This window comes from Clostridium sp. YIM B02555, from assembly GCF_022320955.1.
Lineage (GTDB): Bacteria > Bacillota > Clostridia > Clostridiales > Clostridiaceae > Clostridium > Clostridium saccharoperbutylacetonicum.
The window spans coordinates 1-99,117 of record NZ_JAKJJY010000012.1; the positions used below are offsets into that span (position 1 = coordinate 1).

The following is a 99,117-nucleotide window of genomic DNA, read 5'->3' on the forward strand; positions in this document are numbered from 1 at the left end:
GTGCAACCTTCCACTTAGAACCCATCCAGCGAAAATTTCATTAGTCCGCTGGAATAAATATGTGTTTAATTTCGGTAAGTTACGCATATGTCTAATTCTCTTGATAGATATCTATAGATTTTTAAATATAGAATAAATTTTTCATTGAGAGACAATCTAGTATTAAATATAATAATTTAACAAATATGAATCTATTAATCTGTTATTAAAAAATAGCTTGATTATTCATAGAATTACTTCATGGAGGGTTTATATGAAAATATTTAAAAAGATACTATCTCTTACTTTTATCTCTATATTTTTATTACAAAGTATTAACAAAACTACATATGCTATCCCAAATAGTAGTTCTCAAACTCCACTTAAAGTAGCTGTATTCTTAGATAGCTTTAATGACATATTTATTTCCAATGTGAAAAAAGACTTAGAAGATATTCAAAGTGAAAATGAAAACAAAGTTCAATTTACTTTTTTTAATGCAAATGGAAATCAAGTCATTCAAAATGAAGATATTGATAAAGCACTCAATGAAAATTTTGACCTTTTGGTATTAAATCCAGTTAGTACTAATATTGATCAGCTTCAAGATACTCTTAATAAAATAGTACAAAAAAATATTCCATTGATTTTATATTATGCAAAAACTAATCCAATAATAAACTTTGTAAAAAATTACCATAATTCTATCATTATTGATACAGATGTAAATCAGTCTGGAATTCTTCAATGCAAGATCCTAGTAGATACATGGAATGCTAATAAAAAAGATTTAGATAGAAATAAAGATAATATAATTCAGTATGTTATGCTAAAAGGTCCAACTAATAGTCCAGAAACAATTGCAAGAACTAAATATTCTATTTCAACAATTAATGAAGCAGGAATAAGAACTCAGGAACTTTTATCAATACCTTGTAATTGGGAAGAAGAATGCGCCAGAGTTTCAATAGAATCAAGCTTATTAACTCTTGATGGTAAAATCGAAGCAATAATTTCTAATAATGATGCTATGGCAATAGGCGCAATTGAATCATTACAAAAATATGGCTATAATACAGGAGATAAATTTAAGCATATACCAGTGGTTGGCATTGATGGATTGTCAAAAGCTAAAGAATTAATTGATCAAGGCATTATGACAGGTACTGTTGTACAAGATTCACGTGCCCATGCTGACGCAATTTACACCATAGGACTGAATCTAATTTCTGGCGATACTCCGCTCAATGGCACAAATTATAAATTTGATGAATCTGGAGTTACAATTAATTTGCCTTATAATGAATATAAACCACATAAACATTAAGGCACCTTCATAAAATCACCTCATTTTATTATATGAATTACCTGCATTATTTTTTATAATCTATGTATAACATAAAAGACCATAAAAATTGTTAGAAAACAATTTTTATGATCTAATTTTCCGAAAGGCGCTTTTTCAGTGCCATCCTTAAATTTAAATGCATTTTTCAATGGCCTATATAAATAATAATTTTGTATCATTTTATTATCATTGTCTTTCAACTACAATATTTTTCCATTACTTTCAATGACAGTTTTGTACCAATAGTATGAATCTTTTTTGTATCTACTTAAGGTTTTTTTGTTTTCCTCTTCTTCTCTGTCAACATATACAAAACCATAACGCTTTTGATAACCATTCAGCCAGCTTAATAAATCTGTAAAGGACCATGTACAATATGCCCACACATCGCAACCTTCTTCAACAGCTATTTTTAATTCTTCAATATGTGCTTTTAAGTAATCTATACGATATGGATCATGAATCACATTTCCCTCTTCTAATTCATCGAATGCGCCTAAACCATTTTCAGATATCACTATAGGCAAATCATAGCGACTTGTGATTTCACGACAACACATACGAATTCCCATTGGATCGATTGCCCAATCCCAATCTGTTGTTTTCAAATTTGGATTGCTTGGATTTTTGTACAATCCAGGTACTCCTTGTGCTTTAGAAGTTCCTTTCTTACCAGTATTATTCATTTTGTGCTCTGTTTTTACACCATCTAACGGATTATACTCAGCTACAGTACTTTGATAATAGTTTACTCCCATAAAATCAATTAGCTTTGCTGCCTGTTTTAAAACTACCTCATCGTTTTCTTCAATTGGTATTTGAATCCCCTGTTTACTTAAATAAGTTAGTGCTGCTTTCGGATATCTACCATAAGCATATACATCCATCCAATAATAGATTTGTAAATCATCAAAATTTCTTTTAGCCATAGCATTAATAGGATTACAATCTATTGCATAGCATGGACTAAAAGCAAAGCTTGCACCAACATTAGCATTTGGATATTTTTCTTTTAATGCAATTACACTTTTTGCATGTGCCATGTTAGCATGATGATTTACAGTATAAAACATTTTGTAATCCTCAAGTTTTCCAGGTGGATGCATACCAGCTAGCCAGCCGAGAGCTGTAAAAACATTTTGTTCATTCATTGTTATCCAATATTTTATTCTATCACCGTAATGCTCAAACAATACCGTTGCATAATTCACAAAATCATCAACGATTCTTCGATTTTCCCATCCTCCGTAGGCATCTAATAATGCTTGTGGCAAATCCCAATGATAAATAGTAACCATTGGTTCAATGCCGTAGCTTAAACAAGTATCTATAATGTTGTCGTAAAAAGCTAATCCTTTTTCATTAACTTTGCCATTTCCATCAGGGATAATTCGAGACCAGGAAATTGAAAAACGATACGTTTTAAGTCCCATTTCTGCCATTAATGCAATATCCTCTTCATAACGATGATAATGATCTACTGCTACATCGCCTGTGGTTGCTTTAAATGTTTTATTAGGAATTCTAACAAAAGTATCCCAACTAGATACACCTTTTCCGTCTTCATTCCACCCTCCTTCAATCTGGTAAGCAGCTGAGGCACTTCCCCATAAAAAATCTTTTGAAAAGCCCATATCTCTATCTCCTTCTTTACTACAAAATCACTTAATCATTATTTGTTATTTTTGGACACATCTCCACTACTGATATAGCTTGATTCCTTTTCTAATGGTAACCACTCTAATATCTTGTTAATATGTTCGTTCCAAAACAACCAATCATGTTCCCCAGGACTTTCAACATAAGTAATATCAATATTTTCTTCACCTAAAAAGGCTTGATATTTTCTTACTTCTTCAATTAAAAAATCTTCAGTCCCACATGCCATATAAAGCTTAGGAATCTTCTCTTTTCTAGCTTTTAAACTTTTAATTAATCCTCTATAATCCTTATCACTTCCATACAATTTTGTTAAATCACCAAACACACTTTCAAAATAACTCTTTCTACCAATAAGAGGTATATCTTCTGAATCTCTTGAATTTACAGCTTGATCAATTACCAAAGCTGGTGAAATACATCCAATATATCCAAAGGTATTAGAATATTTTAAACCATTTATCAGTGCCCCATATCCTCCCATGGATAACCCTGTAATAAAAGTATCCTCACGTTTTTTAGAAAGTGGGAACATACTTCTCATTATTTTAACTAATTCTTCACCAATAAATTGCGAAAACATATCACCCGATTTTTCATTGTCTACATAAAACTTATTTTCACCTGCAGGCATTACTACTACTAATTGCCTTTTTTCGCTCAATCTCTTAATATTAGTTTCATTTAACCAATCCGATTGGCCTCCAAATACTCCATGTAATAAGTATAAGGTCTTATACTCTTTTTTAATATCCATATTACCATCTAATGTAACTTTATCTACTGGGATTATTACATTAATATTAACTACTCTCATTAATGCTTTAGAAAAAAATTCTATTCTTGCTGTTGCCATTTTATTTATGCTCCTATCTGCTTAATACCTATGCTTTTATAGAATTTGCATCTATAGTTTCTTGATTTTCAAGTTCTAATCTATATGCATTGGCATCATCCATTTTAAAGAATGGTAGATATATTAGAAAATGTGCCAACACGCATATTATAAAAATTAACAAAAATGCTAACCCACCTTGTAAGCTTGCAACAACGAAAATTGGTGTTACCCAAGGCATTGTAGCTAATGATGCAAAAGGATTTAATGTTACTGGAACAATATTAAGCATAAATATAGTTATTAATCCTGATGCAATTGGAGTTAAAACCATAGGTATGAAATAAATTGGATTCATAACAATTGGAAATCCAAAAATAACAGGTTCATTGATATTGAAAATATTTGCTGGTATTACTAACTTTCTTAATGCTTTATACTTCTCAGATTTAGCAAACAATGTTGCTATACATAATCCCAATGTATTTCCTGCGCCACCAATTTGCACCACTGATCCAACTAATGCAAAGGTAATATATGGCATTGCGTTTCCTGCAGCATATGCACTTTGATTTGCTATTGATGTAGCTATTAATACGGGCATATAGCAACTTAAAACAGCATTAGGATGAATTCCAAAGAACCAAAATAAATTAATCAATGTAAATACAACAATCAAGGAAATTGGTGTAGCACCAAATTGCATAATAGGTTTAGCAATTACTGTAGTAACCATTGTAAAAACATCTCCAAAGGAAGTTGATTTAAAGAAATATTTAATAAAAAACACGCCTGTAAAAATTATCATTGATGTAAAAGTTGGTGCTAATGATTTAGAAACCATTGGTGGAACAGAATCAGGTAACTTTAGCACTAATTTTAAATCAGTAAGTTTACAATATACATAAGGAATTAATAATCCGCACAACATAGCAACAAAGAACCCATCAGATCCTAAATACGAAATTCTAATTACACTTACAGGTGCTTCCTTAATAGATACTACATCTAATGGAATCAATGTAATGAATGTAGCTAATGATAAAATAGAACCAATCATTCCATTTTTACCATCATTTTTAGCAAAGTTATACCCGATACTTCCCACCACATAAACTGCTAGTAATGATAAGGTAGTTGATATAAACTCTTGACCAACTGCATATAAACCTACCTGAGTTAAAAGAGCTTTCCAAGCATCTATAGGAAAATTTATTAAAATTGCAATAATTGCAACTCCTAATGTGACAGGAAGAATCCCCATAAATCCCTGTGATAATGCTGTAATAAATCTGTTTTCATTTAACCAACCAGCTGCTGGTCCTAGTACTTTTTCCAATTTACTTTGAGATACGTTTAAATTTTTCATTATACTTCCCCTTTTCTGCCCTCAATTAATTAGTTAAGACTGTTTTGACACTTCAATTATATCGTTTACTTTACTTTTGTTTAATGTTATTATTATACATGAATCCGACTTTTTTTTGGATTTTACTAAGACAGTGTTAAAAATCATATTATTATAGTGATTGGTTTACAATATGAACTATGTTCATTCTAATATTTCTTGCAGCGCCATGCATATTGGGCATTTTTCAATAATACTTAATAATGCCTTCATAAATAAATTTTGCTTTGAAATGAAAGGATCATTATGGATTACATATTATATAAAGATGTTTCTGATTATTTACGTTCATATTACCTTGAAAATAAAAAATGCTTAACTGCTCCAACTGTCATGTTGGACTTAATTAAGCAAAAAAAGACATCTAAACAAAAAAACACTTTCAAAAAGTTCTTAACATTATCCCATGAAGAATTTATTGATTGTATTAATAATACACAAATCTCATCAGATATAATTAATACATTAATTTTACCTAAAAAAAGCAGAGGTACGATTGTAGACTCTGCTCTTATTCCATATAACTTAGATTGTTATGTACTTAAATTATTCAATTATAACAATACACCTGAAAATAGTCACTCATGCTTTGATGTATATTATGTATATGAAGGCGATTGTACTATAGTTTTCGAAGGAAAAGCCAAAGCACTAACTGAAGGAAATATATGCATAACCTCTCCTGAATCTATGCACAATATCATTGTAAATGGAGATAGTTTAGTTCTAAGCTTATCCATTAGAAAAAGTACCTTTGATAAAACATTCTTTAATGTATTATCTGAATTTGATATTATCTCTGCTTTTGTAAGAAGTATCTTTTACAAAGAGCATCCAACAGCAAATTATTTAATTTTTACAAATAATAATGATAGAACCATAAAAGCTATCATAAAAAGCTTATACACTGAAACTAATTATGTTGATGAATATTCTAATTCAACATGCATTCATTATATAAACTTGCTTTTCATAACTATATTAAGAGATTTCAGATTTAATGATTGTTTTTACAAGTTTCATAATTCAAATGATCATCTTCTAGGTTTAATAATTGAATATATACAGGAGAATTATAAAACCATCAATTTAAAAATATTAGCTCAAAAATTTAACTATAATGAGACTTACTTAAGTAAACTGTTAAAAAGCCGACTAAATATTGGATTTGTAGATTTACTTACAAATTGCCGTTTACAACATGCTAAAGACTTATTATTAAATACTAACATGTCTATTGAATCTATTGCTTATGAGATTGGTTATACTAGTGTTGATCATTTTTCAAGGATTTTTAAAAAAAATATGGAACTTTCACCTAATGTATATAGAAAAAGAATAACCATAAAATAAAGATGCTTCTTTCAGTGCATACTCATTTGGATATGGGCAATTTAATTTTATACATCTGCGATAATCAAATCTATATGGACAATCATTTGGTTTCTTACTGCAATTCCAAGCTTCCATCTTAATCCTCCTTTAGTAAGACTTCTAATATAATATGTTTTAAAAATAATAGCCTTACTCTTTACCACTATTTATATGTATGCTTTAATAATGATTTACAAGATGGACAAAATACTAATAATCCATAGCTTTATATTTTATTTATCCAAGATTTTTAATACAACTTCTAATAAATTTGGAACATTGGTTTTTCCTGATCCTTTAAATCGACTCTCAAAATCACCATAGTCCTTTTCCAATATTTTTTGTCTATTAATTTTAATTTTTTTACTTCGTAGTAATTCATCTACTTTAACTATATTATCAAAAAAATTATTTGAATCATCTGCATGTACTATTTTCCCATCATTTAAATATATATCATAATCAATTAATATTGCACCCTTATTCCCTCTTCTATATGATACATCTACATATGTCACATCATTATAATTATATTCTTTAACATTTGATACAAAACTATTTCTAATATATATCCCTTCTGTAGTTATATTTGTATAACTAAAAAATCCACTTAGAATTAGAAATGCCGAAATTAAAAGTATGATAATTGCAATAAATAAACAAAACCTTACTTTCATAATTTTAATAGAAGAATATGTCTTAGTTTTAATATAAGAGTCATTAACAATTTTTATATGAGGATCAGTTGTTATATTTAACATTATTAAAAATATTATTATCGGTGGTGAAAAAAATATTATTGTAGATGATATGCTATCATGAATAAATAGTAGTGTATTTTCATTTGCAAATTCAAAAATTTGAAAATTATAATACCAATCACTAAAACAATCTGATAATATTAAAAAAATTATACATGGAATCCCTGCATATAATAATGCTTGTTCAATCCCATCAAAGGAGGCATCATTCTCACTATTTTTTTCTTTACTGTAATCTTTTTTATTCAACTGTATACCTCCAAAATAAGTATCAAAATTCAGTGTTTCTTGTTATAACAAGTTCTTCTGACCAATAACACAAATCATCAACATACAAGTTGATGATTTCTTTCATTCCAGACTTCATTTAATTAATGCTCTTAAGTTCTTCTATTGTTTTCAATAAAATTTCTATAGTTTTAGTATTTCTTTCTTGTTGTTCCATTAGCATATCAATTTTATAGTGTAAATCTTCTATTATAATTTCAGATTTTAAATTAACAAGATAATCATTAGCAGCCGTTAATCTATCTTTTTCTGATTGACGATTTTGTGACATCATAATTATAGGTGCTTGTATCGCTGCAAGGCATGATAATATTAGATTCAAAAATACAAATGGATATGGGTCAAAGGCTTTATTACTTAAAATAAAAGCATTTCCTATAATCCAAATTGCTAAGACCATAGCAAAACTTATTATAAATGCCCAGCTTCCACCAAAGGCTGCTATTTTGTCAGCAGCTCTTTGCCCTAATGTTGAATTTTTATCATCTGCTTCATTTATATTTTTTGATATTTTCCCACTGATTAGTTCATGCATCAGTTCTTCATTAATATTACTTCCACTTAAATCTTTATCTTTTTCTAATATCTGTTTTATCAACTCTTCTTTGCTTAAAGATGTTTTATCATTATCGTTCATAGCCTATTTCCTCCTTAAAATTTCGTTAATTATTCTTCACTTTAAGAATTTCTTAAATTTCACCCACTAAATTATTATATTATGCGTTGTATTATAACATATTCAATATGTTTAATCTAAAAAATAAATGGCCACAAAGAAATATAAATATACAAGCTTGTATTTTTCTATACTCTGGTGAATTAAACTAAAGAATATTCCGTCTTGATAAAACCCTATGTAGATAATATAAACTTCTTAAATAATTCGACAGTTGAAAAATAATAATCTGACTTATTTATCATATAATTTTTTATTTCAGGAATTATGTGAGACCATCCTGCTCCTGCAAATGCTACATTACAACTTCTTGCCATATCCAATCCTGGTTTTAAATCATCTAATACTAACATTTCATTATTATTTAAATCAAATCTTTTCATAATTTCAATAATAGGATAAGGATTTGGTTTTCTCTGATGTTCTTCTAACTCCCAGCCAAATATTAAATCAGGAGTTAAATCACAATGTGAAATATAGTCTCTTATGATTTGTTCGCTTTCTGAATGAGACACAACACATATTATTCCACCTAATTTTTTATACTCTTTTATTAATTCGGGAAAACCTGGATAAAAGTCAGGGCATTTTTCTTTTGTGTAACTCTTCCATATTTTATATTGATATTCTTGCTCAACTTTGCTAAATTTCAAAACATTTTTACATAAATCTGAAAATCCTGGGTTAAAGCAATATGAAACAAATTCTTCAAGGCTTAAATGTTCCATTTCTGGTCTTAATGTTTTTAACGCTTCTAAAAAAGAAGGGTAATGAATGTCTGGAGTACTTTTAACTACTGTATCATCATGGTCTAAAATTAAACATCTGTATTTCAATTCAATTCCCCCTAATAGTTTAAACCAATTTAAAATACTACTATCTTAGTTATTAACATTAATAACTAATGAATAATAATTTAATATCCTATATTAATTATAGCATATTTTGTAAAAATCATATTATTCAATTTTCAAAGAACAAGTTTTCTACTTACCGTGTGAAATCTGCAAACAACTCAATTTCATAATTCTATAGTTACAATGAAGGTAAGAATACAGAAACTATTTGCTTTGAAAATTTTAACTCTATTTATACCAATGTAGAAGTTAGAATTGTTGACAGAAATTCTAATTGGGTTTTATTGACTTTAAACTTAAACATATATTATGATACTATATATATTCATTTACCAAACAGGTCAATATAAATACAATTTAACTCTGTTGTCTATAATTTATTACTCATATTGTGAATGCAATAAATTCCATTTTAATATAGTGAAAGGAGCTTATGCAGTGAAAAAACTAAAATTTATTGGGTTAATAATATTATTTTTATTACCAATTGTAGCCATTAGCTGTACATCACAAGATAACTCTAAAACTACAGCTAATAATACTATCGAAAAAAATAAAAATAATACTGAAAATGACACTTCTAAGAAATATCAGAATACCCCTGAAGCACAAAAAATTCTTGAAGCAAATCAAAGAGAAGATAATGAAAAAGATAATACTAACATAGATAAGAAATATAAAGATTTAGATAAATCTACATTAGATTATAATAACGGATATTCATCTAATACTTACTATGAAACTAAAGAAAGTTTTGTTGGAAGTGAAGCGGCAATCCCTAAAATTAATAACAAAAAATATATGGAAATACTGAAAGATTATACCTATGCAAGTGAAGTGAATCCTACAAAAATACCTTATAGTGAAGCAGTAAAACTTGCAAAAAGCATATTACCTGATGATGTAAAGGAAGTGCAGAAAAAATATGATAAGGATACCTCCACAACTTATGTAAGTTATTCCTCTAGCAAAGGGAATTTTGTAGTTGGATTTTCTTATGATTATGATACTTCCCAATCTTCAGGTTTTAACCCAAATTCTGATAATGAAATTATTGTTGGTATACATTATCTTAAACAAATATCTGAATAAGTATAATCAATTACTTAAACAACAATTCAGTTATATTTTTCTCATAATATTTGCTATAATATTTTAACAAATCATTTTAAATTAAAAAGGCTATAAGCATTAATTCTCAATGTCTATAGCCTTAAACCTTTTTAAGAAAGTAATGCAAATATTAAAGTTATATTTAAATAAAATTCTCATTTTATTATAGCAATATAGAATATCTATTTCTGATATTAAATAAATATCCTTTTACTTAATACCATAATGTATAGATGAAATACCAAAAGTCAATGACTTATACCCTGCATCCTTAAAACCAATCTCACTAAACTTTTCTTTAAGTAGCTTTTTACTCATAAACATATTAACTGAATCTCTAAGATAATAATATGCTTCTTTATCTCCTGTACCTATTGATCCGATTGTTGGTAATACATAATTAAAGTATAAATCATATATATTTTTTAAAATGGGTATATTAGGTTTAGAAAGTTCTAAACATATTACTTTCCCTCCTGGTTTTAAAACTCTATACATTTCTGATAAGGCTTTGTTTTTATCAACAATATTTCTTAACCCAAAAGCTATTGTAATACAATCAAAGGTGTTTTCTTCAAATGGTAATTTTGTAATACTTCCTTTAATTAATTTATATCTATAATCCTTTAGAGATTCACTTAGTCTTTTAGCTCCAACGTTAAGCATTTCTTGGCTAAAATCTATTCCAATAACTGTAGTATTTTTTCCAACAGCTTTGCATTCATAATTGATCATTTGTCCTGTGCCACAACATAAATCTAACACCTTTTGTCCTTCCTTAATATCACATATTTTTATTGCTTTTCTTCTCCATAGTCTATCAATATTTAATGTTAAAATTGAATTTAATATATCATATCTTTTTGCAATAACAGAAAAAATCTTTTCCACCTCTGATACATTAATTTCTGCCACTATAATCACCACACCTTTTTTATTCTTCTATTTATAAAACATTGTTAATCTATTTATTAATTTTATTTCCTACATATATCTCTTATGCAATTTTATTATTTTAACGTATTGTGCTAGTAAATTTAATAAGATTAAAATAGTGAAAAATGAATGGTGAATAATTCATCATTCATTATGTAAGATATTAGCATAAAGAACTAGCACAACGAGTTACTTTAAATATCCTCTTACATTAGTGGAAACAAAACAAATACTGTAAAATCCCAAATTGCATGAGATATTATTATTGGTACAAGGCTCTTCTCTTTCTTATAAATCCATCCCCAATATATTCCACATACTAATGCAGCTATCACAAGCATAAAATTAAATGTAATTATATGAACACCAGAATATAATAAAGTTGCTAATATATATCCTTTATTTTCACCAAATTTTTTCGTAAGATTTTTTTGTATAAAACCTCTCCAATATATTTCTTCTCCAGGTCCTATTATAAACAGTAATAGGATTCCAATGAATAATGAACTCCCTTGTGCCCTATTACTATAAACTAATGATATTTGAGCATCCTTAAATGGAAATAAATATCCCGAAATTATATTTCCAGCATAAAAAACAAAGTATAATATTATAGCTGAAATAATTCCTATTAATATGTGCCTTAATTTTATATTGCTAAATGAAATTAAGTTTTTATCGGAGAACAAAGCTATCATTACTAACGCTAATATAGACGCACTCATTTCAATCCAAAAATTAAATGGCTTTACTACAAATATTACAAACCACAATATTGTAGCTATGATTAATGATGAAATAATTACTTTATTTTTACTTTCATTTTTATCCAAAGCTTTACCACCTTTCTATAAAATATAAGATAAAAGTAACGATAAAATCAAAAGAATTCCAAATTGACCTTGAAGCTTACCACTTTCTTTATCAAGCTCTGCAATATAATCACTTGAATCTTTAGCAATTCTTAATTTGTTAATATTTTTAGTAGCAGCTGGTACTGTCATTAAACAAATTAAACTTATATAGGGAATATATTTTAAAATGATTATTATGATGAGAAAAATATACGAAAGTACAATCAAGCTTAAATATACTTTTTGCGCTTTCTTGTGGCCTATACTTATTGACAGTGTTTTTATACCAGCTTTCTTATCATGTTTTATATCCCTAATATCATTAGCATGTAATATTGCTGTAGTTAAAAGTGCAGTTGGAATTGATATTAAAAATGACTGCATCGTAAACTTCTGCATCTGCAAATAATACCCTCCAAGTGTCATTAATGGTCCAAAAATTATAAATACCAAAGGTGTACCCAATCCTCTATATTTAAGCGTTAATGGTCTTCCTGTATAAAAATATCCACACAAAGCACCAACAATCCCTAGAATTAAAATCACAATTCCTACATTGTAAGCCAAGAATAAACCAATTAAACAACCTACAATCAGTAATAATATTCCGCTTTTATATACTTCTTTTAAAGTCAGCAGTCCTTCAACAACTACTCCGCTGGAACTATGAGAATCCTTTGTATCAACCTTATTTATAAAGTCATCATGATCATTTAATAAATTTACTGAAGATTGCAGAAAAATAATTGCTATGACTGAAAGTATAAAATATCCAAGATTAAAATTAGGCTCTTTTAATGCTAACATTCCTCCAAGTATAACTGGAATTACTGAAGCTGTTAAAGAAAAAGGCCTTGAAGCCCTAATAAATAACTTAAATTTTTCAATTGTCATTTTATTTTTAATCACCTCTATCAAGTAATCTTTCTTTATTTGTGTTAATTTATTCCATTCATAAGATTCGAGAAATAATATTATAGCTTATCTAAAATTTTTTTAGATAAGCTATAAGGTATTATTACATACGCATTGCCATAGGTAATGAAAATAACATTATATTCACTACAGCAAGTAATATTAAAAGAATAGTATATACTATTGTTGTACTAACTGTCTTTGATTCATAATTATTCTTAGAAATTTTATATACAGTATATATTGAACCAAGAGTTCCTATTGCTATTAATATAAATTGGAATACTTGTATTGTTGGATTATCTAAAATAGCTGAAGACGTATGATCTATGTTAGCTCCAAATAGTTCTATAAATGTATAAAATACCGATTTTCCCTCTGCTAGTAAATGGAATAAGTTATGAGCTATATGTGCAGCCATATCTAATGGTATAAGGGCATATCCATACCTCATGAAATTTTCTTTTAATGAAGCTTTATTGAATATTTTTGCAACTAGTCCTGTTACCGATAATAATGCTACAGGTATGGCCATTGCTATAATAAATGTTATTGTAAAAGTAATAGCATAATTTTGTGTTCCTGTTACATTTTCAAGCCATGTTAACATTCCATCCCATATTTCTAACATTGTAACATTTTGCACAAATACTATTCCCATTATTACAACAGCTAGAAATGCTGCATCTAACCTTGGCTTTCTTATAAACCATAATTCTTTTGTAGGTACGCGCAATGATATATTAATTGAATTATTCGGGCAATTCTTTACACAGTTACCGCAGAAATTACATTCTGAATTATCTTCCATAGTTTTTGGGAACTCAAACATTGGACATCCATCTGCCCTCTCAGTTCCTTTATAGCAATGTGCAGCTGTACATTTTGCACATATTTCTTTTGTTCCACGTAGTTGTAACATCCCTGCTCTGGAATAGTTTCCTGATAATCCTCCTAAGAAACAAAGATATCTACACCAAGTTCTTCGTTCCCAAAATGCGCCAGAAAATATTACTCCAATAGTAATTAATAAAAGTAAAGTTCCTGAACCTCTCGGCGATTCAACTACTCCAAATACATGATCACTCCAAGTAATGGCTAAAAACATTGCATCTATAAGCCATACACCATATTTTTTTAAAAACCTAGGTACTGGCTTTTTATTTCCTATAAATTTTTGAATTACATCGCTTAATGCTCCAAATGGACATATGGAGCACCAGAATCTACCTGTTAAAAATAACATTATAGGAAGAATAGGCCACCATAATACCCAAGTTCCTGCTGTACCAAAGTTATCATGAGCTTCATCAGGACCAGTTAATAATTCAAATACGATAAATGCAAAAACTAATCCTACAAATAATTGAAATACTCCCGGGTACCATTTACTTTTTATAAAGCTCTTAAGCATTTTATTATCTAATAAATTATTTCCTTTTTGCTCTTGCGATGTTTTTGTTTCACCACTAAGTTTATTGTCCAATTTTGACATTAAACAGTCACCTCTATTCTTTTGCTTTACTTATTGCTTTTTTTCTTTACAGCAGCTACTATAATTATTACTACTACAATCCCTACAAAGCCTCCTATAACAACCCAGTTTGGACCTGCACTTACTACATCAACATCAAATTTTATATCCTTCTTCTCTCCATTTACAGTAACATTAGTTGTAACAACCCATTTACCTTTATCCGTAAACTCAATATTACCCATGTATTGACCACTTCCACTACTTTCTAATGCAGCTTCAATTGGCTTTGACTTATCCATATTCATGCCACCCATGTCAGAATTCTTGTCCATTTCTGCACTTAACTTAACTTCAGCATTTTCAACCTCTTTGTTATTATTATCATGCAGTGTAACCATCACATCATTCTTACCAGTTTTAACTTTATTATCTTTATTGAAAGTTAACTCTGCTTTAATACCACTTACACTTTTTTCAGTGCCTTTTCCCATGTCCATATTACCCATCCCATCAGCAAAAGCTGCTGTCGATAAACCTAGCGTAAAGATTAAACCTGCTACTGCACCTATAATTGTTTTCTTTTTCATTTTTTTGACTCCCTTCATGTCCTACCTCAAGTCTTGATTTCTTATTATTTGTAAAATTAAATATTTTTACCTTTTACCATATTTCTTTTTCCAAAAAGAGATAATCAACTGATCAATACCTATTTTATATGCATTAGCTCCAGCTGCCATTAAAATTATAGCGGCAGTATATAAAATTGGATTAGTACTAGTAGTTCCTGCTAATAAATAATTTAAATTCATAAATGCGCCACCAATCAAACCTGCAATAGTAAAAGCACCAAGTATTAAACTAATACCAACAAGAAGTTCACCAACTGGTACTACGTATGTAAAAACTCCTGCACTTGGCAGTGCAACATTTTCAACGAATTTAGCATACCACCATTGTACCGATGGATGATCACCTGTTGACTTAGCTAATGCTCCTTTTAAAAATCCTGTTATAGCTACACCTGATTGACTACCTACCCAAGTTGGATCTTGTAATTTTTCTATTGCTGGAACTATCCATTGATAACCCAACCATATACGCAAAATAGTCCATATAGGAACTAAATATTTATTATTAAAAAATTTCATTTCATTCCATCTCCCTTGTAATATTTATTATAATTTCAATATTAAGCATTTTTTATTTTCCTATTAGACGATTCAAGCACATAAGTTAAAAGACCATTTAAACAATCCTTATAAATTGAAGGCGCTAAATCTTCAATTACTTCTTTAGCTTTTAAAGCAAATTTTTTAGCATTTTCAACTGTGATATTATTATTACTTGCGTTAGGATCACCGTCTATGCAATCATCAATTATTTGATATACCATTCCTAAATTTAATCCGTAATTTTCTAAAGCTGTAATTTCTTCTTCTTTTCCTTTAACTGTTTTGGCTCCAAGTTTACAGCAAGCAGCCATAAATGATGCTGTTTTACCTTCTATTATATTGAGATAATCCTGCTTTGAAATTTCATAATTGTGTGCTTGTTCGATTTCTGCAATGCACATTTTTTCAATAACTTGTGTAATTATCCGTTCCGCATCATTCATTGATAGATTTAGTAATATTGAAAATGCTTTGGCATAAAAGGCATCTCCTGCCAGAACTGCTACCTTTCTACCATATATATTATTTAAAGTTTTTTGACCACGGCGAAATAAATCATTGTCAATTATATCGTCATGTGCTAAACTTGCGCTATGTATTAGTTCAATTGCTACACATAAATTAATTAATTTTATTCTTTCCTCCGCAGTCATTTCAGGTTTTATAGCTTTAGCTGAAAGTATTACCAAACTAGGCCGAAGATATTTTCCTGGAACTTTAAAAAAATATTTAAATACCTCTTCTGTTGAACCTGAACTAAAATCTTTTCCAATGTTTTTCAAAATCATCTCAACTTCGTTGAGCTCTTTACTTATTGCCATTTTTGCTTCAATAAAACTTGGCATAACCTCACCACCTCTCAATACTTATTGTTTAAATATGTCATTCATTTTAATGGGCTTTCCATTTAAGAAATAGTATACATAGAACATGTGTAGATATTATGAAGATAATTTTAAAAATTTTGAGATATTCTTATCCTCGTCTTTGCAATCTTCCCAAAACATTGTATAAATATGCACAAAAAAAACTGCTGACACTTTGTCAACAGTTTTAGAAGATAGTATAAAAAACTTTATGCTACTTTCGCTATTTTTACTACAAAATTAGCCCCTTTTCCAATCATGCTATCTACTGTTATATTTCCACCATGTGCTTCAACTATAGACTTAGAAATCGTAAGTCCTATCCCTGCTCCACCTGTTAATTTATGTCTCGACTCATCTGCTCTATAAAATCTCTCGAATACATAAGGTAAATCATCTTGTGATATTCCTATCCCTGTATCCTTAACGCTTAGTTCAATGAAACTATTATCTTCAGTTATATTAACCTCCACTTTGCCATCTTTCTGAGTATATTTTAAGGCATTAGATATTAAATTAACTACAACTTGGCTTATTTTATCTTTATCTAAATACGCTAGAATATCTTTCTCATGAAAAATTAAAGATACACCTTTATTTAAAAATTCTTTTTCGAAGTTTAGAACTATATTTTTAACAGCCTCACCAATATTAAACTCCGTCTTATTTAAAACGAGATTTTCACTTTCATATTGTGCTAACTTTTCCAAATCTCCTACAAGACGATTAAGTCTTAGTATCTCTTCATGGCAGCTTATAAGCCTTTCTGGGGTTGGCTCCCATATTCCATCTATCAGTGCTTCCATATGACTTTGAAGAGTAGAAAGTGGGGTCCTAAGTTCATGGGAAACGTCTCTTGTTAGTCTTTGCCTTAATTTTTCCTGTTCATTAAGAGAATATCCAAGACTATTAATGGTGGAAGTTAGTTTGTCTATCTCCTCAACATTTGATTTCTTCTCAATCTTTTGACTATAATCCCCTTTTGAAATCATCTCTGCTATATTTATAACCTTTAAAATTGGTCTGCTTAATCCTTCTGCCATTATTAAACCTAATATTAATGCAAATAATAAAGAAGCTGCTCCAACACCTATAAGTATTTTATTAAGTGTTTTTGAATACATTATATCATTTTCGTCATAATAAAAAGGACCATAATGACCTATACTAATAGTTCCTACTTTATTAGAATCATATATTATTGGATATTCATCTTTAGAATACTCGCTTTCCCAGGTTGGAAAAATCTTTTGCATTGTACTAATTAAACGATTTTTAACTTCTTCACATTTAATATTATTATAAGTTTCAGCATCCCATATTACTTTATTTGATGCATCTTTTACAGTGATAAATAATCCATTTTCAATTGCACCAGCACCAATACTTTGAATTGCCTCAATATTGAAATTTGCACTATTGCTATACTCACGACTTATAGCTGCAACAATAATTTTATTATCTCTTTCACGTTCTTGAATAACATAATTTTTAAATTGATTTACAAGAAAGAAGTGTGAAAGGATACTAATGAGTGCCACACAAATCATGGTTATAAATATGTATGAAAGCGAAAGTCTGTTTCTAAGATTTTTCTTCATTAAATTTTCCTCCAAACCTATAGCCTGTTCCATGGACAGTAATTATATACTGTGGATCCTTAGGATTGGTTTCAATCTTTTGTCTTATATTTTTAACATGAGTATCTACATTACGATCATATCCATCATAGTCATCTCCAAGTGCAGTACTTATAAGCTCCTCCCTTGTAAAAGTCTTGTTAGGATACTTAAGTAAGGTCATCAATATTTTATATTGCCTTGAGGTAAGCGCTATATTCTCTCCATTTTTCCTTATTTCTTTCTTTAACATATCAATTACCAAATCATTATCATTAAACGAAATTTCATTAGATAAAGGTACAACTTCTTCATTAAGTCTTCTAAATATAGCATATATTCTTGCTATAAGCTCTCTTGGACTAAAAGGTTTAGTTATGTAATCATCAGCTCCGATATGTAATCCAGAAATTATACTCTTTTCATCAATTTTTGCTGTAAGCATTATAATCGGTACTCTAGATCTTTTTCTAACTATGTTGCAGATTTCTTCACCTGTCATATCTGGCAACATTAGATCTAGAACTATTAAATCTGGATTAATCCTTTCAAACACCTCTAATGCTTGATTACCATCATATGCTTCAAATACAATTGCACCTTCCTTCTCTAGATATGATTTTATAACTTCAACTATCTTATTCTCATCATCTACTATAAGAACCTTTTTCTCTTCCAACATATTTTACTCCTACCTGACTTATAAATTATAAGTTAAATGCTCAATATATTTTTGCTTTACACTACTTTTAATTGGAATAATATAGAGTTATAATTCCTTATTTCCAAGTTTTACTCTCATCAAACCATCTTAATTTATCTTAATTTTATATTAAATTAAGATTATATCCAAACATATTTCATGTTGCCAAGATATAATCTTAATTCATAATCTTCCTATTATTAATAAATAAGAATTTCTATATTTTTTCTTTTATTATCTTTTCTACTTCTTCTAAGTATTTCTTGCGAGTTTCATCAGGAACAGAGGGAACTGCACCAAAGAATGTATGACTAATAACTTCTATACCACTGAAATTGAATATACCCTCATCAGTAATTTGTTTCATTGAATTATGCATTCCATTTTGAGCATAATATTCATTAGGACTGCCTGTAGTGCAAAATAATAATGCTTTTTTTCCATTTAATAGACCTTTTGGAGCTCCATCTACACTTTCATAAGCAAATCCATAAGAAAAGACTCTATCAACGTATCCTTTTAATATTGCTGGAACGCTAACCCACCAGACAGGATATACAAATGTAATAACATCTGCCCATTTAATGTGTTCTTGTTCTGTTTTTATATCTTCAGACAGGTTTCCACTTTGCAAAGCCTCAAAATCAGCTGGTTTAAGAATAGGATCAAATCCTATTTCATAAAGATTTCTAACAGTAATATTATCCCCTTTTTCTTTTGATGCTTTCTCTATACTGTCAACTATTCCTCTGCAAAAACTCTTTGGGTTTGGATGAGCAAATATAGCTAAATGATTCATAATTAATTCCTCCTTAAATCTTGATATATTCTATTTTCCCTTGAAAAAATAAATATATTCTATTCCATTTTGATTCTTAAATACGTTCCATAAAAATGATCATTATTAAATATATTAGGCATCTGGAAAATATTAATTATTCTTTATAGCTTGACTTAACGCATCATTTACTGCCATCATAATTCCTTTACTTGTCATTGTAGCTCCTGAAACCACATCAACATCTGTAGATTGTGTATCTACAATTTTGCTCGGGATAGTACTTAAAGCTTCTTTTCCTTTTGTTTCATTGTTAGATACTATTTCTACATTTGTAATTTTGTCGTCTTTTATAGTAACTGCAACTCTTAAATCTGGACTTTTACCTTGTCCTACTCCTGTATATGTTCCATCTTTATATTTCTTTTGCTCTGACTTGCTAATATCTGAACTGTTAGTAACAGTACTATTTGATAAATGATTAGGCATTGTCTCCTTCATAACACCACCTAAAGCATTTACACCAGTAAAAGCAGCAATTGCTATTGCACTAGGAAGTAATGGACTTACATCTTCACCTAAAATATTTACCTTAGTATTTTTTCTTGGACAAACTTCTATACACTTAAAGCAATTTATACATTCACCACTGCTTACCTTATCCGTTTGATAAAGCTTTATTCCCATTGAACAATTATTTGTACATATTCTGCAAGGTCCACACTTATCTCTAAGTTTCTTTATCTTTAGAATTCTAGCCTTAGATAAGATTGTAAAAACAGCTCCAAGTGGACAAAGATATCTACAGAAAAATCTTTCTATAAAAACTGCCCCAATTGCTATTATTGCAAGTAATATAAATCCACCTGTATATTCTGCTATAGCACCAGAAACATTATCAACCATAGCAAAAGCATCCCACGGACTGTAGCTGTCAAATGATGTACTACCACTTGTCCAAATAACTACTATTATAAATAGTAAAATAACATATTTTAAATACTTTAATACTGAATCTAATTTTTCATCTACTTTAAATTTCGTTTTAAATACTTTTTTTGAGATTATATAAATAAAATCATTAATAGCCCCAAAAGTACAAAGCCATCCACAGAAGAATCTCCCAAGTATTATGGTAATAATAAAAATTGTAACCATTGCTAATAATTGAGGCCATACTGAAACTACATCAAAATTCCCTTTAAGGATTATTGAGTATAGCTTTTTTAATTGATTAAAAATTAATGTAAATAATTCTGGCATTAAAATTAAAAACGCAATTTGCGAAATTAACCTTAATCCCTGTAGTTTTGATATTGTTTTTTGCATCGTCTCTCTCCCATTCTACTATTGATGTTAATAAATTTTGCTTTTCTCCTACAGATTATCTTTATAAATAAATTCTGTATTGGTTATATTAAAACTATTTTTTATCCCTGAGGTTGCATATACTTCTTTATTTTTAGTAATAAAAATAGCATCAATTCCCTTCAAGGATTCTATTAGTTTAATACTCTTTTCAAGTCCCATAATATACACTCCTGTAGATAGTCCATCCCCATCAATGGAGTGATCTGAAATTATTGTTGAGCTTATGACCTCACTTTCAGAAGGATATCCTGTTTTAGGATCAATTATGTGGTGATATATTTTTCCTCCCTTAGTAAAATACCTTTCATAGTTTCCAGAAGTAACAATAGATTTATTCTCCACGCTAATAACTCCAATATGTTCTCCACGAGTATCAAAAGGATTTTGAATACCAACATTCCATAAGTTTTTATCAGGCTTTGTGCCTAGGGCATAAATATTTCCTCCAAGATCAATTAAAGCACTATTAATCTTATGATTTTCAAAAACATTCTTTACTTCATCTGCAGCATATCCTTTAGCTATTCCCCCAACATCAATTGCTTGGTTTCTATGTTTTAAACCTATTGAATGGCTCTTTTCATTAATAATTATATCTTCATAATTAACGAGTTTAAGAGTCCTCTCAATTTCTCTTTTACTTGGCATTCTAGGATTATCACTTCCTATACGCCATAGGCTTACTATAGGCATTATAGTTGGATCAAAAGTTCCTTCTGATAATTCGCTGTATTCTACTGCTTTCTTTATTAAAAAGAAAGTATCTGAGCTCACCTCTTGACCTGATACTCCAGCATTTTTATTTATCATGGATACTTCGCTAAATTCTTTAAAAACAGACATTTTATTTTCTATAATATTAAGCCTGTCCACAGCCTCTTGAATGGCTTTTTCTCCATTTCTTCCATCCACTCTTAACCGTATTATTGTTCCAAATCCATAAAATTCTCTTACAATAGTTTCTTCACTTTCTTTCTTATTTTTATTAATAACATAAGTTGCAATAACTATTATAAGAACCACAATAATAATTCCTAAGAATACATTTTGCTGAATTAATCTAATCAATTTTTAATAACCTCCAGAATATAAGATTTTAATTTTTTAAAACTACATAAGTCCTTGTATTTCCTCCCATCTATATTGCAATTTCTGAATGTATTCTAACACTTATTTGTGTGAATTTTATGGGGATAGGAAATTTTAAAATAAAATATTGGCAAAATATATATCCAATATAAAATTTAGATTTATGTGGCAACTTACCAAACTTAAATACTTGATTTGGATATCTATGTATATACAGTATTTCATTAAGACTTATTGCTATAAACAAAAATCCACCACATATAGATGCATTTACATCTCTATGTGGTGGATTTTATAGTTGGTATAGTATCTATTATTTCTAATTTATTATATTTGTTTTTGATATTACTTTCCTAATAATTCATCAACTAATGATCTATTACTTTCTACACAATGACCGCAGCCAGTACCTACTTCAGTTTTTTCTTGAACTTCTTCAAATGATTTTGCAACATTAGCAATAGCATTCTTTATATCTTGCACTTTAACATTTTTACATCCGAATATCACTTTATCATTATCTATTTATATCTTCACCTTTTACTGTTTTTGATTTTAATTATGTTAGGATTATTTCTTTTAACATTCTTTAGTTTTACCAGTTATATTTTCATTATGTATACTTTTTAAGTTATTATCTTGCTAATAATTCTTTCACTAATTCTTTATTGCTTGCTACACAATTTCCACAACCAGTACCTACTTTTGTAATTGCTTGTACTTCTTCGAATGATTTTGCACCATTTTTAATTGCATTTGCTAAATCTTGTACTGTAACTTTAAAGCATCCGCATACTACTTGATTTTCATCAATTTTCTTATCTAACAATAATCTATTAACTAAATCTTTGTTACCATTTACACATCTGCCACAACCAGTGCCAACTTTAGTTATAGCTTGCACCTCTTCAAATGAACTAGCTCCGTCATTAATAGCATTTCTTAAATCTTGTTCTGTTATTTTAAAACATCCACAAACAATTTTATTGTCCTCAGTTTTAACTTCTTGCTTAATTCCAAATAGTTTTGATAATATTGATTTAATCATCTTTTTTTCTCTCCTCATTAGTTTTTATTTATATGAAAGGTGTTTAATAATATAGTCACCTTTATACACTATTCTTTAAAAAGTAATCCATTTTATACATGATTTTTCAATCTCAAATCATCTTTAATAGACTAAAATCCAATCATTACTAATTAGTTAATTACTAATTAGTAATACTTACCTAAAAATAAAGGTGTAAGTCTATACACCTGATAATTTCTTTAGAATATTTATTAAAATCTTTTTCTCTTCAACTTCTAATACGCTAAAAATTTCACCTAAATTATCTACATGCTTAGGGAAAATTTCACTCATAAGCTTTATTCCTTTTTCAGAAATGCTTATTAAGCTCGCACGTCTATCCTTAGGATCAGGACGTCGCTCAATCAAATCATCTTTAGCCAAGTTATCTATAACAACAGTCATATTCCCACCAGTTGACAGAGTTTTCTCTAATATTTCACTGACTCTTAAATCCCCTTTATGATATAGCACTTCAAGTACTCCAAATTGTGAAAAAGTTAACCCTCCTTCTTTGATAATTTTGTATTCTCTTTTGTTTACACTTTGAATACATCGACTTAATGCTATTATTGACTTTAAATTTAAATCATTTAATTCTCCATAAGTAATTTTATTCTTATCCATGGGTACAATAATATTACTAATTAGTAATATTGTCAAGGGCATTACATTAAAATAGTTTTTAAAAAACATTCTTGACAAATATAATCGGAATTATTATTATATACCTATACCCCCATAGGGTATACAATAATTTTATTGGAGGTAATAATATGAGACAATGTATGGATATTCCTAAAACTCAAACTAGAATAAAAAAGATTGAAGGTCAGCTTAGGGCTATTTCTGAAATGATAAATAAAGATGTCCCTTGTGAAGATATTTTAATCCAAATTAATGCTGCAAAAAGCGCTTTACACAAGGTTGGTCAAATAGTTTTAGAAGGTCATTTACAACATTGTGTTCGAGATGGTATAGAACATGGTGATGCCGATAAAACAATTGCTGATTTTGCAAAAGCTGTAGAACTTTTTTCAAGGATGGGATAGGTGATAAAATGAATAAGATAAAAGAATTTTTTCAAGATGAAGATAAGCGCACTGTACTGTTTCTAGTACTATCTGCTTTCTCATTACTTATTAGTTTTTTACATATATGGAATTTTAAAATTGATATAGCTTGGGTAGCTATTATTTTATGTGGTTTGCCTATTGTGAAAGGTGCCATAGAAGGACTTATAACTGAATTTGATATTAAAGCAGACGTTTTAGTTGCACTTGCACTTGTTGCATCCGTTTTAATTGGTGAAACTTTTGCAGCTGGAGAAGTTGCCTTTATCATGACATTAGGAGCATTATTAGAGGAACGTACCGTTGCAAAAGCACGTGCAGGTATTGAAAAATTAGTAAATCTTACTCCTCCAACAGCTAGAATTGTGCGTGATGGAATTGAAAGTATAATACCAGCTGAAGAAGTTAAAGTTTCTGATATCCTCCGTGTACTTCCTGGTGAAACTATTGCTGTCGATGGTATTATTATTTCTGGACAAACTTCAATTAATCAAGCAGTATTGACAGGTGAATCACTACCTGTTGATAAAGGTATTAATGATGAAGTTTTTAGTGGTACAGTAAACCAATTTGGTGCCTTCGATATGAAAGCTACTAAAGTTGGTGAAGATAGTTCGCTTAAAAGAATGATAAAACTTGTTGAATCTGCTGATGCAAGCAAAGCTAAAATTGTTGGTATGGCGGATAGATGGGCTACTTGGATAGTTGTAATTGCTCTTGTATCTGCTGCTGGTACTTGGTTTATTACAGGAGAAATCATTCGTGCAGTTACAATACTCGTTGTATTCTGCCCTTGCGCTTTGGTTCTTGCAACCCCTACTGCCATTATGGCTGGTATTGGAAATGCTACAAAACATGGTATCCTTGTTCGTGAGGGGGACGCCCTAGAAAGGTTGGCAAAAGTAAAAAGAATTGCATTTGATAAAACCGGAACTTTAACATATGGCAAGCCTACAGTCGTTGCAATTGAAAGTTTTAATATAAATATTAGCTCAGAAAAACTATTAGAAATGACAGCTTCTGCAGAACTTCGTTCGGAGCATCCATTAGGTAAGTCTATTGTTACTCATTATAAAGCTATTTCAACCTCTACTCTTGAAGATCCTCAAGAATTTGAACTTATTGCCGGTCGTGGAGTTAAATCAGTAGTTAAAGATTATTCAATTCTTGCAGGAAATGCTGAATTATTAACTGAAAATTCTATAGAAATATCTAAAGAAATATTAGACAAGGCATCAGCTTATATAAAGGAAGGCTGCACAGTTATTTATGTAGCAATTAACAGTAAGCCATCAGGTTTTATAGTACTCTCTGATACATTACGTAAAGATTCTGCAGCAATGATTAAAAAGCTAAGTTCAATTAATGTTGAAAGTATCTTATTAACTGGAGATAATCCACAAGCTGCTTCTCATATTGCACAAAGCGTTGGTATTACAAATGTTCACTCTGAATGTTTACCAGAAGATAAAATGTCTGCAATTGAAGAATATCAAAAGAAAAATGAGATGATATGCATGATTGGAGATGGAATTAATGATGCCCCTGCTCTTAAAAAAGCATATGTAGGAATTGCAATGGGAGGCATTGGAAGTGATATTGCTGTTGATGCAGCAGACATTGCTCTTGTAAGTGATGATATTAAAGCTATTCCCCATTTATTAAGTCTGTCCAAAAAAACCATGATTACAATTACATGGAATCTATCTCTTTCCATGTTGCTAAATTTTATAGCTATAATACTTGCAATGACAGGTATTTTAAATCCAGTTCTTGGAGCCTTAGTTCATAACTTAGGATCTGTTGCAGTTATTATAAACTCTGCGTTATTATTAAATTTTAAAAGTAAATAAAACAACGAATAATTTAATATTCTAATTCAAAATGATTAAAAGTACCACATTCAATGTGGTACTTTTAAGTATGTATTTTGTTATATACTCATAAAACTATTTTACTCTTCTAGCTGTAATATAATCCGGCCTACCCATCGATGATATTTTTATTACATCACCTGTCCTAGGAGCATGAATATAAGTACCATTCCCAACATATATTCCCATATGAGTAGGATCTCCATTCTTACCAAAGAATACAAGATCTCCTGGTTGAAGCGCTTCTCTTGAAACTCCATATCCATCATTTATTTGGTCATATGTTGTTCTTCCAAGGCTTATTCCAAAATGAGCATAAACATATTGAGTAAATCCTGAGCAATCAAATCCTGTTGAAGGACTTGTCCCTCCCCACAGATATGGTGTTCCCAAGAAATTTGACGCATATGCTATTATGTTATTGTCAGAAATTGAAGCCTTTACTGCTCCTCTTGAAGGATTGTACTTAGGTACTTGACTTCTTATTTTATTTACTTGCGCCATAGCTGCAGTAACTTGTGCTTGCGATTCATCTACCTTTGATGCATATAGTTTTTCTTGAGCTTTCGCTTCTTCAATAAGCTTCTTTTGGTCAGCTACATTAGTGTTTAAACTTGTTAGCTTATCTTCATTTTCACTCTTTAACGCAAGTAAATCATCGTACTTTACATCAAGAGATGCTTTTTTACTTTCCACTTCTGCTTTCATATTATTTAGATCACTTATTACTTTTTTATCCGTACCTATTATTGTTCTAATTGCCTCAGCCCTTGTTATTAAATCGCTAAAACTGTCTGATTCTAACAATATCTTTAGATAACTAGATTGACCATTAATATACATTGCCCTTACTCTTTGATCCATTGCATCTTGTTTACTTTTCATTTCTTCTTCAACTTGAGTTATTTGTTTCTTTGTGGTTTGGATATCGTTTTCTGTTCCTCTTATACTCTTCTTATTTTCATCAATTTTCATCATATAATCTTCAATTTGATTATCCAAGGCTTCAATACTTGCTTCAAGTTCATGCCTTTTTTCTTGCGCTTCCTTTAATGAATTTTTATTTTGTTCCAATTGGGTTTGTGATTGAGATGTTGGTACAGCAAATGCTGAAACTTGAGTAACCATCACTAATGCTGTTGCTAACATAACCGTTTTAATTGTTTTTTTCACTTATATCGCTCCCTTATTTATAGAGTATATTCTCTTTTATTTATAGAGTAATACTTGTCCCTCTTTTGTAAATTCAATCCTATACTACACTAAAAATGTGTAGAAATTATGTAGATTCATATAAAGGTATATATTACCACAGAAAAACACATAATTTCTTCATAAAAATAAGTTATACTATTGCAAAATACAAGAGTTTAAAAATACATAATTGGAGGATTACTAATGATTAAATTTGTAGACATTACTAAAGTATCTGATAATAACACGTTAGCTCTTAAAAATGTTAATTTAACTATAAACAAAGGTGATTTTGCCTTTTTAGTAGGCTCTAGTGGTGCTGGTAAACCAACAATGATAAAAATGCTTTTTAAAGAAATTGAGCCTACACATGGTAAGTTAATTTTAAATAATACTGATGTAACAACTCTAAATAAAAATCAAATACCATTTTACAGACGAAAGATAGGCGTAATATTTCAAGATTTCAAGTTAATTCCAACTCTCAATATCTATGAAAATGTAGCTTTTGCATTGCGAGCTATTGGTGCTAGTTCTAGAGATATAAAGAAGAAAGTACCTATGGCTTTATCTTTAGTTGGATTATCTGATAAATTCAAGTCATTTCCAAATCAATTATCTGGTGGTGAACAGCAAAGAGTTTCAATTGCTAGAGCTATAGTCAATGATCCCAACATTTTAATTGCCGATGAACCAACAGGAAATCTCGATCCTGAAACTGCAATTGGAATTATGGACACACTAAACAATATTAATAAAAACGGTACTACACTACTTATGGCAACTCATGCAAAAGATATCGTTAATTCAATGAAAAAGAGAGTCATTGCTATTGAGAATGGAACCATAATAAGAGATGAAATTAGGGGGACTTACGATTATGAAGATTAGTACTTTCAAATATTATATTATTGATGCATTAAAGAGTTTAAAAAGAAATAGAACTATTAGTCTAGCATCACTTATTACAGTAACTACAACTTTACTTATAATGGGAGTTTTTATATTATTAATGCAAAATATAAATATAGGAATGAAAAATGTTGAATCTCAGGTTAAAATTCAAGTATTTTTAAATGATAACATTACTAGTAAAGATCAGGAAAGCATAAATCAAAAGTTAGATAATATTTCTGGTGTCAAAAGTTTTAAATTTGAAGATAAATCGGAAGCTTTAGAAAAGTTTAATGAACAGGTTTCTGAAAATAACAGTTCTTTATTAAATAATTATAATTCTTCCAATAATCCATTGCCAAATTCGTATATAGTAGAGCTGGAAAATCCTGAAATGTCGCAGCAAGTTATAAGTTCAATCGAAAATATGCCTGGTATAGAATCAATTGGTAATGATCAGAAATTTACTAATAAAATAATTACAATATCGAAAAACATAAAATGGATTGGACTTGCTTTATTCATATTAATGGTATTAGTTTCTATATTCCTTATTAGCAATACTATAAAATTAACAATTTACTCAAGACGTAGAGAAATTGGAATAATGAAGTTCGTTGGAGCAACTGATTGGTTCATAAGATGGCCACTTATTATTGAAGGTGCAATTATTGGTTTGCTTGGAGCTGTATGTTCTAATATTTTAGTATACTATCTTTATAAACTAGTTTTTATAAAAATAAATGAGAATTTACTTTTAATAAACTTATTATCACCATCTTATATTACACAAACCCTTCACTGGCAGTTAATACTAGTCGGGATTTTAATTGGAGGCGCTGGAAGTTCCTGGTCTTTAATTAAATTTTTAAAAGTATAAATTACAAAGGATATTAAAAAGTGTATTGAACTCTAACTATTTTAGAATTCAATACACTTTTTTATTGCTTAATTATCTTTTATCTTTGTAATTGTAAATTTCACAAATATTAGACCAATAACTTTGTTATGGCTAGTCTTATCTAATTGTCAGCATTACTGAATACATTTGACACATTTGTGCATATTCAACAATCATACTTATGCTATTGTTCTATTTTATTTTGATTTTCATTCAAGTCTTTTTTTTCACTACAGCGATTTCCATGCTTACTATCCTTAAACATCATTCCCATCATAAGCACCATCATTATAGGGCATATGAAAGGAGCTATTCCTCCAATTGTCGTTTTAAATCCTGTTCCTACATTTATAAATGAAAGTGCTCCAACAATTATAAAAGGTAATCCGCAGCAAAGTACCATCATTAGCATATGCTTAATTGGATTGTGTTTTTTATTGTCTCCATTTTTATTATTTCCATGACAATTCATAATAAACTCCTCCTCATATTTTCATTATAGTGAATGTTCAAGCTTACCAACTTTCCCACTTAAAATTGATCTATTTACAATATCTTTAATCTCATCTTTTGATATATTTTCATCTTTATAAGCTATTTTTATTTTTTTTGATTCTAAATCTACATGGATTTCTTCTAATCCTTCAACTGAACTTAGAGTTTTCACTACAGTCATTAAGCATCTGTGACAAAGCATATTTTTCTGTTTAAAGCTTAAATTATAACTTTTCAAAATTACTCCCTCCTTATGTATACATTTTAAATAAAAGATATGAAGATTTGATGAAGATAATCTCAGAATAAAAAATAATTTTTAAGTTATAATATTGAAAATACAATTTTATATTTATTAGTCTAACTTTCTTCATATTTCCTTCATAACTAAATTGTATAATAAATTAATATTAAATAATAATTATTATCACTTTAAAATATCGGAGGTATATATATGATTAATAGAAAGTTAAAATTGATTTATACATTTGCTGCTCTTGTAGCGGTTAGCTTAGCTGCATATATGCTCGCTGTAAAAAACACTAAAAACAATTCAAATATGAGCGGTTCTATGATGGGAATTAATACACATGCAGTAGATCCTATGCAATCAAATAATAATTCAAATAAACAAAACGTCGAAAATAATCTTCCTATTCCTAAGCTTTTAGAGAATGAAAATCCCAATTCTAAAGTAGAAGATTTTACTTTAAATGTTGATCAAGGAACTACTGCTTTTATGGATGAAAAAGCTTCAGAAACTTATGGTTATAATGGTAATTTTCTTGGACCTGTAATTCGAGTAAACAAGGACGATAATGTGAATATTCACTTAAACAATAATTTGAAAGAAGAGACAACAATTCATTGGCATGGATTAAATATTGATGGAAATGTTGATGGCGGACCTCATCAACCTATAGCCTCTGGAAGTAAAGCAGATATAAATTTTAAGGTTAACCAACCCGCTTCAACCTTATGGTTTCATCCACACACAAATGGCAAAACTAGTGAGCAAGTATATAAGGGGTTAGCAGGCTTACTTTATGTAGAAGATGAAGTTTCAAAAAGTTTAAATATTCCCAAAGATTATGGAGTAAATGATATTCCTTTAATTGTTCAAGATCGTTATTTTGATAACAGTGGTACTCTTTCTTATAATAATTCACAAATGATGGATGGTGCTTTAGGAAATACAATATTAGTTAACGGAGCAATTAATCCATACTTAGATGTTAAAAAAGTGAAGATGAGATTTAGGATTGTTAATGGCTCTAATGCACGAATATATTCATTTGAACTAAGTAATGGTGATGAGTTTGAACAAATCTCATCAGATGGAGGTTTTTTAGAAAAGCCTGTGAAGATGAATAAATTAGAATTAGGACCTGGTGAAAGAGCTGAAATAATAATAGATTTTTCAAAATATGATACAGGAACAACTTTATTTCTAACAGGTGGGGATTTTAACGTATTAAAGTTTAATGTAAAAGATGATGGAATAGACACTACAGAAATACCTAATTACTTAACTCAGATAACGCAACTATCACAATCTTCTGCGAAAACAGTAAGAAGATTTAATCTTCAGGGTATGGGAAATATGGTCTCTATTAATGGAAAGCAGATGGATATGAATCGAATAGATTTAAAAGTTAAACTTAATGATACTGAAATATGGGAAATTACAAATCCAAAAGATATGATGGGAGGAATGAGTCACCCATTCCATGTCCATGGAGTTCAGTTCCAAGTATTATCAAGAAACGGCATAGAACCACCTGAAAGTGAAAGAGGCTGGAAGGATACTGTATTAGTTAATCCTGATGAAGATGTAAAAATACTTATAAAATTTACTCAAAAGGGTTTATTTATGTATCACTGCCACATTTTAGAGCATGAAGATGCTGGAATGATGGGACAATTTAAAGTAGAATAATAGAAAGTTGCGGTTTTAGTGTTAATCAATTCCAAAACCGCAACTTTTTTCTAAATAAGTTATTTATCAATGATCCAAAACATAAAGATTTCAGAAGGAAATCAACATTAATTTATCATTGAGCATTGAACATTTTTAATTGCAACATATATAGATGCTTTATCCATTAATAAGTTTCTTACGGACTTCTTCTAAATTAACTGTTTTTAATGAATCTGTAACTTCAATTGCTATCGCTGCAACATTATCTTTAATAATAAGATAAGTTCCACTTTTGTCTATCTTAAATCCAACATTAGTAATGCCTTTTTTCCCAGAAAAAGAACTTATTTGATCACCAGTATCAGCATTTACTATTGTAAAATTTCCATCAGCCTTATCAAATGAATTAAGATCAATTACTAGGTTAGCTTGTATTCCTTTCTCTAATACTACAACAAGAGGTTCAAACTCATAGCCAGTTCCCTTTATATTTAGACTTTGTATATTTCCTGAAATATTTGCCTTTTTAACTAATCTATCAGTTGGAACTTTACTTAAATCATTACCATATATACTCGGAGTCTGTGGTGCAGTATTTGCTGCCCCAGCTCCACCTGTACAACAGCTCATTCCACTGCTTGGAACTGGAATTGATGAATCCGCTTTTGATGTATCTACAGAATCAAGATTGTCAGTTACTTTAATCATACCTCGTATCATTCCCATCCAGCAGCTGAAATTTATATCTCCATCCTTTGGTGTAAATTCTATTATATTTTCTCCAGAATTTAAAGTTTTTTGTATATTAAGTGATGGGACTACTACTGCATTATTACAAGAATTAATTTGATTTCCTGTAATAATCCATTTAACAGGTATACCTTTTTGAACATAAAAGGCATTAGGAGTATAACCGTTATTATCAGCAGTCATTCTTATTACTTGAACTCCATTTTCAACAGTTGCTTTTCCTATTTTGGCTTGTGCTGCTTGTGCACCATTTCCTGAAATACTTTGTGTTAATTCATTAACACCTGGAACTCCAACTCCTGCAAGGGCAAGACCTCTATTACCCATTATTATTCCAAGTATTATTACTAAAATTCCACTAAACTTTAGAAGTTGTTTTGTATAACCTTTGCTTAGCAAACCCGATATTACTCCAAAAACAAGCATCAAAGGAACGGTTCCTAATGAAAATAAAAACATTGATATAGCTCCTGCTGCTGCACTACCAGTACCTAATGCATAAAGTTGCATTGTTTGTAATGGACCACAAGGCATTAATCCATTTAATATTCCAACCAAGAAAGGAGATTTCGGTTGGCTTTTTATTTTACATGCTGACCATGGCAATTTAATATTGAGCTTTCTAAATAAAGAGAACCCAGTCATATTTAACCCCATTATCACCATAAATACTCCAGCAAATATTTGAAGTCCGGCTTTCACATTAAGTGATAATGATAGCACTGAACCCAAAGCCCCTACAACTCCGCCTATTATTGTGTAGGAAGTAACTCTTCCAGAATTATATAAAATTGCAGGTATTAAGGCCTTAAATTTGTTCTGATTTTCATCTACAATACTATTTTTTGATAAACTTTGTGTAAGCATTATGCCACCACACATACCAACACAATGTATTGATGTAAGCATACCAACAACAAACAATACCACATAAGAAGCATTATTTAACTTAGCACTCATATCAAAACCCGATGTTGAGTTACCAAGAAGCAATATAGCAGCAGCTATAACTAGAAATCCTGCAAATTTAATACTACTCGAATTTTTTGTACTATACCCTGCTTTATTGATAACCTCCATTAATTGTTCCTTAGAGCAAATGGTACTATCATATTCAACAATCACCTGCTGAGCATTATAGCTAGCCATTGTATTTACAACTCCATTAACCTTTTTTAAGGCTTTTTCCACTCTGTTTTCACAAGATGTACATGTCATATCATATACTTTAATTATCTCTCTTTTAATACTCATATTATCCTCCACTAAATTAATGTAATTTATCTAATAATAGATTTTAAACATAACTAATTTTTACATACTACAATGATCAATTAATGTTGATTTCCTGATTAATGGCAATTGAATATATATATATTATAAGAAAAAGTTATGAAGATTTTATGAGGATACAATGAAAAATATACAGGAAACTATTCTAAATAAAATTAAACCCAAAAATCAAGACATCTCCTACCTTGATTTTCAGGTTTAATATATTTTAATATATAACATTTAATTTAATAAGCACATGAGAATAAAAAGTTATTTTGAAGCTCTCTTTAACAATTGTTCATTGCAACTGCCTATAAATAGTGGAACACTTTCAATATCAACCTCACTATTCTCAAGTCCAAACCATTTTGTTGGAGAAACAGTAATTCTTTTTATAAATAGCTTAGCTCTATATATGATTTCTTCCCTAAAACTTAATCCTGATTCATATGAAAGCTGTTCTACAATTATACTAAAACGAAAATCTCCAACTTTTCTATCAGGCATTATAGTGTAATTTCTAGATTGAATATCTATTTCTCCACTTTTAACTAACTCAGTTGAAATCTGACGTAAATATACATTTAATCTTTGATCTACTCTGAAGCCAAGTTTTAATTTGACTTTTACAATATATGATGTTCCAAAAGTTTCCACTTCATATTCTGCATCATAAGGGTTGTCAGTTACAACAATATTAACAAACCAATACACATCTGCTCTCTTAGGTCTTTTATCTAAGATAGAGTACATTACATTTCTTTCAATTTTCTGAGCATATTCTGAATTAGTTAAATATACAAGATTTGTTGCATATTTAGGTCTATCAGAATCTTGACGTAAAAGATTCAATTGTTCTTTAAAATCTTGAATTTTAACATATCTTAACAAACGAATCTTAATATAATGACCTTGAATCCATATATACATAAGAGATAAAATTGATAAAGCAATTAAAACAGCTACATATCCACCATGCATAAACTTAGCAGCATTTGCAATAAAGAAAGAAACTTCAAATAACCCGAAGAAAACTAGCATACTAATAGCAATAGCAGGTGAAATCTTTTGTTTTAATAAGTAATTAAACAACAAGATAGTTGTCATTAACATAGTAACTGTAATTGATAATCCATAGGCTCCTTCCATATGTTCAGAACTTCTAAAATATAGAATAAGTCCAATACATATAATCCATAGAGATTTATTAACTGAAGGAATATATAATTGTCCTTTAGATCTAGATGGATACATTATATGTAATCTAGGGAATAAATTTAATTTAATCGCTTCTGAAACAAGAGTAAAAGATCCTGAAATCAATGCTTGAGAAGCAATAATTGTAGCCAAGGTTGAAATTATTATACTACAAATCAAAAAGCTATGTGGAACCATTTGAAAAAACGGATTTAAATCATCTAAATTTGTATACATTGGATTTTTTCTAGCAGATAACACCCATGCTCCTTGACCAAAATAATTTAATAATAAACATACTTTAACATAAGGCCAAGAGGCATAGATATTCTTCTTACCTGCATGCCCAAGGTCCGAATAAAGAGCTTCTGCACCTGTTGTTGCTAAAAATACGCTGCCGAGAATAAAAAATCCTGCTTTATTCTCACTACTAAAAAGAATATTGATTGCATAGTATGGAGACAATGCACGTAATAAAGTCCAATCATGAACAATATTCATAACCCCTAATATTGCCAACATTGAAAACCAAATAAACATTACTGGTCCAAACATTTTTCCAATTAAATCAGTTCCAAAATGTTGAATAAAAAATAGTATACTTAGTATTACTATTACAATGATAATAATAATATCTTGATCGTTACCAAAAATAGCATTGAAACTTGGAATAAGCTTTAAACCTTCAATTGCTGAAGTTACAGATACAACAGGGGTTAACATCCCATCAGCAAGTAAGGCTGCACCACCAAGCATTGCTGGAATAATAAGCCACTTTGCACGATTACGAACTAGAGTAAAAAGAGAAAAAATCCCACCTTCACCTTTGTTGTCTGCCCTTAAAGTAATTAAAACATACTTTATTGTTGTTAAAATAGTTATTGTCCAAAAAATTAGTGATAAAGCTCCAAGGATAAAGTTTTCAGATATATTTTCCAAACCACCGTTACCTTGAATAATTGATTTCATTACATAAAGAGGCGAAGTTCCAATATCTCCATAAACTACACCTAGTGCAATTAATATTCCTCCTAGGCTTAGTTTAGTGACATCATTATGTTTTTTAGCTGCTTTCATATTAATCTTCCTTTGCAATAAATATAAATACACATATATTATGTCTTATGTTTTAACCATAAGACTTGTAGTGCCATTGTCGAAACATATTAGGAACATGAAAAAAATAATATACCAAAGATGTAATGTATACTTTTGAACCTTGTATGAGATTAAATATATCCAATCACTCTAATACAAGCCATTTTTCCATTATATCCTCCTCATTTCTAATAAGTAAAGCGAGCAAAAATGTCAAAATACTTGTTTATTTGCGTTTCTCTTCAATTGTAAAGGATTTAATACAAAAACTCTCTAATAACCGAAATTTTAAAAAACGTTGTTGCCCTAATTATTTTTACTTAAATATACACCTTTAAAAAGAGCAGCTATGCACTTATAAAAAGAGTAGCTATGCTGCTATTAGAAACTTTCCTGCAATTAGGAACTTTTCTGCAATTAAGAACTTTCCTGAAACATCGGAACTTATATTTGCAATTTTTCACTTATTATTTATTATCACGAAACCTAATTATTTTTACTTAAACATACACCTTTAAAAAGAGCAGCTATGCTGCAACATCGGAACTTATATTGGTAATTTTTTACTTATTTTTTTATTATCACGAAACCTAATTATTTTTACTTAAACATACTGTAAAAGTAGTTCCTTTATTTTCTCTGCTCTCTACATCTATTGTTGCAGAATGTAAAGACAATATTTTCTTTACGAGAGTAAGGCCAATTCCACTTCCTTCAATTTTATGTCTGCTTTTATCTCCACGATACATTCTTTCAAATACATATGGTAAATCTTCTTTTTTAATTCCAATTCCATTATCCTTAATTTCAATAATCACGAAATCTGCATCGCTACTGATATTAATCCATACTGACCCATCTACCTTGTTAAACTTAATTCCATTTGAAATAAGATTTATAAATACTTGTTTTAATTTATCACTATCACCTAATACTATAAAATCTCTATCCTCATCTTTATTTATAAACAATTTTACTTTTTTTTCAGCAGCGGCAATAGAAAAATCTTCTATTACTGATGAAAGCAGTTCGTTTATATTAACAAGTCCTAATTTGAGTGTTATTTCATCAGATTCTATTTGTTTTAGCGAATTTAAATTATTTAAAAGCTTTCCGAATCTTATTACTTCATCATTTAGATTGTTAAGCTTATCGGTAGTTATAGGTATAATTCCATCTATCATTGCTTCTAAATTATTTTGCAATACATTTAATGGAGTTCTGATTTCATGGGATATATCAGATACAAGTCTTTTCCTAAGTAGATCCTGGTTATCTAGTTTCTCACCCAGAGAATTTATGCTTTCAGTTAAATTCCTAATTTCTTCAATGTTGCTTTTTACATTTGATCTAGAATTATAATTTCCTTTAGATAAACTCACAGAAGTTTTTGAAACTGCTTTTATAGGCTCAGAAAATTGCTTTGATAATATTAAACTTATTACTCCTACTATTATTAATGTTAATATACCACTAAATACTATCCCCTTATTAATTTGTCCCTTGAAACTTATATCTTCTTGAGATAACAAAACAGGTGAGTATTGACCAACTATAATATATCCTACAGTTTTATCATTTACATTTATATCAAAAGTATTTGAAGTATAGACTCCTGTTTCTTCTTTACCGTTCACCGTCATATGATTTTTATTTTGTATATCTTCATGGTTCATTTCCCATACAACTTTTCTATTTTCATCCAAAAGACTTAAGCAGTAATTACTCATATACGCTTCATGCATCATTTCTTCACCAGAGGTTAAACTCCAGCTTCCATCATTTTTATAGACTTGTTGAAAATATTCTACTAACCTTGCATTTCTTTTAGTTTGAATATCCTCCATATATTTATTGAAGGTATTTGTTATTGTTGTATTTATAATTAAAACAGATAAAAGTACTGAAACTACTGAACAGAAAATAAGTATAAAACTTAATCGTCCCCTAATACTCTGCTTCATATTTCATCACCAAATTTGTAACCAATTTTTGTAACAGTAATTATATATCTTGGAGATTTGGTATCTTCCTCAATTTTCTTACGTAAATTTTTGATATGAACATCTATGCTTCTATCTGACCCATCAAAATCAATACCAAAAGCTCTTTCTATTATTGCTTCTCTTGTAAATACTTTTCCTTTATTTGAAGCTAAAACACATAATATATCAAATTCATTTGGAGTTAAATTAACTTCTTCTCCGTTTAATTTAACTGATCTTTTATCAATATCAATTATTAATTTATTATCATCAAAGGAAATAATATTCTCTTTATTTTCCCCTAACCTTCTAAATAATGCATTTACACGGGCAGTAAGTTCTCTTGGACTTAAAGGTTTAGTTAAATATTCATCAGCTCCAATATTTAACCCTTCTATTTTATCACTTAACGTGCTTTTAGCAGTTAACATAAAAATATATACATCTGATATTTTTCTAATTATTTTGCAAACTTCCTCACCATCAATATCTGGCAACATTAAATCTAAAATTACAAGATCAATTCTCTCTTTTCTAAAAATCTCAATTCCATCTAATCCATTTTCAGTAGAATACACTGAATATCCTTCTTTTTCTAAATATGCCTTTATAACATCTGATACACTTTTTTCATCTTCAATTATTAAAATATTACTCATAATATTAACCTCTCGAATTTTTCATATTTTATTACCAACTCATATATATTTCAATTATCAATGTTCAATAAATGTTGATTTCCTTTGGAAATCCTTATGTATCGAATAATTCTTTTTGCAACATATATATTTAACATTTTAGCATAAACTTATGAATTTTATATGTAGATAATAAACAAAAAGCCATGTAAAAGAAGATGCATTTATCATCTTTTACATGACTGAAACTTAAATATCACTTATAGTTCAATGTACTTTTTATCCTACTATATTCATCTTCACTTATTTCTCCACGTGCAAATCTTTCATTCAATATATTTAAGGAATTATCACTACTCTTATTAATATTAAAGTTTTTGCTTTTTTCTTGATTAAAAACTAAATATATAACAGCAGCAATTAAAATTATTGGTATAATCATCATTCCAGACCAGCCTCCCATCATATAGAATCATCCTCTCGTTCTTACATTATTATTTTTTGTTTCCTTTACTCCTATCAAATTTAATAATATTATTTTCCCATCATCCTTTGATGAAATTTCTCCATATTTTCTCTTCCTACAGATTGCATCATATTTGCCATAGACTCATATCCATTATTTTTCATTACCTCAATCATCTTGTTATAGTCATCATTACTTAAATTAGCCCTCAACTTTTGCATAGCATTGAAATCTCTATTTTCCATAGCCTTTGCTTCATCAGTAAAACCGTTTTTCTTCATTAGTTCAATCATTTTATTGAAGCTATCCTCTGATTGTTCTCCCGCACCCATCCTGCTCATCATTGTTCCTCTATAATTTGATGCTGATTTAGCCTCACCATTTTTCGCATTCATCATTTGTCCATTTAGTTTATTAAACCCTATATTATTGTTATCTGCTGCATATGCTAGTGACAAGCCACTTACAGTTAATATACCTGCTAATGCTAAAACCATAACTTTCTTTTTCATTGTATATCCCTCCTTTAATTTTCTTCTTGTTTATATATTTATTTTAATACTCAATTATGGAGGAATTATGAAGATAGCATTATTTTAAAATTAACTATTTCACGCCTCGTAAAGGCGCTATATAAAATTAAAAACCATGCATTAATAAGAATATTTAAAGCTCCTTATTTGCAAGGTTTTTATTATTTTGATTTTGCTATTAATTTTCCAAAATCTATACATCTTTCTTCATTTTCACCTTCTGGGGATTCCTGTACCGTCAAACCTTCACTTATTAATATACCTCCATAGGATTCCATTCTCTTTTCCCATTCTTTCATCCATTCACCATTTCCCCATCCCCATGAACCAAATAATGCAACTTTTTCCCCTTGTATCTGGCCTTCTAAAGATTTAACAAACGGCTCCATTTCACTTTCATCTAATTCCTCGGCCCCATATGCTGAACATCCTAAAATAATAATCTCCTCATCCTTAACATCCTCAGAAGACACTGATGAAACTTCCATTAATTCAACCTTTTTACCTTCTGACTCTATTCCTTGTAATATTAAATTTGCCATTTTTTCTGTATTTCCAGTTTGACTAAAATATATAATCTTCATATCTTTCCCTCCCGACCATTCTTATATTTTTGAAGTTTTTTTATTTTTCCTTTGACCTTATTATAGCTTTATTAGCTATAATAATATGTGATTGAAATCAAACATCAAAAAATCTTTTCATTAACAAAAAAATAACTAGATTTCTAGCTGCTTTTTTCACTAATATTTCATATTTTAATAATATAATTCTTTGTATTATGTAATGAGTTTATAATTAGTTAATTTACAAAATATTTCTGTTAACTTATAATTAGCATTGAATTAAAATGTTCTGAAGCTATCTGAATAAGCTGCAAAAGAAAAACTTACTTTCAATATAAGTTTGTGAATATTATTAAAAAATAATTGATCTAAAGGGAGCTTTAATGGGTAATAAATTAATAAAAAAATTCAAAATTCCATTTTCAATAATTAGACAAAAAGCTAGGAAAATAAAAAATGAAGTTGGGGCTTTATATTTTGCTTGTAAGCACCCTGATGTACCATTTTATGCAAAATTAGTTGCAATCATAACCGTAGGATATGCCTTAAGCCCTATAGATTTAATACCTGATTTTATACCTATTTTAGGATATCTTGATGATTTAGTTTTAGTTCCACTCGGAATAACCTTAGCCATAAAACTAATTCCAATAGATATTATGAATGAATGTAGAAATCAAGCAGCAAATAATTTTACAAAAGGCAAAAACAAAAATTGGTTTGCTGGAGGCATTATAATATGTATTTGGATTATAATAATTTGCTATGTTCTCATAAAGGTTAGTACTATTTATCTTTAACCTTATTATTCTTCGATTTATTTTATTCTAAAGTACTATTATTTTATAAAAATATATAACTTTTAACAAAATATAACATCATTTTTAATTTTTTCTTGATTGAAAATTTTATTATTGATATAATAAGACTACGTTTTTTAAAATAGAATAACTTTACAGCAACTGAATATATATCTAAAAGTAAAATCATGAACATTTAGATACAATTACAGAAATATTAAACTATTTTTAACGTTACGGAGGTCATAAAATGGTATATATAGCTATTCTTCTAGTTGTATTAAAAGCTCATCCAGTACTTAGTATTTTGGGGTGTATTCTTTTTGGCATCATTAGCCAAATTGCATTTCCAAACAAAGTTAAATTCAATTTATTAAAATTTTCTACAGTTTTATTTGTGATTATTATTGCTAATATTTTTGCAGGACATTTTTTAACAAATATAATTATCGACAATTTTGGCGAGAAAGGTGAAGCTATGATAGTAGATAATTTACCAACATCAGATCAATACAATAACGAAACGGTTTATCGCTATAATGTTATGATTAAACCTACTAATGATAACAATGTTATTTCAACTTATTTTTTATCATCAGATTTTAATATAGTTCATAACGATTCATTAAATAAATACAGCTATCCTTCAACTGGGGTTAAATTTAATGTGAAATATATACAAGCTTATCCAAAAGCTTTTGTTATTATAGCCAATGATGATAGTGATTATGCCAAACAACTTCAAATTAGTAAGTATTCCTCAGAAAAAGCTAAAATAGAGAATCAATTAAAAATGGACCCTGATAACGCCGATCTTAAAGAAAAGCTTGAGGAATTGAACAAGAAAGTTCAAGCTATTACTGTTAATAATGATGGCAATGCTAGTGAAGCTACAAAGAAACTTCAACTTAACGAGTATTCAACGGAAATATCTAATATAGAAGAACAATTAAAAATGGATCCTGAAAACTCTTCTCTTAAAAAGAAACTTGAAGAATTAAAATTAAAAATTCTTTCTATTAACAACAGTAACTTCTCTGGGGAATTAGTAACAATTTTCGGTGGAAAAGGTACAGATTCTGGAAAATTAAATGATGCAAGATATATTACAATAGACTCTGATAATAATGTTTGGATTGCTGATTATATTGATGGACGAATTCAACAATTTAGTAATTCTGGTGAATTCCTTAAGATGATTCAAATAAAAGCAGATAAACATGATTCCAAGTTAATTAAGGGACTAGCTGCAGATATGAATGGAAATTTATACGTCTCTACTGGCAGCACAATTCAGAAATATAAAACAGCTGATGGTAGTTTATCTGCAACTTTTAATGAAAAAGATTATTATGGCTCCTTAGCAGTTGATAAAAATAATAACCTATATTTACTGACTTCCTCTGCAACAGAAAATACTTTGTATAAACTAAACTCTGATGGAACTATATTAGCTAGTTTTAATAATATTATAAAAAAAGCTAACAAAGAAGATCCAGGAATGAATGCTGATTTTGCATTGGATAGTTCTTGTAATGTTTATATTTTTAGTGAATATACTAAAAAAATATATGTATATAATTCCAATGGAGAATTCATTAAATTTTTAGATTTAGAGTTAAATAGTAAAACTATAGATATTGAAACAATTTCTATAGACAATAATGATAATTTATATATCAAAAGCTTTACTGGTAATTATAAATTTGACCTTAATGGCAATTTGCTTAATGTTTTGCCTAATAAAAATTATTATAGTACTGCTGTAGATTCAAACGGTAATATTTATATGCCAGAAAATGACCATGTTTTTGAATATACTCTAAATAATTCTACACAAAAATAGATCTATATAGCTGAAATATATTTTATTTTCCAAATATTTTGCTTAATTTTATTATATTTTTCCCATGATTATATGATGTATATAGATCTTTTAAAAGTAGACTTGCTCCAATTAACACAAGTACTGTATCAAGAATGCAAATTCTTGATACTTCCCCACGTACTCACCCCTATTTCAAAATATATATTATTTACCTATCTATAATTCACTTTTTCCTCAATATATATCTATCTATTAAGTTTTTAAATTTTAATTCATCACTCTTTGACAAAAATGCTCGTTTAGGAATTATAGAAAAACCATCTCTACTATAAACTAATATATACAGTTTTTCTGTTTCAATAACTTTATTGTAAATTGACCATTCAAGTCTTGATTCTACGCTTGCTGTCTTAAATCTAATTTCCTCATCATCGAATTCTAACAAATATTCCTCTTTATATTTAGGTTCTCTTCTATATCGAATACTTGGCAATACATAGTAACCAATTATTCTAATTATTATTCCTATAATACCTGCAATGATTAAGATTGCCCCAGCCAATGAAAAACCAGATACATTAAAGAGAATACTCCCCATAATTAATGCTATAATCTCAATTACTAAATCAATATTTGATCTATTTGTCCCATAATAATATACTCTATATGCTTCAATATAATCTAACTCAGAGTTAACAAACCTTACTGTAACCATTTATTTAATACTCCTTCAATATGCTTTTAGTCCTATTATATGTCCAAGTTCATACTTTTCCCATTTTTGTAATTTTTCCATTCATGCCTTGCAATTAAAAAACCTAATATTAATGAACATATTCCTAATAATATCATTCCAACGGAAACACCATTAGATCCGAAATACTGATAAGTAAGCCCTGTTTTTTCAGTATCTGACGGCTCTCTCCCATATTTAAATATGCCCTCGATAGCAGATCCTAATCCAACTAAAATTATAAAAATTGCTCTCGTCATATTGCCAAACTCCTTTTTATTCTCTTTATAGTTAATTAATGTCCAAATATTTTATTTATCTTTTCTCTATCATAATCTAATATCCATTTATTATAATTCTTATACAACAAAGAAATGGTTTCTTTCTTTTCAGAAACTATATCTAATCCTCTATCATCATAATAATGAAATAATACATTTAAATTAGTATCAAATAGAAATACAGCAGATACAAGGTCTGAAAATCCTCCAAGATCAGCTTTACTTATCTCTTCTAGAAGTTTATTTATATTTATAATATTTCTTCTTAGATCCCAATAGTATGATATTTTTTCTATTTCTTCATTTTCATCCAAATAAATCATCTCAGAATATTCTTCATGTGGTAAAGGTAATTCTGTTATTTCCATAAAATTTTGAAGAAAATCCTTACCATAATTATTATACTCATTCGGATATATATTCCAGAGAATAGTATCAAATTTACATGGAATGTTCTGATATAATTTCAAAACCTTTTTATAAGTTTCCTGTAAATATTTAGGATTGAATTCACCATCACAATACACTTCCCCAAAAGGCTCACTTATTTCAAAACGTATTCCTATAGGAGAGTTATAAAAAATAGGATTTTCAAATTTTTTCATTCCTATTTTTTTAACTGATGAAGCTACACGTTCTTTAATCAAACTCATTACACTCCTAACTGATATAATTTATTCTTCCATATCTTTTGCCAATAAATTAAGTTTACTTAAAGTTTTCCAATTACGCACAGTTGTTGCTACATCAAGTTTATAAAGATTATTGGCAAGCTTTGAATTTCGAATGCTATTCTTAAATAAAAGATACATATTTCTCCCTACAATATAATATTTATCACTTTCACTTTTATATCTGTCTATGTACTCAAGTTTTTCTTTCAAAGGATTATGTTTCAATAATGCAACATATAAACTTTCAACCTCAGATAATCTCTCTGCTTCTGTTATTTCCTCTTTTGAGAATGGGCAATCCAATAGAAGCTGTTCTAATTCATTAGATGTCCTCAAAATAACTTCTACAGATATTCCAAAGACGGTTTCAATCTCTTGTTCAATTTTATTGCAGAGTGCCTCCTCTGATTCATTTGATTTGAACAGAACATTTCCACTTTGAATATATGTTTTTACATCGCTAACTCCAATAGATTCAAAGGTTCGTTTCAAATCTGCCATCTTTATTACATTTTTTCCTCCTACATTAATCCCCCTTAACAAGGCTATATAAACAATCATATTATAAACTCTCCTTTATATATCTATAATTCTTCACTTAAATATTTTATTGGCACATAATCAGTTAACCACACTTTATTTTCAGATAAATAGAATTTGTACCCATCCTTATACATTTGATCACTATCAATTCTAAAAATAACTAATTCGCCATGTCTCTTACCTACTTTTGTTGCTGTTTCAACACCTGATGATAAATGAACATATTGTCTATTTTGCTTCTTTATGCCTTCTTTACATATACTTTCGCTAAACCTTGTTGCTGTTCCATGATACAATACCTTTGGTGGCTCTATAGGTTGTAATTCAAGATTCACAGCAATTGAATGTCCTTGATTTGCTTTAATTTTACTTTTATCCTCATTAAAGGAATACCTTTGTTTATTATCTTCAGCTACAATTCTTTCAATATCTGAAATTGTTACTTTATATCCTTTTAAATTCAATCCTTTAATTAAATCTGATGTCTTAATATATCCATATTCATCTAATTTCAATCCAATTTCTTCTGGTTTATGTCTTAATATAAGACTTATAAATTTACTAATACTCATATCTTCTTTTCTTATCATTATTTTAATCCCCTTTTATCTATCTAGTCTTGCTGTACAAAATAATATTCTACCTATAAATAAATATTTCTTCATATTATTGATTATACTTTCTTTAATTATAACTATATTTTACCATAATTAATGCAATTTTTAATTCCAGCTATAAAAAAATTACAATTCTCTAAATAATAAAAAACATAGATGGTTTTACTTTAATATAATCCACCTATGTTTTTACTGTTTATTTTAACACTTATGAAAAATTAATATTTGAATTTTCTACTAATCTCGGAAACAACTTCAAAGCATTTTTATAATAAATATCTTGACGTAATTCATCAGTAAGTATATAAGTTTTATCTAATTCTTCTGCAAGCATAATACATCCAACTTCTAGAGTATATGGATAATCACTTCCATAGAACAAATGACTATGATCTGCAATTTCTAAGAGAGTTTCTAATTGCCTTGGAATACACATTCCTGCAATATCATAATACAATTTTTTTAATTCTCCATATACATCTATCTTTTCTTTACCCTCTAATAAGTAAGCCTTTTTAAAAAAGGCATCAAGTCTATCACAAAGTATTGGTAAAAATGCACCTGCATGAGGAATAACAAACTTAATATTGTTAAAACGTCTTATAGTTCCCTTTGATATCATATTTGTTACAGTACGCGTTGTATCAAATAAAAATTCCATTGCTGGTATAGGCAATTCTTCATTTACATTTTGAGGAACAGAGCTAGGTTTATTGGGATGAAGAATAACTACTGCCTTACGATTATTTAGTTCCTCTAATATAGGATCCAAACATGGATCTCCTAAATATACACCTTGCGTATTTGTTGGAAATGCAACACCATCTGCTTTTAGTACATCAAATGCATAGTTGATTTCTTCTATACTATCTTTTACATTAGGTAGAGGAAGAGATGCTATAAGTCCAAATTTATTAGGATACTTTTCTACAGCTTCGGCTCCTTCCTCATTAGCTTGCCTTGCAACTCTTTTAGCAACTTCTGGATCTCCAAAATTTAAATGAGGAGAAGATAAGCTTAACATTGTTGTAGTAATACCTAAATATTCCATCATTTTTAAATGACTTTCAACATCCCATTCTGGTATTGGGAAGCCATCTGGCTCCCCTTCTACTTCAAATTCTAGTAGTCTCCTATATGCTCTAGGAATATAATGAACATGCATATCTATTTTTTGAAGTTTATTTCCTTTATAATTTTTCATCATATTATCAATTTTATATCCTAATATCATGTCTTTAATTATATTCGCCATAATTCTTTTCCTTTCACATTGTTAAATTAAAATATTAAATACTACTTTTTCCAGAACATCAATGCTTTAAAATTTATTTTATCAAACTTTGATTTAATATCTATTGGTTTTTCTTCTAACTTTGTGTTAACAAGTGAATATACCACTGGAACAACTACAAATGTAAGGAAAGTTGCTGATCCAAGTCCAAATATTATGGTTACAGACATAGGCCCAAATAATGCACTGTGAGAAAATGCAAGAGGGATAAGCCCTGTAATTGTTGCTGTTGAACTTAATATTATAGGTCTAAATCTTTGACTTACAGCATGCAAACATGCTTCATCTATTGAAAGTCCTTCATTTCTTCCTTCAATTATATATTCCACAAGCAAAATACCGTTTCTTATAACTACTCCAATTAAACTTATTATTCCCATTACAGCAGTTAAAGATAGTTGCATATTAAATATTCGAAGCCCTACTGTCACTCCTATTAACGATAGTGGAAGTGCACACATTATTATAAGTGGCTGCAAGAAAGATTTAAATTGAACAAATAAAATCACATAAATTATCAGTATACACATAGCTGCAGCTATACCAAGACTTGTGAAGTTTTTGTCTATTTGATATTTCTCACCATCATAAATAACATTTATACCATCTATATCCATCTTATTTACTTCCGGACTTAATGCATTTTCTACGTCAACAGCATTATATCCAGTTTTTATATCGCTATATACTGTTACAGTTTTATCTTTCTTATAATGTTTTATTTGGTCTATTTGTGAATCAAGACTTATAGTTGCTACTTCTGATAACAATACCTTGTTTTTTGCAAGGCTGGATTTCACTTGTAAATTTTTCAAATCTTCAACTGATGCTGCATTACTTTTAACTAGTATATCGTAATCACTTCCATTTTTTCTGTATACAGAAGCCCCATATCCTCTTATAGCAATGCTTATCTGCTTTTCTATATCAGATTTTAATAAACCATGCTGTACTGCCTTAGTACTATCTATATTTACTTTATATTGATAAGTCTTTTTCGCTGCATCATCTCTTACATTTGTAGTTCCTGGAATACCCTTTAATTTTTCTTGTATTTGATCTGAAGTTGCGTAAAGCTTATCTAAATCATCTCCTGTAAGTCTTATACGAACAGGTGCACCAGTTGGCATTGCTTGTTCTAATAGTTTTACTGTTGCAGTGCCTCCAGATATTTTACTGTCTATTTCACTTTGTAGATACTCAGCTAATTCTTGTCTTGTCTTGAACTTTTTGGTTTTATTTAAGTCTATATTCATCATAATTTGAGCTTTATCTTTTGCTGGTGCAAGAGGAGGTATAGTAATATAAAATTTAGGCACAGCACCACCTATGGCTGAAGTATAACTTGTAATATCTTCATCTGATTTTACTATATCCTCAACTTGTTTTACTAACTCACTTGTGCTGTCGATATTATCTACTTTTTCATTAGCAATGTCTATATAAAGAATGTCTTTATCTGCATAAGGAAAGAACTTCGTTCCTATTGAATTTAGCAAACCTATGGATACGGCAAACAAACATAAACATATTGTAATAATCTTTATTTTATTCTTAAGTCCGTAAGTTAAAAGTTTATGGAAAAACCTTTTGATTTTACTTTCCTTCTCAACTGCTTTACTTTTCTTAAAAAATATAGATGCCATAGCGGGAGTTACAAACAGTGCTGATAAGTAAGAACATGCAATACATATCATTACTACCTGAGGCAAAGTTCTTAAGAATTCTCCTGCTCCTCCAGGTATATTTAAAAGCGGTGCAAAAGCACCAATAATAATCAATGTAGATGTAAATACAGGCACAAATAATTTTTTAATACCATGAAAAGCGGCTTCATCTCCAGACATGCCTTCATCAATACCCACCTGCACAACATCGCCTATTACAATCGCATCATCTACTAATATTCCAAGAGCTATAATAAGTGCTGTGGTAGACATTTCCTGGACTTTAATACCAAGGAGATTCATAGCAATAAATGACATTGCTATAGATATAGGAATTACTGCTGATACTACCATCGCATTTCTAAATCCCATTCCTATTAGAACAGTTATAACTACAAGAATTACACCATCCCTGAGGTTCTCCATAAAGAAAGAAACTGATTCATCTACAGCCTTAGGCTGAAAAGTAACTTGCTCTATTTTCAAATCTGGTGGCAATTGTTTTTTTATCTCATCTAATTTTTTTGTAATGTCCTTACCTATTAAAACTATATTTTTATTATCTTGAAAGTAACCGGCAATTAATACGGAATTTTCTCCATTAGAAGTAAATTTATAATTTGAATCATCATCATATCCCATATAAACCTTAGCTATATCTTTAATCCTAATAGTTTGTCCAGTGTCAGTTGAAACATTTACCACTGTATCTTCTATATCCTTAAGAGATGTAAAGCTTCCAGGTGTCTGAACCTTTATTTTTCCAGTTTTTAAATCTAAATTTCCAGAAGGAATATCAATATTTTGAGCTTTTAATGCTCCACATATGTCTTCAAAAGAAATTGGATATTTATTTATCTTATTTAAATCCACTTCCACTTTTACCTGATTATCTTGTTTACCCTTTATATCAAATCTTGAAATACCACTAACATTGCTTAGCTGTTTCTTTATATCATCTGCATAATTTCCCAATTGTTCATAGGAATAATTATCGCCAGACACACTTAGAATCATACCAGCAGTTTCTGTAAGATTCGTATTTATATCACTATCTTGACATCCATCTGGGAGATCTGCTTTTAAATCTTTTACCTTATCTCTCATATCACGCCAAGCTTTCTCTTTATCACAATCATTAGTTAAGAAAACAACAACTATTGAAGCATTATTTACAGAGTAAGACTCACAATAATCATAACCATCTATCTCTTCAACTTTTTCTTCAACTTTTTTTGAAACTAAACTTTCTATATCACTAGGAGAACCTCCTGGATAAACTGTTGTAATCATTGCTGCTGGAGATGAAACATCTGGCATTTCCTGCTTAGGAACAATATAATAGCAATAACATCCACTTAAAATAGCTATAGTTATTAAAAATAATACTATTTTTTTATTTTTTATAGCCGCTTTAATCAATCCCATAATTCATCCCCCTTTACTCTGCTGAAACCTGATATCCAGCTTTTATATTTTTCATCCCTTCAGTTACGAGATTATCTCCAACCTTTAATCCATCTACACATACTTCATTTTCATTTGTATCTCCTAAAGTTACATTTTTTCTAACAGCACGTCCATCTTCCACAACATATACATAATCTTGTCCATCATTCAAAATACTGGTTATTGGAATCCATATCCCACTCTTTTCTCCATTTTCAATATATACCTTCACTGATTGACCTATATAGTATTTATTATTATCAATTGGATTTGAAATTTTAATTTCTGCACTGTAAGTTCCACTTTGTCTATCAGGTGCTTGAACCATATTTATAACTTCTCCATCAGCAGTAGCATTATCTATTTTAACCTCTGCTTTTGTTCCAACCTGTATCTTCTTAACATCATCGTCTGATAAACCTGCAGTAACAACTTGATCTTCACTTCTAATTAATACTACTGGATATCCAGCTTGTTGTAGTTCACCTTCCTTACAAAGAACATCTACTACATATCCATCCTCATCTGCTGTAAGTGATGCATCTTGAACCAAATTAACCTTTGAATCATAATTAGCCTTTGCAGCATTAACACCTGCCAATGCTGCTTGTTTATCCTCTTCTCTTGCTCCATTTTTAACTTGATTTAATGTTTCCTTAGCTGCATTTAACTGACTTTCACTACCGTCTAATTTTATCTTAATATCATTAACCTGCTGCTGTGTAGCCGCTTTTATTTGATATAAGTTAACAGTTTTATCATATAAGTCCTTGCAGTAATTATATTCATCCTGAGCATTTTTCACTGCTATTTCAGCCTTATTTATATCTTCAGCTTGAGCTCCATTTAACGCTTTATCGTATTGAGCCTGTGCTGCATCCATTTGGGCCTTTGCTGCATTTTCTGCTAAATTCAAATCACTCTTATCTAAATCAACAAGACTGTCTCCTTTTTTTACATGTTGTCCTTTTATAACATATATTTTTGAAATTTTAGCTGGACTTTTAAAAGAAAGCTTTCTTACTTCACTCCCACCAGTTATACCTTGATATTCCAAATTGACTGGGTGACTTTGATTTTGAAGCTCTGCAGTTTTTACTGGATATGTTTTTGCATCAGTTTTTGCATCAGTTTTCCCACTACATCCACTTAGTATTGTAAAATTAAAAAGTACCAAACAAATAGCTATTATCTTTTTATTCATATATCCTCCTTATATTAACCACATCATATGTACAAAATAATATTATTAAGTTTATTTCCACACATAATTTTTGCTTATTCAAAAAAATTTATTAGTTACCTAGTATCCATGGTGTTTGAATACTATCTCTTAAGTTATTATGAGCATAAACAAGTTTTCTTAAGGCAGTATCTAATTCTTCACTAGCTACAACTTGTTTATCATAATCATTTTGAAGCATTAATCCCATATCTACTTGTGCTTTTGCAAATCCAAGCTTTGTATTTGTTGAATTAACCTGCTCTTTTAAATTATCTATTTTATTTTCTATATCAAGTAATGTTGAATAATTTTGTTTTAATATATTTTTTAGATTCTTTTTCGTATCGTCTAACTTAACTTTTGCTTCATCATATTGATATTTTCCATCTAAATAACCTTCATAAGACTTGAGAGCATTATAGTATTTTAATTGATCTTTAGCATAAAGTAAGGAATCACACGCAAATTGTCCATAATTAAAATTAATATTCCCAGCCGCATCTCGTGAAAGATACTTTGTATCAGTCTGATTAGGCGCTGCTGCTGTTACTGCATCTTTATCAACATTTTCTTTTATTCCATCATCCTTTAAATTTTTAATATAGTCTTTAGTTAAATCTAATATTTTATTATCATATTCAAAATAAGCGCTAAGTTTAGAATCCACATAATCATCAACTGAATCATATATTTTGAATTTTGTATAATCAAGATCGTAATCAAGAGTATAATCATTTTTTAAATCTAAATCAGTTAGTACTTTAAAATAATCTTTTGCATCACTTAAGGAATTTTCCTTTGCTGTTATATCATCTTGTAATGATTTTAATTCAACTTCAGCATCAGTAACTTGATTTTCAGTTGCCATTCCTAAAGAAAGTTTTTCTTTTAAATAAACTAACTCATTCTTCTTCAGTTCCAAGTTTCTCTTAGCTTTATCTATGTCAATTTGCTTCAACAGCATATCATTATATTTATTTGTAATATCACTGGATATTTGATCCATCATGAAGTCCCTTGATTGTTTTGTCTGCTTTTCTTGCAATTCAAGTTTATCGTAAGGATAATCATATACATCACTAGAGTAATTATCTCCTGCTATTGATTTATTAAAATCAGTGCTTTTCTCTTGAAGATCTTCTTTATTTCGATAATATGTTATTTGTGTTGCCTTTAATGCAAATTTATCACTATTACTTATTGCTGCATTTATTGCATCAGGTAGTTTTAGAATTTTCTTATTTGCATCACCATGTATCCCTTGACTAATAGTTATGTTTTCTCCACCACTAGTATAATTTTTCATTTGTTTTGAGATATTTTTACTATCGGTAGATGTAGATTCAGCTGCAAATGCTGGTACAATACTGCTATTCATAATACTTACTACAATTCCAACAGCAATCAGATTTTTTAAATGTCGTCTCATTAATATCCACCTCTTCATTATTAAAATACTAAAAAAATGTTTTTTAATCTACACATGTATAAAAACTTTACAATTGTATAATAAATACTATATACTGTTATAAGAAGGTTATCAAGAAACAATAACTTTAATCTATACAGTTAGTCTACAGTCTTTAGTGATGTGTAGATTATTTCATAGGAGGGACTTTATGAATGATAATAAAACTCTTGATTTAAGAATTCGAAGAACACATAAACTATTATCTGAAGCCTTAATATCTTTACTTTCCGAACAAAGCTTTGACAATATTAACATTTCTGATATCTGTGATAAAGCTATGATTCACCGAACCACCTTTTATAAGCATTTTGAAGATAAATATCATCTACTTGACTCTTTGATTAGTGAATTGGTTGAAAACTTAGAAAAGAATAGTGCAGAGCAAACTCCAATTAACAATCCAAGGCAATACTATGTAAATTTATTTAAGCTTCTCTTAGAACATATGCAAGAGAATGTAAAGATGTATTCTGTTGGATTACTAAATAATGGTTTTGCAATGAAAGTACTTCAAAAATCAGTAGGCGAACGTACAAAAGCAAAATTGGTAAGTAATGAAGCTACTGGCGTAGTATTTTCAATTCCCACACCAATTCTTTCAGAATTTTATTCCTCCGCAATGGTTAGTTTAGCTATTTGGTGGCTTGAAAATAATATGCCTCTCAGCATTGAAGAAATGGTAAAATATGGCGATATGATGATTAATAGACTAGACATACACGAAGAATAGATTGAATTATTTACATATAAAACATAAAAAGATATTAATAAACTTAAGTCGAATACATTCTATGCTTGATATAAAACATCTTTATGCTGTTCTATATCTCACATATTGCATATTACTTGAAGTATATTAATATCTTTATTTATTGTCTTTCATCAACAATTCTTTATTTTTTTAAATTATTATATTATAAATTTTCATGTTTCTTTCTAAAGAAACTTAGATATATTATTTCTAGAATTCCAAGAGTATTAACAATTAATAAGACCATATACCATATTAATTGTTTATTGCGGGCAGAGTGCCAAAGAGCTATTCCTTTCCAAATAATTGACCAACATATTAATAACAAAAGCATTAGTTTATTTGAAGTTATAATTTGAATTATATTGTTCATTTTCATTACTCCAATCATAATTACTTATTTATTAATATGTCATTTATGCAATTAATTATTCATTTATAGTTAATTACCTAAATTAAGTTCGTTAGGAATTACAACCCACCCTATAGAATTGAAATTTGCATCCATTTCATGATTGTTACTTTTAGTAAATATAAAGCCTGTATTTATTCCTACTTCTTTTAACTTTGACAAAGAACGATCCAACATCCTTTTTTCAATTTCATTAACTCTATATTCATTATATATTGCAATATGATATATATATCCTCTAACGCCATCACTTCCACATAATAGAGCCCCTATTACTTTTCCATCCTTTGTACAAGCTACAGAACTAGAGTCTGGATTTTTCTTCAAATATATTATTAAATCACTTTTTGTAACAGAACTCTCTAAAAATGTTGTACCAAAAATATCATTCCACAATTTAAGTACTTGATCTATATCTGACTCTTTCATAGCTTTAACTACTATTGTATTATCCAATTACACCACCTACCCTGATTTAATTCTTTAGTAATTTATATTATAATATTACCACTGTATTGTTTTATTAGATACTCAATTTGATATATATTTTAGTTAATTTCTATTTAAAATTATTCAACAAAAAAGAGTTACAAGAAAATCTCGTAACCCTAAAAATAATATAAACTATCTTCTATTATTTTGTTGTTTTCTAGCTCTTCTACAATCTTGACATCTTACAGGTTCGTTATCGAATCCTTTTTCTTTGTAGAATTCTTGTTCTCCAGTTGTGAAAACAAATTCATTTCCACAATCTTTACATACTAAAGTTTTATCTTCCATGTTAAATTCCTCCTTTTAAATTAAAGATTAATATCGACTCATATAATTCTCTAAAAGGAGAAATGCATAATATCTATAAAAAACCTTTTTTCTTACAAGAATAATATAAACTATCTTCTATTATTTTGTTGTTTTCTAGCTCTTCTACAATCTGGACATCTTACAGGTTCGTTATCGAATCCTTTTTCCTTGTAGAATTCTTGTTCTCCAGTTGTGAAAACAAATTCATTTCCACAATCTTTACATACTAAAGTTTTATCTTCCATGTTAAATTCCTCCTTTTAAATTAAAGATTAATATCGACTCATATAATTCTCTAAAAGGAGAAATGCATAATATCTATAAAAAACCTTTTTTCTTACAAGGATTATTATAACAGCATTTTTTTTAAAAAGCAATACTTTATTTTTATTTTTATAAACACATATATTCACCAACATTCATAATGAATCATATCTTCAAGCTTTTTTCTTGGACGAGCTTTAGGCTTTTCATTTGGGTAACCAACTGTTATAACACCAACTACATACTTATCAGTAGGGATATTTAAGACTGGTCTAATTTCTTCTTGTGTAAATTCTGCGACCCAGCAAACTCCCAATCCCAAATTATTAGCTTCTAATAACATATAACCCACTGAAATTGATGTATCTCTAATTATTCTTTTTAGTTCATCCTGTGGGCTATTATCATCTAAATAAACTTCTTCTTTTGTCCTACAACGTATATCTGCAACACATACAATGAATACTGGAGCTGTTAACATCCACTTTTGATTATGAGAAGCCTCTACAACTTTTTGTCTCATTTTTTCAGATTTTACTATTATATAATTCCATGGCTGAGTATTATTACCCGATGGCGCAAGTCTAGCACTTTCAAGTAATTCTTTTATTTGATTGTCCTCCACTGGTTTATCACTATACTTTCTAATACTCCTACGCATTTCAATTTCTTTAATCATCTATTTCATACCTCACTTCACGATATTTATTATTTACATAATTTATTTTCAAGCTAAATTCACTACATTATTCTCCATATGAATCACCTATTGCTATATTTAATTTCGAGTATTTATATAATTAAAGCTAATATTTCTAATCAATTATAACATAAATTGTAAGCATTTCATTATTCAGTTCTTGAATAATGCAACATTCATAAAATATGTTATAATTAAGGAGTAAATTACAGTTAGAAGAAAGGGTGAACTTGATGAGTGGATTCGACTCTAATTTTTAGTAATTAAAAAAATTGAGGAGAATAGTATGATTAAAAATTTTAATTTAAGTAAATTAGACTCAGTAATGAAAATTTGGCTTGACACTAATATAGATGCCCATAATTTTATAAAGAATGAATACTGGATTAATAATTATAATTTAGTTAAAGAAATGCTACCTTTAGCTGATATTTATATATTTGAAGAAAATAATATTATAAAAGGATTTATAGGAGTTATGGAAGAAAATTATATAGCTGGCCTTTTTGTAAAAAATGAATATCAAAGAGAAGGCATAGGTAAAAAGTTACTAGATTATTGTAAATCCAAATATTTAGTTCTTAAATTAGATGTGTTTATTAAAAACAAAAATGCAGTGAATTTTTATTATAAAAATGGTTTTAAAGTTTTAGATGAACATTTTAGTGAAGAAACAAAAGAGATTGAATACACTATGATATTTAACAAGAACTAACTGAATCCATATAGATATCCAAAGCAAGAATTAGACTTATACGAAACTTACCGAAATCCAATACATTTGTCTTCTACAGGACTAGTGAAATTTTCGCTGGAAGGTTCTAAATATGGGCTTGTCGTCATTCCAGCGTGTTCTAGATGTAAAATCCCCAAGGAGAAAGTTCATGTTTCCAAATATAAAATTTGGACATTCACTTTTTGACAAGCTGAAATGAAACAAGCCCCCATTAAGAACCTTCATCAGCTCAATTTCACATGCCTGCTCCAGAAAAATGTATCGTATTTCTAGTGTAGGGTTACGATTATAATTTCTCAAGAGTGTATGCATATTCCATTTATAAGTTTGATTATTAAATTGGATATCTATAACAAAATAGATGCTTAATAAGACACCGAATTTCGCAAAAGAAATTCGGTGTTTTTTGCATACTAATTTACTAGACTGTATCAATATTTATTTAATAAATCTTGCCATATCTGAAGTATCTCGCAGATAGTCCATCTAATGTTTTATCTTACCTAAGTCATCAATAAATATAAAACAACAACCTATATCTAAATATTTCTAAATTATTAAGAAACACTCTTAATTTTACATATATATTAAATTAAAATTAAGATTTATTGTTAATAATTGTTTATTTTTATAAACTAATACATAATTAATCTAGATATTAGTATTACATTTTTTAACAAGGAGATTCAAATGAATAAGTTTTTAATTAACAAAAAACTTTTAAAACAATTAGATATAACCATGCTCGTAACAGCTATTCTCATTACTATTTTTGGAATCATAAATATTTATAGTGTAACATATTCAGTTTCTGGTACACATTATGGTGAGCTTCAAATATTTTGGTTAATTCTTGGACTAGTAGTAGTATATTTCATTCTAATATTTGACTATAATACTCTAGGAAAATATTCAAGCATAATTTATTGGTCCGGGATAGCTCTGCTATTATATAACGATGTTACTAGCAAAGCAGTAAAAGGTGCTTCATCATGGATAAGAATTGGAAATAGAGCAATAGAACCAGGTGAATTTGTAAAATTTGGACTAATTTTAATATTAGCAAAAAAATTAGATGACATGGAGGGAAATATAAATAAACCTAAAAACTTTGTTATTTTATCTTTCTATGCTTTTATTCCGATGTTTTTAATACTTATTCAACCAAATTTAGGGATGACTCTTATTTGCTTTTTTATTACACTAGGAATATATTTTATTTCTGATTTAGATCTAAAAATTCTTGCTATTGGTTTTGCAGCTGTAATTCCACTAAGTCTTATAATATGGTTTAGTAATATCTTAAAAGCATATCAAAAGCAAAGAATACTTGTATTTTTAAATCCAGAATCCTATCAACAAGATTCAGGTTTTCAATTGATGCAATCCATAATTGGCATAGGTTCTGGTGGATTATTGGGTGCTGGCTTTCTAAAGGGAGTTCGTGCTTCTAGTGGCTTTATCCCCGAGGTTCATACTGACTTTATATTTGCTGTAGTTGGAGAAGAATGGGGGCTAATAGGTGCTATTTTTCTAATAGCCTTATACAGTATATTAATTTATAAAATGATTAAATTAGCAAAAGAAGCTAAAGATATTCTTGGTCGTCTTATTTGTGTTGGTACAGCTTCTGGTTTCCTATTTTCAATATTTCAAAATATTGGTATGACTATTGGAATTATGCCTGTTGCAGGTATTACACTTCCATTTATGAGTTATGGTGGAAGTTCAATCCTTGTAAATTTTATGTCTCTAGGTCTAGTATTGAATGTTAGTATGAGAAAAAACAAACTCAGTTTTTATTAAATAAAATATTAATATATGCACAGATAAGTTGCGCAATCTTTAACCAACAAGTATCAATATTTATTTAGTCATTCTTGTGATATGTGTAGTATATCATAAATAGTTCCATCTAGTGCTTTTATCTTACTTAAATCGTCAATAAAGAAAAATACATGGTATTTCCACTTATCAGGATTATAAATAACCACAAATTCTGTTTCCTCAATGTTTGGTATATGCTCCATTATTTTATCTTTAAAATTATTAAGACTTTCTTGTGGCTTTATTTCTCTAATTATTTCAAATAAATATTTACAATCTTTAATTCTAAATGTTGTAGTATCAATTAATGGTATTCCTACATTTACTTTCTGCCATCCAAATGAAGATATTATTTTATCATAAAAACCACTAAACAAAAACTTATTTAATCCATTACTATCTTTCCATATATATAAAGGACAGTAGCTATTTTGCAAATTATTATTTTTTCCTTTTTCTGTTGTTAGATAAAGTTTAAATTTTAAATCCTCAAAACCATCTGTTTTATACCCATTATTTTTCACTCTATCCCTTATTATTCTCATATTATAATCACTAGGTAATCCAATCTTATATTGAGTTGCTATCATTGGATTTCAGCCTCCTTTTTACTCTCTATTTTATTCTCAATTCATTTATTTTTCTTTACAATTACAGTTTAACTCCCCATATAAAAATTGTATAATACTTATAAATAATCTTTAATATCACTAATAATGATAGCAAATATAAATTAATTATAATGAAAGGTTTCTGTATTATGGAAATTAATGATTTAAGAATATTTCAGACAGTTGCTTATGAGAAATCCATATCAAAAGCTGCTTTAAAACTTGGTTATGCTCAATCAAATATTACTATGAGAATTAAATTGCTTGAAAATAACTTGAACACTACTTTGTTCATTAGAAATAATAAAGGTACTATAATTACATCTAATGGAGAGAAACTGCTTAAATATGCAGATAAAATTCTAGAATTAATAGATGAAGTTAATGAAGAATTTATTCCTACTAAAATTATTTCTAATATAAAAATAGGCGCTACTCAGACTATTTCTGCATCTATATTACCTAAAATCTTTTCTTTATTTTATGAGAAAAATCCAGAAATTTCTCTAACTTTGAAAACAGAAACTCAAAAAAATCTAGTTGATATGATCCAAAAAGCTGAGTTAGATGGAGCTTTTTTATCTGGTGAAATCTCACCATCCAAAGTAAAAAAAATTTTTACTTTCAAAGAAAAGCTTGCACTAGTATCTTCTGTACCCATTACTAATGTAAATCATTTAACGTCTCCAATAATAATAAATTCAGATAAAAATTGCCCTTATCGCAAGCTCCTACAAAAATGGTTACTTTATAATAATTCTAAACCAGCCCATATTATTGAATTTGATTCATTAGAATCTATTCTTAGAGGTATAACTGACGGACTTGGCATATCTCTTTTACCTAAAAGTATTTTGCCTAACAATAATAAATTCTTTATTTATGATTTGAAAGATGAATTTTCTGAATTAGAAGTTAAATTTATAGCCAATAAAAATTCACAAATAAATCCTTTACTTAATGACTTTATCAATCTAGTAAATAGTTATATTTCTAACTCTTATTGATTATTTTAATATAAATTATTAAGATTAAAAGTATTTTTAACTCACATAATAAAAAAGGAGCCCCTCTTCTGCCTAGTTCTGGGGCTCCTCATTATAATAATTAAAATTTTAAATATTCAGTAACAAAATCTGTAAAAAGAATACCATCTAAATGATCTATTTCATGGCAAAAACATTTTGCTAAATCTCCTGTACCAGTTAATGTTATTTCTTCACCTTTTTCATTAAGCGCCTGTACTTTTACTGTTTTTGGTCTTAATAATTTTCCAAATACATTAGGATTACTCAAACATCCCTCAATAACTTCTTGACTCCCTTCCTTACTAATTATCTTGGGATTAACTAATTTTATTAGTCCTTCTCCCATATCTATAACAACTAATCTTTTTAGTATACCTATTTGTGGTGCTGCTAATCCCCCACCATTTTCTTCATTATACATAGTTTCAGCCATATCATTTAGAAGCTGTCTTATCTTTTCATCTACCACCTCAACTTCTCTGCTTTTCTTTCTTAATACTTCATCACCAAAAAGTCTAATTTGCCTTAATGCCATTTATATTGCCCTCCTGCTTAACTCTGCTCTTGATTTTCTTTCACTTTGTTCAAAAAGAAACACCTCTTCTATTGAGCAGTGAAACACTCGTGAAATGTCGTAAGCTAACCATATAGATGGTTCATATTTTTCTGTTTCAATAGAATTTATTGCTTGTCTCGATACTCCTACAAGTTCTCCCAACTGTTCCTGTGTTAATCCAACAGCTTCACGATATTCTTTTAATTTATTTTTCATTAACAATCACTCCTGTAATGTTTACATTACACAAATTATATTCAACTTAAATTTTAATGTCAAGTTAACATTACATTTAACATGTTTTTATCTTACATCAATTTAACAATTTATACTCCTCCATAGCTGTGTGTAAACGTAAAATTATGATAAAATAGTATATATATACATTATAAAAATAGGGAGGGGAAAATAATATGTTACTTAGAAAAGCACCATGTCATGAAGCAGAATGTATTATTAAAAATGTTGAAGATAGATTAAGTGGTAAGGATAGTGATAAACCAATAATAGATTATCCAATTCATAAGACTATTTTTTCTCATTTTGATAGACTTTTAGATGGAGAGAAGAAAATGTCAGTTAGTGCTAAGAAAATGTTAGAACATACTTCTTCACTAAGCGACTTTGACGTCAAAACAAGCTACTCTTCTAATAAGTTAATTGACTTTGCAAAAGATATGTCTATTGTGAGTGAATCTAATCTTGCAGTAGTTGAAGAAATCACAGCAAATATGAATCAAGTTAATAATTCTATCAATATTACATCAGATACAATGAATCAGTTATCAGAATCTTCAAAGGCTTTAGTCGAAAAAAATGATGAAGGTATGCATGAACTAAAGGAAATTAAAATCTTAAAAGAAAATGTTGTTGAAGATATGAATAATTTAAGTGAACAGATTAAAAATTTAGTTCAAATGGTAGCAAAAGTTAATGAAATAGTTGATGGTGTAGAAGAAATAGCAGAACAAACAAACCTCCTAGCTTTAAATGCATCAATTGAAGCTGCACGTGCTGGAGAAGCTGGAAAGGGTTTTGCTGTTGTTGCTGAGGAAATTGGAAAACTTGCAGATAATACAAAAACAAATTTAAGCGATATGAGAATTTTTGTTAACAATATACACGTTGCAGCTACAAATGGTAGAGATAGTATGGAGCATACAATTACTTCTACTATGAACATGAATTCAAAATTAGATGGAATTAATGATACCATTATTGAAAATGTATCACTATTAAAAGAAACAATTAATGATGTTCATCAGTTGTCAGAATCTATGGAAGAAATACGAGAGGCAACTAAACAAATAAATGTTGCAATGGACTCTTCAGCTAAAGATGCAGAAAGATTAAATTATATGACACAAGAAATTCATACTGATGCCGTTGAAAGTGCTGAAAATGCTAAACAAATATCAATGATTGATACTGAACTAAGCGAAATAGTTAAAGAAATGATATCCTCCTTAAACTGTGGAATAAATGCGCTCTCAAACAATGAACTTGTAAATGCTTTAGTAAAAGCAAAAGAAGCTCATAACAAATGGATGGGGAATTTAGGAAAAATCTTAGCCGAGATGAAAATTTATCCAATACAAACAAATTCAAAAAAATGTGCTTTTGGCCATTTCTATAATTCTATTAATATTTCTCACCCAGATGTTGCACCATATTGGGTGGCTATTGATAATATACATCATGAATTACATAACACTGGGACTAAAGTTATTGATGCTATAAAAAGACATGACAAAGAACATGCTACTGACTTATATTCTCAAGCTGAAAAATTATCAAAAGAAATTTTTACGTACATAGATACTATTATCGAAGAAATTCAAAAGAAATCTAAATTAGGAATAGAAATATTAAAAGAGGCAAAATAAACATAGATTTACACTCAAACCATTCTCTAACTTATATGTATCTAATCATAAATATTTATTCTAATATAAACGCAGCATTATATAGTATAGCTGTATAATGCTACTTTTATTTATATTGAAAAAGTTTAAGTTATCTTCAATTTTATAATATTCTAATTTTTTAATACTCATAAGTAACGATATGTTCTATTTCACTTTTAATATTTTTTAATTTTTCTCTAAAAAACACAGGATATGCTCTATAATTCTCCAAATCTTTGATAGGTAGCCAGTACATATTTTCTTTAACACCTTGAGTATAGCTATCACTATTTAATTCACGTGTTCCTCTTGATTTCATAAGGTAATAGAAAGCTATCTCATGACACGTTTTTCCTGATAAGCTACCATCACCAATAAAGAAATTTTCATGGATGAAAGCTAATCTTTCAATTTCATATTGAATCCCAGTCTCTTCAAACACTTCTCGCTTTACAGCTTCTTCTGCAGATTCTCCTATATGAACTCCGCCACCAATAGAATAATAATAGCTCTCTCTTTCATTACCCGCAAATAAAACATACCCATTTTCAATTATTATTGCTGCAGCACGATATCGAAACCATTTATTTTCTCTTGTAAAACAACAATCATATTCCATACTTTTAATACCTCTATTAATTTTAATTCTATCATTTTATATTCTTTTTCATATAATATCGTTTATGATTATAAGGACATTCATTTAATACTCCGAAAACTTCATATCCTTGCTTTAGATAGAAATCTTTAGCTTGAAAATCAAATGTGTCCAAATGAATTAACTTGCATCCTTGACCTATTGCTATTTGCTCGACTTCATTTAAAAGTCTAGCACCAATTCCCTCTTTCCTAAAAGTTTCGTCAACCCACAAAGAATCTATATAGAGGCAATTCCAGCAATACATTTTGCTATTTATTCCTGCAATAATTTCACTATCATTATTCTTGATAATTCTATTTATGCATACAAAAGCTTGCTGCTGAGTTTGAGGAACTTTAGATAAATTATAATTCACCAAATTTTCTACAACTAATTCTGCTTCATTTTCATTACTTTCTTCTATAATATAATTATTCATAATTGTGACTCCTCGTAAAATAAGATCCTAGTCAGTTAAGTGAAGACTATATACTGATTTACTTTTTATTATACTTTTCTATAAAAATAGTTAAAAGAGCCACTCTTAGCAAACATTAACTGTTTAGTGGTATTATCTTACTTTTTATTTAAGATATAAATCATTTATCTTTCATAATATTTATTATATTATATCCATCACTTGAACATCCACCATATCCATACCACCAGCTTGGATAAATAATTGGAATTGCTGTAAAAATAAACTGCCATATATGATGATACCTTGAAAATGAAATTAAAATTTTTAATTGTTCAGATTTATCTCTAACAATGATTCAAAAAACAACTTAGGTTGATCTAACATGGTCATATGACCTACATTAGGTATTACATACAATTTCTTATCTGGTGCATTAATACTTTCAAAATATTTTTCTGCAAGAACATGTGGAGTTTGCCAATCATTTTCTCCTAAAATATAATAAATTGGTACTTTGTACTCTGCCGATTCAGATCTTATATCAAATTTTCTCCAATATTCTATTATTTCTTTATTGACCTTATCTATTTTTAGTAATGAAAAAATATCTGCTAACTTAAATATTGGACTTCTAATTAATTCAATGACTGCAGATAAATTGAAGTTAACTGCTAGATTATATTTTCCCTGAATTTCACGTAATTTTTCAGATTTCTTCTTAAATTCAATACCAGATAATCCAACTGGATAATCACCTAAGCCTTCAAGTATTTTTAATGATTTTTTATCATTAGCCTGGAACGCCAATTCTCTAACCTTTTCATAACCCAAACGCTCATTATCAAACATATTTATAACCTGACCAACCCCAATATAGTAAGCAACTTCTTCTGGATATTTTTTAATAAATACACTTCCTAGAATAGTTCCCCATGAATGCCCCATTAATATAATTTTTTCTTTATTATATTTTTTCTTTAAATATTGAATTATTTCAAATAAATCCTTTAACAATAAATCCATCGTTGGATATTTATCTGGATTCTTAATTAAAGTTTTTCCAGCGCCACATTGATCCCAATGTACCACTGTAAAGATTTCTTCCCACTTTTCTTGAAACATATGTGAAAGTGAAGATTCTGCAAAACCTGGTCCTCCGTGTAAAAATAACATCACTTGATTATCAGCTTTTTTACCAGCATGAAATAAATATTGGTTTATGCCATTAATGTGTATATATTCCTCAAAATAAATTACTCTGCAATTTTTATTTTTCATAACTCAAATTCTCCTTCTTTATTGCAAGAGCATTAGTCTTTTTTACACGCGAACTTATCTAGAAAATCTTTTTATAATCAAGAAATTTTCAAAATAATTATCTTGAATTTCTCATTTCAGAAAAGTTAGCTAATATTAATTTTAAATCGTCTTCCAAATCAACATTAGGAATTTGAACATTTTCTTCAAATCCATCCATTTCAACACCATCAAAACTATATAATTTAATCAATAACTTCCAAAGAGTTTCTATTTCTTCCCTAGTAAAATCTTTAAAAATTTCTACCATGAAATTAACTCCAGCATCTTTTCCACATTTAATCATAGCCTCAATGCCTTGTTCAGTTAAACAAATGTTAACCGCTCTTTTATCTTTTTTGCTTGGCATAATAGTTATAAAGCTTTTCTTTTGAAGACTTTTAATTAATTGAGTTACATTTTGTTTAGTAGTTCCGAGCTTTTTAGCCACGTTTATTAGAGTAGTTTCATCTTTAGGCAAATGAAGTACTGCAAGCATTGTCATATACTGCCTTGATGTTAATGGAGCACAATATTGATCCCCTAAAATTTGAAGTTTATTTGAAACTGAAAAAAGACTTGAAAATGCTTGTTGCATTATGTGTAATAAATAAAATTCTTTTTCATAATCCATTCTGTGAATCTCCTTTGTAAAGCATAAATTATAATCTATAGACAATGGTTTTAGTCAATACATTGTCTATAGATTATATAACTTTACTCAGGAAATATCAATAACACAAAAATCCTTGTAGTATAATTACGGCTCCATAAAAAATTCAATTGTTCTTTGCCAGGATTTATACTGACCTTCTGCATTACCTTCTATAGTTCCTCCTGAAGAAAATACTCCTCCCATCATGTTCATAGCTAATGTTTCACTTATTGGAATAATATACGGAACTGGCATTGGATGTCCCATTCCATCACATGTTAACAGTTCTACTTTATGTTTGTAGTTATTCTTTTTTAGATTATCTTGTATAACCAAACAACCATCATAACTATTCCATATATTATCTTCTTTTCCTGCGATCAAAAGGAGATCAGCTTCTGAATTCTCTATTTTTATTCTTGCTTCCTCTTTATTTGTTGCTTTTTCAATGCTTTTTTTATAGGAACTAGCAAATCCAAAGGCCACTCCATTTTCTATAGCCTTCTTTTGATCTTCCAAAAAAATATTATTATCAATTTCTATAAACGGAATTGATTTATGCTTAAATGACCATGAGGAAACCATCTTTTCACAATTCATTCCATTTAGTGCTTGAAAGCAATATGCATGAGGTTCTACTGCAACCACTTTTTTTATTTGCTTGTATCTTGATGCAAGCAATAATGCTAATTCTCCACCTTTAGAGGTTCCATGTATAAATATCTCTTTTGAACTTACAATTTTATTACTTTCAATCCATTTAAATATTTTTTTAAAATATTCTAATGGCACTTCTTCTAACTTCTTTGGTAATCCTTCTGTAGCAAAATAAGGAACCATAAGAACATTAATTCCTCTCGTTGCAAGTGGTGCTGCCATAAGTTTTATTGCATTCATATTTCCATCTGATCCACCTAGCATCAAGATTAATTTATTATTAGAATTTTCTTTATAAAATAATTCTCCATTAAACTCTTCTTCACATATATTCTTAACAATAACATCATCTGTTTTAAAAATCCTCTTTAATTCAAGTTCCTTTTTTTCATCAGAAGTTTCAAATATCATATGCATTATCATTGGTTTATCAATAGAGATATTTTCAGCAATATTTTTTCCTACAGTTCTTGTTTTTTTCAATGAATAAATCAAGCCCATACTATCTTTAGCTTTATAAGTGCCTTCTATAGGTTCAATTAAATCTAAATCCACTTCTCCTTTTTCATTGGATATAAATACACCATAAGAGGAATATTCCTCTCCTGAGCACCATGGCAATTCTGCCTTCAAAGTAATTTTCACTTTACTATTAGGCATTAACTCTAATACCTTTATGTCTATTTTTTCAGTTATAAGTGCTTCTATATTTGATATTTCTATTTTCATAATATATTCTCCTCGCAAAATTATTTTTTAAGTAAAAGACTTTATTTCACAGGATGACTTACCACGTTCGTAAGTTTTTGACAATATATTGACTATTTGATTATAATACCAAAATCTTATATAGTCAATATATTGACCATATCTACATTTCTTATTTTCCCATAAAAATGCTTCTATAAAAAAAGCGCCAACTCCCTTAGTTGGCACTTTTAGAATTATATTAAACTATTTTATTTTAAACTATAGATACAATGTTTTTTAAGACGATTATTATATTTCAGATTTACATGTAATTAAGTTAGTATAATTAATTGCCCATTCACACAAATCTGTTAAAACGGGTAGAAGGCTCAATCCATAATCTGTAAGTGAATATTCCACCTTAGGAGGAACCTGATTATAAATAACTCTATTTATTAACTTACTTTCTTCTAAAGCTCTAAGCTGTTGAGTTAGCATTTTTTGTGTAATATTAGGTAACCTTCTTTTTAATTCATTAAAACGCATAGTTTTTTTCCCTAATTCCCAAATAATTATTGGTTTCCATTTACCTCCAATGATATCTAATGTTAATTCCATAGAACAATTATATTGAGTACCTTTAAATTCCATCATTTATATTCCCCCGTATATGTTTAACCACTCCCTATAGTATACAAATGGTAACCACGTTCCTAAAAAGTGCGTACTTGTTAATATTGATATAATCATATAAATTGTATTATATCACAAGATCTTGAATATGATAAAAATATTGTTAAATAATTAGGAGTGAAATTCAATGAATTTAATTAATGTAAACCAATCTAAATGTATTAAATGTGGGCTTTGTACAAATGTATGCCCATCAAGTGTTTTATCAATGGACAAAACCGGACCTAAGGTCATAAATGATAACAATTGTATAGCTTGTGGACAATGTGTTGCTGTATGTCCAAACGAGGCACTTGATAATATAAAATCACCAATATCAAAGCAAACTGATATTGAGACTTTTCCAGTTATAAATTCAAAAACTGCTGAATATTTTCTTAGATCAAGGCGTTCAATAAGAGGTTATAAAAACATCTCTGTACCTAAGGAAAAATTATTAGAATTAGTAAATATTGCACACTATGCACCTACTGCAAGTAACAGTCAATGTATTTCTTATATTATCGTTGAAAATAAGAATATATTAGAAAAAGCTTCTAAAATTATAGTTGAATGGATGGAAGAACAATTAAAATCCCCTTCTCCTCATTGGAGTTTCTCAAGGCATATAAAAAATTATACAGTAGATGGAATTGACTCAATCTTAAGAAATGCCCCTCATCTAATAATTGCAACTGCTCCAAAGAACTTTAAGAATGGACGAGAAAACACTATTTCAGAACTCACCTATGCTGAACTCTATGCAACTACTATAGGCTTAGGTTCCTGCTGGGCTGGCTTGTTTGAATTTTGCGCATTTTCTAGCTATCCTCCACTAATTTCTCTATTTAATATCCCTGAAGACAAAGTTATTACTGGCGCTATTATGGTTGGATATCCAAAATATAAATATAAACGACTAGTTGAAAGAAACTCTTCGGATGTTGAATTTATTGATTAATAATCTTGTTATAAATGCATAAAAATATCCAGTAATAATCCTAATAAAAGTAGGGCTATTACTGGGTATTTTTAAAAGATATTTATCTATATATACTTCTCATTTTATGTGTTGCAATATCTGCATATCTCGTAGGTATTGGTATATGGCTATCTTTTCTTACTAATTTATTTATAATCCTAGTTGTTGTTTCTAAATCTATGTAATTACCAATTGATATAAAAATTGGCTTTACATCCTTGCAGGTTCTTAATGCACGTCCATAAACTTCACCATCAATGACGATATCTGTAAATGCACCTTGTTCATTTTCTGGCATAACAAAATCGACATCTTCGATCTTATAATAATTTTTTGCAACACCAATCGTTGGCTTATTTAAATAAAAAGACGCATGTGTTGCTATCCCCATATGTCTTGGATGCAAATATCCATTTCCATCAAAAACGTATAAGTCAGGTTTAACACTTAATTTTTCATTGCATTCCATAACAAGTGGTAATTCTCTGAAGGCTAAATAACCAGAAATATATGGGAAGTTAATTTCTCCTACACAATTAACTTCTTCTACTATCTCTCCTGTTGCGTAATCCAGTACAACTATGCAGCAAACCGCTTTTTCTACAGCATCTTTCCAATATGCCAAATCAACTCCTGCGATATAACGAATATCCTCTAACTCAAAGGTATTATTTTTAACAATTTTAGCTTTTAAATTAGCTTGAATTTCTCTACATTTTTCTTCTGAAACAAATTTAAAATCAGTATTCTCCATTTCTCCCACTCCCATTAATGCTTAAAACGTTATCCATCTCTATTAAAGCCATCTAATAAATATTATGTAAATATAAGTAAACATTTTTACATACATTTCTTTTACAGTAACCTATTGTTTCCTTTGATTTAAAGTTTTCGCAATTCTATTATACCAAAAGGAATGGTTTTTGTTTTATTTATTGAAAATAAATGCTTTCACACCGATTTTTATCTGCGAAAGTTAATTATATAAGAACTTTAATGCCAGCTAAACTCTTATTATTTTAAAAGCTTTTGCTGGCATTAAAGTTTTATTTTATATTAATTTTCCCCGACAACTGAAACTTTTGCATTATTAAACTTAGGATTTTCAATTTCATCTAACATTGCAATTGCATAATCAGCATAACTTATATAGCTTTCTCCTTTAGAATTCAATACTAATACATCTTTATTTATTTTATAAGAACCTGTTTTCTTTCCATTTGGATCAAAGAATCCTGCCGGGCAAATATATGTCCATTGAAATCCATTTGCCTTTTCCAAATTCTCATAATTTTTTAGCATTGCACTTGCAGTTGGTTTATAAGCTTCTGGGAAATCCGGTGTCTCAATAAGCTTTACTGTTTTTGCTTCATCAACATATAAACTTGCTGCTCCTCCTACATAAACTAGTCTTGTGTTTGGAGCACCCTTGAACACTTTAAATACAACTTTACCTGCTTCAATATGTAAATTGCTTTTTTCTGGTGGAGCACCAAATGCATTTACAACTACATCAAAGTCTTTTACATCTTCTGATTTTAAATCAAATACATCTTTTTCTATGATTTTAACACTTTTATTTTCAATTTTTGCTTTATTTCTAACAATAGCTGTTACTTCATGTCTTCTTTCAACAGCTTCTTTTAATATAAGGCTACCTGCTTTTCCGCTTGCTCCAATTATTCCTATTCTCATTTTAATTCCTCCTGTATAAATAAATTTTTATAATTATTTTGCTACTTGTAACTACTTTGTTTACTTGTAATCATTATAGTTACAGCCAAACAAATTGTCAAGCAAAATTTTTATGCTATAATACACTTATAATTATTTTGCTATTTACTAATGCTAAAAGTATATTAAGGAAGGTGACATAGTATGTCCATTAGTAGCCGATTTTCCGTTGGAATTCATATATTGACACTTATCGGAATGTATAAAGATGAAGCGCTCTCTTCAGAAAATATTGCTGGCAGTGTTAATACTAATCCAGTAGTAATAAGAAAAATTATAGGAATGCTAAAAAATGCCGGGTTGGTTAATGTAAAACCAGGCATTGCAGGAGCAGAACTTGCAAAAGAGCTTTCAGAAATAACATTATTGGATGTTTATAAAGCAGTTAATGTTGTACAAGAAAAAGAATTATTTAGCGTTCACGAACAACCAAATCCCGCTTGTTATGTCGGTCGTAATATCCAAAGCACAATAATACCAATCTTTTTCAAAGCTCAACATGCTTTGGAAGCAGAACTTGAAAGTGTAACTCTAAAAGATGTTATTGCAGGCATACAAGAAAAAGAAGATTTACCAGATAATTAGTTTAAAGCTCTATGATAAAACAGCAATCATTTTATCATAGAGCTTTAAAAACTAATAAATAATTTGAAATCCATACTATTATAGAATATCCTTTAATGTATTATCTAATTTATTCATTAAACATTTAAACCAATACGTATATAGTTCTGGTTTATTAGAAATATCATTTTTAATTTCACTAATATCTGCCCATTTATAAGCATCAACTTCATCCTCATTTGCAATTATTTCTCCATCGTATTTCCCAATAAATACATGATCGAATTCATTTTCAAAAAGATCTTTTTCAAGTTCTACCTTATAAATAAAACTAAAAATTTCTTTAAGCTCACACGTAAAACCCATTTCCTCTTTAAGCCTTCTATAAATTGCATCTTCTAATTTCTCACCATATCTAGGATGACTACAGCACGTATTAGTCCATAGTCCAGGTGAATGATACTTTTTTATGTTTCTTTTTTGTAATAATAATTGATTATTAGAATTAAATACTAATATAGAAAATGCTCTATGCAATACTCCTTTATGGTGAGCCTCCATTTTTTCAATTTTACCAATTTCATTATCAAGTTCATCAACAGCTATTATATATTCCTTCATTTTATTCTTCCCCTCAAATGATTTCATATCTTAAACTATGCAGTAACACTACAAAATATTTAAATATATTTTTTATCCAGTAATTCCATTCAATTTAATTCCAAAATTTTCTTCATATTTAGGGCATCCAAATTTTTTTGCAAACCATTGTACTATAAAAGGACATAATATTGCTGACAAAACAGCAGCACATGAGATTTGTATAGTAGCTAATTTTACATAAGGAGCAAAATCAGGAGCTATTTGTGCTATCATTGCAGGTACTGCAATTGTATTACCTGCTACAGATACAGTTGCTATTCCACCATACCCTGGTCTTTTAAGCAAAAATCTATCTACAATAAATGCTACTGGTCCAGTAACAAGCATCACAATAACAAAAAGGGAAATCCCACCAAAGCCTCCTTCTATAATTTTAGCTAAGTCAATATTTGCACCTAAGATAAAGCCCATTATTGGAAGCACTAATGCATTTCCACTCTTTGTGGCTCTTCTAATTTCATCGTCAAGGTTAGCTAAAGTTATCCCAATACATAATGGCAGTAAAATTGTTATATATTCTTGATAACTTACTCCTCCTCCAGAAACCCCAATAGTTAGCAAAGATAACATCGGACCTGAATTCAAGTTAAACATCGGTCTTGCAACAAGATCAGCATGATCACCATAGCTTTCCATTAATCCCATATATAAGCTACCATTGTTATTTGTTAATGCACATAAAATTGCCAAACTGCATACACCAAAAATTCCTCCATAGCCGAAGAAATGAAATATACAAATGTAAATACCAGCTCCTGCCAAATATTTAAATAACACATGACTTCCACCACGTTTTAAAGCCTCTGGTATATCACTCATTTTTATTTGTGTTCCTGTAAATAATAAAGTCAAAAACATAGCTACTCTTAAGCCATCATCAGAAAGCAATGCTTGACTATAACTTCCTATTCTCAAAATCCAAGGACAAAATGTATTTAATATAGCAGAAACGAATAGAGGTACAATCATTGTTCCTGCTGGAATTTTTTTAATATGCTTTAATAATTTCACAATATCTCCTACCTTCTCACAAGTATACAGGGTTAGTATATCATACTAATAAACTTTAAGCTAATTCGCCAATCTTTTTTAATACAACTATTTAATAAATAACTAAGAATAGAGTATAGATAAATTTTGCTCAAAAATCTATCTATACTCTATTCTTTCCACCTTTGTTTATTTACTTAACTGTTAAGAAGACTATTTCCATTAGTAGCAATGACTTCCTTATACCAATCAAAAGACTTTTTCTTATATCTGTTTAATGTACCACTTCCATCATCATTACGATCTACATATATGTAACCATAACGCTTTTTAAGTTCTGAAGTCGATGCACTTACAACATCAATACATCCCCATGAAGTATAGCCCATCAATTCGACTCCATCTTCAATTGCTTCTGCTACTTCAAGTAAATGACTTCTTAAATAATCAATACGGTAATCATCAATTACGGTTTTGCTTCCTTTACCATCATCAACTAATTCATCTACAGCCCCAAGTCCATTTTCTACAATAAATAATGGTAAATCATATCTATCATAGAATTTATTTAATGTAAATCTTAAGCCCTTAGGATCTATTGGCCATCCCCATTCTGAAGCCTTAATATAAGGATTTTTATATCCCCTACTTAAGTTACCTCCAGTTTTTTCGGCTAAATCTGGATTTACAGTTTCACAATTACTAGAATAATAACTAAAAGATATAAAATCAACAGTATTTTTAAGTATTTCTTCATCTTCTGGTTCCATATTAATATGTATATCGTGTTGTTTAAAATACCTATTCATATATCTTGGATATTTTCCTCTAGCATGTACATCTGCAAAAAATAAAGTATCTCTATCCTTAATCATCGTTGCAATAACATCATCTGGATTTGGAGTTAAAGGATAAGTTGTTATTCCTAAAATCATACATCCAATTTTAGCCTTTGGCATAAGCTCATGTCCAATTTTAACTGCCAATGCACTTGCCACTAATTCATGATGAGCTGCTTGATATAGATCACTTAACGTTAATTTCTCTTTTGGAGTTAAGATTCCACCACTGGCAAATGGTGCATGAATAACTGAATTAATTTCATTAAAAGTTAACCAATACTTTACTTTATCTTTGTATCTTTCAAAAATTACCCTTACATAATTCTCAAAATAGCCAATTAATTTACGGCTTCTCCACCCATCATACCTTTTAGTTAATTCAAGTGGTGTTTCATAATGAGATATTGTTACAAGTGGTTCAATTCCATATTTATGACACTCATCGAATAAATCATCATAAAATTTCAAACCTTTTTCGTTAGGTTCGTTTTCATCACCATTTGGGAAAATTCTTGACCATGCAATGGAAGTTCTAAACACTTTAAAACCCATTTCTGCAAAAAGCTTTATATCTTCTTTATATCTATGATAAAAATCTATACCCACTAATTTCATATTATCCTCAGTAGGTTCTTCAGTTCTTACCCCATGTATTCCCTTAGGAAGCACATCTTGAACACTAAGTCCCTTTCCATCCTCTAAATATGCTCCTTCACATTGATTGGCCGCAACTGCACCGCCCCATAAAAATCCTTCTGGAAAATTTATATTCATATTATTTTCTCCTCTCGTGTAAAAACTATTTTATTTACTGTATAGATATCCAAAGCAAGAATTAGACATATGCGGAACTTACCGAAATTAAACACATATATATTACATTTATAAGTTTGATTATTAATTTGGATATCTATATATCTCTCTACAAATATTGTTATATCTAAAAGCTTGATTAATAAAAGATGAAGGATGAAATAATTGTTTTACATCAATATTTCTCATCCCTCACCCCATATTTTCTATTACTATGCCTTTTATAGTATTATTGGATTAAATCCATTAAATGATCTTTTTCTTTTATAGATACTTTACTAGCTTCAATTGAAATTTCAGCATATGCTGCTGTATTAGTTATTATTACTGGGGTTATAACATCATATCCAGCCTTCTTTATTTCTTCTATATCAAATTCAACTAATAAATCGCCTACGTTTATAGAATCTCCAACCTTTATCTTTGCATCAAAGAATTTTCCACCTAATTTTACTGTATCTAATCCTATATGAATTAGAATTTCTGCTCCTTCATTTGAAACAATTCCTATAGCATGTTTTGTATCAAAAACGGCATTTACTGTTCCATTGACAGGTGAAACAACTCGGCCTTCCTTTGGAATTATAGCTACTCCATTTCCCATCATTTTTTCTGAAAACATAGGATCATTTACTTCATTTAAAGGAACTACTTTACCTTCAATTGGTGAATAAATAATGCTATCTTTTACTACATTTTCTTCAGTTACAGCTACTTCAGTTTCAATTATTTCATCTGCTTTTGAATCAGCAATTTGTGCTTCTGGAATATCTTCAAAACCTAAGATAAGAGTGGCAACAAACGAAACAACAAAAGCTATTGCTGCACCAATGCAAGCAAACATAATATTTCTAAATCCATCGGTCCCAATATATCCCGGAAGTGCTAAAAGTCCTGGTGACCCAGAAGTATATCTTCCAACTCCAGAAAGTCCTAAAAATAATCCTGATGCTCCTCCACCAATCATAACTGCAATTAAAGGACGCTTTAATTTTAATGTAACACCATACATAGCTGGTTCTGTAATACCACAAACTGCAGTAATTCCTGCTGATGATGCTAATTGTTTTAATTCACTATTCTTAGTTCTTAATGCTACTGCAAGTGCCGCTCCACCTTGTGCAATATTAGATCCAAGCATACCAGGTCCAACAACAGTATCAAAACCTGCTGTAGCTAGGTTGTTTATTCCTATTGGAATTAATCCATAATGCATACCAGTCATTACAAGAAGTGGTGAAAAAGTACCAACTATAAGTGGAACTAACCATCTAGCATATGTATTTAGGAATGCTATTGCAGCTGAAATACCATTACCACAGACTATTCCAAGAGGTCCAAGGACAATCAAAGTTGCTAGTCCAGTAATTAATAAGGTTAATAGTGGTTTTGTGAAAAACTTAATTGGTTTAGGTGAAACTTTATCTGCAATTGGTTCTACAAAGGACATAAACCAAACACCTAAGATAATTGGAATAACAGAAGATGAATAACTTGCTAAAGTTATTGGTAATCCAAAGAAGTAAATTCCTGTTCCACCCTTTTTAGCTACATCAACCATAGCAGCAAAGTTAGGATGTAAAATAACAGCTGCTATAGACATTGCCATATAAGCATTACATTTAAATTTCTTAGCAGCCGAATTTGCTATTAAAAACGGTAAAAAGTAAAAAGCTGCATCTGCCATAAAATTTAAAACAGCATACACTTGTGAATTAGCAGCAATAACTTTAAAAGTAACTAATAATGCCAAAACAGCCTTTAACATACCAGCACCAGTGATAGCTGGTATAATTGGTGTAAAAATACCTGCTATTGTATCAAGTACTCTAACTACAGGCCCTTTATCATTTTTATCATCACTTTGTGAATCATTATCAAAACTAGCAACTTTATTTATCTCTGCATATACATTTGCAACATCACTACCAATAATTACTTGGTATTGACCTCCTTTATTTACTACTCCCATAATACCTTTTGTACTTTTCAGTACTTCAGTATTAGCTTTGCTATCATCTTTTAGATTAAATCTTAATCTGGTAGCACAATGAGTTAAAGTTAAAACATTTTCTTTACCACCAACATTTTTTATAATATCTGTGGATAATCGTTTGTAATCCATAGTATTTTCCTCCTTGAGTTACTTTTCTATCTTGATATCATTTACAAATTCATTATATTGTTTTATTATTTATCTATCAATACTATATTTAATATGATGATCATAGTTTATAACTATATATAAGGAGATGCTATTATGTTGGAGATAAGATTATTAAACTACTTCTTGGTTCTTGCTGAAGAACTTCATTATACTAAAGCTGCTGAACGCCTTAATATTTCTCAGCCTACCTTAAGCACCCAAATTAAAATTTTGGAAAACATGCTAAATGTTAAGCTTTTTGATTATGTTCAAAAAAGAACAGTCTTAACAGAACCAGGAAAAATATTAAAAGCACATGCTTATAAGATTTTTTTCGATCTTGAGCAAGCTGAAAGTGATATAAAAAATTACACAGGAAAATTAAGAGAACAAATTCGTGTAGGTGCTTCTGGATCTCATCTACTATTAGTTCCCTGCTCAAGATTTAATAATATTCATAGCAATGTTTTAATAACAATGGAAGAACATAGAGGTTCTACAATCGTTGAAAATGTTAAAAATGGCAAACTTGACTTAGGCTTAATCCACTATTCTGCTGATGACTCTGCTATTCATTCTGAACTTTTAAACATTGAATCTTATCTTGCTGTTGTACCATTAAATTCAAGACTCATAGAATATTCTTCTGTTTCCTTAAAAGATTTAACACAAGAAAACATAGTTCTATTAACCCAAACTTCAAATTCAAGAATAAATATCGATAAAGCCTTTAGTATGATTAATCATATTTGTAAACCTAGAATCCAAACAATAAACTTAGATTCTTGTATTAGACTAATAGAAAACACAGATAATATAACCATATTGCCTGATTCCTATATACGCTCTGTAAAACAAATTGGTTTTAAGGCAATTCCAATTTCTGATTATCCACCTAAGCAAACAGTTAACTTAATATACAGAAAGGATTTGTTTATAGATAATATTTTGAAATCATTTTTAGATATTATTAGAGAGTTTCATCAAAGTCATTAAATTTATTTAGTAATTTAACTCTTACAGATAATTCCTATCAAAATAATAAAACAGGTGATGCATTCACCTGTTTTATTTCTCACTTATTTCAACCAATTCTGCTCTACTGGTTTCCATTTTATAGAATCTATGTACAAACCATTTTCCCCATATTCCTCTGCTCCACTATTTAATAACTTTTCATACCATTTATGTGTAACAATATTAGTAATATAGAAACTATAATCAAATTCTTTATCAACTTCTAAAAATGCAGATATAATTATATCTCCTATTCCTTTAGGTTTAACTTTAAGAGGAATAATAATACAATTGAGTTCTACTTTCTTTTCTTCATGTAAAATTTTAAATCCAACTACTAATCTATCGTCTTCATATGCTTGTACTATTCTAATACTTTCATAAAATAATTCAACTGTAGCATTAGGAATCATAGGTTCTAGTACCTGGAGTAAAGTATCAATAATTTTTTCTTCTCTTTTATCAAAATACCTTCTGTCATATTCAATCATATATACCAGGCCCCTCTTTAATTTTATGTTTATTATGAGTTATGCTAAAATATCCTTTGCTAAATATAGATATAAATTTAGCCTATTTGTATTCCTTCTGGTATTATCAACAATTTTTGGTATTATTTTTATTTCCTTTTTTTCTTCCATCTAATATGCTTTTTATTGTATATATCATAAATATCTTCTTCTTTTTTTGTTCTAATAATACCAATTATAGTTGAAATTAATATGAGAATTCCTCCAATAAAAAATAATGTATCAAAACCATAAATTTTTATTATGGCTGCCCAAAGAATTATATATGCAATAAGTACCAAATACATTTTAGCGCCTCCTAAAAGCTCAAATTATAGATATACAATGCAAGAATTATACTTATGCAACAATTACCGAAATCAGATACATTTATCTTCCACAGGACTAGTGAAATTTTCGCTGGAAGGTTCTAAATGAGGGCTTGTCGTCATTTCAGCATGTTCCAGATGTAAAATCTGGACAAGCTGTAAATGAAACAAGCCTCCATTAAGAACCATCATCAGCTCAATTTCACATGCCTGCTTCCAGAAAAATGTATCAGATTTCTAGTGTAGTGTTGTAATTTTAATTTTTCAAAAGTGTATACATATTCCATTTATAAGTTAAACTCTTAATTTGGATATCTATATCAATGTTCAATTATCAAATGTCATTGGTCACGAAATCTTGTACGAAAAAGTGAATATCCAAATTTTATATTTAGATATATGAACTTTCTCCTTTGAGCTTCCCCATAATTGTAATCTGTACACTGTAAACTGTTAACTACACTAAATTTCTCCATCATACGCTGCTTTAGCTAAAGGAAATGGCTCAAGTGCTCTTTCTAAAATACCTTGAACATATCCAATAAGGACACCATAATTAACAATTGGTATATTATTATTAACTGCATCATCAATTCTTGAAAGCATAGTTGCTCTATTTAACATGCAGCCTCCACAATGAATAACAAGCTTATATTTTTCAATATTCTCTGTAAAGGAAGTTCCTGAAGAATGCTCAAAATTTATTTGTTTCCCAGTCATTTGTCTAACCCATCTAGGGATTTTTACCGTTCCAATGTCATCACACTGTCTATGATGAGTACACCCTTCTGCAATTAACACATTATCTCCATCTTCTAAAGCTTCTATTGCTTTTGCACCTTTAACAAGTTCCAAAAGATTTCCTTTATATCTAGCCTGTAATATTGAAAAAGATGTTAACATTATGTCTTTTGGCGTATCTGCAGATGCCTTTAAAAATACTTGAGAATCAGTTATAACAAGCTTAGGTTTTTTCTTTAAATTTTCAAGAGTTTCTCTTAATTCATGCTCTTTAGTTACTACAGCTATAGCATCACTTTCTATAATATCTCTTATAGTCTGTTGCTGTGGAAGTATTAATCTTCCTTTTGGAGCAGCCTTATCTATTGGTGTAACTAAAACTATAATATCTCCAGGACTAATAAGGTCACCAACTAACTTAAATTTATCTTCATCATCTGGTATTATACTTATTATCTTATCCTTAAGCTCATCAATGCCAGTTTTGTTTAAGGCTGAAACAGCTACAACTGGAGCTCCAATTTCTTTTTCTATTTTACTAAGTTCTTCAACTGTAATATTCTTCTGGTCAGCTTTATTTAAAATACAAACCATTGGTATTTTCTTTTCTGTTAATTTGTCTATTATGTCTAAATCCTTATCACTAATTCCAATAGTAATATCTATAACTACTAATGCTACATTGGTTTTTGTTAATACTTCAAGGGTTTTCTTTTTTCTTGAATCTCCTAATTCACTATAGTCATCAAGTCCTGCTGTATCAACAATCATACAAGGTCCTATAGGAAGAATTTCAATGGCTTTATAAACAGGATCTGTGGTTGTTCCTTTAACTTCAGAAACAATTGAAATTTCTTGATTGGTTAAGGCATTTATAATACTAGATTTTCCTGCATTTGTCATTCCAAACAATGAAATATGCACTCTTTCTCCAGATGGTGTCGAATTTAAACTCATAATATTACTCTCCTTTAAATTAGTTATCATTGGGCAATTAGGCAATTGTCAATGCTCAATTGATGAGGAAATCCCTTCGGTATTTCTTTAATTGATATATATAATAATCCCAATTGGAACTTATATACATATATTTTTATATAAGTTCCGTTGTTGCAGCATAGATGCTCTTTTTATATGTGCGTATTGTGGCATAGCCACTCTTTTTATATAAGTTCCATATTGTGGCATAGCCACTCTTTTTATAGGTGTATACTTTTATTATAATATAAAATGTCAAATTTATAAAATTATAATGCTAAATATGATATTATATTGTTGAGCTGCACTAAATTTAAAATATGCAGTCTACTTATTTAAAAAGGATGTGTTCGTTTTGACTTATAGATTGGAGCAAGATTTATTAGGAGAAAAAAATATAGATAACCAAGCTTACAGTGGTATAAATACAGTTAGAGCACTTGAAAACTTTGATTTAAACAGTAAAACTGTGAATCTAAAACTAGTAAAGGAAATTGCTTTAATAAAAAAAGCAGCAGCTATGACCAATAAGTCCTTAAAATTGCTTGAAGCTGACAAAGCTGATGCAATAATAAAAGCCAGTGAAGAGGTCATAGATGGAAAATTTGATGACGAATTTAAAATAAGTGCCTTCCAAGGTGGCGCTGGCACTTCAACTAATATGAATGTTAATGAAGTCATTGCAAACAGAGCAATTGAACTATTAGAAGGTATTAAAGGAGATTATGATTTAGTACATCCACTAAATCATGTCAATATGTCTCAATCAACTAATGATGTTTATCCTTCTGCTTTAAGAATTGCAGCCATTAAATTAATTAGAAAATTAAGTAACTCCTTATCTAATTTACAAGAAGCCTTGCAAATAAAAGAAAATGAATTTTCAAACATAATAAAACTTGGAAGAACTCAATTAATGGATGCACTGCCAATGACTGCAGGTCAAAGTTTTGGTGCATATTCAAAGGCAATTGAAAGAGATAGATGGAGAATTTATAAAGTAGAGGAACGATTAAGACAAATCAACCTTGGAGGTACTGCCATTGGCACAGGGTTAAATGCTACTAATAAATATGTGTTTATGATGACAGATCTTATTCAAAGTCTTACTGGCCTTGGCATTGCTAGATCTGACTATCCTATGGATATTACCCAAAACTGTGATATATTTGTAGAAACTTCTGGATTATTAAAATCATGCAGCGTCAATCTGCTCAAAATTTCAAATGACTTAAGATTGCTAAATTCTGGCCCTCGTGGAGGAATAGGTGAGATTATATTACCTAAAATGCAGGCTGGTTCTACAATCATGCCAGGTAAAGTAAATCCAGTTATCCCTGAAATGGTTGCACAAGTTAGCTTAAGAGTAATTTCTAATGATACTGCTATTACTATGGCAAGTTCTATGGGGCAATTAGAATTAAATGCCTTCACTCCACTTATAGCTGAATGTTTATTAGAATCCCTTGAACTTCTTGATAAAAGTATTATAATCTTTAAAGAAAAATGTATAGAGGATTTAGAAATGAATAAAGACAGATGTTCAGAAAATCTTGAAAATTCTTTAGTTTCTGCCACAGCTTTAGTTCCACATTTAGGCTATGATGAAGCTAGTTCTATATCAAAGAAAGCTTTAGAAACAGGAAAGACTATTCGAGAAATTTTACTTGAAGAACAAATACTCCCTGAAGAAACTATAGATAAAATTTTATCTCCAGCTGAATTAATAAGAACTCATATAGTTGGAAAATAATTTTATTGTATATTATTTTTAATTATGTAAATACTTATTAATGATATTTATTCTAATCTATAACTTGAGATAGTATTTTAGGATTTCCTAGTACTATCTCTTTTTATTTTGCCATTACTTATTTATTTTTTCGATAAAATGTCACTATAAATTTTATTAATATAACTGCTTAAAGTCATCCTACATATTCCTTATAGGGTAGACGTATAGCTACTCCAGTATCATCAAATTTATAAGAAGTTCCTTCAAGTGGATTTTGATCATTAAACAAATTAATACCTATAACATAGCTAGCTTCTGCTACTACATTAGCATCTTGAACAACAGAACCTGTCATTTCTCCTTTTTTAATTAATTCTTGAGCAGCCGGTATTGCATCAACTCCGACTACAGCTATATTTTTTGTACCATCTTCAGTATTATATCCATATTTATTCAATACTTCTATTGCTCCAATAGCCATTTCATCATTATTAGAAATTATAGCTTCAATTCCAGTGTTATATCTAATAAATATTGGTTCAAAATCTGTTTTAGCTTGCTCTCTATTCCAATCAGAAACTGTAGATGCAATTTCCTGTGTTTGTATCCCTCCATTATTAATTGTTAAAATAGAATATTCTGTTCTTTCATTTGCATCTTTATTATTATTTTCCCCAATTAGCATTACATATTGTAATATTCCATCATTATTAGCATCCATAGTATCTTTGTTTTTATTCCATGCATTAATTATAATTTCACCTTGAAATGTGCCTGCTTGTGCAGAATCAGTTCCAACAAAAAATGCCTTATTATAAGATTTTACTGAATTCATATCAAGAGGTTCTCGATTAAATAAAACGACTGGTATATTAAATTCTTTAATTCTTCCAATAACTTCATAAGCCCTTTTTACATCTACTATATTTAAAAGTAATATATCTTCACTTTTGTTTTCTAAAATGGCTTCAATAGTTTGATTTTGAATCATTTGATCATCTTTAGCATCATAAAAGGTAAATTGAACTTTATCTGGATTATTTTTCTGGATTTCTTCAAACCCTTGACGAACTAAAGAAATATATGCATCATCAAACCTATATAATAATACTCCTACTTTAACAGGATTTTGATCTACTGTTTGAGCAAAAATGTCTATGTAACTATAAGAGAATTTTATTGCTAATATAATAACTACAAGTCCAATAACTGCCAATGCCTTTTTAATCAATTTCATTATAAATCGCTCCTTTGTTACGTATTAATATTATCTATAGATATCCAAATACTTATTCAAGTAAATAACACCAATTTTTATATTATCCTGTAACAAAAGAGAAAATCACAGATATTATACTATATATATTCAAATGGTCAATTGACAATTTTCAATATTCAATTTTAGTAACTATATCAAGTGGTTCAAATATTCAATACAGATAAAGAGACAATAAAGGTTAAGAACTTTATGGTTCAAATCAATGTAGTCATATATCAAAATAAAAGATTTTAAAAAGAGTACCAATATATGATATATGTGATATTTTGTAAATTATGTTATAATACTATTAAAAATAATAATTTAATAAACAATAGTAATATATTGTTCATCAACTTAAAAAGGCAGCAATGCCTAAATATATATGTGCATATCTTATCTAATACCAAAATTTGTTATGAAAATTGCTCATTTATAGAATTAAAATAAAAAATGTAAAGAATCAGGAGGAAAATATGAAAAAATTATTAATTGCTGTACTAATACTTGGAACTATTAATTTTACAGGATGTGACTCCAAAAGTGCAGACGATAAGGCAGTAAAAGAAACATCTAGATCTACAACTACTACAGATACTAAAACAAACAATGATAAAACTAATGCAGCTAAATCTGATACAACAGCCACTACAGCTAAAACTGATACATCTAAAGCAACAACTAGTGACAGCAAACAATTAGGTTATGTAAAAAAGTTGTATGAAGAAAGTGGAAGTAAGTATATTTCAATACAATATGTACAATGGTTGTCAGGAGAGGAAGCTATTAAGGGTATAATGGAAGATGATAAATGTACAAGAGAAGAAGCACAGTCTAGATATACTAATGACTATTATATAAGAGATAAAAACAAAGAAGTAAAAAAAGTAAAAATTTCAAATAATGCTACTTATAGTATAATTAAAACTGGTGCTGAAGCAACTAAATCAAACTTTGATGAAGTAAAGAAAGAGCTTGGAGAAACAACACAAGGAATTTTATGTGATGTAACTATAAAAGACAATGAAGTTACAGATTTGAAACAAAAATATCACCCATAATAGATTATAAAGTTAATTTGTTGGATAATATAGTAACAATCAAACTTCCAATTCTCGAGTTTGATTGTTACTGTTTTTTTAGATTTCAAAGAGTTATATAGTGATTTAAAAAGAAGTATACCTCCAAACTTATTAGAAGTAATGAAAAACACTGGTTACTAAAAATTATGAGTGTAATAGTAAGACTAATGAACAATTTTCTTATATTGAGTATTATAGGTTGACAATCCTGCCTATAATTTTATAACAAACTCTGAAAAATTCTCACGTAAAATAGCCTAGAATATTTATGAAATATTCTAGGCTATTATATGAACTTAGTTAATATATATAATTCTAATTAAGAGTGTGCACTTCAACAAATCCTTAAAGGAAAAGTGAATGTCCAAAAAGTGAATTAGTTCTTGGTGCAGGAAAGTTCCGTTGTTGCATAAATGATCCGTATTGCAGCATAGCTGCTCTTTTTATAAGTGTATATTTGAAAACATGAACTTTCTCTGTGAGCTTCTCCATTAATTGATCATTGATAATTAGAATATCTATACTTTATTATTTGAAAGCTTTTTTGTAAATTGCTAATATTTCTTCTACACTTGTATCTCTTGGATTACCTGGTGTACATGCATCTGCAAATGCTGATTCAGAAAGCGCTTGTAAATCTTCTTCTTTAACACCAATTTCATTTAACACTTTTGGAATTCCAACATCTTCTGAAAGTTTTTTAACTGCATCTATAGCTGCTTCTCTATATTCTTCTTGAGACATACTATCTACACCTTGAACTCCCATTGCTCTAGCTATTTCTCTATATTTATCTCCAGTTGCTTCTGCATTATATTCCATAACATATGGTAATAATACCGCATTAGCAATTCCATGTGGAGTATCATAGAAAGCGCCAAGTGGATGTGCCATTCCATGAACAATACCTAATCCTACATTACTAAAGCCCATACCTGCAACATATTGTCCAAGAGCCATATCTTCTCTTCCCTTAGGCTCATTGTTTACTGCACTTCTAAGGGAACGTCCTATAATTTCAATAGCTTTTAAATGTAAGGTATCGGTTAATTCCCAAGCTCCCTTTGTAATATATCCTTCAATAGCATGAGTTAAAGCATCCATACCTGTAGCTGCTGTTAAGCCTTTTGGCATTGATGACATCATTTCTGAATCAACTACTGCAATTACTGGAATATCATGTGGGTCAACACATACAAATTTACGTTTCTTTTCTTCATCTGTAATTACATAGTTAATTGTTACTTCAGCTGCAGTTCCTGCTGTTGTTGGTACTGCTATTATATCAACGCACTTATTTTTTGTGTCAGCTACACCTTCAAGACTTCTTACATCTGAAAATTCAGGATTTTTAACTATTATACCAATAGCTTTTGCAGTATCTATTGATGATCCCCCACCAATTGCTAATAAATAATCAGCACCAGCTGCCTTGAACTTTTCTATACCTGCTAGAACTACATTTATAGTAGGATTTGCTTTTACTTCATCAAAAATTTCAAAAGCTAAATTATTTGCTTTTAATAAATCTGTTACTTTTGTAGCTACATTAAATTTAATTAAATCTCTATCAGTTACAACTAAAGCTTTTTTGTAACCTCTAACTTTAGCTTCAGCAACAATATTTTCAATTGCTCCTGCACCTATATAGCTTGTTTCATTTAATATCATTCTATTTGCCATTTTAATCAATCTCCTTTAAATTTTTTATATTTTAATATGATATTTAACGCTTACTATGTTAAATTATTAACTTTTATAATTATGCTAAACTGTTGTCAAATATTGACCATAAATAATTGATCATTGACAACTGATAATTGATAATTATCAATGTTTAATTACCCTCGAGGGGTCCCAAGGGTAATTTTAATTTTCCATATTATAATTATATTAATAAGTTATTTGAAACTATTATGGTTACGGAGTTTTAGTTTATACTTTTGGTTAATATGTTTCTAAATAACTTTATTATCTTAAATAGTCTTCTGAAATACTTACATTAAAATCTCTTGCTAAATCTCTAAAGTTTTGAGAAGTTATTGTTTGTTTCTTTCCACCCATAGCTAGAACTTTTACTAAGATTTCAGCAGATTTTTCTACTGTATCCATAAGTCCAAAAGTTAAGTCTAAAGTTTCTCCTGAACAAAACATTCCATGGTGTGCCCAAATTACAACATCGTGGCTATTCATTAATTTACCAGTTTCTTCTGCAATTGCTGCTCCTCCTGGAACCATCCAAGGAACTATCCCAATTCCACTTGGGAATACTACAGGACATTCTGTTGCCATTTCCCATAATTCTCTAGTAAATACTGTTCCATCTAAAGGTAATACAAAAGTTAAAGCAATTACATTAGTAGTATGAGAATGCATTATGACTCTATGAGCTCCATTTGTTTTTTCCATCTTAATTGAGTGACTCATTAAATGTGAAGGTAATTCACTTGTTGGCTTAGCACCATTTGTTAATCCCCAAACTATTTTATAATTTTCGCCCTTTTCATCTATTTTAACTATCCCTGCATTTTCTTCTAAACAAACTGTCATGTTTCTTATAAATTTTCCACTTCCAGTTACTAAGAAGTATTCATTAACTAAATTTTTAACTGTTACACCTATTGGGGTGTATGCTGAATCTTTATTAATAAATCCTTTTACTCCAACAACTTCTTCTTCAGTAAGTCTGTATGTAATGTTTCCACCATTTCTTTCATGCCAACCCTTAAGCCATGCATCTTCTGTTATCTTTTTAAAGTTTTGTATAAATTTCATTTCTTCTAAAGTCATTTTTATTCCTACTTTCTTTTATTAATTAACTTTTTATTTTCTAATAATATTTATATATTTTCTCAATCAAACATTCAATCGATTTCTATAGATATCAAAATTAATAATCAAACTTATTAATGGGGAATATAGATGCATCATTGAGAAATTATAATCGTAACACTACACTAGAAATCATATACATTTTTCTGGAAGCAGGTATGTGAAATTGAGCTGATGATGGTTCTTAATGGGGGCTTGTTTTATTTACAGTTTGTCCAGATTTTACATCTGGAACACACTGAAATGACGACAAGCCGCCATTTAGAAACTTCCAGCGAAAATTTCACTAGTCCTGTGGAAGATAAATGTATCTGATTTCGGTAATTTTTGCATAAGTCTAATTCTCTCTTTGGATATCTATAATAATGATCATTGATAATCGAGAATTGATCATTGTTGTCAATTCTCAATCATCAATTTTTAATTATTAATTGTTAATTGTTTCCTAGTTTCTCTTTGATAGTTCAGTTTTTTCGTATTCTTTAACTTCACTAATCCACTTTTCTCCAACTGGAACATTGTTCTTTTCACAATAATAGTTCCAAATATCTCCCATTGGATAAGTTTTGAATTCTTCCATTAAAGCTAATCTTTCTGTGAAGTTACCTTCATCTTGTAATTCTTTTAATTTAACATTTGGAGTTAACATTGCATTTAATAATGCTTTTATCATATTTCTTGAACCAATTGTCCATGCTGCAATTCTGTTAATACTTGCGTCAAAGAAATCAAGCCCAATGATAACTCTATCTAATGCATCATTTCTTACTATTTCTTTAGCTATTTCTTTAAGTTCATCATCATAAACTACAACGTGATCTGAATCCCATCTTACTGGTCTACTTACATGAAGAGCAACTTTTTCATTAAATAATAACATTGCTGAAAGTTTATCTGAAACAACTTCTGTTGGATGATAATGTCCTGTATCCATTAAGGACATTATGTTATTTTTAGCTGCATAGCTTAAATAGAATTCGTTAGAACCTACTGTGTAGCTTTCAGCACCTATACCAAATACTTTTGATTCAACACAATCAAGATTGTATTTTTTATCTATTTCAACTTTAAAGATTTCATCTAAAGATTCTTTAAGTCTTCTTCTTGGTCCTAATCTATCACTTGGAATATCCTTGTAACCATCTGGTATCCAAATATTAGTTAAACAAGTTTGTCCTAATTCTTTACCAAAATATTCTCCAATTTTTCTTGATGCAATTGAATGTTTTATCCAGAAATTTCTTATTTCTTTGTTTGGATGAGATAGTGTTAAACCATCTGCTGACTTTGGATGAGAGAATATTGTTGGATTAAAGTCTAATCCTAATCCATTTTCCTTTGCCCATTTTACCCAATTTGCAAAATGTTCTGGTTTGATTTCATCTCTATCTACAAATTCACCATTAGTTTCTAGGTAAATTGCATGAAGGTTTACTTTATGTTTCCCTGGAATTAAGCTTAAAGCTTTGTCTAAATCTTGTCTTAATTCATCAGCATTTCTAGCTGCACCTGGATAATTTCCATTACATTGAATTCCTCCAGATAATTCATTTTGAGAAACTTCGAAACCTTTAACGTCATCCCCTTGCCAGCAATGGATTGATATTTTAACTTTATTAAGTTCTTCTAGAACTTTATCTACGTCTATTCCCCATTTTTCATATTCTTTTTTTGCTAATTCATATTTTTCTTTAATATTCATTTCTCTTCCTCCTATTTATGTTGGAATTTTACTTGTTTGAGTTATTTATTTTAATAAGACTTTTTACAATTTTAATATTAATTAAATACTTTAATATCAAAAGATTCTTTTATAGCTTTTCTTGCTTCACTTAAATCTTTAAAGACATTTTTACTGATCATTTGAGCCACAATATTTCCTATAGCTGTTGCTTCAACTGGTCCTGCTAGTACTTCTTTTCCAGTAACACTTGCAACCAATTCATTTAGTAAATTGTTTTGACATCCACCACCAAAAATATTTATTCTCTTAAATTCTTTTTCAAATATATCTTCAAGATTAGTTACTGCTTTTTTATAACAATTTGCTAAGCTATTAAATACACACATTGCAATTTCTCCAACTTCTTCTGGGACTTCTTGATTTGTCTCTTTACAATGCTTTTGAATTTCTTCAATCATATTATCTGGTTTCAAAAATCTATCATCATCTACATCAACTATTGATGCAAATTTTAAATTTTCTCTTGCCAAATCAACTAACTCAGCAAAGGAATATTTATTATCAAGATTTCTTCTTACTTCTTGAATAACCCATAATCCCATAATATTCTTTAAGAATCTATATCTATAATCTATTCCACCCTCATTTGTAAAGTTATATTCCATAGCTTGTGGTACACAAATTGGGAATCTATTTTCTACTCCAATCAATGACCAAGTTCCTGAACTTAAATATATGCTATCATTGTCATTACATACAGATGAAATAAATGCAGATCCAGTATCATGAGTTGCAGGAAGTATAACTTCCATGTCAAAACCAAATTCTTCAATTAACTCATTTCTTAAATTTCCAAGACTAGTTTTTGGCAATTTGATTTCTTGAAAAATATCCTTTTTGATTCCAAGTTCTTCTAAGATTTTTTCATCCCAAGTTCTCTCAAAAGAGTTTACTAATTGAGTCGAAGTAGCATTTGTATATTCATTAGCTTTCTTTCCTGTAAGCAAGAAATTCAAATAATCAGGAATCATTAAGAAAGTCTTTGCTTTTTCTAAAATTTCCGGATTATTTTTCTTAATAGAAAGTAATTGATATACAGTGTTAAATCTTTGAAATTGTATTCCAGTATATAAATACATCATATCTTTTGGAATGCTCTTAAAAACTTCTTCCATCATTCCTTCAGTTCTATCATCTCTATAAGCAACTGCATTCCCAAGCATATTATCGTTTTCATCTAATAAAACAAAATCTACAGCCCAAGTATCTATACCAATGCTCTTTGGAATTTTTCCTATTTCTTTGCATTTCTTAATTCCATTTTTGATATCTTCAAATAATTGTTCTATATTCCAACAATATTCATTTCCAACTTTGCTAATTCCATTTTCAAACCTATAAATTTCTTCTAATGTTATCTTTCCATTTTCTATTGAGCCAAGTATATGCCTGCCACTAGAGGCACCGATATCAATGGCTAAATAATACTCCATAGCTTTCCTCCTGTTCATTTTTTCATCACACCATGGTTAAATTATATTGCATTTAGAAACCGTTTTTAATATCGTAGTTTGTTTTAATTATTATCCTTATTTGCAAATCTACATTTGAAACTGATAATTTGAATTCTGATAACAAAATAAAAAAGCAGCCTTATTTTACTCTAATCGTCATAATTTTTTTCAAATACATTTATGACAATCAGGAATAAGTAAGCACTACTTTTTATTCTAATTTAATTATAGATATCCAAATTAATAATCAAACTTATTAATGGAATATTCATACATTCTTGAAAAATTAAAATTACAATACTATACTAGAAATACGATACATTTTTCTGGAGCAGGCATGTGAAATTGAGCTGATGAAGGTTCTTAATGGGGGGTTGTTTCATTTCAGCCTGTCCAGATTTTACATCTGGAACACGCTGAAATGACGACAAGCCCACATCTAGAACCTTCCAGCGAAAATTTCACTAGTCCTGCAGAAGACAAATGTATTGGATTTCGGTAAGTTTCGCATAAGTCTAATTCTTAAGTTGTGTATCTATATTATCGCATAATTTCAATTTGTATTCTCTTGGAGTCATTCCAAATTTCTCTTTAAATATCTTATAAAAATATGTAGGATTTTCGTATCCTATTATCCCAATTAAATCTACGATTGAATAATTAGTTGATTTAATTAATTCAACAGCTTTACTTAGTTTTCTTTCCTGCAATAATTCTTTAAAGGTCATCCCAGTGTGTTTTTTTATTAATTTACTAAGTTTATAATCAGGTTGTTTTAAATTTGCAGCTATTTCAGAAAGTGTTGCAGTATCATAATATTCATCAATATATTTAAGACTTTGAATTATAAGCATTTTTTCATAGTTATCTACAGAATAAATTTCAATGTCTTGTGAATTTTTAATTAATTCTACAATTAAAAGCCCTACAAGTAATTTTATTGTTGCCTTGCTCATTATTGAAGGCGCATATAATTCTATGATTATTTTCTCAATCAAATCTTGAATATTTTCTCTTTCTGAAACCTTAAAATACAGATATTCCCCTTCTTCATAGTCAGTATACAAGGTTGTAAGTAAAAATTTACTTATAATATTTTCATTATCTAAAAGAGTTATTATATAATCAAAAAATTCAGGTCTAATTATAAAATTTATAATTATATCATCTTCATTTGAAGCCTTTATTTCATGAGTTATATATTGGTTAAGAAAAATCAATTCACCTTTTTGTAATATTATTTCTTTGTTATCAATAATTTGAGTTAATTTTCCCTGATAAACATAATTAAATTCAATGTAATTATGTTTATGACTAGGAAAATTTATAAATCTCGTATGCTTTCTAATATCAATTAATTCACCTGCTGGTAATAACTTATTACTATCAATAACAAAATTCCCCTCATCAGTATAAAGACTTTTATTTACAGAAGCTTCTCCATTTAATATTTGTGATTCTTCCTCTGTTAAGGCTATTAATTTATCATGAATTTCTTTCAACATAAGTTATTCCTCCATAAATAATCTGCGTATCCTTTAATCAATAATATCTAAATTATATACCTATTATATCTAACAAATTCAAATAAACCTAGTTAGAAAAAATAGCAGCTCATTTTACTGACCTACTATCTTTTATCTATATTTAATAAAAGAACTTTGGTATAGTCCTCCTATCATCCAATCCAGATATAATTGGTGGAATAAATTCATTTAATTCCAAGCCTCTACTTGATTCAGTTGTAGTAAGTTCTGCGAGCTTAGTCACTCCAACATAAACATCAGATATTTTATACCAGGTTGCATAATCAACTATTCCGGTTTGCGGCAAAGTAAAAATCTGTTGAAAAACTTTTACTGAATTCGCAGTCTTTGGACCATATTTACCATCTTCAGCAAGCTTAGGAATAAGTGGATAGTTTCTAGCTATTCTATTTAATTGGCCTTGAATCGCTCTTACTTCAGGACCTGAAGCTCCAATAGTAAGAGGAGTTCCGGGATATGACATTGGACTTCCAGATACTTTTTCGGCTGTAACTAATTCAATATCATCACCATAGTAATACTTTAATATATCATAAGGCACCATTCCACGCCTTCCTAATTCTTGACTTCCCCATTGACTTAACCATTGAGGACAAGTAACGCTCTTTCCATCACAATATTGAGTGAAAAGTGGTTGTTTCTTTCCAATTCTCCTTACATAGGTTGAAAAAATCTCGTCAACTATTTGACTTATATTATCATAAATGTTTCTGCCATAAGAAAAGGCTTGATCATATGCCGTAGAATTTGTAATATCAAAATTTTTTCCTTTACCTCTATACCATTCGGTAAAAATTCTATTTAAGGTAAAAGAAACAATGCAAAAAATATTTGCTCTTAATGTTGACTCTGTCCAAGTTGAATATATTTCGCAGGAAGCTACATTTTTAATATAATCCTTAAATGGAACTTTATAATTAGTGGCTGAAGGATCATTTGGACTTCCTTGATGAACTATAATATATTCTGGAACTATAGGCTGTGGCAATACTACTCCTGAAGTTGGAGGAGGCACTGGTTTATCAACCTCTTCTGGAATCTTAGGTGGATAATTTCCGTTTAATGTATTTGGTGGTATATCTATAATTTGCTGCCTCATACTTCCTCTTCCTAAGTTAATCTCTAAATTACATATTTGAAACGCAACTTCTGTTGGGAATACCTGACACCCTCTTATAACTATTGGATTAAATCCACTTCTTTCAACCGTTATATCATAAAGACTATATGGTATTTGGTTACTATTTTCATTTAAAGAATATTCTAACGGAGGTGCTGGTAATTCTATAACTTGAGTTAAACCTACTGAATTTGTAATGAGTTCAATATTTTTTGTGCTTCCCGCGTTAGTAATTCCTGTTACTGTTATTTTTGCACCATCAATTGGAATATAATTACCGCCTCTAAAGCATTGGATTTTTAGACCTCCAGTATTTGATAAAGCATTTCCATTACTTGTTGTAACATTTCCACTGTTTATATTTTCCATAACATTCCTCTTAATATTTTTTCAGAATATTATACTTATTAAAAGTAATATTTATTACTAATATATTTATTTTCTAGAAAGTCTAATTTGTGGTATCAATATTCCAATTAATATAAGAATACAGCCTAAGTATGCTCTAATGCTCATGGTTTCCCCTAAAATAAGCATTCCTCCTATAGCACCAAATACTGATTCCATGCTCATTATAATAGCCGCATGAGAGGGTTTAGCATTTTTTTGCGCAACTACCTGTAAGGTATAAGCTACCCCTGTGGAGAAAAGCCCCCCATATAGAATAGGAACTAAAGCATTAGATATACTTGTAAGAGTAATACTTTCAAATAAAAAAGCTGATATTAGACTTAAACCAGAACTTGTTGCAAATTGCAGACAAGATAATTTTAAAGGATCTACCTTATTACAAAAATAATCTATTGTTAAAATATGTAGTGCAAAGAAAAAGGCACATATAAGTTCAAACATATCTCCATAACCAATTCTAAAGCTTTCATTTATACTTAATAAATATAACCCAGTTACTGCAAGAACTACTCCAATCCATAGTTTTTTACTAATTTTATGACCTAGAATAATGCCTATTATAGGAACTATAACCATGTAAAGTGCAGTAATAAAGCTAGCATTTCCAGCAGTTGTATATATAAGACCAAACTGCTGAAGGGATGAGCCCATAAATAATATCGTTCCAACTAGTACCCCAGATAATATTGTTTTTTTCGTGCTCACTTCATTGTTATTTTTTCCATTACTTTCATTTCTTTTATTAAAAAAAATGATTAACGGTAAAAGTGATAAACTTCCAAGAGCAAACCTCAGTCCATTAAAAGTAAACACCCCTATATATTGAGATCCTACTCTTTGTGCAACAAATGCAAATCCCCAAATAGCTGCTGTAAGTAATAACAGCATATTAGCTTGTACTCTTTTATTGTTCATTATATATATTTCCCCCTTAAATTATTGTCATATTATCATTTGTTAATATTGTTTTACAATACAAATAAAATCACATAATATATTAGCATAATTATGAGTCCAAGTGGTACCCCAAGTTTAATCCATTCTCTGCTTTGAATCTTAAATTTGCCAGCAGTAATAATGTTAGGAATATTCCCTGGAATCATCATTCCTCCACTTATTAATAATCCCATCAATACAGCCTTAATTTGTAATTGTGACATTTTATTACTAACCTCAGCTGCTGCTAGGGTTGCATTATCTAATACTGCAGAAGACATATTAAACCAATATAAATATCCTGTATGAAGATTAATTACATAAGTATCTATTATCGGTTTAAACCCTTCCCCAAGCAGCTCTAAAGCAATAATAAATATTAAAATTTTAAATGCTCTTATTATTATTGCAGCATTTGTCTCTTCTATAATTATTTCTTCCTCCTTGTCTTCATGTGCCTTTTCTTGAATACCAAATGACGCTCCAATAAGTCCAAGAATCAATATTCCTGGAATAATGTAAACACCAAACTGCTCTAAAAGATACCAAAAGCTTTCATGAAGTTTAGAAATTACTGTTGTTGATAGTGGTTCTCCTATTGGAGTCAATACTGCTCCCATTCCAATAGAAAAACAAGCTACTATATCAACATTTATCTTATTTTTTCTACTAATTGGAAGTATACTTACTATTTCTATTAAGAGCAAGGCTGCAATTATTGCTGTTATTACACTTGATATAAGTCCAATAATCACTATTAACAAAAATATAAAAAGCTTTAATGGAATATACTTTAAAATATAATTTAATGCTGCTTCTACATGGGTAGATATTGCTTTAAACATGAATCCACCTATTAATACTACACAAGTTATTACATACATAAATTTATTTTGAAATACATTAATAAAAAGTTCCTTACTTAAGGAACCTGATGTAATAGCCGCTAACACTCCTACAGTAAACAAAAAAAATTCAAGATTACTTTCAACTTGCTTCGATAAAATCGGTAATGTAAAAGTTATTACTAAAAGTAAGATTAATATATACATCACCTTTACCACACCCTTTCTATTATTAAAGTTAATTTAAATCTAAAAGCTTTTACACTTAATTTTCAACTATAATTAACCATGTTATTGTATCATATAACCTCTAAATTAAAAAATGAGAAACTCGAAAAATGAGTTTCCCACGTCAGAAACAAATTATATATAGGTAATTAATAATCCTATTTTATATAGTATCACAGTTCCAACATTTGTCAAATACTATACGCCTTACCTTTAATCAAAATATGAATACAGGCTCATTCCCTTTATATGTAATTAATTCAATATTTTCTTGACTTTATACATTAACTTACATATAATGAAAATAAATATAATACCCACGGCAAAGTCGCCTAATATTTATTAATATTAGGTGACTTTTCGTTTTTATGGGATTCCCCCCCAATGACAATGGAGTCAAAGTTTAATTACTTTGACTCTGTTTTTTCAGCTTAGATTTCATTTAAATTTTAAATGAAGCTTTACTTAGAAATCCATTCTAGAAAGGAGGTTTTAAAAATGAAAAAGCATAGTTTGATTTCAACACCAGAAAAATCGAAAGTTATAACCCTTAATATTCTTTTTATTACTACTCTAATGATTATTTTTTTAGGAATATTTTTTAGCATTTTTAGTCTGATTAATAATATTCATTTTAAAGTTCTAAGTTCTTCAATATCAGGTGCGATTTTTGGAATTTTAGTTTTATATTTGGGAATAAGATACTATTTATCAGTTACTAAATTAAGAGAAGAATTATATAAATCTTCAGCTAAATTTTCATGGAGAAATTTTAAACGAAAATAAATTTTTTAATTTAGGTAAATATAAAAATTGTTTTAATTTGGAGGTTAGGTTATGAAAAAATCAATAAAATTAGGTGCTATTATATTGTTTCTTGGCGTATTAGCCTTTGTGTTAGCTCTTGCCCTTTCAGTATCTGGAGGTTCTGACCCAACTGGTGCTTCTTACGTTGCTGCAACAGGAAGTGAAACCTTGGCTGATGTAGCAACTACAGCAAATAAAGGTTATTATGGAGCAAATTTCACCTGGGTTATGATAACAGGCTTTATGGTTTTCTTCTTTCAGTGCGGATTTGCTATGGTTGAAACAGGCTTTTGCCGTGGTAAAAATGCTGCCCATACTATGACAATGAACTTTATGGTATTTTTAGTTGGTGCGATTGGATATTTTCTAACAGGCTTTGCTATTCAATTTGGAGGTTCTGGCGGTGCAGCAGGTCTTGGCTCTGGTGGTGCTGCATTAGGCTCAATGCTTTCAATACCTGGCCTTGGCGGTATTATGGGGTATAATGGTTTCATGTTATCTGGTACTGGTGTTTATGATCCAGGAATATATGCATTATTTTTCTTCCAAATGGTTTTCATGGATACCACAGTAACAATTCCTACAGGTGCTGTAGCCGAAAGAGTTAAATATTCTGCAATTGTTATTTTATCTTTCTTTATCTCTATGTTCTTATATCCTTTCTTTGGGAACTGGGTATGGGGTGGCGGTTGGCTATCAACCCTTGGTAAAAATTTTGGTCTTGGTCATGGTGTTGTTGATTTTGCCGGATCTGCTGTAGTTCACTCTATGGGAGGTATGCTAGCTTTAGCTGGCGCAATTGTCATAGGTCCTCGAATTGGTAAATTCAAAAAAGATGGGACTGCACGACCTTTTCCTGGGCATGACATTCCAATGGCAATTATAGGCACAATTGTTTTATTCTTCTGCTGGTTCTCATTTAACGCTGGTTCGACCCTAAATGCATCTGATTTTAGACTTGCTGTTGTTGCAACAAACACAATGATAGCTGGTGCAATAGGTGGACTTATTGCAATGTTTTATATGTGGATCAAGTATGGAAAACCAGATCCATCAATGACAGCAAATGGTGCTCTTGCAGGACTTGTTGCAATCACAGCTCCTTGTGCTTTCGTAAATGCACCTTCTGCTTTCTTTATTGGTGCGGTTGCTGGATTACTTGTATGTGTTTCTGTTTCCTTTGTTGAAAATAAATTAAAGCTAGATGACCCAGTTGGTGCAATTTCCGTACACTGTGTCAATGGTATTTGGGGCGTTATTTCTTTAGGTCTCTTTGCTGACGGGTCTTATGGCGATGGATTAAATGGAGTTACTGGAGGCGTTACTGGTTTATTCTTTGGTGATCCTTCTCAGCTTATAGCTCAATTAATTGCTGTTGTTGTTTTATTTGTCTGGGGCTTTGGAGTTTCTTATGTTTTCTTAAAAATTCTAGACAAAGTATGGGGCATAAGAGTTTCACCTGATGTTGAATTAAATGGTTTAGATATTCCTGAAATGGGTGTTTCAGCATATCCAGATTTAGAATTATTAAAATCGCCTGAGCTTGATTATGAATCTCCTGAAAATGTTGAAATTAAACAACTAGCAAAATTTAAGGAAACTACTCAGCCAATATAGCTAATTAAAAAGGATGTGATAATATGAAAAAATTAGAGATTGTAATTAAAAGCGAAAAATTAGAAGAATTGAAAAAAATACTAACCGACTGCAATGCTACTGGAGTTATGATTTCAAATATTATGGGATACGGTAATCAAAAAGGTTACAAGAAAATTTATAGAGGAACAGAATATAGTGTTAACCTGCTTCCAAAAGTTAAAGTTGAAACAGTTGTGGCTCCTGAAATAGCTGAATTGATAATAGATAAAGTTTTAAAGGAAATTAGTACTGGCAATTATGGAGATGGAAAGATTTTTATTTACGATGCCGAAGATGTTGTAAGAATACGAACTGGTGAACGTGGAAAAGATGCATTATAAAACCAATTGATTTTATCAATTAATTTGATATAATTTAAGTATAATGAGTTACTGCTTAAGAGGAGGAAGTTATGGCACAAAACCATATTTGTGAATTATGTAATAGAAATGTTCCTATTATTACTAAACATCACTTAATTCCCTTAGCAAAAGGTGGAAGAAAATTTGAAACACTTTCTTTATGTACAGCTTGTCATCAACAAATTCATGCACTTTTTACAAATCGTGAATTAGCAACACATTATTATTCTCTTGAGTCTTTAAAAAAAGATTACAAGATAATTAAATACCTTAGGTTTATAGAAAACATCCCAGGGGATTACGAATTAACAATAAAAAAATCAAGGCGCGTTAGAAAAAGTAGTTAAAAATATTTAAAATATATTAAAACAAAAGTGTCTGCGACAGCTTAATTAATAATGAATTATTAAGAAGAAGATATTCCTTCGGAATATCTTCTTCTTAATGTGTTTTAAGTAACAGAAATGTTTTGTATTGTGGCATACTGCTCTTTATAAATAAGATCCGTTGTTGCAGCATAGCTGCTCTTTTTATAGGTGCGTATTGTGGCATAGCCACTCTTTTTATTGGCAAAATGATCCGAATTGTGGCATAGCCACTCTTTTTATTGGTAAAATGATCCGAATTGTGGCATAGCCACTCTTTTTATTGGTGTATATTTTTTTGTTTATCTTGATATAGCTTTAGTTTTTCTCCATTAAATCTTTTTGGTTCTTTAAATTGATTTAAGATTAATGCTCTATAATAAACTTCTGCTGTCTTTTCCACAAATCTTCCCTTTGATACTATATTTTCTATATCCTTACTTATTACAATTGTTCCATTACCCTCTAACAAACATGCATCAGTTGTTTTCAATTTTTCAATTAAATCCTTTGCTAGTTCAACATTGCTTGTATTATCATTACTCACGGAATAAATGTAGCCACCATAATTTGCAGAATCATACGTAATTGGTGGAATAACTTTGTTAATTACTGAAAAAGCAGTTGCAAAAATTGGATTAATGTGCATAATAGCTCTTATTTGTTTCTTTGCTTTATATAGCTCTAGGTGTAAAAATGCATCACTATCAGGTTCTATTCCATCTAATGCATTAATTATATTTCCGTCTATATCCAAAATACAAATATGATCTATTGCTAAATCATCTATTTTCATTTTTGAAGGGGTGATTATAATATATCCTGAATTCTCATCCCTAATACTAAAGCTTCCTGCACCTTCCAAACATAAATTATATTCTTCTGCTTTTTTAACAATTTTCACAAGCTTGATTTTTAAATTTTCTAACATCCTCATTTTCCTCTCCGAATATTATAAATTAGCTTTATCATTACGGTAACAAAAGTGCCTGCTACACATTTATTTAATGATGAATATTGAATAATAAATGATTAATTAGGATATTCCTTCGGAATATCTTCATCTTAATAAGTCTCAAGTTGCAGAAATGTTCCCCACTCTTTATAAATAAGATCCGTTGTTGCAGCATAGCTGCTCTTTATAAAGGTGTATAAGTTCCGAATTGTGGCATAGCCACTCTTTTTATAGTAAAAATGATCCGAATTGTGGCATAGCCACTCTTTTTATAGTA

The 99,117-nt window shown here is 29.3% G+C and carries 98 protein-coding genes; 24 read left to right on the forward strand and 74 right to left on the reverse strand.

The genetic code is table 11. The features are described from left to right. Positions 1-253: 253 nt before the first annotated feature. Entirely contained in the window at positions 254-1,306 is a 1,053-nt protein-coding gene (locus L3B98_RS16460; protein ID WP_238917538.1) for a galactose ABC transporter substrate-binding protein, read from the forward strand. 221 nt (positions 1,307-1,527) lie between these two features. Here L3B98_RS16460 and L3B98_RS16465 read toward each other — a convergent pair whose 3' ends face one another. The 3 genes from L3B98_RS16465 to L3B98_RS16475 are packed head-to-tail and all read right to left on the reverse strand — an operon-like array spanning position 1,528 to position 5,190. Continuing rightward, the gene (locus tag L3B98_RS16465; protein ID WP_238917539.1) at positions 1,528-2,961 is read right to left on the reverse strand and encodes a glycoside hydrolase family 1 protein; all 1,434 of its coding nucleotides are present in this window, start codon (positions 2,959-2,961) and stop codon (positions 1,528-1,530) included. Positions 2,962-2,999: 38 nt separating this feature from the next. After that, on the reverse strand, positions 3,000-3,842 hold the full coding sequence (locus L3B98_RS16470; protein WP_238917540.1) for an alpha/beta hydrolase family protein: 843 nt from the start codon (positions 3,840-3,842) through the stop codon (positions 3,000-3,002). Between the two features lie 28 nt (positions 3,843-3,870). Then, the gene (locus L3B98_RS16475) at positions 3,871-5,190 is read right to left on the reverse strand and encodes a PTS transporter subunit EIIC (RefSeq protein ID WP_238917541.1); all 1,320 of its coding nucleotides are present in this window, start codon (positions 5,188-5,190) and stop codon (positions 3,871-3,873) included. A gap of 285 nt (positions 5,191-5,475) precedes the next feature. On the opposite strand from L3B98_RS16475, the gene L3B98_RS16480 reads away from it, so the two are divergent. After that, on the forward strand, positions 5,476-6,582 hold the full coding sequence (locus L3B98_RS16480) for an AraC family transcriptional regulator (RefSeq protein WP_238917542.1): 1,107 nt from the start codon (positions 5,476-5,478) through the stop codon (positions 6,580-6,582). Between the two features lie 47 nt (positions 6,583-6,629). Here the strand turns inward: L3B98_RS16480 and L3B98_RS16485 are convergent, their stop codons facing one another. The 4 genes from L3B98_RS16485 to L3B98_RS16500 form a co-directional block, all read right to left on the reverse strand. After that, the gene (locus L3B98_RS16485; RefSeq protein WP_238917543.1) at positions 6,630-6,767 is read right to left on the reverse strand and encodes a hypothetical protein; all 138 of its coding nucleotides are present in this window, start codon (positions 6,765-6,767) and stop codon (positions 6,630-6,632) included. Positions 6,768-6,836: 69 nt separating this feature from the next. Further along, positions 6,837-7,613, reverse strand: coding sequence for a hypothetical protein (locus tag L3B98_RS16490; RefSeq protein ID WP_238917544.1), 777 nt, complete (start codon positions 7,611-7,613; stop codon positions 6,837-6,839). 118 nt (positions 7,614-7,731) lie between these two features. Beyond that, positions 7,732-8,289, reverse strand: coding sequence for a DUF1003 domain-containing protein (locus L3B98_RS16495; RefSeq protein WP_238917545.1), 558 nt, complete (start codon positions 8,287-8,289; stop codon positions 7,732-7,734). 215 nt (positions 8,290-8,504) lie between these two features. After that, positions 8,505-9,164 (reverse strand): HAD hydrolase-like protein, encoded by a 660-nt coding sequence (locus L3B98_RS16500; protein ID WP_238917546.1) that lies wholly within the window; start codon positions 9,162-9,164, stop codon positions 8,505-8,507. Between the two features lie 459 nt (positions 9,165-9,623). Here L3B98_RS16500 and L3B98_RS16505 point away from each other — a divergent pair, with 459 nt between their 5' ends. Beyond that, on the forward strand, positions 9,624-10,277 hold the full coding sequence (locus L3B98_RS16505; RefSeq protein WP_238917547.1) for a hypothetical protein: 654 nt from the start codon (positions 9,624-9,626) through the stop codon (positions 10,275-10,277). Positions 10,278-10,508: 231 nt separating this feature from the next. On the opposite strand, the gene ubiE is transcribed toward L3B98_RS16505, so the two are convergent. The 15 genes from ubiE to L3B98_RS16580 form a co-directional block, all read right to left on the reverse strand. Beyond that, positions 10,509-11,213 carry a bifunctional demethylmenaquinone methyltransferase/2-methoxy-6-polyprenyl-1,4-benzoquinol methylase UbiE gene (gene ubiE, locus L3B98_RS16510; RefSeq protein ID WP_238917548.1) on the reverse strand — a complete coding sequence of 235 codons (705 nt, stop codon included), beginning with the start codon at positions 11,211-11,213 and terminating at the stop codon, positions 10,509-10,511. A 227-nt stretch (positions 11,214-11,440) separates the two neighbouring features. Continuing rightward, positions 11,441-12,067, reverse strand: coding sequence for a type II CAAX endopeptidase family protein (locus tag L3B98_RS16515; RefSeq protein WP_238917549.1), 627 nt, complete (start codon positions 12,065-12,067; stop codon positions 11,441-11,443). Positions 12,068-12,082: 15 nt separating this feature from the next. Next, positions 12,083-12,982: a 1,4-dihydroxy-2-naphthoate octaprenyltransferase gene (gene menA, locus L3B98_RS16520; RefSeq protein ID WP_238917550.1), complete on the reverse strand. Its 900-nt coding sequence runs from the start codon at positions 12,980-12,982 to the stop codon at positions 12,083-12,085. A 124-nt stretch (positions 12,983-13,106) separates the two neighbouring features. Next, the gene (locus L3B98_RS16525) at positions 13,107-14,498 is read right to left on the reverse strand and encodes a 4Fe-4S binding protein (protein ID WP_238917551.1); all 1,392 of its coding nucleotides are present in this window, start codon (positions 14,496-14,498) and stop codon (positions 13,107-13,109) included. A 26-nt stretch (positions 14,499-14,524) separates the two neighbouring features. Continuing rightward, positions 14,525-15,067, reverse strand: coding sequence for a FixH family protein (locus tag L3B98_RS16530; protein WP_238917552.1), 543 nt, complete (start codon positions 15,065-15,067; stop codon positions 14,525-14,527). 66 nt (positions 15,068-15,133) lie between these two features. Next, positions 15,134-15,628 carry a DoxX family membrane protein gene (locus L3B98_RS16535; RefSeq protein WP_238917553.1) on the reverse strand — a complete coding sequence of 165 codons (495 nt, stop codon included), beginning with the start codon at positions 15,626-15,628 and terminating at the stop codon, positions 15,134-15,136. Positions 15,629-15,669: 41 nt separating this feature from the next. Further along, positions 15,670-16,497, reverse strand: a complete 828-nt coding sequence (locus tag L3B98_RS16540; RefSeq protein ID WP_238917554.1) for a polyprenyl synthetase family protein — start codon at positions 16,495-16,497, stop codon at positions 15,670-15,672. 230 nt (positions 16,498-16,727) lie between these two features. Further along, a complete protein-coding gene (locus tag L3B98_RS16545; protein ID WP_238917555.1) occupies positions 16,728-18,119 on the reverse strand; it encodes an ATP-binding protein in 1,392 nt (463 codons plus the stop codon). Then, positions 18,103-18,819 (reverse strand): response regulator transcription factor, encoded by a 717-nt coding sequence (locus L3B98_RS16550; RefSeq protein ID WP_238917556.1) that lies wholly within the window; start codon positions 18,817-18,819, stop codon positions 18,103-18,105. The genes L3B98_RS16545 and L3B98_RS16550 overlap by 17 nt, the downstream gene beginning before the upstream one ends. Before the next feature lie 238 nt (positions 18,820-19,057). Continuing rightward, positions 19,058-19,639, reverse strand: coding sequence for an NAD(P)H-dependent oxidoreductase (locus L3B98_RS16555; protein ID WP_238917557.1), 582 nt, complete (start codon positions 19,637-19,639; stop codon positions 19,058-19,060). A gap of 132 nt (positions 19,640-19,771) precedes the next feature. After that, positions 19,772-20,947 carry a 4Fe-4S binding protein gene (locus L3B98_RS16560; protein ID WP_238917558.1) on the reverse strand — a complete coding sequence of 392 codons (1,176 nt, stop codon included), beginning with the start codon at positions 20,945-20,947 and terminating at the stop codon, positions 19,772-19,774. Between the two features lie 48 nt (positions 20,948-20,995). Then, positions 20,996-22,057, reverse strand: coding sequence for an FAD:protein FMN transferase (locus L3B98_RS16565; protein ID WP_238917559.1), 1,062 nt, complete (start codon positions 22,055-22,057; stop codon positions 20,996-20,998). Between the two features lie 366 nt (positions 22,058-22,423). Beyond that, the gene (locus tag L3B98_RS16570; protein ID WP_238917560.1) at positions 22,424-22,588 is read right to left on the reverse strand and encodes a (2Fe-2S)-binding protein; all 165 of its coding nucleotides are present in this window, start codon (positions 22,586-22,588) and stop codon (positions 22,424-22,426) included. A gap of 124 nt (positions 22,589-22,712) precedes the next feature. Beyond that, on the reverse strand, positions 22,713-23,126 hold the full coding sequence (locus L3B98_RS16575) for a (2Fe-2S)-binding protein (RefSeq protein WP_238917561.1): 414 nt from the start codon (positions 23,124-23,126) through the stop codon (positions 22,713-22,715). Between the two features lie 201 nt (positions 23,127-23,327). Next, positions 23,328-23,774, reverse strand: a complete 447-nt coding sequence (locus L3B98_RS16580; RefSeq protein ID WP_026106364.1) for a MarR family transcriptional regulator — start codon at positions 23,772-23,774, stop codon at positions 23,328-23,330. Between the two features lie 149 nt (positions 23,775-23,923). Here L3B98_RS16580 and L3B98_RS16585 point away from each other — a divergent pair, with 149 nt between their 5' ends. After that, positions 23,924-24,199, forward strand: a complete 276-nt coding sequence (locus L3B98_RS16585) for a metal-sensing transcriptional repressor (RefSeq protein WP_077364352.1) — start codon at positions 23,924-23,926, stop codon at positions 24,197-24,199. An 8-nt stretch (positions 24,200-24,207) separates the two neighbouring features. Continuing rightward, positions 24,208-26,073: a cation-translocating P-type ATPase gene (locus L3B98_RS16590; RefSeq protein WP_238917562.1), complete on the forward strand. Its 1,866-nt coding sequence runs from the start codon at positions 24,208-24,210 to the stop codon at positions 26,071-26,073. 96 nt (positions 26,074-26,169) lie between these two features. Here the strand turns inward: L3B98_RS16590 and L3B98_RS16595 are convergent, their stop codons facing one another. Next, entirely contained in the window at positions 26,170-27,267 is a 1,098-nt protein-coding gene (locus tag L3B98_RS16595) for a C40 family peptidase (protein ID WP_238917563.1), read from the reverse strand. Positions 27,268-27,492: 225 nt separating this feature from the next. On the opposite strand from L3B98_RS16595, the gene ftsE reads away from it, so the two are divergent. Together ftsE and ftsX are read left to right on the forward strand one after the other, a co-directional pair. Continuing rightward, positions 27,493-28,179, forward strand: a complete 687-nt coding sequence (gene ftsE / locus L3B98_RS16600) for a cell division ATP-binding protein FtsE (RefSeq protein ID WP_238917564.1) — start codon at positions 27,493-27,495, stop codon at positions 28,177-28,179. After that, positions 28,169-29,062, forward strand: coding sequence for a permease-like cell division protein FtsX (ftsX, locus tag L3B98_RS16605; RefSeq protein WP_238917565.1), 894 nt, complete (start codon positions 28,169-28,171; stop codon positions 29,060-29,062). The genes ftsE and ftsX overlap by 11 nt, the downstream gene beginning before the upstream one ends. 205 nt (positions 29,063-29,267) lie before the next feature. Here ftsX and L3B98_RS16610 read toward each other — a convergent pair whose 3' ends face one another. Together L3B98_RS16610 and L3B98_RS16615 are read right to left on the reverse strand one after the other, a co-directional pair. Further along, on the reverse strand, positions 29,268-29,555 hold the full coding sequence (locus L3B98_RS16610) for a hypothetical protein (RefSeq protein WP_238917566.1): 288 nt from the start codon (positions 29,553-29,555) through the stop codon (positions 29,268-29,270). A 24-nt stretch (positions 29,556-29,579) separates the two neighbouring features. Continuing rightward, positions 29,580-29,816, reverse strand: a complete 237-nt coding sequence (locus L3B98_RS16615) for a heavy-metal-associated domain-containing protein (protein ID WP_238917567.1) — start codon at positions 29,814-29,816, stop codon at positions 29,580-29,582. A gap of 216 nt (positions 29,817-30,032) precedes the next feature. Between L3B98_RS16615 and L3B98_RS16620 the strand changes: the two genes are divergently transcribed. Beyond that, on the forward strand, positions 30,033-31,517 hold the full coding sequence (locus tag L3B98_RS16620; RefSeq protein WP_238917568.1) for a multicopper oxidase domain-containing protein: 1,485 nt from the start codon (positions 30,033-30,035) through the stop codon (positions 31,515-31,517). 159 nt (positions 31,518-31,676) lie between these two features. On the opposite strand, the gene L3B98_RS16625 is transcribed toward L3B98_RS16620, so the two are convergent. From L3B98_RS16625 to L3B98_RS16655, 7 genes are all read right to left on the reverse strand, one after another. Beyond that, a complete protein-coding gene (locus L3B98_RS16625) occupies positions 31,677-33,503 on the reverse strand; it encodes a sulfite exporter TauE/SafE family protein (RefSeq protein ID WP_238917569.1) in 1,827 nt (608 codons plus the stop codon). A 291-nt stretch (positions 33,504-33,794) separates the two neighbouring features. Next, positions 33,795-35,798, reverse strand: a complete 2,004-nt coding sequence (locus L3B98_RS16630; RefSeq protein WP_238917570.1) for a KUP/HAK/KT family potassium transporter — start codon at positions 35,796-35,798, stop codon at positions 33,795-33,797. Positions 35,799-36,409: 611 nt separating this feature from the next. Then, complete coding sequence (locus L3B98_RS16635) at positions 36,410-37,783, reverse strand: HAMP domain-containing sensor histidine kinase (protein WP_238917571.1); 1,374 nt, start codon at positions 37,781-37,783, stop codon at positions 36,410-36,412. Further along, on the reverse strand, positions 37,780-38,463 hold the full coding sequence (locus L3B98_RS16640) for a response regulator transcription factor (protein WP_238917572.1): 684 nt from the start codon (positions 38,461-38,463) through the stop codon (positions 37,780-37,782). Before L3B98_RS16640 ends, L3B98_RS16635 begins: the two co-directional genes overlap by 4 nt. 235 nt (positions 38,464-38,698) lie before the next feature. Then, a complete protein-coding gene (locus tag L3B98_RS16645) occupies positions 38,699-38,908 on the reverse strand; it encodes an SHOCT domain-containing protein (RefSeq protein WP_238917573.1) in 210 nt (69 codons plus the stop codon). Positions 38,909-38,976: 68 nt separating this feature from the next. After that, positions 38,977-39,420 (reverse strand): hypothetical protein, encoded by a 444-nt coding sequence (locus tag L3B98_RS16650; RefSeq protein WP_238917574.1) that lies wholly within the window; start codon positions 39,418-39,420, stop codon positions 38,977-38,979. A gap of 182 nt (positions 39,421-39,602) precedes the next feature. After that, positions 39,603-40,025: a flavodoxin gene (locus tag L3B98_RS16655; protein ID WP_238917575.1), complete on the reverse strand. Its 423-nt coding sequence runs from the start codon at positions 40,023-40,025 to the stop codon at positions 39,603-39,605. Between the two features lie 365 nt (positions 40,026-40,390). On the opposite strand from L3B98_RS16655, the gene L3B98_RS16660 reads away from it, so the two are divergent. Next, positions 40,391-40,807: a YkvA family protein gene (locus L3B98_RS16660; protein WP_238917576.1), complete on the forward strand. Its 417-nt coding sequence runs from the start codon at positions 40,391-40,393 to the stop codon at positions 40,805-40,807. A gap of 250 nt (positions 40,808-41,057) precedes the next feature. Continuing rightward, on the forward strand, positions 41,058-42,653 hold the full coding sequence (locus L3B98_RS16665; protein WP_238917577.1) for a hypothetical protein: 1,596 nt from the start codon (positions 41,058-41,060) through the stop codon (positions 42,651-42,653). Positions 42,654-42,858: 205 nt separating this feature from the next. Here the strand turns inward: L3B98_RS16665 and L3B98_RS16670 are convergent, their stop codons facing one another. The 9 genes from L3B98_RS16670 to L3B98_RS16710 form a co-directional block, all read right to left on the reverse strand. Then, positions 42,859-43,350, reverse strand: coding sequence for a YcxB family protein (locus L3B98_RS16670; protein ID WP_238917578.1), 492 nt, complete (start codon positions 43,348-43,350; stop codon positions 42,859-42,861). A gap of 35 nt (positions 43,351-43,385) precedes the next feature. Continuing rightward, positions 43,386-43,628: a hypothetical protein gene (locus L3B98_RS16675; protein WP_238917579.1), complete on the reverse strand. Its 243-nt coding sequence runs from the start codon at positions 43,626-43,628 to the stop codon at positions 43,386-43,388. A gap of 35 nt (positions 43,629-43,663) precedes the next feature. Next, positions 43,664-44,296, reverse strand: coding sequence for a DUF3885 domain-containing protein (locus tag L3B98_RS16680; RefSeq protein ID WP_238917580.1), 633 nt, complete (start codon positions 44,294-44,296; stop codon positions 43,664-43,666). A gap of 27 nt (positions 44,297-44,323) precedes the next feature. After that, the gene (locus L3B98_RS16685; protein WP_238917581.1) at positions 44,324-44,884 is read right to left on the reverse strand and encodes a DUF1697 domain-containing protein; all 561 of its coding nucleotides are present in this window, start codon (positions 44,882-44,884) and stop codon (positions 44,324-44,326) included. Positions 44,885-44,907: 23 nt separating this feature from the next. Then, entirely contained in the window at positions 44,908-45,456 is a 549-nt protein-coding gene (locus tag L3B98_RS16690) for an RNA 2'-phosphotransferase (protein WP_077364376.1), read from the reverse strand. A 235-nt stretch (positions 45,457-45,691) separates the two neighbouring features. Beyond that, positions 45,692-46,738, reverse strand: a complete 1,047-nt coding sequence (locus L3B98_RS16695; protein ID WP_077364378.1) for an amidohydrolase family protein — start codon at positions 46,736-46,738, stop codon at positions 45,692-45,694. A 41-nt stretch (positions 46,739-46,779) separates the two neighbouring features. Next, positions 46,780-49,872 (reverse strand): efflux RND transporter permease subunit, encoded by a 3,093-nt coding sequence (locus tag L3B98_RS16700; protein ID WP_077364380.1) that lies wholly within the window; start codon positions 49,870-49,872, stop codon positions 46,780-46,782. Positions 49,873-49,885: 13 nt separating this feature from the next. Next, positions 49,886-51,097, reverse strand: coding sequence for an efflux RND transporter periplasmic adaptor subunit (locus L3B98_RS16705; protein ID WP_238917582.1), 1,212 nt, complete (start codon positions 51,095-51,097; stop codon positions 49,886-49,888). A 91-nt stretch (positions 51,098-51,188) separates the two neighbouring features. Beyond that, positions 51,189-52,547 (reverse strand): TolC family protein, encoded by a 1,359-nt coding sequence (locus tag L3B98_RS16710; RefSeq protein ID WP_238917583.1) that lies wholly within the window; start codon positions 52,545-52,547, stop codon positions 51,189-51,191. 190 nt (positions 52,548-52,737) lie between these two features. On the opposite strand from L3B98_RS16710, the gene L3B98_RS16715 reads away from it, so the two are divergent. Beyond that, entirely contained in the window at positions 52,738-53,319 is a 582-nt protein-coding gene (locus L3B98_RS16715) for a TetR/AcrR family transcriptional regulator C-terminal domain-containing protein (protein ID WP_077364386.1), read from the forward strand. Between the two features lie 184 nt (positions 53,320-53,503). Here L3B98_RS16715 and L3B98_RS16720 read toward each other — a convergent pair whose 3' ends face one another. From L3B98_RS16720 to L3B98_RS16740, 5 genes are all read right to left on the reverse strand, one after another. After that, positions 53,504-53,713, reverse strand: a complete 210-nt coding sequence (locus L3B98_RS16720; protein WP_238917584.1) for a DUF5652 family protein — start codon at positions 53,711-53,713, stop codon at positions 53,504-53,506. 69 nt (positions 53,714-53,782) lie between these two features. Further along, on the reverse strand, positions 53,783-54,208 hold the full coding sequence (locus L3B98_RS16725) for a GNAT family N-acetyltransferase (RefSeq protein WP_238917585.1): 426 nt from the start codon (positions 54,206-54,208) through the stop codon (positions 53,783-53,785). Between the two features lie 168 nt (positions 54,209-54,376). Next, positions 54,377-54,532: a zinc-ribbon domain-containing protein gene (locus L3B98_RS16730; protein ID WP_238917586.1), complete on the reverse strand. Its 156-nt coding sequence runs from the start codon at positions 54,530-54,532 to the stop codon at positions 54,377-54,379. Between the two features lie 110 nt (positions 54,533-54,642). After that, entirely contained in the window at positions 54,643-54,798 is a 156-nt protein-coding gene (locus L3B98_RS16735; RefSeq protein WP_009169078.1) for a zinc-ribbon domain-containing protein, read from the reverse strand. 164 nt (positions 54,799-54,962) lie between these two features. Beyond that, entirely contained in the window at positions 54,963-55,496 is a 534-nt protein-coding gene (locus tag L3B98_RS16740; RefSeq protein ID WP_238917587.1) for a nitroreductase family protein, read from the reverse strand. 307 nt (positions 55,497-55,803) lie between these two features. Here L3B98_RS16740 and L3B98_RS16745 point away from each other — a divergent pair, with 307 nt between their 5' ends. Together L3B98_RS16745 and rodA are read left to right on the forward strand one after the other, a co-directional pair. Next, entirely contained in the window at positions 55,804-56,232 is a 429-nt protein-coding gene (locus L3B98_RS16745) for an N-acetyltransferase (protein ID WP_238917588.1), read from the forward strand. Positions 56,233-56,943: 711 nt separating this feature from the next. Further along, on the forward strand, positions 56,944-58,059 hold the full coding sequence (gene rodA / locus L3B98_RS16750) for a rod shape-determining protein RodA (protein ID WP_238917589.1): 1,116 nt from the start codon (positions 56,944-56,946) through the stop codon (positions 58,057-58,059). A gap of 68 nt (positions 58,060-58,127) precedes the next feature. On the opposite strand, the gene L3B98_RS16755 is transcribed toward rodA, so the two are convergent. After that, positions 58,128-58,670 carry a DUF4865 family protein gene (locus tag L3B98_RS16755; RefSeq protein WP_238917590.1) on the reverse strand — a complete coding sequence of 181 codons (543 nt, stop codon included), beginning with the start codon at positions 58,668-58,670 and terminating at the stop codon, positions 58,128-58,130. 170 nt (positions 58,671-58,840) lie between these two features. Here L3B98_RS16755 and L3B98_RS16760 point away from each other — a divergent pair, with 170 nt between their 5' ends. Then, positions 58,841-59,698 (forward strand): LysR family transcriptional regulator, encoded by an 858-nt coding sequence (locus L3B98_RS16760; protein WP_238917591.1) that lies wholly within the window; start codon positions 58,841-58,843, stop codon positions 59,696-59,698. A gap of 100 nt (positions 59,699-59,798) precedes the next feature. Here L3B98_RS16760 and def read toward each other — a convergent pair whose 3' ends face one another. After that, the gene (gene def / locus L3B98_RS16765) at positions 59,799-60,254 is read right to left on the reverse strand and encodes a peptide deformylase (RefSeq protein ID WP_238917592.1); all 456 of its coding nucleotides are present in this window, start codon (positions 60,252-60,254) and stop codon (positions 59,799-59,801) included. Next, on the reverse strand, positions 60,255-60,491 hold the full coding sequence (locus L3B98_RS16770; RefSeq protein WP_015393867.1) for a helix-turn-helix transcriptional regulator: 237 nt from the start codon (positions 60,489-60,491) through the stop codon (positions 60,255-60,257). A gap of 197 nt (positions 60,492-60,688) precedes the next feature. Between L3B98_RS16770 and L3B98_RS16775 the strand changes: the two genes are divergently transcribed. Next, the gene (locus L3B98_RS16775) at positions 60,689-62,161 is read left to right on the forward strand and encodes a methyl-accepting chemotaxis protein (RefSeq protein WP_238917593.1); all 1,473 of its coding nucleotides are present in this window, start codon (positions 60,689-60,691) and stop codon (positions 62,159-62,161) included. Between the two features lie 160 nt (positions 62,162-62,321). Here L3B98_RS16775 and L3B98_RS16780 read toward each other — a convergent pair whose 3' ends face one another. The 6 genes from L3B98_RS16780 to L3B98_RS16805 form a co-directional block, all read right to left on the reverse strand. Then, positions 62,322-62,801 (reverse strand): NUDIX domain-containing protein, encoded by a 480-nt coding sequence (locus L3B98_RS16780; protein ID WP_238917594.1) that lies wholly within the window; start codon positions 62,799-62,801, stop codon positions 62,322-62,324. 31 nt (positions 62,802-62,832) lie between these two features. Beyond that, positions 62,833-63,261: a GNAT family N-acetyltransferase gene (locus L3B98_RS16785; RefSeq protein ID WP_238917595.1), complete on the reverse strand. Its 429-nt coding sequence runs from the start codon at positions 63,259-63,261 to the stop codon at positions 62,833-62,835. A 306-nt stretch (positions 63,262-63,567) separates the two neighbouring features. Further along, positions 63,568-64,521 (reverse strand): alpha/beta hydrolase, encoded by a 954-nt coding sequence (locus L3B98_RS16790; protein WP_238917596.1) that lies wholly within the window; start codon positions 64,519-64,521, stop codon positions 63,568-63,570. A gap of 97 nt (positions 64,522-64,618) precedes the next feature. Further along, complete coding sequence (locus L3B98_RS16795; protein WP_238917597.1) at positions 64,619-65,173, reverse strand: MarR family transcriptional regulator; 555 nt, start codon at positions 65,171-65,173, stop codon at positions 64,619-64,621. Positions 65,174-65,299: 126 nt separating this feature from the next. Beyond that, a complete protein-coding gene (locus L3B98_RS16800) occupies positions 65,300-66,580 on the reverse strand; it encodes an acyl-CoA thioesterase/bile acid-CoA:amino acid N-acyltransferase family protein (RefSeq protein ID WP_238917598.1) in 1,281 nt (426 codons plus the stop codon). Between the two features lie 270 nt (positions 66,581-66,850). Beyond that, positions 66,851-67,195 carry a helix-turn-helix domain-containing protein gene (locus L3B98_RS16805; RefSeq protein WP_238917599.1) on the reverse strand — a complete coding sequence of 115 codons (345 nt, stop codon included), beginning with the start codon at positions 67,193-67,195 and terminating at the stop codon, positions 66,851-66,853. 166 nt (positions 67,196-67,361) lie between these two features. Between L3B98_RS16805 and L3B98_RS16810 the strand changes: the two genes are divergently transcribed. After that, entirely contained in the window at positions 67,362-68,174 is an 813-nt protein-coding gene (locus L3B98_RS16810; RefSeq protein WP_238917600.1) for a nitroreductase family protein, read from the forward strand. 82 nt (positions 68,175-68,256) lie between these two features. On the opposite strand, the gene L3B98_RS16815 is transcribed toward L3B98_RS16810, so the two are convergent. Both L3B98_RS16815 and L3B98_RS16820 read right to left on the reverse strand, forming a co-directional pair. Next, positions 68,257-68,949: an endonuclease V gene (locus L3B98_RS16815; protein WP_238917601.1), complete on the reverse strand. Its 693-nt coding sequence runs from the start codon at positions 68,947-68,949 to the stop codon at positions 68,257-68,259. 302 nt (positions 68,950-69,251) lie between these two features. Further along, a complete protein-coding gene (locus tag L3B98_RS16820) occupies positions 69,252-69,890 on the reverse strand; it encodes an NAD(P)-dependent oxidoreductase (protein WP_238917602.1) in 639 nt (212 codons plus the stop codon). Positions 69,891-70,073: 183 nt separating this feature from the next. Here L3B98_RS16820 and L3B98_RS16825 point away from each other — a divergent pair, with 183 nt between their 5' ends. Continuing rightward, positions 70,074-70,514, forward strand: a complete 441-nt coding sequence (locus tag L3B98_RS16825) for an Rrf2 family transcriptional regulator (RefSeq protein WP_238917603.1) — start codon at positions 70,074-70,076, stop codon at positions 70,512-70,514. A gap of 78 nt (positions 70,515-70,592) precedes the next feature. Here the strand turns inward: L3B98_RS16825 and idi are convergent, their stop codons facing one another. From idi to L3B98_RS16845, 4 genes are all read right to left on the reverse strand, one after another. Next, on the reverse strand, positions 70,593-71,114 hold the full coding sequence (gene idi, locus L3B98_RS16830) for an isopentenyl-diphosphate Delta-isomerase (RefSeq protein WP_238917604.1): 522 nt from the start codon (positions 71,112-71,114) through the stop codon (positions 70,593-70,595). Positions 71,115-71,186: 72 nt separating this feature from the next. Next, positions 71,187-72,167 (reverse strand): 2-keto-3-deoxygluconate permease, encoded by a 981-nt coding sequence (locus tag L3B98_RS16835; RefSeq protein ID WP_238917605.1) that lies wholly within the window; start codon positions 72,165-72,167, stop codon positions 71,187-71,189. 176 nt (positions 72,168-72,343) lie between these two features. Continuing rightward, positions 72,344-73,762, reverse strand: a complete 1,419-nt coding sequence (locus tag L3B98_RS16840) for a 6-phospho-beta-glucosidase (protein WP_238917606.1) — start codon at positions 73,760-73,762, stop codon at positions 72,344-72,346. Between the two features lie 268 nt (positions 73,763-74,030). Then, complete coding sequence (locus tag L3B98_RS16845) at positions 74,031-75,926, reverse strand: beta-glucoside-specific PTS transporter subunit IIABC (RefSeq protein WP_238917607.1); 1,896 nt, start codon at positions 75,924-75,926, stop codon at positions 74,031-74,033. A gap of 135 nt (positions 75,927-76,061) precedes the next feature. Here L3B98_RS16845 and L3B98_RS16850 point away from each other — a divergent pair, with 135 nt between their 5' ends. After that, positions 76,062-76,943 carry a LysR family transcriptional regulator gene (locus L3B98_RS16850; protein WP_015393881.1) on the forward strand — a complete coding sequence of 294 codons (882 nt, stop codon included), beginning with the start codon at positions 76,062-76,064 and terminating at the stop codon, positions 76,941-76,943. A gap of 83 nt (positions 76,944-77,026) precedes the next feature. Here the strand turns inward: L3B98_RS16850 and L3B98_RS16855 are convergent, their stop codons facing one another. The 3 genes from L3B98_RS16855 to hydF all read right to left on the reverse strand — a co-directional run bounded on the left by L3B98_RS16855 (position 77,027) and on the right by hydF (position 79,500). Beyond that, positions 77,027-77,455, reverse strand: coding sequence for a hypothetical protein (locus tag L3B98_RS16855; protein ID WP_238917608.1), 429 nt, complete (start codon positions 77,453-77,455; stop codon positions 77,027-77,029). Positions 77,456-77,583: 128 nt separating this feature from the next. Then, positions 77,584-77,781, reverse strand: coding sequence for a hypothetical protein (locus L3B98_RS16860; RefSeq protein WP_015393883.1), 198 nt, complete (start codon positions 77,779-77,781; stop codon positions 77,584-77,586). Positions 77,782-78,264: 483 nt separating this feature from the next. Next, on the reverse strand, positions 78,265-79,500 hold the full coding sequence (gene hydF, locus L3B98_RS16865) for a [FeFe] hydrogenase H-cluster maturation GTPase HydF (RefSeq protein ID WP_015393884.1): 1,236 nt from the start codon (positions 79,498-79,500) through the stop codon (positions 78,265-78,267). Positions 79,501-79,876: 376 nt separating this feature from the next. On the opposite strand from hydF, the gene L3B98_RS16870 reads away from it, so the two are divergent. Continuing rightward, positions 79,877-81,274 (forward strand): aspartate ammonia-lyase, encoded by a 1,398-nt coding sequence (locus L3B98_RS16870; protein WP_238917609.1) that lies wholly within the window; start codon positions 79,877-79,879, stop codon positions 81,272-81,274. 175 nt (positions 81,275-81,449) lie between these two features. Here L3B98_RS16870 and L3B98_RS16875 read toward each other — a convergent pair whose 3' ends face one another. Beyond that, positions 81,450-82,493, reverse strand: a complete 1,044-nt coding sequence (locus L3B98_RS16875) for a galactose ABC transporter substrate-binding protein (RefSeq protein WP_238917610.1) — start codon at positions 82,491-82,493, stop codon at positions 81,450-81,452. A 497-nt stretch (positions 82,494-82,990) separates the two neighbouring features. On the opposite strand from L3B98_RS16875, the gene L3B98_RS16880 reads away from it, so the two are divergent. Next, positions 82,991-83,575: a hypothetical protein gene (locus L3B98_RS16880; protein ID WP_238917611.1), complete on the forward strand. Its 585-nt coding sequence runs from the start codon at positions 82,991-82,993 to the stop codon at positions 83,573-83,575. A gap of 549 nt (positions 83,576-84,124) precedes the next feature. Here L3B98_RS16880 and fucO read toward each other — a convergent pair. The 8 genes from fucO to L3B98_RS16920 form a co-directional block, all read right to left on the reverse strand. After that, on the reverse strand, positions 84,125-85,279 hold the full coding sequence (fucO, locus tag L3B98_RS16885; protein ID WP_238917612.1) for a lactaldehyde reductase: 1,155 nt from the start codon (positions 85,277-85,279) through the stop codon (positions 84,125-84,127). 288 nt (positions 85,280-85,567) lie between these two features. Further along, the gene (gene rhaD, locus L3B98_RS16890; protein WP_238917613.1) at positions 85,568-86,386 is read right to left on the reverse strand and encodes a rhamnulose-1-phosphate aldolase; all 819 of its coding nucleotides are present in this window, start codon (positions 86,384-86,386) and stop codon (positions 85,568-85,570) included. Positions 86,387-86,873: 487 nt separating this feature from the next. After that, positions 86,874-88,130, reverse strand: a complete 1,257-nt coding sequence (gene rhaA, locus L3B98_RS16895; protein ID WP_238917614.1) for an L-rhamnose isomerase — start codon at positions 88,128-88,130, stop codon at positions 86,874-86,876. A 77-nt stretch (positions 88,131-88,207) separates the two neighbouring features. Continuing rightward, positions 88,208-89,605 carry a rhamnulokinase gene (rhaB, locus tag L3B98_RS16900; RefSeq protein ID WP_238917615.1) on the reverse strand — a complete coding sequence of 466 codons (1,398 nt, stop codon included), beginning with the start codon at positions 89,603-89,605 and terminating at the stop codon, positions 88,208-88,210. Positions 89,606-90,141: 536 nt separating this feature from the next. After that, positions 90,142-91,131 (reverse strand): helix-turn-helix domain-containing protein, encoded by a 990-nt coding sequence (locus tag L3B98_RS16905; RefSeq protein WP_238917616.1) that lies wholly within the window; start codon positions 91,129-91,131, stop codon positions 90,142-90,144. A gap of 142 nt (positions 91,132-91,273) precedes the next feature. Continuing rightward, entirely contained in the window at positions 91,274-92,662 is a 1,389-nt protein-coding gene (locus tag L3B98_RS16910) for a peptidoglycan-binding protein (protein ID WP_238917617.1), read from the reverse strand. A 66-nt stretch (positions 92,663-92,728) separates the two neighbouring features. Beyond that, positions 92,729-93,619: a DMT family transporter gene (locus L3B98_RS16915; RefSeq protein WP_238917618.1), complete on the reverse strand. Its 891-nt coding sequence runs from the start codon at positions 93,617-93,619 to the stop codon at positions 92,729-92,731. A gap of 53 nt (positions 93,620-93,672) precedes the next feature. Beyond that, positions 93,673-94,692 (reverse strand): DUF1646 family protein, encoded by a 1,020-nt coding sequence (locus L3B98_RS16920; protein ID WP_238917661.1) that lies wholly within the window; start codon positions 94,690-94,692, stop codon positions 93,673-93,675. Positions 94,693-95,211: 519 nt separating this feature from the next. Between L3B98_RS16920 and L3B98_RS16925 the strand changes: the two genes are divergently transcribed. From L3B98_RS16925 to L3B98_RS16940, 4 genes are all read left to right on the forward strand, one after another. Then, positions 95,212-95,499: a hypothetical protein gene (locus tag L3B98_RS16925; RefSeq protein ID WP_238917619.1), complete on the forward strand. Its 288-nt coding sequence runs from the start codon at positions 95,212-95,214 to the stop codon at positions 95,497-95,499. A 51-nt stretch (positions 95,500-95,550) separates the two neighbouring features. Then, on the forward strand, positions 95,551-97,137 hold the full coding sequence (locus tag L3B98_RS16930) for an ammonium transporter (RefSeq protein ID WP_238917620.1): 1,587 nt from the start codon (positions 95,551-95,553) through the stop codon (positions 97,135-97,137). Between the two features lie 23 nt (positions 97,138-97,160). After that, on the forward strand, positions 97,161-97,499 hold the full coding sequence (locus tag L3B98_RS16935) for a P-II family nitrogen regulator (RefSeq protein WP_077364464.1): 339 nt from the start codon (positions 97,161-97,163) through the stop codon (positions 97,497-97,499). A gap of 71 nt (positions 97,500-97,570) precedes the next feature. Then, positions 97,571-97,867, forward strand: coding sequence for an HNH endonuclease (locus L3B98_RS16940; protein WP_015393899.1), 297 nt, complete (start codon positions 97,571-97,573; stop codon positions 97,865-97,867). A 298-nt stretch (positions 97,868-98,165) separates the two neighbouring features. Here L3B98_RS16940 and L3B98_RS16945 read toward each other — a convergent pair whose 3' ends face one another. Beyond that, positions 98,166-98,822 (reverse strand): class II aldolase/adducin family protein, encoded by a 657-nt coding sequence (locus tag L3B98_RS16945; protein ID WP_343073691.1) that lies wholly within the window; start codon positions 98,820-98,822, stop codon positions 98,166-98,168. Positions 98,823-99,117 lie beyond the last annotated feature (295 nt).

Coding starts and splice junctions, on each gene's coding strand:
- L3B98_RS16465 (WP_238917539.1), bottom strand. CDS start 2,961: ATGGGCTTTTCAAAAGATTTTTTATGGGGAAGTGCCTCAGCTGCTTAC.
- L3B98_RS16470 (WP_238917540.1), bottom strand. CDS start 3,842: ATGGCAACAGCAAGAATAGAATTTTTTTCTAAAGCATTAATGAGAGTA.
- L3B98_RS16735 (WP_009169078.1), bottom strand. CDS start 54,798: ATGGAAGATAAAACTTTAGTATGTAAAGATTGTGGAAATGAATTTGTT.
- L3B98_RS16920 (WP_238917661.1), bottom strand. CDS start 94,692: ATGTATATATTAATCTTACTTTTAGTAATAACTTTTACATTACCGATT.
- L3B98_RS16700 (WP_077364380.1), bottom strand. CDS start 49,872: ATGGGATTGATTAAAGCGGCTATAAAAAATAAAAAAATAGTATTATTT.
- L3B98_RS16575 (WP_238917561.1), bottom strand. CDS start 23,126: ATGATTAAATCAATATTATCAAAACTATTTGGAATTAAGCAAGAAGTT.
- L3B98_RS16590 (WP_238917562.1), top strand. CDS start 24,208: ATGAATAAGATAAAAGAATTTTTTCAAGATGAAGATAAGCGCACTGTA.
- rhaD (WP_238917613.1), bottom strand. CDS start 86,386: ATGACTTTAGAAGAAATGAAATTTATACAAAACTTTAAAAAGATAACA.
- L3B98_RS16460 (WP_238917538.1), top strand. CDS start 254: ATGAAAATATTTAAAAAGATACTATCTCTTACTTTTATCTCTATATTT.
- fucO (WP_238917612.1), bottom strand. CDS start 85,279: ATGGCAAATAGAATGATATTAAATGAAACAAGCTATATAGGTGCAGGA.
- L3B98_RS16535 (WP_238917553.1), bottom strand. CDS start 15,628: ATGAAATTTTTTAATAATAAATATTTAGTTCCTATATGGACTATTTTG.
- rhaA (WP_238917614.1), bottom strand. CDS start 88,130: ATGAATATTAAAGAAAAATATGAATTAGCAAAAAAAGAATATGAAAAA.
- L3B98_RS16790 (WP_238917596.1), bottom strand. CDS start 64,521: ATGAAAAATAAAAATTGCAGAGTAATTTATTTTGAGGAATATATACAC.
- L3B98_RS16935 (WP_077364464.1), top strand. CDS start 97,161: ATGAAAAAATTAGAGATTGTAATTAAAAGCGAAAAATTAGAAGAATTG.
- L3B98_RS16625 (WP_238917569.1), bottom strand. CDS start 33,503: ATGAGTATTAAAAGAGAGATAATTAAAGTATATGATATGACATGTACA.
- L3B98_RS16480 (WP_238917542.1), top strand. CDS start 5,476: ATGGATTACATATTATATAAAGATGTTTCTGATTATTTACGTTCATAT.
- L3B98_RS16630 (WP_238917570.1), bottom strand. CDS start 35,798: ATGAAAGCAGCTAAAAAACATAATGATGTCACTAAACTAAGCCTAGGA.
- L3B98_RS16610 (WP_238917566.1), bottom strand. CDS start 29,555: ATGAATTGTCATGGAAATAATAAAAATGGAGACAATAAAAAACACAAT.
- L3B98_RS16940 (WP_015393899.1), top strand. CDS start 97,571: ATGGCACAAAACCATATTTGTGAATTATGTAATAGAAATGTTCCTATT.
- L3B98_RS16815 (WP_238917601.1), bottom strand. CDS start 68,949: ATGGAGAATACTGATTTTAAATTTGTTTCAGAAGAAAAATGTAGAGAA.
- L3B98_RS16695 (WP_077364378.1), bottom strand. CDS start 46,738: ATGGCGAATATAATTAAAGACATGATATTAGGATATAAAATTGATAAT.
- L3B98_RS16665 (WP_238917577.1), top strand. CDS start 41,058: ATGGTATATATAGCTATTCTTCTAGTTGTATTAAAAGCTCATCCAGTA.
- L3B98_RS16925 (WP_238917619.1), top strand. CDS start 95,212: ATGAAAAAGCATAGTTTGATTTCAACACCAGAAAAATCGAAAGTTATA.
- L3B98_RS16760 (WP_238917591.1), top strand. CDS start 58,841: ATGGAAATTAATGATTTAAGAATATTTCAGACAGTTGCTTATGAGAAA.
- L3B98_RS16620 (WP_238917568.1), top strand. CDS start 30,033: ATGATTAATAGAAAGTTAAAATTGATTTATACATTTGCTGCTCTTGTA.
- L3B98_RS16530 (WP_238917552.1), bottom strand. CDS start 15,067: ATGAAAAAGAAAACAATTATAGGTGCAGTAGCAGGTTTAATCTTTACG.
- L3B98_RS16745 (WP_238917588.1), top strand. CDS start 55,804: ATGATTAAAAATTTTAATTTAAGTAAATTAGACTCAGTAATGAAAATT.
- L3B98_RS16880 (WP_238917611.1), top strand. CDS start 82,991: ATGAAAAAATTATTAATTGCTGTACTAATACTTGGAACTATTAATTTT.
- L3B98_RS16660 (WP_238917576.1), top strand. CDS start 40,391: ATGGGTAATAAATTAATAAAAAAATTCAAAATTCCATTTTCAATAATT.
- L3B98_RS16475 (WP_238917541.1), bottom strand. CDS start 5,190: ATGAAAAATTTAAACGTATCTCAAAGTAAATTGGAAAAAGTACTAGGA.
- L3B98_RS16560 (WP_238917558.1), bottom strand. CDS start 20,947: ATGCAAAAAACAATATCAAAACTACAGGGATTAAGGTTAATTTCGCAA.
- L3B98_RS16905 (WP_238917616.1), bottom strand. CDS start 91,131: ATGTTGAAAGAAATTCATGATAAATTAATAGCCTTAACAGAGGAAGAA.
- L3B98_RS16640 (WP_238917572.1), bottom strand. CDS start 38,463: ATGAGTAATATTTTAATAATTGAAGATGAAAAAAGTGTATCAGATGTT.
- L3B98_RS16730 (WP_238917586.1), bottom strand. CDS start 54,532: ATGGAAGATAAAACTTTAGTATGTAAAGATTGTGGAAATGAATTTGTT.
- L3B98_RS16930 (WP_238917620.1), top strand. CDS start 95,551: ATGAAAAAATCAATAAAATTAGGTGCTATTATATTGTTTCTTGGCGTA.
- L3B98_RS16555 (WP_238917557.1), bottom strand. CDS start 19,639: ATGAATCATTTAGCTATATTTGCTCATCCAAACCCAAAGAGTTTTTGC.
- L3B98_RS16850 (WP_015393881.1), top strand. CDS start 76,062: ATGTTGGAGATAAGATTATTAAACTACTTCTTGGTTCTTGCTGAAGAA.
- L3B98_RS16810 (WP_238917600.1), top strand. CDS start 67,362: ATGAATTTAATTAATGTAAACCAATCTAAATGTATTAAATGTGGGCTT.
- L3B98_RS16645 (WP_238917573.1), bottom strand. CDS start 38,908: ATGATGGGAGGCTGGTCTGGAATGATGATTATACCAATAATTTTAATT.
- L3B98_RS16635 (WP_238917571.1), bottom strand. CDS start 37,783: ATGAAGCAGAGTATTAGGGGACGATTAAGTTTTATACTTATTTTCTGT.
- def (WP_238917592.1), bottom strand. CDS start 60,254: ATGGCATTAAGGCAAATTAGACTTTTTGGTGATGAAGTATTAAGAAAG.
- L3B98_RS16715 (WP_077364386.1), top strand. CDS start 52,738: ATGAATGATAATAAAACTCTTGATTTAAGAATTCGAAGAACACATAAA.
- L3B98_RS16840 (WP_238917606.1), bottom strand. CDS start 73,762: ATGAATATAAATTTTCCAGAAGGATTTTTATGGGGCGGTGCAGTTGCG.
- L3B98_RS16540 (WP_238917554.1), bottom strand. CDS start 16,497: ATGCCAAGTTTTATTGAAGCAAAAATGGCAATAAGTAAAGAGCTCAAC.
- ftsX (WP_238917565.1), top strand. CDS start 28,169: ATGAAGATTAGTACTTTCAAATATTATATTATTGATGCATTAAAGAGT.
- L3B98_RS16525 (WP_238917551.1), bottom strand. CDS start 14,498: ATGTCAAAATTGGACAATAAACTTAGTGGTGAAACAAAAACATCGCAA.
- L3B98_RS16805 (WP_238917599.1), bottom strand. CDS start 67,195: ATGATGGAATTTAAAGGTACTCAATATAATTGTTCTATGGAATTAACA.
- rhaB (WP_238917615.1), bottom strand. CDS start 89,605: ATGGAGTATTATTTAGCCATTGATATCGGTGCCTCTAGTGGCAGGCAT.
- ftsE (WP_238917564.1), top strand. CDS start 27,493: ATGATTAAATTTGTAGACATTACTAAAGTATCTGATAATAACACGTTA.
- L3B98_RS16910 (WP_238917617.1), bottom strand. CDS start 92,662: ATGGAAAATATAAACAGTGGAAATGTTACAACAAGTAATGGAAATGCT.
- L3B98_RS16495 (WP_238917545.1), bottom strand. CDS start 8,289: ATGAACGATAATGATAAAACATCTTTAAGCAAAGAAGAGTTGATAAAA.
- L3B98_RS16785 (WP_238917595.1), bottom strand. CDS start 63,261: ATGAATAATTATATTATAGAAGAAAGTAATGAAAATGAAGCAGAATTA.
- L3B98_RS16825 (WP_238917603.1), top strand. CDS start 70,074: ATGTCCATTAGTAGCCGATTTTCCGTTGGAATTCATATATTGACACTT.
- L3B98_RS16945 (WP_343073691.1), bottom strand. CDS start 98,822: ATGAGGATGTTAGAAAATTTAAAAATCAAGCTTGTGAAAATTGTTAAA.
- L3B98_RS16675 (WP_238917579.1), bottom strand. CDS start 43,628: ATGACGAGAGCAATTTTTATAATTTTAGTTGGATTAGGATCTGCTATC.
- L3B98_RS16915 (WP_238917618.1), bottom strand. CDS start 93,619: ATGAACAATAAAAGAGTACAAGCTAATATGCTGTTATTACTTACAGCA.
- L3B98_RS16875 (WP_238917610.1), bottom strand. CDS start 82,493: ATGAAATTGATTAAAAAGGCATTGGCAGTTATTGGACTTGTAGTTATT.
- L3B98_RS16855 (WP_238917608.1), bottom strand. CDS start 77,455: ATGATTGAATATGACAGAAGGTATTTTGATAAAAGAGAAGAAAAAATT.
- L3B98_RS16550 (WP_238917556.1), bottom strand. CDS start 18,819: ATGTTGGAAGAGAAAAAGGTTCTTATAGTAGATGATGAGAATAAGATA.
- L3B98_RS16710 (WP_238917583.1), bottom strand. CDS start 52,547: ATGAGACGACATTTAAAAAATCTGATTGCTGTTGGAATTGTAGTAAGT.
- L3B98_RS16755 (WP_238917590.1), bottom strand. CDS start 58,670: ATGATAGCAACTCAATATAAGATTGGATTACCTAGTGATTATAATATG.
- L3B98_RS16545 (WP_238917555.1), bottom strand. CDS start 18,119: ATGAAGAAAAATCTTAGAAACAGACTTTCGCTTTCATACATATTTATA.
- L3B98_RS16585 (WP_077364352.1), top strand. CDS start 23,924: ATGAGACAATGTATGGATATTCCTAAAACTCAAACTAGAATAAAAAAG.
- hydF (WP_015393884.1), bottom strand. CDS start 79,500: ATGAGTTTAAATTCGACACCATCTGGAGAAAGAGTGCATATTTCATTG.
- L3B98_RS16860 (WP_015393883.1), bottom strand. CDS start 77,781: ATGTATTTGGTACTTATTGCATATATAATTCTTTGGGCAGCCATAATA.
- L3B98_RS16775 (WP_238917593.1), top strand. CDS start 60,689: ATGTTACTTAGAAAAGCACCATGTCATGAAGCAGAATGTATTATTAAA.
- L3B98_RS16820 (WP_238917602.1), bottom strand. CDS start 69,890: ATGAGAATAGGAATAATTGGAGCAAGCGGAAAAGCAGGTAGCCTTATA.
- L3B98_RS16800 (WP_238917598.1), bottom strand. CDS start 66,580: ATGAAAATAGAAATATCAAATATAGAAGCACTTATAACTGAAAAAATA.
- idi (WP_238917604.1), bottom strand. CDS start 71,114: ATGAAGGAATATATAATAGCTGTTGATGAACTTGATAATGAAATTGGT.
- L3B98_RS16655 (WP_238917575.1), bottom strand. CDS start 40,025: ATGAAGATTATATATTTTAGTCAAACTGGAAATACAGAAAAAATGGCA.
- L3B98_RS16780 (WP_238917594.1), bottom strand. CDS start 62,801: ATGGAATATGATTGTTGTTTTACAAGAGAAAATAAATGGTTTCGATAT.
- L3B98_RS16845 (WP_238917607.1), bottom strand. CDS start 75,926: ATGGATTACAAACGATTATCCACAGATATTATAAAAAATGTTGGTGGT.
- L3B98_RS16705 (WP_238917582.1), bottom strand. CDS start 51,097: ATGAATAAAAAGATAATAGCTATTTGTTTGGTACTTTTTAATTTTACA.
- L3B98_RS16650 (WP_238917574.1), bottom strand. CDS start 39,420: ATGAAAAAGAAAGTTATGGTTTTAGCATTAGCAGGTATATTAACTGTA.
- L3B98_RS16795 (WP_238917597.1), bottom strand. CDS start 65,173: ATGGATTATGAAAAAGAATTTTATTTATTACACATAATGCAACAAGCA.
- L3B98_RS16670 (WP_238917578.1), bottom strand. CDS start 43,350: ATGGTTACAGTAAGGTTTGTTAACTCTGAGTTAGATTATATTGAAGCA.
- rodA (WP_238917589.1), top strand. CDS start 56,944: ATGAATAAGTTTTTAATTAACAAAAAACTTTTAAAACAATTAGATATA.
- L3B98_RS16740 (WP_238917587.1), bottom strand. CDS start 55,496: ATGATTAAAGAAATTGAAATGCGTAGGAGTATTAGAAAGTATAGTGAT.
- L3B98_RS16770 (WP_015393867.1), bottom strand. CDS start 60,491: ATGAAAAATAAATTAAAAGAATATCGTGAAGCTGTTGGATTAACACAG.
- L3B98_RS16720 (WP_238917584.1), bottom strand. CDS start 53,713: ATGAACAATATAATTCAAATTATAACTTCAAATAAACTAATGCTTTTG.
- L3B98_RS16685 (WP_238917581.1), bottom strand. CDS start 44,884: ATGATTGTTTATATAGCCTTGTTAAGGGGGATTAATGTAGGAGGAAAA.
- L3B98_RS16690 (WP_077364376.1), bottom strand. CDS start 45,456: ATGATAAGAAAAGAAGATATGAGTATTAGTAAATTTATAAGTCTTATA.
- menA (WP_238917550.1), bottom strand. CDS start 12,982: ATGACAATTGAAAAATTTAAGTTATTTATTAGGGCTTCAAGGCCTTTT.
- L3B98_RS16580 (WP_026106364.1), bottom strand. CDS start 23,774: ATGGATAAGAATAAAATTACTTATGGAGAATTAAATGATTTAAATTTA.